The organism is Ruegeria sp. C2, assembly GCF_056537765.1.
Window position 1 is genome coordinate 1 of record NZ_JBQFRZ010000007.1, and the last position, 110,310, is coordinate 110,310.

At 59.4% G+C, this 110,310-nt stretch carries 114 protein-coding genes (1 of these 114 only partly in view); 65 read left to right on the forward strand and 49 right to left on the reverse strand.

Annotated elements, in window-relative coordinates; genetic code table 11:
* Nucleotides 1-737: hypothetical protein (locus ACR0IV_RS17235; RefSeq protein ID WP_480734415.1), on the forward strand; the 737-nt coding region annotated here is incomplete at its 5' end.
* Between the two features lie 569 nt (nucleotides 738-1,306).
* Here the strand turns inward: ACR0IV_RS17235 and ACR0IV_RS17240 are convergent.
* The 7 genes from ACR0IV_RS17240 to iolD form a co-directional block, all read right to left on the reverse strand.
* On the reverse strand, nucleotides 1,307-3,256 hold the full coding sequence (locus ACR0IV_RS17240) for a glycosyltransferase family 2 protein (RefSeq protein ID WP_480659996.1): 1,950 nt from the start codon (nucleotides 3,254-3,256) through the stop codon (nucleotides 1,307-1,309).
* Between the two features lie 376 nt (nucleotides 3,257-3,632).
* The gene (gene iolG, locus ACR0IV_RS17245; protein WP_480659995.1) at nucleotides 3,633-4,622 is read right to left on the reverse strand and encodes an inositol 2-dehydrogenase; all 990 of its coding nucleotides are present in this window, start codon (nucleotides 4,620-4,622) and stop codon (nucleotides 3,633-3,635) included.
* A gap of 1 nt (nucleotide 4,623) precedes the next feature.
* Nucleotides 4,624-5,454: a class II fructose-bisphosphate aldolase gene (locus ACR0IV_RS17250; protein WP_480471491.1), complete on the reverse strand. Its 831-nt coding sequence runs from the start codon at nucleotides 5,452-5,454 to the stop codon at nucleotides 4,624-4,626.
* Nucleotides 5,451-6,308, reverse strand: coding sequence for a 5-deoxy-glucuronate isomerase (locus ACR0IV_RS17255; RefSeq protein ID WP_480659994.1), 858 nt, complete (start codon nucleotides 6,306-6,308; stop codon nucleotides 5,451-5,453). The genes ACR0IV_RS17250 and ACR0IV_RS17255 overlap by 4 nt, the downstream gene beginning before the upstream one ends.
* Before the next feature lie 12 nt (nucleotides 6,309-6,320).
* Nucleotides 6,321-7,298, reverse strand: a complete 978-nt coding sequence (gene iolC, locus ACR0IV_RS17260; RefSeq protein WP_480659993.1) for a 5-dehydro-2-deoxygluconokinase — start codon at nucleotides 7,296-7,298, stop codon at nucleotides 6,321-6,323.
* Nucleotides 7,295-8,134 carry a phytanoyl-CoA dioxygenase family protein gene (locus ACR0IV_RS17265; RefSeq protein WP_480659992.1) on the reverse strand — a complete coding sequence of 280 codons (840 nt, stop codon included), beginning with the start codon at nucleotides 8,132-8,134 and terminating at the stop codon, nucleotides 7,295-7,297. Before ACR0IV_RS17265 ends, iolC begins: the two co-directional genes overlap by 4 nt.
* The gene (gene iolD, locus ACR0IV_RS17270; protein WP_480659991.1) at nucleotides 8,134-10,002 is read right to left on the reverse strand and encodes a 3D-(3,5/4)-trihydroxycyclohexane-1,2-dione acylhydrolase (decyclizing); all 1,869 of its coding nucleotides are present in this window, start codon (nucleotides 10,000-10,002) and stop codon (nucleotides 8,134-8,136) included. The genes ACR0IV_RS17265 and iolD overlap by 1 nt, the downstream gene beginning before the upstream one ends.
* A gap of 129 nt (nucleotides 10,003-10,131) precedes the next feature.
* On the opposite strand from iolD, the gene ACR0IV_RS17275 reads away from it, so the two are divergent.
* From ACR0IV_RS17275 to ACR0IV_RS17285, 3 genes are read left to right on the forward strand one after another with little or no spacing between them, the layout of a single operon-like run.
* Entirely contained in the window at nucleotides 10,132-11,235 is a 1,104-nt protein-coding gene (locus ACR0IV_RS17275) for a Gfo/Idh/MocA family protein (RefSeq protein ID WP_480471496.1), read from the forward strand.
* 19 nt (nucleotides 11,236-11,254) lie between these two features.
* Nucleotides 11,255-12,148, forward strand: coding sequence for a TIM barrel protein (locus ACR0IV_RS17280; RefSeq protein ID WP_480659990.1), 894 nt, complete (start codon nucleotides 11,255-11,257; stop codon nucleotides 12,146-12,148).
* A 13-nt stretch (nucleotides 12,149-12,161) separates the two neighbouring features.
* Nucleotides 12,162-13,295 (forward strand): Gfo/Idh/MocA family protein, encoded by a 1,134-nt coding sequence (locus tag ACR0IV_RS17285; protein WP_480659989.1) that lies wholly within the window; start codon nucleotides 12,162-12,164, stop codon nucleotides 13,293-13,295.
* On the opposite strand, the gene ACR0IV_RS17290 is transcribed toward ACR0IV_RS17285, so the two are convergent.
* Entirely contained in the window at nucleotides 13,292-14,296 is a 1,005-nt protein-coding gene (locus ACR0IV_RS17290) for a LacI family DNA-binding transcriptional regulator (protein WP_480659988.1), read from the reverse strand. The two genes, ACR0IV_RS17285 and ACR0IV_RS17290, sit on opposite strands and share 4 nt — an antisense overlap.
* 187 nt (nucleotides 14,297-14,483) lie before the next feature.
* Here ACR0IV_RS17290 and ACR0IV_RS17295 point away from each other — a divergent pair, with 187 nt between their 5' ends.
* From ACR0IV_RS17295 to ACR0IV_RS17305, 3 genes are all read left to right on the forward strand, one after another.
* Entirely contained in the window at nucleotides 14,484-15,434 is a 951-nt protein-coding gene (locus tag ACR0IV_RS17295) for a sugar ABC transporter substrate-binding protein (RefSeq protein WP_480471500.1), read from the forward strand.
* Between the two features lie 86 nt (nucleotides 15,435-15,520).
* Nucleotides 15,521-16,645 carry an ABC transporter permease gene (locus ACR0IV_RS17300; protein ID WP_480471501.1) on the forward strand — a complete coding sequence of 375 codons (1,125 nt, stop codon included), beginning with the start codon at nucleotides 15,521-15,523 and terminating at the stop codon, nucleotides 16,643-16,645.
* Nucleotide 16,646: 1 nt separating this feature from the next.
* On the forward strand, nucleotides 16,647-17,435 hold the full coding sequence (locus tag ACR0IV_RS17305; RefSeq protein ID WP_480471502.1) for an ATP-binding cassette domain-containing protein: 789 nt from the start codon (nucleotides 16,647-16,649) through the stop codon (nucleotides 17,433-17,435).
* Nucleotides 17,436-17,471: 36 nt separating this feature from the next.
* Here ACR0IV_RS17305 and ACR0IV_RS17310 read toward each other — a convergent pair whose 3' ends face one another.
* The 5 genes from ACR0IV_RS17310 to ACR0IV_RS17330 are packed head-to-tail and all read right to left on the reverse strand — an operon-like array spanning nucleotide 17,472 to nucleotide 21,669.
* Entirely contained in the window at nucleotides 17,472-18,014 is a 543-nt protein-coding gene (locus ACR0IV_RS17310; protein WP_480659987.1) for a DUF3833 domain-containing protein, read from the reverse strand.
* Nucleotides 18,011-18,628, reverse strand: coding sequence for a DUF3833 domain-containing protein (locus ACR0IV_RS17315; protein WP_480659986.1), 618 nt, complete (start codon nucleotides 18,626-18,628; stop codon nucleotides 18,011-18,013). Before ACR0IV_RS17315 ends, ACR0IV_RS17310 begins: the two co-directional genes overlap by 4 nt.
* Nucleotides 18,625-19,848, reverse strand: a complete 1,224-nt coding sequence (locus tag ACR0IV_RS17320) for an MFS transporter (RefSeq protein ID WP_480659985.1) — start codon at nucleotides 19,846-19,848, stop codon at nucleotides 18,625-18,627. Before ACR0IV_RS17320 ends, ACR0IV_RS17315 begins: the two co-directional genes overlap by 4 nt.
* A complete protein-coding gene (locus tag ACR0IV_RS17325; RefSeq protein WP_480659984.1) occupies nucleotides 19,848-20,384 on the reverse strand; it encodes a chalcone isomerase family protein in 537 nt (178 codons plus the stop codon). The genes ACR0IV_RS17320 and ACR0IV_RS17325 overlap by 1 nt, the downstream gene beginning before the upstream one ends.
* The gene (locus ACR0IV_RS17330; protein ID WP_480659983.1) at nucleotides 20,341-21,669 is read right to left on the reverse strand and encodes an NAD(P)/FAD-dependent oxidoreductase; all 1,329 of its coding nucleotides are present in this window, start codon (nucleotides 21,667-21,669) and stop codon (nucleotides 20,341-20,343) included. Before ACR0IV_RS17330 ends, ACR0IV_RS17325 begins: the two co-directional genes overlap by 44 nt.
* Before the next feature lie 193 nt (nucleotides 21,670-21,862).
* On the opposite strand from ACR0IV_RS17330, the gene ACR0IV_RS17335 reads away from it, so the two are divergent.
* Entirely contained in the window at nucleotides 21,863-22,588 is a 726-nt protein-coding gene (locus tag ACR0IV_RS17335; RefSeq protein WP_480471508.1) for an SDR family NAD(P)-dependent oxidoreductase, read from the forward strand.
* Between the two features lie 2 nt (nucleotides 22,589-22,590).
* Here the strand turns inward: ACR0IV_RS17335 and ACR0IV_RS17340 are convergent, their stop codons facing one another.
* Complete coding sequence (locus tag ACR0IV_RS17340; RefSeq protein WP_480471509.1) at nucleotides 22,591-22,878, reverse strand: I78 family peptidase inhibitor; 288 nt, start codon at nucleotides 22,876-22,878, stop codon at nucleotides 22,591-22,593.
* Nucleotides 22,879-23,008: 130 nt separating this feature from the next.
* Between ACR0IV_RS17340 and ACR0IV_RS17345 the strand changes: the two genes are divergently transcribed.
* A complete protein-coding gene (locus tag ACR0IV_RS17345) occupies nucleotides 23,009-24,121 on the forward strand; it encodes an S-(hydroxymethyl)glutathione dehydrogenase/class III alcohol dehydrogenase (protein ID WP_480471510.1) in 1,113 nt (370 codons plus the stop codon).
* A gap of 51 nt (nucleotides 24,122-24,172) precedes the next feature.
* Here ACR0IV_RS17345 and ACR0IV_RS17350 read toward each other — a convergent pair whose 3' ends face one another.
* Nucleotides 24,173-25,111, reverse strand: coding sequence for a DMT family transporter (locus ACR0IV_RS17350; RefSeq protein WP_480659982.1), 939 nt, complete (start codon nucleotides 25,109-25,111; stop codon nucleotides 24,173-24,175).
* 189 nt (nucleotides 25,112-25,300) lie between these two features.
* Between ACR0IV_RS17350 and ACR0IV_RS17355 the strand changes: the two genes are divergently transcribed.
* Complete coding sequence (locus ACR0IV_RS17355; RefSeq protein WP_480471512.1) at nucleotides 25,301-25,768, forward strand: DUF1203 domain-containing protein; 468 nt, start codon at nucleotides 25,301-25,303, stop codon at nucleotides 25,766-25,768.
* Here the strand turns inward: ACR0IV_RS17355 and ACR0IV_RS17360 are convergent.
* A complete protein-coding gene (locus ACR0IV_RS17360; protein WP_480660002.1) occupies nucleotides 25,765-26,757 on the reverse strand; it encodes an ABC transporter ATP-binding protein in 993 nt (330 codons plus the stop codon). The two genes, ACR0IV_RS17355 and ACR0IV_RS17360, sit on opposite strands and share 4 nt — an antisense overlap.
* Before the next feature lie 87 nt (nucleotides 26,758-26,844).
* On the opposite strand from ACR0IV_RS17360, the gene ACR0IV_RS17365 reads away from it, so the two are divergent.
* The 3 genes from ACR0IV_RS17365 (at nucleotide 26,845) to polA (ending at nucleotide 30,606) form a co-directional block, all read left to right on the forward strand.
* Nucleotides 26,845-27,018, forward strand: coding sequence for a zinc-finger domain-containing protein (locus tag ACR0IV_RS17365; RefSeq protein WP_480471943.1), 174 nt, complete (start codon nucleotides 26,845-26,847; stop codon nucleotides 27,016-27,018).
* Between the two features lie 42 nt (nucleotides 27,019-27,060).
* Entirely contained in the window at nucleotides 27,061-27,726 is a 666-nt protein-coding gene (locus ACR0IV_RS17370; RefSeq protein WP_480659981.1) for a YrbL family protein, read from the forward strand.
* Nucleotides 27,727-27,801: 75 nt separating this feature from the next.
* A complete protein-coding gene (gene polA / locus ACR0IV_RS17375; protein WP_480659980.1) occupies nucleotides 27,802-30,606 on the forward strand; it encodes a DNA polymerase I in 2,805 nt (934 codons plus the stop codon).
* Nucleotides 30,607-30,652: 46 nt separating this feature from the next.
* On the opposite strand, the gene ACR0IV_RS17380 is transcribed toward polA, so the two are convergent.
* Entirely contained in the window at nucleotides 30,653-30,883 is a 231-nt protein-coding gene (locus tag ACR0IV_RS17380; protein ID WP_480659979.1) for a DUF2798 domain-containing protein, read from the reverse strand.
* A 73-nt stretch (nucleotides 30,884-30,956) separates the two neighbouring features.
* Nucleotides 30,957-31,712 (reverse strand): hydroxypyruvate isomerase family protein, encoded by a 756-nt coding sequence (locus ACR0IV_RS17385; protein WP_480659978.1) that lies wholly within the window; start codon nucleotides 31,710-31,712, stop codon nucleotides 30,957-30,959.
* 179 nt (nucleotides 31,713-31,891) lie between these two features.
* On the opposite strand from ACR0IV_RS17385, the gene ACR0IV_RS17390 reads away from it, so the two are divergent.
* Nucleotides 31,892-32,866 (forward strand): DMT family transporter, encoded by a 975-nt coding sequence (locus ACR0IV_RS17390; RefSeq protein WP_480659977.1) that lies wholly within the window; start codon nucleotides 31,892-31,894, stop codon nucleotides 32,864-32,866.
* Here ACR0IV_RS17390 and ACR0IV_RS17395 read toward each other — a convergent pair.
* Complete coding sequence (locus ACR0IV_RS17395) at nucleotides 32,824-33,402, reverse strand: DUF1285 domain-containing protein (RefSeq protein WP_480659976.1); 579 nt, start codon at nucleotides 33,400-33,402, stop codon at nucleotides 32,824-32,826. The genes ACR0IV_RS17390 and ACR0IV_RS17395 overlap by 43 nt on opposite strands.
* Nucleotides 33,403-33,466: 64 nt before the next feature.
* On the opposite strand from ACR0IV_RS17395, the gene ACR0IV_RS17400 reads away from it, so the two are divergent.
* The 5 genes from ACR0IV_RS17400 (at nucleotide 33,467) to ACR0IV_RS17420 (ending at nucleotide 42,419) form a co-directional block, all read left to right on the forward strand.
* The gene (locus ACR0IV_RS17400; RefSeq protein ID WP_480471519.1) at nucleotides 33,467-34,474 is read left to right on the forward strand and encodes an AAA family ATPase; all 1,008 of its coding nucleotides are present in this window, start codon (nucleotides 33,467-33,469) and stop codon (nucleotides 34,472-34,474) included.
* Complete coding sequence (locus ACR0IV_RS17405) at nucleotides 34,471-35,346, forward strand: DUF58 domain-containing protein (protein ID WP_480659975.1); 876 nt, start codon at nucleotides 34,471-34,473, stop codon at nucleotides 35,344-35,346. Before ACR0IV_RS17400 ends, ACR0IV_RS17405 begins: the two co-directional genes overlap by 4 nt.
* A complete protein-coding gene (locus tag ACR0IV_RS17410; protein ID WP_480659974.1) occupies nucleotides 35,343-38,105 on the forward strand; it encodes a DUF4159 domain-containing protein in 2,763 nt (920 codons plus the stop codon). The genes ACR0IV_RS17405 and ACR0IV_RS17410 overlap by 4 nt, the downstream gene beginning before the upstream one ends.
* Complete coding sequence (locus ACR0IV_RS17415) at nucleotides 38,102-40,144, forward strand: hypothetical protein (protein WP_480659973.1); 2,043 nt, start codon at nucleotides 38,102-38,104, stop codon at nucleotides 40,142-40,144. Before ACR0IV_RS17410 ends, ACR0IV_RS17415 begins: the two co-directional genes overlap by 4 nt.
* Nucleotides 40,145-40,208: 64 nt before the next feature.
* Entirely contained in the window at nucleotides 40,209-42,419 is a 2,211-nt protein-coding gene (locus ACR0IV_RS17420) for a response regulator (RefSeq protein ID WP_480659972.1), read from the forward strand.
* 111 nt (nucleotides 42,420-42,530) lie between these two features.
* Here ACR0IV_RS17420 and yaaA read toward each other — a convergent pair whose 3' ends face one another.
* The 3 genes from yaaA to ACR0IV_RS17435 form a co-directional block, all read right to left on the reverse strand.
* Entirely contained in the window at nucleotides 42,531-43,301 is a 771-nt protein-coding gene (gene yaaA / locus ACR0IV_RS17425) for a peroxide stress protein YaaA (protein ID WP_480659971.1), read from the reverse strand.
* 33 nt (nucleotides 43,302-43,334) lie between these two features.
* A complete protein-coding gene (gene recQ / locus ACR0IV_RS17430) occupies nucleotides 43,335-45,374 on the reverse strand; it encodes a DNA helicase RecQ (RefSeq protein ID WP_480659970.1) in 2,040 nt (679 codons plus the stop codon).
* 78 nt (nucleotides 45,375-45,452) lie between these two features.
* Entirely contained in the window at nucleotides 45,453-45,740 is a 288-nt protein-coding gene (locus ACR0IV_RS17435) for a YggT family protein (RefSeq protein ID WP_480471526.1), read from the reverse strand.
* Between the two features lie 129 nt (nucleotides 45,741-45,869).
* Between ACR0IV_RS17435 and ACR0IV_RS17440 the strand changes: the two genes are divergently transcribed.
* The 10 genes from ACR0IV_RS17440 (at nucleotide 45,870) to smpB (ending at nucleotide 54,009) form a co-directional block, all read left to right on the forward strand.
* Nucleotides 45,870-47,237 carry an MFS transporter gene (locus tag ACR0IV_RS17440; protein ID WP_480659969.1) on the forward strand — a complete coding sequence of 456 codons (1,368 nt, stop codon included), beginning with the start codon at nucleotides 45,870-45,872 and terminating at the stop codon, nucleotides 47,235-47,237.
* Entirely contained in the window at nucleotides 47,234-48,097 is an 864-nt protein-coding gene (gene mepA, locus ACR0IV_RS17445; RefSeq protein ID WP_480471528.1) for a penicillin-insensitive murein endopeptidase, read from the forward strand. Before ACR0IV_RS17440 ends, mepA begins: the two co-directional genes overlap by 4 nt.
* The gene (locus ACR0IV_RS17450; RefSeq protein ID WP_480659968.1) at nucleotides 48,070-48,954 is read left to right on the forward strand and encodes an esterase-like activity of phytase family protein; all 885 of its coding nucleotides are present in this window, start codon (nucleotides 48,070-48,072) and stop codon (nucleotides 48,952-48,954) included. The genes mepA and ACR0IV_RS17450 overlap by 28 nt, the downstream gene beginning before the upstream one ends.
* A 91-nt stretch (nucleotides 48,955-49,045) precedes the next feature.
* On the forward strand, nucleotides 49,046-49,693 hold the full coding sequence (locus ACR0IV_RS17455) for a queuosine precursor transporter (RefSeq protein WP_480659967.1): 648 nt from the start codon (nucleotides 49,046-49,048) through the stop codon (nucleotides 49,691-49,693).
* Between the two features lie 263 nt (nucleotides 49,694-49,956).
* Nucleotides 49,957-50,376 carry an alternative ribosome rescue aminoacyl-tRNA hydrolase ArfB gene (gene arfB, locus ACR0IV_RS17460; protein WP_480659966.1) on the forward strand — a complete coding sequence of 140 codons (420 nt, stop codon included), beginning with the start codon at nucleotides 49,957-49,959 and terminating at the stop codon, nucleotides 50,374-50,376.
* Nucleotides 50,377-50,430: 54 nt separating this feature from the next.
* Complete coding sequence (locus tag ACR0IV_RS17465; protein WP_480659965.1) at nucleotides 50,431-51,177, forward strand: SDR family oxidoreductase; 747 nt, start codon at nucleotides 50,431-50,433, stop codon at nucleotides 51,175-51,177.
* Nucleotides 51,178-51,259: 82 nt separating this feature from the next.
* Nucleotides 51,260-52,273: a P1 family peptidase gene (locus ACR0IV_RS17470; protein WP_480471533.1), complete on the forward strand. Its 1,014-nt coding sequence runs from the start codon at nucleotides 51,260-51,262 to the stop codon at nucleotides 52,271-52,273.
* Between the two features lie 113 nt (nucleotides 52,274-52,386).
* Nucleotides 52,387-52,800 carry a c-type cytochrome gene (locus tag ACR0IV_RS17475; protein WP_480471534.1) on the forward strand — a complete coding sequence of 138 codons (414 nt, stop codon included), beginning with the start codon at nucleotides 52,387-52,389 and terminating at the stop codon, nucleotides 52,798-52,800.
* A gap of 145 nt (nucleotides 52,801-52,945) precedes the next feature.
* Nucleotides 52,946-53,488 carry an isopentenyl-diphosphate Delta-isomerase gene (gene idi, locus ACR0IV_RS17480; RefSeq protein WP_480471535.1) on the forward strand — a complete coding sequence of 181 codons (543 nt, stop codon included), beginning with the start codon at nucleotides 52,946-52,948 and terminating at the stop codon, nucleotides 53,486-53,488.
* Between the two features lie 44 nt (nucleotides 53,489-53,532).
* Complete coding sequence (gene smpB, locus ACR0IV_RS17485) at nucleotides 53,533-54,009, forward strand: SsrA-binding protein SmpB (protein WP_480471536.1); 477 nt, start codon at nucleotides 53,533-53,535, stop codon at nucleotides 54,007-54,009.
* Here the strand turns inward: smpB and glpK are convergent.
* The 3 genes from glpK to panB all read right to left on the reverse strand — a co-directional run bounded on the left by glpK (nucleotide 54,006) and on the right by panB (nucleotide 57,241).
* Entirely contained in the window at nucleotides 54,006-55,484 is a 1,479-nt protein-coding gene (gene glpK / locus ACR0IV_RS17490; protein ID WP_480471537.1) for a glycerol kinase GlpK, read from the reverse strand. The two genes, smpB and glpK, sit on opposite strands and share 4 nt — an antisense overlap.
* Before the next feature lie 69 nt (nucleotides 55,485-55,553).
* Nucleotides 55,554-56,405, reverse strand: coding sequence for a pantoate--beta-alanine ligase (gene panC / locus ACR0IV_RS17495; RefSeq protein ID WP_480659964.1), 852 nt, complete (start codon nucleotides 56,403-56,405; stop codon nucleotides 55,554-55,556).
* On the reverse strand, nucleotides 56,402-57,241 hold the full coding sequence (gene panB / locus ACR0IV_RS17500; protein WP_480659963.1) for a 3-methyl-2-oxobutanoate hydroxymethyltransferase: 840 nt from the start codon (nucleotides 57,239-57,241) through the stop codon (nucleotides 56,402-56,404). The genes panC and panB overlap by 4 nt, the downstream gene beginning before the upstream one ends.
* Nucleotides 57,242-57,417: 176 nt before the next feature.
* Here panB and ACR0IV_RS17505 point away from each other — a divergent pair, with 176 nt between their 5' ends.
* The 6 genes from ACR0IV_RS17505 to ACR0IV_RS17530 are packed head-to-tail and all read left to right on the forward strand — an operon-like array spanning nucleotide 57,418 to nucleotide 64,824.
* Entirely contained in the window at nucleotides 57,418-58,899 is a 1,482-nt protein-coding gene (locus ACR0IV_RS17505; RefSeq protein ID WP_480660001.1) for an ABC transporter substrate-binding protein, read from the forward strand.
* 26 nt (nucleotides 58,900-58,925) lie between these two features.
* Nucleotides 58,926-59,945 (forward strand): hypothetical protein, encoded by a 1,020-nt coding sequence (locus ACR0IV_RS17510; protein WP_480659962.1) that lies wholly within the window; start codon nucleotides 58,926-58,928, stop codon nucleotides 59,943-59,945.
* A 40-nt stretch (nucleotides 59,946-59,985) separates the two neighbouring features.
* Complete coding sequence (locus tag ACR0IV_RS17515; RefSeq protein WP_480659961.1) at nucleotides 59,986-60,933, forward strand: ABC transporter permease; 948 nt, start codon at nucleotides 59,986-59,988, stop codon at nucleotides 60,931-60,933.
* Entirely contained in the window at nucleotides 60,930-61,745 is an 816-nt protein-coding gene (locus ACR0IV_RS17520; RefSeq protein ID WP_480659960.1) for an ABC transporter permease, read from the forward strand. The genes ACR0IV_RS17515 and ACR0IV_RS17520 overlap by 4 nt, the downstream gene beginning before the upstream one ends.
* Complete coding sequence (locus tag ACR0IV_RS17525) at nucleotides 61,742-63,340, forward strand: ABC transporter ATP-binding protein (protein ID WP_480659959.1); 1,599 nt, start codon at nucleotides 61,742-61,744, stop codon at nucleotides 63,338-63,340. Before ACR0IV_RS17520 ends, ACR0IV_RS17525 begins: the two co-directional genes overlap by 4 nt.
* A gap of 32 nt (nucleotides 63,341-63,372) precedes the next feature.
* The gene (locus tag ACR0IV_RS17530) at nucleotides 63,373-64,824 is read left to right on the forward strand and encodes an aldehyde dehydrogenase family protein (protein ID WP_480659958.1); all 1,452 of its coding nucleotides are present in this window, start codon (nucleotides 63,373-63,375) and stop codon (nucleotides 64,822-64,824) included.
* Here the strand turns inward: ACR0IV_RS17530 and pncB are convergent.
* A complete protein-coding gene (pncB, locus tag ACR0IV_RS17535; protein WP_480659957.1) occupies nucleotides 64,821-66,113 on the reverse strand; it encodes a nicotinate phosphoribosyltransferase in 1,293 nt (430 codons plus the stop codon). The two genes, ACR0IV_RS17530 and pncB, sit on opposite strands and share 4 nt — an antisense overlap.
* A 165-nt stretch (nucleotides 66,114-66,278) precedes the next feature.
* Between pncB and ACR0IV_RS17540 the strand changes: the two genes are divergently transcribed.
* Complete coding sequence (locus ACR0IV_RS17540) at nucleotides 66,279-66,809, forward strand: hypothetical protein (protein ID WP_480471546.1); 531 nt, start codon at nucleotides 66,279-66,281, stop codon at nucleotides 66,807-66,809.
* Here ACR0IV_RS17540 and pncA read toward each other — a convergent pair.
* Nucleotides 66,806-67,399, reverse strand: a complete 594-nt coding sequence (pncA, locus tag ACR0IV_RS17545) for a bifunctional nicotinamidase/pyrazinamidase (RefSeq protein WP_480471547.1) — start codon at nucleotides 67,397-67,399, stop codon at nucleotides 66,806-66,808. The genes ACR0IV_RS17540 and pncA overlap by 4 nt on opposite strands.
* Nucleotides 67,400-67,495: 96 nt before the next feature.
* Between pncA and trhO the strand changes: the two genes are divergently transcribed.
* Both trhO and ACR0IV_RS17555 read left to right on the forward strand, forming a co-directional pair.
* Complete coding sequence (trhO, locus tag ACR0IV_RS17550; protein WP_480659956.1) at nucleotides 67,496-68,401, forward strand: oxygen-dependent tRNA uridine(34) hydroxylase TrhO; 906 nt, start codon at nucleotides 67,496-67,498, stop codon at nucleotides 68,399-68,401.
* Between the two features lie 64 nt (nucleotides 68,402-68,465).
* Nucleotides 68,466-68,966, forward strand: a complete 501-nt coding sequence (locus ACR0IV_RS17555; protein ID WP_480659955.1) for an ion channel — start codon at nucleotides 68,466-68,468, stop codon at nucleotides 68,964-68,966.
* A 7-nt stretch (nucleotides 68,967-68,973) separates the two neighbouring features.
* Here ACR0IV_RS17555 and ACR0IV_RS17560 read toward each other — a convergent pair whose 3' ends face one another.
* From ACR0IV_RS17560 to ACR0IV_RS17585, 6 genes are all read right to left on the reverse strand, one after another.
* Nucleotides 68,974-69,303 (reverse strand): hypothetical protein, encoded by a 330-nt coding sequence (locus tag ACR0IV_RS17560; RefSeq protein ID WP_480471550.1) that lies wholly within the window; start codon nucleotides 69,301-69,303, stop codon nucleotides 68,974-68,976.
* Nucleotides 69,304-69,918: 615 nt separating this feature from the next.
* Entirely contained in the window at nucleotides 69,919-72,057 is a 2,139-nt protein-coding gene (locus ACR0IV_RS17565; RefSeq protein WP_480734416.1) for a hypothetical protein, read from the reverse strand.
* Nucleotides 72,054-72,923, reverse strand: a complete 870-nt coding sequence (gene motA / locus ACR0IV_RS17570; protein WP_480659953.1) for a flagellar motor stator protein MotA — start codon at nucleotides 72,921-72,923, stop codon at nucleotides 72,054-72,056. Before motA ends, ACR0IV_RS17565 begins: the two co-directional genes overlap by 4 nt.
* Nucleotides 72,924-72,963: 40 nt before the next feature.
* Nucleotides 72,964-73,557, reverse strand: coding sequence for a MotE family protein (locus ACR0IV_RS17575; protein WP_480659952.1), 594 nt, complete (start codon nucleotides 73,555-73,557; stop codon nucleotides 72,964-72,966).
* Nucleotides 73,554-74,039, reverse strand: coding sequence for a hypothetical protein (locus tag ACR0IV_RS17580; RefSeq protein WP_480471555.1), 486 nt, complete (start codon nucleotides 74,037-74,039; stop codon nucleotides 73,554-73,556). The genes ACR0IV_RS17575 and ACR0IV_RS17580 overlap by 4 nt, the downstream gene beginning before the upstream one ends.
* A 9-nt stretch (nucleotides 74,040-74,048) precedes the next feature.
* A complete protein-coding gene (locus tag ACR0IV_RS17585; protein ID WP_480660000.1) occupies nucleotides 74,049-74,546 on the reverse strand; it encodes a flagellar basal body-associated FliL family protein in 498 nt (165 codons plus the stop codon).
* Nucleotides 74,547-74,665: 119 nt separating this feature from the next.
* Between ACR0IV_RS17585 and fliF the strand changes: the two genes are divergently transcribed.
* The 4 genes from fliF to fliP are packed head-to-tail and all read left to right on the forward strand — an operon-like array spanning nucleotide 74,666 to nucleotide 77,853.
* A complete protein-coding gene (gene fliF / locus ACR0IV_RS17590; RefSeq protein ID WP_480659951.1) occupies nucleotides 74,666-76,255 on the forward strand; it encodes a flagellar basal-body MS-ring/collar protein FliF in 1,590 nt (529 codons plus the stop codon).
* Complete coding sequence (locus ACR0IV_RS17595; protein WP_480471557.1) at nucleotides 76,255-76,851, forward strand: FliH/SctL family protein; 597 nt, start codon at nucleotides 76,255-76,257, stop codon at nucleotides 76,849-76,851. The genes fliF and ACR0IV_RS17595 overlap by 1 nt, the downstream gene beginning before the upstream one ends.
* Entirely contained in the window at nucleotides 76,844-77,131 is a 288-nt protein-coding gene (locus tag ACR0IV_RS17600; protein WP_480471558.1) for a FliM/FliN family flagellar motor switch protein, read from the forward strand. The genes ACR0IV_RS17595 and ACR0IV_RS17600 overlap by 8 nt, the downstream gene beginning before the upstream one ends.
* Nucleotides 77,131-77,853, forward strand: a complete 723-nt coding sequence (fliP, locus tag ACR0IV_RS17605) for a flagellar type III secretion system pore protein FliP (protein ID WP_480659950.1) — start codon at nucleotides 77,131-77,133, stop codon at nucleotides 77,851-77,853. Before ACR0IV_RS17600 ends, fliP begins: the two co-directional genes overlap by 1 nt.
* 2 nt (nucleotides 77,854-77,855) lie before the next feature.
* Here the strand turns inward: fliP and ACR0IV_RS17610 are convergent, their stop codons facing one another.
* Both ACR0IV_RS17610 and ACR0IV_RS17615 read right to left on the reverse strand, forming a co-directional pair.
* Nucleotides 77,856-79,298, reverse strand: coding sequence for a sensor histidine kinase (locus ACR0IV_RS17610; protein WP_480659949.1), 1,443 nt, complete (start codon nucleotides 79,296-79,298; stop codon nucleotides 77,856-77,858).
* A complete protein-coding gene (locus tag ACR0IV_RS17615; RefSeq protein ID WP_480659948.1) occupies nucleotides 79,295-80,032 on the reverse strand; it encodes a response regulator transcription factor in 738 nt (245 codons plus the stop codon). The genes ACR0IV_RS17610 and ACR0IV_RS17615 overlap by 4 nt, the downstream gene beginning before the upstream one ends.
* 220 nt (nucleotides 80,033-80,252) lie before the next feature.
* Between ACR0IV_RS17615 and ACR0IV_RS17620 the strand changes: the two genes are divergently transcribed.
* The 5 genes from ACR0IV_RS17620 (at nucleotide 80,253) to ACR0IV_RS17640 (ending at nucleotide 85,339) form a co-directional block, all read left to right on the forward strand.
* Complete coding sequence (locus tag ACR0IV_RS17620) at nucleotides 80,253-81,497, forward strand: ABC transporter substrate-binding protein (protein WP_480659947.1); 1,245 nt, start codon at nucleotides 80,253-80,255, stop codon at nucleotides 81,495-81,497.
* A 57-nt stretch (nucleotides 81,498-81,554) separates the two neighbouring features.
* Complete coding sequence (locus tag ACR0IV_RS17625) at nucleotides 81,555-82,427, forward strand: carbohydrate ABC transporter permease (protein WP_170684314.1); 873 nt, start codon at nucleotides 81,555-81,557, stop codon at nucleotides 82,425-82,427.
* Nucleotides 82,420-83,319 carry a carbohydrate ABC transporter permease gene (locus ACR0IV_RS17630; protein WP_480659946.1) on the forward strand — a complete coding sequence of 300 codons (900 nt, stop codon included), beginning with the start codon at nucleotides 82,420-82,422 and terminating at the stop codon, nucleotides 83,317-83,319. The genes ACR0IV_RS17625 and ACR0IV_RS17630 overlap by 8 nt, the downstream gene beginning before the upstream one ends.
* Nucleotides 83,320-83,323: 4 nt before the next feature.
* Nucleotides 83,324-84,421 (forward strand): ABC transporter ATP-binding protein, encoded by a 1,098-nt coding sequence (locus ACR0IV_RS17635; protein ID WP_480659945.1) that lies wholly within the window; start codon nucleotides 83,324-83,326, stop codon nucleotides 84,419-84,421.
* A gap of 108 nt (nucleotides 84,422-84,529) precedes the next feature.
* The gene (locus ACR0IV_RS17640) at nucleotides 84,530-85,339 is read left to right on the forward strand and encodes a methyltransferase domain-containing protein (protein ID WP_480659944.1); all 810 of its coding nucleotides are present in this window, start codon (nucleotides 84,530-84,532) and stop codon (nucleotides 85,337-85,339) included.
* Nucleotides 85,340-85,398: 59 nt separating this feature from the next.
* Here the strand turns inward: ACR0IV_RS17640 and ACR0IV_RS17645 are convergent, their stop codons facing one another.
* Both ACR0IV_RS17645 and ACR0IV_RS17650 read right to left on the reverse strand, forming a co-directional pair.
* Nucleotides 85,399-86,007: an MlaC/ttg2D family ABC transporter substrate-binding protein gene (locus ACR0IV_RS17645; protein WP_480734417.1), complete on the reverse strand. Its 609-nt coding sequence runs from the start codon at nucleotides 86,005-86,007 to the stop codon at nucleotides 85,399-85,401.
* The gene (locus ACR0IV_RS17650; RefSeq protein WP_480471568.1) at nucleotides 85,997-86,812 is read right to left on the reverse strand and encodes an MlaA family lipoprotein; all 816 of its coding nucleotides are present in this window, start codon (nucleotides 86,810-86,812) and stop codon (nucleotides 85,997-85,999) included. The genes ACR0IV_RS17645 and ACR0IV_RS17650 overlap by 11 nt, the downstream gene beginning before the upstream one ends.
* Before the next feature lie 296 nt (nucleotides 86,813-87,108).
* On the opposite strand from ACR0IV_RS17650, the gene ACR0IV_RS17655 reads away from it, so the two are divergent.
* The 4 genes from ACR0IV_RS17655 to ACR0IV_RS17670 are packed head-to-tail and all read left to right on the forward strand — an operon-like array spanning nucleotide 87,109 to nucleotide 89,855.
* Entirely contained in the window at nucleotides 87,109-87,564 is a 456-nt protein-coding gene (locus ACR0IV_RS17655; protein ID WP_480659943.1) for a RidA family protein, read from the forward strand.
* Entirely contained in the window at nucleotides 87,561-88,331 is a 771-nt protein-coding gene (locus ACR0IV_RS17660) for a glycerophosphodiester phosphodiesterase family protein (protein ID WP_480659942.1), read from the forward strand. The genes ACR0IV_RS17655 and ACR0IV_RS17660 overlap by 4 nt, the downstream gene beginning before the upstream one ends.
* A 46-nt stretch (nucleotides 88,332-88,377) precedes the next feature.
* Complete coding sequence (locus tag ACR0IV_RS17665) at nucleotides 88,378-89,565, forward strand: GNAT family N-acetyltransferase (RefSeq protein ID WP_480659941.1); 1,188 nt, start codon at nucleotides 88,378-88,380, stop codon at nucleotides 89,563-89,565.
* Nucleotides 89,562-89,855: a 4a-hydroxytetrahydrobiopterin dehydratase gene (locus tag ACR0IV_RS17670; RefSeq protein WP_480471572.1), complete on the forward strand. Its 294-nt coding sequence runs from the start codon at nucleotides 89,562-89,564 to the stop codon at nucleotides 89,853-89,855. Before ACR0IV_RS17665 ends, ACR0IV_RS17670 begins: the two co-directional genes overlap by 4 nt.
* Before the next feature lie 5 nt (nucleotides 89,856-89,860).
* On the opposite strand, the gene ACR0IV_RS17675 is transcribed toward ACR0IV_RS17670, so the two are convergent.
* The 4 genes from ACR0IV_RS17675 to ACR0IV_RS17690 all read right to left on the reverse strand — a co-directional run bounded on the left by ACR0IV_RS17675 (nucleotide 89,861) and on the right by ACR0IV_RS17690 (nucleotide 91,396).
* A complete protein-coding gene (locus tag ACR0IV_RS17675; protein ID WP_480471573.1) occupies nucleotides 89,861-90,172 on the reverse strand; it encodes a hypothetical protein in 312 nt (103 codons plus the stop codon).
* Nucleotides 90,173-90,202: 30 nt separating this feature from the next.
* Nucleotides 90,203-90,550 carry an EF-hand domain-containing protein gene (locus tag ACR0IV_RS17680; RefSeq protein WP_480659940.1) on the reverse strand — a complete coding sequence of 116 codons (348 nt, stop codon included), beginning with the start codon at nucleotides 90,548-90,550 and terminating at the stop codon, nucleotides 90,203-90,205.
* Nucleotides 90,551-90,561: 11 nt separating this feature from the next.
* On the reverse strand, nucleotides 90,562-90,807 hold the full coding sequence (locus ACR0IV_RS17685) for a glycine zipper 2TM domain-containing protein (protein ID WP_480471575.1): 246 nt from the start codon (nucleotides 90,805-90,807) through the stop codon (nucleotides 90,562-90,564).
* A gap of 103 nt (nucleotides 90,808-90,910) precedes the next feature.
* On the reverse strand, nucleotides 90,911-91,396 hold the full coding sequence (locus tag ACR0IV_RS17690; RefSeq protein WP_480659939.1) for a redoxin family protein: 486 nt from the start codon (nucleotides 91,394-91,396) through the stop codon (nucleotides 90,911-90,913).
* Between the two features lie 99 nt (nucleotides 91,397-91,495).
* Here ACR0IV_RS17690 and ACR0IV_RS17695 point away from each other — a divergent pair, with 99 nt between their 5' ends.
* Genes ACR0IV_RS17695 through ACR0IV_RS17710 form a run of 4 tightly spaced genes read left to right on the forward strand, consistent with a single transcriptional unit; the run spans nucleotide 91,496 to nucleotide 94,103 of the window.
* Nucleotides 91,496-92,707 carry an NAD(P)/FAD-dependent oxidoreductase gene (locus tag ACR0IV_RS17695; protein WP_480659999.1) on the forward strand — a complete coding sequence of 404 codons (1,212 nt, stop codon included), beginning with the start codon at nucleotides 91,496-91,498 and terminating at the stop codon, nucleotides 92,705-92,707.
* On the forward strand, nucleotides 92,704-93,261 hold the full coding sequence (rsmD, locus tag ACR0IV_RS17700) for a 16S rRNA (guanine(966)-N(2))-methyltransferase RsmD (RefSeq protein WP_480659938.1): 558 nt from the start codon (nucleotides 92,704-92,706) through the stop codon (nucleotides 93,259-93,261). Before ACR0IV_RS17695 ends, rsmD begins: the two co-directional genes overlap by 4 nt.
* Nucleotide 93,262: 1 nt before the next feature.
* Nucleotides 93,263-93,898: an HAD family hydrolase gene (locus ACR0IV_RS17705; RefSeq protein WP_480659937.1), complete on the forward strand. Its 636-nt coding sequence runs from the start codon at nucleotides 93,263-93,265 to the stop codon at nucleotides 93,896-93,898.
* A 25-nt stretch (nucleotides 93,899-93,923) separates the two neighbouring features.
* Complete coding sequence (locus tag ACR0IV_RS17710) at nucleotides 93,924-94,103, forward strand: hypothetical protein (RefSeq protein WP_480471579.1); 180 nt, start codon at nucleotides 93,924-93,926, stop codon at nucleotides 94,101-94,103.
* Here the strand turns inward: ACR0IV_RS17710 and map are convergent.
* Nucleotides 94,091-94,903 (reverse strand): type I methionyl aminopeptidase, encoded by an 813-nt coding sequence (map, locus tag ACR0IV_RS17715; protein ID WP_480471580.1) that lies wholly within the window; start codon nucleotides 94,901-94,903, stop codon nucleotides 94,091-94,093. The genes ACR0IV_RS17710 and map overlap by 13 nt on opposite strands.
* Nucleotides 94,904-95,083: 180 nt before the next feature.
* Between map and ACR0IV_RS17720 the strand changes: the two genes are divergently transcribed.
* Entirely contained in the window at nucleotides 95,084-96,742 is a 1,659-nt protein-coding gene (locus ACR0IV_RS17720; RefSeq protein WP_480659936.1) for a tetratricopeptide repeat-containing sulfotransferase family protein, read from the forward strand.
* Nucleotides 96,743-96,837: 95 nt separating this feature from the next.
* Here ACR0IV_RS17720 and sfsA read toward each other — a convergent pair whose 3' ends face one another.
* Nucleotides 96,838-97,542 carry a DNA/RNA nuclease SfsA gene (gene sfsA, locus ACR0IV_RS17725; RefSeq protein ID WP_480659935.1) on the reverse strand — a complete coding sequence of 235 codons (705 nt, stop codon included), beginning with the start codon at nucleotides 97,540-97,542 and terminating at the stop codon, nucleotides 96,838-96,840.
* A gap of 51 nt (nucleotides 97,543-97,593) precedes the next feature.
* Between sfsA and ACR0IV_RS17730 the strand changes: the two genes are divergently transcribed.
* From ACR0IV_RS17730 to ACR0IV_RS17745, 4 genes are read left to right on the forward strand one after another with little or no spacing between them, the layout of a single operon-like run.
* A complete protein-coding gene (locus ACR0IV_RS17730; protein ID WP_480659934.1) occupies nucleotides 97,594-98,316 on the forward strand; it encodes a competence/damage-inducible protein A in 723 nt (240 codons plus the stop codon).
* On the forward strand, nucleotides 98,313-99,023 hold the full coding sequence (locus ACR0IV_RS17735; RefSeq protein ID WP_480659933.1) for a GNAT family N-acetyltransferase: 711 nt from the start codon (nucleotides 98,313-98,315) through the stop codon (nucleotides 99,021-99,023). The genes ACR0IV_RS17730 and ACR0IV_RS17735 overlap by 4 nt, the downstream gene beginning before the upstream one ends.
* Nucleotides 99,024-99,033: 10 nt before the next feature.
* Complete coding sequence (locus ACR0IV_RS17740) at nucleotides 99,034-99,606, forward strand: peroxidase-related enzyme (RefSeq protein ID WP_480659932.1); 573 nt, start codon at nucleotides 99,034-99,036, stop codon at nucleotides 99,604-99,606.
* On the forward strand, nucleotides 99,603-100,505 hold the full coding sequence (locus tag ACR0IV_RS17745; RefSeq protein ID WP_480659931.1) for an OmpA family protein: 903 nt from the start codon (nucleotides 99,603-99,605) through the stop codon (nucleotides 100,503-100,505). Before ACR0IV_RS17740 ends, ACR0IV_RS17745 begins: the two co-directional genes overlap by 4 nt.
* A 64-nt stretch (nucleotides 100,506-100,569) precedes the next feature.
* On the opposite strand, the gene ACR0IV_RS17750 is transcribed toward ACR0IV_RS17745, so the two are convergent.
* Entirely contained in the window at nucleotides 100,570-101,475 is a 906-nt protein-coding gene (locus ACR0IV_RS17750) for a LysR family transcriptional regulator (RefSeq protein ID WP_480471587.1), read from the reverse strand.
* Nucleotides 101,476-101,703: 228 nt separating this feature from the next.
* Between ACR0IV_RS17750 and ACR0IV_RS17755 the strand changes: the two genes are divergently transcribed.
* The gene (locus tag ACR0IV_RS17755) at nucleotides 101,704-102,144 is read left to right on the forward strand and encodes a DUF4399 domain-containing protein (protein ID WP_480659930.1); all 441 of its coding nucleotides are present in this window, start codon (nucleotides 101,704-101,706) and stop codon (nucleotides 102,142-102,144) included.
* Between the two features lie 26 nt (nucleotides 102,145-102,170).
* Here the strand turns inward: ACR0IV_RS17755 and ACR0IV_RS17760 are convergent, their stop codons facing one another.
* The 3 genes from ACR0IV_RS17760 to ACR0IV_RS17770 all read right to left on the reverse strand — a co-directional run bounded on the left by ACR0IV_RS17760 (nucleotide 102,171) and on the right by ACR0IV_RS17770 (nucleotide 104,946).
* On the reverse strand, nucleotides 102,171-102,563 hold the full coding sequence (locus ACR0IV_RS17760; protein WP_480659929.1) for a hypothetical protein: 393 nt from the start codon (nucleotides 102,561-102,563) through the stop codon (nucleotides 102,171-102,173).
* On the reverse strand, nucleotides 102,560-102,811 hold the full coding sequence (locus tag ACR0IV_RS17765) for a hypothetical protein (protein ID WP_480471590.1): 252 nt from the start codon (nucleotides 102,809-102,811) through the stop codon (nucleotides 102,560-102,562). Before ACR0IV_RS17765 ends, ACR0IV_RS17760 begins: the two co-directional genes overlap by 4 nt.
* Nucleotides 102,812-102,918: 107 nt before the next feature.
* Nucleotides 102,919-104,946: an FAD-dependent oxidoreductase gene (locus ACR0IV_RS17770; RefSeq protein WP_480659928.1), complete on the reverse strand. Its 2,028-nt coding sequence runs from the start codon at nucleotides 104,944-104,946 to the stop codon at nucleotides 102,919-102,921.
* A 138-nt stretch (nucleotides 104,947-105,084) separates the two neighbouring features.
* Between ACR0IV_RS17770 and ACR0IV_RS17775 the strand changes: the two genes are divergently transcribed.
* The 3 genes from ACR0IV_RS17775 (at nucleotide 105,085) to ACR0IV_RS17785 (ending at nucleotide 107,869) form a co-directional block, all read left to right on the forward strand.
* Nucleotides 105,085-105,570, forward strand: a complete 486-nt coding sequence (locus tag ACR0IV_RS17775) for an RNA pyrophosphohydrolase (protein WP_480471592.1) — start codon at nucleotides 105,085-105,087, stop codon at nucleotides 105,568-105,570.
* A 77-nt stretch (nucleotides 105,571-105,647) separates the two neighbouring features.
* Nucleotides 105,648-107,033 (forward strand): radical SAM protein, encoded by a 1,386-nt coding sequence (locus ACR0IV_RS17780; RefSeq protein ID WP_480659927.1) that lies wholly within the window; start codon nucleotides 105,648-105,650, stop codon nucleotides 107,031-107,033.
* Nucleotides 107,030-107,869, forward strand: coding sequence for a DUF547 domain-containing protein (locus ACR0IV_RS17785; protein WP_480659926.1), 840 nt, complete (start codon nucleotides 107,030-107,032; stop codon nucleotides 107,867-107,869). The genes ACR0IV_RS17780 and ACR0IV_RS17785 overlap by 4 nt, the downstream gene beginning before the upstream one ends.
* A gap of 17 nt (nucleotides 107,870-107,886) precedes the next feature.
* Here the strand turns inward: ACR0IV_RS17785 and ACR0IV_RS17790 are convergent, their stop codons facing one another.
* Both ACR0IV_RS17790 and nth read right to left on the reverse strand, forming a co-directional pair.
* Complete coding sequence (locus ACR0IV_RS17790; protein ID WP_480659925.1) at nucleotides 107,887-108,876, reverse strand: adenosine kinase; 990 nt, start codon at nucleotides 108,874-108,876, stop codon at nucleotides 107,887-107,889.
* Entirely contained in the window at nucleotides 108,873-109,517 is a 645-nt protein-coding gene (gene nth, locus ACR0IV_RS17795; protein ID WP_480471596.1) for an endonuclease III, read from the reverse strand. The genes ACR0IV_RS17790 and nth overlap by 4 nt, the downstream gene beginning before the upstream one ends.
* A gap of 118 nt (nucleotides 109,518-109,635) precedes the next feature.
* Between nth and ACR0IV_RS17800 the strand changes: the two genes are divergently transcribed.
* On the forward strand, nucleotides 109,636-110,310 hold the 5' portion of the coding sequence (locus ACR0IV_RS17800; protein WP_480471597.1) for a methylated-DNA--[protein]-cysteine S-methyltransferase. Its footprint extends 177 nt past the window's final position; the window shows 675 of its 852 coding nt (coding positions 1-675); its start codon is at nucleotides 109,636-109,638; its stop codon lies beyond the right edge, outside the window.

The following is a 110,310-nucleotide window of genomic DNA, read 5'->3' on the forward strand; positions in this document are numbered from 1 at the left end:
AGATCGGCGATGTGCGGCGCGCTCAGAGCGATCTCCCCGGTGCGCTCGACGCCTACCAGCAAGGCATGGAGATTGCCGCTCGGTTGGCTCATGCAGACCCGTCCAACGCAGAATGGGCCCGCGATCTCTCCGTCAGTCTGAACAAGATCGGCGATGTGCGGCGCGCTCAGAGCGATCTCCCCGGCGCGCTCGACGCCTACCAGCAAGGCATGGAGATAAGAGAACGGCTGGCTCAGGCAGACCCGTCCAACGCAGAACGGGCCCGCGATCTCTCCGTCAGTCTCGACAGGATCGGCGATGTGCGGCGCGCTCAGAGCGATCTCCCCGGTGCGCTCGACGCCTACCAGCAAGGCATGGCGATAAGAGAACGGCTGGCTCAGGCAGACCCGTCCAACGCAGAACAGGCCCGCGATCTCTTCGTCAGTCTGAACAAGATCGGCGATGTGCGGTGCGCTCAGAGCGATCTCCCCGGTGCGCTCGACGCCTACCAGCAAGGCAAGGAGATTGCCGAAGGGCTGGCTCAGGCAGACCCGTCCAACGCAGAACGGGCCCGCGATGTAATGGTTTCATTTGCAAAGTTGGCAGGAGTTGATGCAGAGAATGCTGCGGCGCATTGGGCTGAAGTCGTTAAAAGGCTTGAGGCGATGCAAACCTCTGGCAAACTCAGCCCGGCTGACGAGCCACTGCTTCCAATAGCAAGGGATGAACTCCAGAAGGCGTTGAATGCAAAAAAATAACCGTCCAAAACCTCCAGATTGTTCAATTCCAGCAGGCTCAGGACACAAACCGATACCGGTTCTTCGCATCATAGAACTTGTTCATCGCACGTTCGAAATCAGCAGATACGGTCTCTGAAAGCCTTTCACCCAGTTTGAGCATGAATTCTTCCAGTTCGCGCTCCCTAATAGCCTGTACTGGAAGTAAGCGAGAAGTGGGATGGCAGCAGCCGACTTCAGAGGGTTCGCCAAGTTCCGTTCGCCATTGGTGTGGGCGATCAGTTTTGCAATCGCAGAATCGTTCATCCCCTCGCGACCTGTGGCCTCAGTGTGTCGTTGCATGAGAGTTAGCGTTTTGTGGCCGGTGACTACACCGATTTTATGCGCAGTGGCTCCAGCTTCGGCCAAATGGCGCGCACAGGCCTTGTGCAGGCCGTGGGCGGAACACTAGGCTATGTGCTAACGAGGTGAGCTCGTTTGCCTGGAAGAACTGCGCTAGCTCGTCCTCGTCCCATGTATCAAAGCCATCAGACCGCAGCCGAATGGTGCGCTAGGCTGCCGAACAACCCGGATAAGGTGCCAGTCCGAGCCTAGTCAGAGTTGTCTGAAGCAATAGCATTGAACAAGGTTTGATAGTCCGATTGTTGAAGCAGGTCCGCTATCCTGCTTGCATGCCACGCGGTTGCTGCATCGTGAAGCGCAGCCAGCTCAGAGTCTTCCATCAACTGACGCCAAGTCTCCTTTGCTTTCGGTAACCGGGAAATAATTCGATCATCAAAATCCGTGACGTAGTTTCGGGCGCGCCAATATTCGAGTCCTTGGTCTTGATCTACATGATTGATCCTGCCGCGTTCACGTTTCACGAGAAAGCTCTCAGCAGAGCGAAGGACATAGTGATTCAGCGTCACGAGGTCATAGCCGATCGACCGCTTGGTTGATCTCCAACCGTTACCAGTCAGCAGCATCTCGGGCATGACGCGGCCAGAGCCGTTGGTCCACCGGACTTTTTCGACGCTGTTCGGCTCGATCTGCAAAGGACGATGAACACCCAGTTTCTGATAGGGCGCCCCTTTCGAGATCAACGTTTTGAACCCCCAACCCAATCGGGGCTTTGGCAGATACTCCGGGGCGCATCTTGTAAACTGCTCGGTTATGAATTCATCCATATACTTCGGGACGTTCTGGTTGCCAAAGAACCGCCACGTCATTGAAATAACATTTGGATAACCCGAAGCTTCGATCAGTTCCGGGATCGTGCCATCGCCGGTATGAATATTGATGAACTCATCAACATCTATGCAGACCGTCCAGTCCGCCTGGGCGTAACAGGGTTGCAGAACGGCATCATTCAAGGCACCGCGCTGCGGTTTTTGCCCTTTGTCCTTCTTATAGGGATTCGGCAGGTGAACAACGATGCCAAGCGCTTGCAAGCGATCAAGAATTTGATCTGTTCCGTCACTACAGTCGTTCGTGTAGATCAGGAATTTGGTCACGCCGATGGACAGATGATAGGCGATCCATTCCAGGATGAATGGACCTTCGTTCTTCATCGATGAGATCACAAGAATCTCCGGATCAGCTTTCGGTATCTGCTCGGGCGGCGCAAGCTTTGGGAATTTCCGAGCGGCCTTCTTCTCCAGCTCCGCCATCGAGCGCTTTAGCTCGATGATATCAAGCGCGCTTACATCAGTATTCTGCTTGATCAATCCCGCATCGGTCGCGTTATCGGACGTCGCCTCATCTACGCTGATCTGGTGGTTTTCAAGCTGTTTTCCGAGGAAAGACGTCGCTGGCGGGATTCGCATCTCACCTGAAGAAATACTACGCCTAAGCCGTCTGCCCCAAAGGTGTACGCCATAAACTTCTTCGCCAAGCAAATCGGTCAGGGTGTCTTCGGGTTGGGTGAGAAGACCGCGGTCGCTGAATTCGACCGGGTAAAAGCTGTTCCTCGCCATCACTTCTTGTGTAAGGCTCAGTTTCTTGACGAAGTAACTCAATGCATGAACGCCGAGCGAACCGCGTTTCAGATCGGCGGCATCGACCTTTTGCCCGCTCTCGCGCCGTTCTCTGATATCCTGGATGTCGTGCTCATTCATCCAAGGAGGGGTGGGGGCCTCTTGTTGCGCAAATCGATTAAGTTCAGAGATTAGCGCGCTCTCTTTGTCTGAACCTAAAACTGCAGCGCCGACGACCCTCTCACTTTTCTGCCAGGCGCAAATCAGCCCCGATGGAAAATCCCAGGGCTTGAGGCAATACATATCCAGATCCGCCCAGATCGTCGCAGCCTGCAACAGTAGCCGATACTTAAATCGATCCGCCAAAACCTCAATCTGGTTATAGGTATAGTCGGCGGGGTCGCTTTCGAGCCGCAGGATCGCCTTGGCATCTTTGATCTCTACGCCGTCCGGCACACCTGAAACCGGCCCGTAAGTATAAAGGTGAAACTCATGTCCAGCAGTGAGGAATGATTTCAGACACAGCTTCTCGAGATACGTAAGAGGTCCGCCAACCCAAAGCCCGGATATAGGTTTCAAAGTCAAGTCACGCTCTCGAATTTTGCATCAGTCCTGATGGTGGCCTGCATGTAGAGTTTCATGATCGTACGATGCAGGGTCGTAAGCCTGTTGTCACCGCTCTTGCAGAGGTTCCGCTCAACGGTCTGCCATTGAACATGCTGAGAATGTGACAGGTACCTCATGCATCCAATTTGGTACGATAGCGTTGCTCCATATGCAATGCGCACCAACAATCAAATACACTTCGCGTCTTCAAGAAATTTAATCTGTCAGACACATTCCGGACATCTCATGCAGATACCAAACAACTGCGGCGCGTCGAGAAGATGTCTGACGATTTCTTGAGGGGGTACGAGTTTTGGCGCGCCGTACCTTTAAACCTGACGGCATGGTTGGTGTCTCAGGTGAGGTTCACCACTGTTCCCTGTTTCAAAGATGCATCTGCTGCGTCGGCCAGTATCTGGGCACGCAGGCCGTCAATGATTCCGGGTGATAGCGTTTCAGCTCCGCCTACCGCGGCGATGAAATGAGCCATCTCGTGGCGATACGCAGCCTCATAGCGCTCAAGAAAGAAATGCTGCGCGGGCGCTTTTTGGAAGCCTGCCGGAGTGGCGCTCTCGACCGTGTTTTCCAACATGTTTTCAGCCCGCAACATGCCTTTTTCGCCATGAACCTCGATCCGCTGGTCATAGCCATAGCTGGCGCGGCGCGAGTTGGATATCTGGCAGATCTTGCCGCTGACGGTGGTCAGAGTGACGGCGGCAGTGTCGACATCTCCGGCCTTGCCGATCTCGGGGTCGACCAGAGAAGAGCCGACCGCATAGACGCTGACGGGTTCCTCGCCCAGCAGGAAGCGCGCCATGTCCAGGTCGTGGATCATCATGTCGCGGAACAACCCGCCCGAGCTTTCGATATAGGTGATCGGTGGCGGCGAGGGGTCTCGGGACAGAATGGTCACGATTTCGACGTCGCCAATCTCACCAGCAGCGATTCGGGACTGAATATTGGCGAAATTTGGGTCAAAGCGGCGGTTGAAGGCGGTCATGAAAGGAACACCTGTAGCTTCGACCACCTTGATGCAGTCGCGGATACGGTCGGCGGACATGTCCACAGGCTTCTCGCAGAAGATCGCCTTGCCTGCACGCGCGGCCTGATGGATCAGTTCGTAATGCGTGTCGGTTGGGGTTCCGATGATCACCGCATCGACATCAGCGCTTTCGATTAGGTCTTCTGCCGACAGAGCCTCTGCGCCGGATTTGTCGGCCAGCATCCGGGCCGGCTCCGCAAATGCGTCTGCCACAGCGCTGATCCGAGCTCCGTCGATCTGCCCGATTGAGCGCGCGTGAACCTGCCCGATACGTCCGCACCCCAATAGCCCGATATTCAGCATGTCATGCTCCTTTGAACGCTTGCAGAACCCGGCGGGTCGCCTCGACAACCGGCTCGTGTGTGTCTTTCAGAATAAGAACGCGGTCGAACCTGTCCGGGTCGGCGTTTACGGCAGCGCGCAGGGCATTCCCAAAAGCCATCCGCAATTCGGTTCCGATGTTGAATTTGCAGATTTTCGATCCGCGTGCCAGTGCAGCACGTTGCGCAACCGGCACGCCCGAGCCGCCATGGATCACCAGAGGTATCTCGGTCACGGCTTCTATCGCGCGGATACGGGCCTCGTCCAGACCGCCCTCCTTGTTTTGCTGCAGATGGACATTTCCGACCGAGATCGCCATTGCATCCACGCCGGTCTCTCGGGCGAATTGCGTGGCTTCCTCCGGCGCGGTCCCGTCCGAACCTTCACCACCCGAATAGCCGACAAAACCGATTTCCCCCTCGCAGGAGACACCAGCGGCATGGGCCATTTCGACAATCGCAGCGGTCTCAGCGATATTCTGTTCCAAGGGCTTGCGCGAGCCGTCGAACATGACAGAGGTGAAGCCGCTGTCGATGGCGACGCGGCACTCCTCATGGGTGTAGCCATGGTCTAGATGGGCCACGACAGGAACGCTGGCTCCTTCGGCCAGATGGCGGAACATTTTGCCCAGAACTGGCAGCGGCGTGTGTTCGCGGCAGGATGGTCCGGCTTGCAGGATGATGGGCACGCCTTCGGCTTCGGCTGCGGCTACATAGGCGCGCATATCCTCCCAACCCAGCGTTACCAAACCGGCCACGGCATATCCGTCACGCAGGGCGGGTTGCAGCACGTCCGATAATGTCACAAAGCTCATTTGAACTTGGCCACCATGTCCATGATACCCGGAATCGTGTGCAACTGATCCGCATGGGTCGGCTGGAAATACTGCTTTAGCGAGCGCTGGCTAAGCCCGCCGAGAATGGTGAAATAATACATTTCATACCCCGGCAGAACCGCGCAGGGGTGATAGCCCTTGTCCAGCAGGATCGTTGAGCCATCCATGATGTGATAGGCATCGCCCGGCTTATTGTCCTCGCGCTGAAGCATCTGAACACCCGAGCCATAGTTCGGGCGGAAGCGGAAGTTATACGTTTCGTCATGGCGAGTCTCGATCATATCGCCATCGTCGCCTTTGCGGTCGGTGTCGTGCTTGTGGCTGGGAAATCCGGACCAGCCGCCCTGACCGACGGTGTAAAGCTCGGACACCAGCAGGCGGCCGACTTTGTCGTGATGGTTTGCCCCAAGGATATGTTTGATCTTGCGGTGGGTTTTGGTGTCGTCCGAGCCGTATTGCACCAAGTCCAATTCAGGCACGCGGACGTCAAAAGGTTCAAGCACACGGTCGAATTTTGCGCCCGCGATGAAAGTTTCGGTTTCATCCGTCACGCAGGTGATACGCACCTTCGCGCCGACGGGAACATAGACGCCTTCGGGTTCACCGTCCCAGACGTCGATGGTGCGGTTGCCCAGATTGGCAAACACTGCCCCATCCACATCGACATCCACAGTGCCGGTGGCGGGGACAACGCAGGTCTCGTATCCCGGTACGGCATATTCGAACACCTCGCCCTTTTTCAGTTTGACGATGTTGAAATAGTTCAGCGGCACCAGATCATTGTCGGCATCGACGATAGGCTTGTTTTGGTTGTCATGGGGCGCGATATGCATCTGCGGCTCCTTTCAGGTATCGGTTGGGCCCGGGTGCCGGGCCAGAAATGCGTCAAGCTGGGCCGTGGTGGGCATCGCCCCGGCGCAGCCGGGTTGCGAGACCACGATCGAGGCACAGGCCGAACCGCGCAGCACCGCGTCGCACAGGTCATGCCCCGCCGCGACCGAGGCCAGAAGGCCGGCCAGAAAACTGTCACCTGCGCCATTTGGTTTCACCGCAGTGACCGGGTAAATGCCGGTGCGGATCTCTTGCCCATCCGTCAGGGTGATCGCTCCTTCGTGGCCCATCTTGTAGATCACCGTCTTGCCGTTGGCGGCCAGTTCGCGGGCTTTGTCCAAGCCTTTTTCGATGCCGCCCGCCATAAAGCCGAATTCTTCATCATTCCCGACGATCAGATCGCTTTCATTCCCTGCGCGGGTCAGCACCGCAGAGGCGACTTCGGGCGACGGCCAACTATAAGGCCGGTAATCGATGTCGAAGATCACTGGCAGACCTGCGGAGCGCGCGTTTTCAAACGCGCGGAACGTGGCCGAGCGTGAAGGCTCCGCCGCAAACACCGTGCCCGCCGTGATCAAGGCTGAGAACGCGTTGTAGTCCACCGCATCCATGTCGGCTTCGGTCACCTGAAAGTCGGCAGCTCCGTTGCGATAGATGACGTTCTGGAAATCCTCGATGCAGCTTTCGTAGACAGCTAAGGAGGTACGCGCCTCGCCACCCACAGCACGGATATATCGCGTCTCTACGCCGTAGTCCTGCAGACGGTTCACGCAGAACCGCCCCACTGCATCGTCTGAGACTGATGTGACCAGCGCCGCTTGCGATCCCAGTTTAACCAGTCCCGCACAAATGTTGGCGCTCGAACCGCCCAGATCGGCGCGAAAGACCTTAGCATCCTCGCTTTTGGTCCCGACCGGATCTGCGAACATGTCCATCCCGGCTCGGCCAAACACGGCAAAGCGATTGCCTTCTATCCCTTCGATCAGAGTCACGTGCGTCCCTCAGTATTGCCTGCCCGGGCAGCGTCCAGCACCTCGGGGTAGGGATAGTTCAGACCCAGCAATTGCCGCATATCCGGACTTGCCTGATCGACGAAATCCTGCGGTAGCGCGGCGGGCATATCTTCCATCGGTTTGACCCATTTGGGCAGATACTGGATCAGGATCGCGCTGCGGTCGTGATCTGCTTTGTTCGGCATCGCGCAATGCCACGTCACGCCATAGAACAGAGCGACATCACCAGGCTCGCCAGTCATGCGTTCGCACCTGTCATAGAACTTGTCCTCCGGCGTTGGATACCGCAGCTCTTTCTGCGATCCTGGCACATAGCCCGTTGCGCCGCTTTCCTCGGTGAATGGGTCCAGCAGGACCGAGACTTGCGCATTCATCGGAAACGACCCGTTCAGGCCGACCGGATGCGTTTCGGGGCTGTGAAAATCCCAATAGGGATAGTCGACATGCGGCTCTTGCCCTGGCCCGCCGGGCAGGATGCGGTTGGCGGCGATCGAGCCCATGATGAACTCGGTCCCCAGAAACTTGCGGAGGATATCCATCAGAACCGGATGCGCGGCCATGCGGGAAAATACGTCACCCTTGGCCAACAGGTTCCAAACCCTTCGCTGCAGGTTCAGCTTGCCATCTTCTTCGGCTGCCCCCTGAAAGTGGGTCACCTTCTCAGCCGCAGCTTCCGAATGTTCCATGATGATCGCGCGGGCTTCGGCGACTTCCTCGGGCGTGAACAGGCCCGAGATGGTAACAGCTCCGCCACCATTCAGCAGCTCATCGACGATGACGTCAGGATTAGCTGTTTCTGCCGTGAACCGTTTCATCAGATGCCCTTGCGTTGTTTTTCGCGGGTGGATTCCCACTCGACATGCGCATCGCGAACTCTCTCATCCGACGAGGTATGGGGTGTACCAACTTCCCACCATGCGTGGCCTTCAGTGGTCCAGCCTTCATAGGCGTCCACATCCATCACGATCACATAGGTTTTGTCGCTGGCCTTGGCGCGCTTGAAGGCCTCAGATAGTTCTGCCGGGTTCGCAACCTTTTCGCTGGTTGCCCCCATCGAGGCCGCGTGGGCCACGAAATCGACGCCGAAGGCCTCGGGGATCGTCGGGCAATCTTCCAGTAGGTTGTTGAAGCTTTCATTTCCGGTATTGTTCTGCAGCTTGTTGATGACCGCAAAGCCGCCATTGTCGAGCACCAGAACGATCATCTTCTTACGGCTTAGAACCGAAGAATAGATGTCCGAATTCAGCATCAGATAAGAGCCGTCACCGCAGAAGGTGATGGTGTCCTTCTCCGGCTCCCGCTCGGATTGGGCAATGCGCGCGCCCCAGGCGCCTGCGATCTCATAGCCCATGCAGGAAAAGCCGAATTCCACATCGACCGTGCCGATATCCAATGTACGCCAGTTGGCGGTGACTTCTGCGGGCAGGCCCCCGGCGGCGGCGACCACGCGGTCGCGCGTGTCACACAATTCGTTCACTACACCGATGGCTTGCGCGTAAGAGTTCGGACGGTTCCCGTAAGACACATTCTCGGCCACATAGGCGTCCCACTTGCGCCGCTCGCCCTGTGCAAGCGAAACCCAATCGGCGGGCGTCGTGTAGTCAGTGGCCTGTGTCAGAGCCTGAATCGACAGCTTGGCATCCCCAACAATCGGCAAAGACCTATGCTTGCCCGCATCATGTCGCGCGGCATTGATTGAGATGAACTGAGCGTCCTTCGCAAAGGCCGTCCAAGATCCAGTTGTGAAATCCTGCAGCCGGGTTCCGATGGCAACGATCACATCCGCCTGTTCCGCAATTGCGTTGGCGCTGTCCGAACCTGTCACGCCAATAGGGCCGATATTCAGCGGATGAGTTGCCAGCATATTGGCACGGCCCGCGATGGTCTCGACCACCGGAATCTGATGCTTCTCGGCAAGATCAGTCAACTCGGCCACAGCTTTGGAATACTGTACGCCGCCACCTGCAATGATCATCGGGCGTTTCGCCCCAGCCAGAGCCCTTGCCGCGTCTGCAATTTCATCCGCATCGGGCGATTGGCGGCGAATGCGGTGCACCTTTTTCTCAAAGAACTTCACCGGGTAATCATAGGTCCACCCTTGCACGTCTTGCGGCAACCCGAGGAACGCAGGTCCGCAATCGCCCGGGTCCAGCATCGTCGCAATGGCAGCGGGCAGAGACTGGATCACCTGCGCCGGATGCGTGATGCGATCCCAATAGCGGCTGACCGGCTTGAAGGCGTCATTCACACCGAAGGTGGGGTCGTAGTAGTTCTCCATCTGTTGAAGAACCGGATCTGGCAGGCGGGTGATGAAGGTATCTCCGCACAGCATCAACATCGGCAGGCGGTTGGCATGGGCCAGTCCGGCAGCGGTCAGCAGATTCGCAGTGCCGGGTCCTGCGCTGGCGGTGCAGAACATGAATCGCTGACGCAGCCACTGTTTGGCATATCCGGCGGCGGCGAATCCCATGCTCTGTTCGTTCTGTCCACGATAGAGCGGCAGCTCATCCCGCACCGTATTCAGCGCCTCGCCCAGACAGGTCACATTGCCATGACCAAAAATCCCGAAACCCCCGCCACATAGGCGATATTCCTGACCATCGATCTCGATGAACTGGTTCGACAGCCAGCGAATGATCGCCTGCGCCGTTGTCAGGTAAACAGTGTCGTGTTGCGCGGACATGTCTGCGGGCTCCTCTAGGAAAATTATGGTGCAGTGCCGAATGCAGCTTGCGAGAGTCCTATTCTCACGATACAAGTTTTGCAACCGGTTGCAAATGGTTTTCAAGAAAAAGCGAGGGAGGGCGTCGGAATGGCAGAAATCGGCATTGGCATTCTGGGCGGCGGATATATGGGTAAGGCCCATGCGGTCGCCATGTCCTCGGTCGGGGCGGTGTTCAACACGGCCTTGCGTCCACGGCTGGAGATGGTGTGTGCATCCTCGCCAGAAAGCGCTGAACGGTATCGTCAGGCCTATGGGTTCGCACGCGCGACGGATGACTGGCTTGTGCTTGTGAATGACCCGAAGGTCGAGGCCATCGTGATTGCCACCCCTCAGGAAACGCATCGCGAAATTGCTCTGGCGGCCTTTGCGTTAGGCAAGTCGGTGCTGTGTGAAAAACCATTGGGCGCGTCGATGGAAGATGGCGCCGCGATGTCAGCAGCGGCCGAGGTCTCGGGCGTGGCCAACATGGTTGGTTTCAACTATATTCGAACCCCCGCCAGCCAATATGCCCGCCAGTTGATCGCCGATGGAGAGATTGGTGACGTCACATGGTTTAGGGGCGAGCATACCGAAGATTTCTATGCCGACCCGCAGGCCTCGGCGACATGGCGCACGACGGGAATGTCGAACGGAACGATGGGCGATCTGGCGCCTCATATGATCAACGCGGCGTTGGCGCTGATTGGGCCTATTAAGCGCGTGATGGCAGAGGTCGAAACCGTGCACAAAAGCCGCCCGGGTGGTGAGGTTGATAACGACGACCACGCTCAGATGATGGTGCGCTTTGCGAATGGCGCGATGGGATCGATGTATTTCAGCCGTATCGCGACCGGGCGTAAGATGGGTTACGCATATGAGGTCAGCGGCACCAAAGGTGCGATACGTTTTGATCAGGAGGATCAGAACGCATTGTGGCTTTATCGCATGGACGGCCCCGAGGCTGAGCGTGGATTTTGCAAGATTCTGACCGGCCCTGCGCATCCGGATTATGAGCCGTTCTGTCAGGGGCCGGGTCATGGCACGGGCTATCAGGATCAGATCATCATCGAGGCGCGAGATTTCCTGCGCGCGATCGAGACAGGTAAACCGGTCTGGCCAACCTTCCACGACGGGCATGAGGTCAACCGGGTCGTCGCTGCGGCATTGGCATCGTCAGCGGATGAAAGCTGGAAAAATATCGAAGATTTCTGAGCATCGGAGACAAGACAAGATGAGCATCAGAATTGGCAATGCGCCCTGTTCCTGGGGCGTGGAATTTGCGCAGGACCCGCGCAATCCGCACTGGAAAACCGTTCTCAGCGAGTGTGCCGAGGCCGGGTATAAAGGCATCGAATTGGGTCCGGTGGGCTTCATGCCCGAAGACCCTGCAGTTCTGGCCGATGCGCTGGCTGAGCATGATCTGGAACTGATCGGCGGCGTTGTGTTCCGTAATTACCATGACCCCGATGCGTGGGAAGATGTGCTCGATGCCACCCACCGCACCGCCCGCGCTTTGAAGGCGCATGGGGCGCAGCACCTGGTGTTGATCGATGCGATCTCTCCCCGTCGCGCACCAACCGCTGGTCGCGCCGATGAGGCTGAGCAGATGGACAAGGCCGAGTGGACGGCGTTTCGGGATCGCCTTGCTGAAAGCGCGCGGATCGGGTCCGAGGAATACGGACTGACCGTCGGGATGCACGCGCATGCTGCGGGCTTCATGGATTTTGAGCCCGAGCTGGAACACCTGCTGAATGAGGTTGATGAAAACCTTCTGAAAATCTGTTTCGACACCGGCCATCATTCTTATGCGGGGTTCGATCCGGTCGGCTTCATGAAGCGCTACGTTGATCGAATTTCGTACATGCACTTCAAGGATATTTCGCCAGCAGTGAAGGCAGATGTGATCGCCAACCGGACAGGCTTCTATGATGCCTGCGGACAGGGGATCTTCTGCAATCTGGGTGAAGGCGACGTGGACTTTCCTACGGTTCGTCAGGTGCTGCTGGATGCAGGTTTCACCGGGTGGTGCACGGTCGAACAGGACTGCGATCCTACACTTGATCCTGATCCAGTAGGCGATGCGCGGAAGAACCGCGAATTCCTCGAATCCATTGGTTTCAATTGAGGAGGCCACGACCATGACCAAGCTGAAATGGGGCATGATCGGCGGCGGCGAAGGCAGCCAGATCGGACCGGCGCACCGCTTGGGCGCGCTGGCGGACGGGCATTTCCAATTCACCGCCGGAGCGCTGGATCATAGGCCTGACATTGGTCGCGAATACGCCCAACGATTGGGTATCGCGGCAGACCGTGCCTACGGCGACTGGACCGAGATGCTGGAAGGTGAGCGCGGGCGCGAGGATCGGATTGATCTGGTCACTGTAGCCACTCCAAATGCGACGCATTTCGAGATTACCAAGGCTTTCCTTGAGGCTGGGTTCAATGTGCTGTGCGAAAAGCCTATGACCATGACGGTGGAAGAGGGTGAGGAGATCGTCAAAGTCGCCGAGAAATCCGGCAAGATTTGCGCGGTCAACTACTGCTATTCCGCTTATCCCATGGTGCGGCAGGCCCGCGCGATGGTGCGTGCAGGTGAGATCGGCAAGGTTCGTCTGGTCGTCACCAATTTCAGTCACGGCCATCACGGAGACGCGACAGACGCCGACAATCCGCGCGTCCGCTGGCGCTATGACCCGGCGCTGGCGGGTGTTTCCGGGCAGTTTGCTGATTGCGGTATCCACGCGATGCACATGGCTGGGTTCATTGCGGATGACGAGGTTGAGACCCTGTCCGCGGATTTTGCCTCAACTATTGGCAGCCGCGAGTTGGAAGATGATGCCATGGTCAATTTCCGCACGGCCAAAGGCGCCGTTGGCCGGCTATGGACGTCTTCGGTGGCCATCGGTCGCCAGCACGGGTTCGACATTCAGGTTTTCGGAGAAACCGGCGGCCTGCGCTGGGCGTCCGAGCAACCGAACCAGCTGATCTATACACCCGTTGGTGGGCGCTTGCAGATCATCGAAAAAGGCGAGGGTGGGCTGCACGAAGATGCGCAACGCCTCAGCCGTGTGGCGATTGCGCATCCCGAAGGGTTCCCGCTGGCGGTAGCGAACATCTATTGCGATCTGGCGGACGCCATTGCCGGGGAAACCCGCGACGGGCTGCCCAATGCGGCAGACGGTGTGCGATCGATGGCGGCGGTGCATACAGCGGTCGAGTCCGCAAAGCAGGGCAGTGCTTGGATGGACGCGCGACCGCCGATGTTCCGTTAACTCTCAGATACGGGGCGCAATGTGCCCCGTTCCACCACCGAGCATGGGAATATCCGTGCCTCGGGATACCGGTCGGGTTCGTTCAGCGTTGCCACCATCAGCTCGATCGAAGAACTGACGATTTGCCGGATCGGCTGATGGATGGTGGTGAGATCGATATTCTCCCATCGCGCCATCTCCATATCGTTCAGGCCGATGACACCGATATCTTCGGGTACCTTCAGGCCACTGTCTAAAATCGCCGACAGGGCCCCGATGGACAAAACGTCGTCGCCGCAGAAATAGGCCTCGGCCCGTTTTGATTTCAACAGGCACAGCATTTCCTTGCGGCCTGCATCGAACGAGTAGGCCTCGGCAAACGAACAGGTCACGTCGATCTGCGGGTGCAACGCCATTTCCGACATGAATCCCGCATGGCGATCCTGGGTCGAGGTTGCGGCCTCGGGCCCGCCGAGAAAGGCCACTGTTTTGTAACCACGCGCGATCAGCTGACGGGCCGCCATGCGTCCGCATTCCACGTTGTCGATCCCGACCACATGAACCTGTGGCGAAGAGGAGGATCGGCCAAAACTATGCACCACTGGCACGCCCGCATCGCGAAACGCCTTGGCAAAGCCCGGCGGCAATGTCGACGACGCAACAACAACGCCATCGACTGAATATTGGCGCAGCATGCGAACCGAATTCTCTGGTTCAACTTCGTCGGTCAGGTTCACTAGCAGTGGGCGTAAGCCGCGGTCCTGCAAACCGCGGGTAAAGAGATCGAAGACCTCAAGAAAGATCGGGTTGTGGAAGTTGTTCGACACCAGCCCGATCAGCTTGGTCCGTCCTGTTGTCAGCGACGAGGCCAGCGCGTTTGGGCTGTATCCCAGCTCTCGCGCGGCCTTCTCGACCTTGCGGCGCATCTTGTCGGAAACCGAGGCCCCATCGGTGAAAGTGCGCGACACAGCCGAGCGTGATACGCCCGCGCGTTCTGCAACCTCTTTCAATGTGACAGCCATAACCCGTCCGACCTTCCTGCGTTTAGTGGCAGTCCTTTTACCTGTATTCTCTGGCAGATACAGTATGAAACACTTCAGATGCTGTTTGCAACCGGTTGCAAAATTTAAGCAGATATGTTCTAACACGACTCGGAGAGGTGCGAAGGACAGCCTCAATCCGCGATAATATGAGTTTTGGGAGGACATCATGACTTCACTGACGAAGAAGCTGGCGCTGGCGGCGGTGGTTGCTGCGACGCCGCTGATCGCAGCCACGAGTGCTGCGGCGGAAGGTGAGAAATACATTCTGGTCAGCCACGCACCTGACAGCGATAGCTGGTGGAACACCATCAAGAACGGCATCGCGCTGGCGGGTGAGCAAATGGGTGTTGAGGTTGAATACCGCAACCCGCCCACTGGCGATCTGGCTGACATGGCGCGGATCATCGATCAGGCAGCGGCTTCGGGTCCAAACGGGATCATCACCACGCTGGCGGACTACGATGTGTTGAGCGGCCCGATCAAATCAGCCGTGGATGCGGGTGTTGACGTGATCATCATGAACACAGGTACTCCGGATCAGGCTCGTGAAGTTGGTGCTCTGATGTATGTGGGTCAGCCTGAATATGATGCCGGATTCGCAGCAGGCCAGCGGGCCAAGGGCGATGGCATCGGATCATTCCTGTGCGTGAACCACTATATCGTTCAGCCCTCCAGCCAGGAACGTTGCCAGGGCTTTGCGGATGGTCTGGGCATCGAGCTGGGTGACCAGATGATCGACGCCGGACAGGACCCTGCCGAGATCAAAAACCGTGTGCTGGCCTATCTGTCGGCAAACCCGGATACGGATGCGGTTCTGACACTGGGTCCGACCTCGGCTGATCCGACGATTCTGGCGCTGGAAGAAAACGGCATGGCCGGTGACATCTATTTCGGCACCTTCGATCTGGGTGGTGAGATCGTCAAAGGCATCAAGTCCGGGGTGATCCAGTGGGGCATTGATCAGCAACCCTTCCTGCAGGCCTATCTGCCGGTTGTTGTCATGACAAACTACCACCGTTATGGCGTTCTGCCTGGCAACAACATCAACTCGGGACCCGGTTTCGTAACCGCTGATGGCCTGACCAAGATCGAAGAATTTGCTGGCGAGTACCGCTAATTCTTGAAGCGCGGGCGCCCTGCCGCAGGGCGCCCGCTGACAGCTTTCTGACGCACAATCACTGTTTTTATCGGAGGAGCGCTCTCATGGGCGAGTCTGCTCAAAACACGACTTTAACCGACGAACGGATCAAAGAGATCTCGCCGCTGCGCAAGGCCCTGATCCGGCCCGAGCTTGGCGGGATGGTTGGCACCGTTGCCGTATTCACCTTCTTCCTGCTGTTCGCTTTCGACAGCGGCATGTTCAACGCACAAGGCATGATGAACTGGTCGGTTGTCTCAGCACAGTTCATGATCATCGCCGTGGGCGCGTGCCTTCTGATGATCGCTGGTGAGTTTGACCTGTCCGTCGGCTCGATGATCGGCTTCTCCGGTATGATGATCGCCATCTTCTCGGTCACGCTCAGCTGGCCGGTCTGGATGGCCATCCTTGTCACCTTCGCCATGGCCGTCGCGATCGGAGCGCTTAACGGCTGGATCGTGATCCGGACCGGTTTGCCCAGCTTTATCGTGACATTGGCTTTCCTGTTCATCTTGCGCGGTTTCACCATCTTCCTGCCGCAGGTAATCGAGCGCAAAACCATCATTGGCGGCGTCAAAGACGCGGCCGAGGGCGACTGGCTTGCACCGATTTTCGGTGGCAAAATCCTGCAGGGCCTGTTCCAGTGGCTGGGCGACGCTGGGATCATAGCGGTGTTCGAACGTGGCACGCGTCAGGGTCAGCCGGTGGTGGACGGCGTGCCAATGCTGATTGTTTGGGCCATCGCATTGATCATCTTTGGCCATGTGCTGCTGACCAAGACACGGTTCGGTAACTGGATCTTCGCCTCAGGCGGAGATGCCGAGGCCGCTCGTAACTCGGGTGTGCCTGTGAACCGGGTCAAAATTCTGATGTTCATGTTCACAGCCTTCTGCGCCACGGTCTTCGCTGTCTGTCAGGTGATGGAGTTCGGATCGGCCGGTGCCGACCGGGGTTTGCTGAAAGAGTTCGAGGCGATCATCGCCGTGGTCATCGGCGGCGCGCTTCTGACCGGAGGTTACGGCTCAGTACTAGGGGCGGCGCTGGGCGCGTTGATCTTTGGCGTGGTGCAACAGGGGTTGTTCTTTGCCGGTGTCGAAAGCTCGCTGTTCCGAGTATTCCTGGGCGTGATCCTGTTGGGGGCTGTGATCCTCAACACCTATATCCGCCGCATCATCACGGGGGAGCGTTGATATGAATCCCGAACATGCACCCATCATCCAGATGAAGAATATCGAAAAGCATTTCGGCAGCGTAATTGCGCTGGCGGGGGTCTCGGTCGATGTGTTCCCCGGTGAATGCCACTGTCTTCTCGGTGACAACGGCGCGGGCAAGTCGACCTTCATCAAAACCATGTCGGGTGTTCACCAACCCACGCATGGAGAGATCCTGTTTGAAGGCAAACCCATGCACTTCACCGACCCGCGCGATGCGATTGAGGCCGGGATTGCGACGGTGCACCAGCATCTTGCCATGATCCCTCTGATGTCGGTCTCGCGTAATTTCTTCATGGGCAACGAGCCGGTAAAGAAAGTTGGACCGATCAATTTCTTCGACCATGACTATGCAAACAATGTCACGATGGAAGAAATGAAGAAGATGGGGATCAACCTGCGCGGACCCGATCAGGCGGTTGGCACGCTATCGGGTGGTGAACGCCAGACTGTTGCCATCGCACGGGCGGTACATTTCGGGGCCAAGGTTCTGATTTTGGACGAACCGACCTCGGCCCTTGGGGTGCGTCAAACAGCCAACGTTCTGGCGACCATCGACAAAGTGCGCAAGCAAGGCATCGCCGTGGTCTTCATCACCCACAATGTCCGCCATGCGCTGGCGGTGGGCGATCGGTTCACGGTTCTCAATCGGGGCCAGACGCTAGGCACGGCGCAGCGCGGCCAGATCACCCCGGAAGAGCTGCAGGACCTGATGGCCGGTGGTCAGGAGATGGTCGAGCTTGAAGGTAGTCTGGGCGGAACCGTCTGATACTCTTTCGCCCCGCTGGCTGCGCTGGCGGGGTGACTACTTCTTCTCGAAGTACAAAATGACCTCACCCAGCCTTACGCCAAAACGCGAAACATAGGCTCGGTTCAGCAGCCGATCATCGGATAACATCCACATCCAGTCATCGAAATTGACTCGCATGGTGCCATCTTTGACGGGCAGGTCGATTTTGTACTTCCAGTTAAACGTATCGCCCCTTTCGACTCCGCTGGCCGTGCCCAGCACACCGGGAGCGGTGCCCGTCCAGGTGTCTTCGCCGGTCTTGGTGAGGGTCCAGATCCGTTGCTCGGTCGCACCATCGTCATAGACGAAATCTTCAACAAGCGTCAGAGTCTCTCCGTCCCATGTACCGTCAATATCGACTTGAAAGCGACGCGGGACATTACCCAGCACATCCTGAAACTGACCATAAGCGACGGTCTTACCTTCGAAGAACTCTTCAAGGTTCAACTGGCGATCTGACAGAAACGTTTTTGGTATACGTGGTTTGGCCGAGCATGCGGCGAGAATAGCCAGCCCCGCGATCGCGACGACCGCGACAAGGGTACGGCGAGCGATCATTGTAAAACCCTCAGCTCAGAGTCTGCATCGTGACCGTTTGCGCCATGCAGATGGGCCGATTTCACCTCGGGGGTCGGTCGCATGGTGGCGACCAGCTCGGCAACCTTGATCCCGAACTTACGCATCTCGGACCGGTTCATGATCACCCCGTTTTCCGTCAGATACATCCAGTCGGTCACATCCAGTGTATGCCCGCCCGCGTCTTCGGGCAGGATGATGCGATAGGTCAGCTTCACGGTTGCACCCGAGATGACGCCTTTGCCCTCGCCCACGATATCATCCGCTGTCGCGGTAAACGTGTTGCCCGTGCCCAAGGTCAGATACCATTTGCGGGTCATTTGTTTGCCGTTGGAATAGGTAAAATACTCGGACAGCGTACCGGTATTGCCGTCCCATTCGCCGACCATGCGCGCGACAAAGCTGTTCGACATCTTGCCATTCGGGCCATAGATCAGCCCTTCGGACAGTATCTCACCGTTCAGGTTCTTTTTCAGCGAGAACGCGGGCCCGGTCCCGCTGTAGTCGGACGGCGATTGCGAGCGGAAACTGAGGAAACGATTCTTCACAGCGAACACCGCAAATATAGCGAGCAGACAGAACAGGAGCGTTTTCATTCGGCAGAGACCTCTGTCGGGAGTGTCAGGACCATGCCAAACGCTCCGAGTTTCAAAATGCAGGGCAGGACAGCATAGGCGAGGGTGAGTGTGTTCAAAGCCTCAGCCGAATTGGCCTGTCCGGGTGTAAAGCCGCTGCGTTCCAGCAGCGGCAGGGTGAAAAAGGCAGCCAGAGCTAGACCCAGCTTGCCTGCGAATGACCAGATGCCGAATGCAGCAGATGCATTCAGTCCGGCCCGTGTCAGAACGACCGAGAACATGGCGGGTAGGACAACCATGTCCGCACCCAAGGCGGTGCCGGATGCAAGGCAGATGATCGCGAATCCAGCCAGATTTCCTGGGGTCAGAAGGGCGGCGCCGACAAAGCCGAGAATGGCCAGTGGCATCGCGATTATCAGAGTCTGTTTCGGGCCAATTCGGTTGCTGAGCTTTGCCCAGAACGGCACGCTAAGTCCCGCGCTGAGGAAGAACAGGATCAGCAGTGGCCCAGCCTTGCCCGGCAGTTGAAGTCGGTCCTCGACAAAGAACAGAAACAGGGTCGAGGTGATCGCCACTGGCAGGCTGTTGACCAGCGCCAGAGCCAGCAACCGTAGCGCCCCCGCTTGTCCCAGCCCAGCAAATGACAGCGCCTGCCCGGTGATCGGCCTTCGCCGCCACATCGGCAAAGTCACCGCCAGAGTCACCACGGCCAGAACTCCAAGGAATAGCCCGAAGGCCGGGTACCCTTGCGCCCCAGCACCAAGCGCAACGAATAAGGCGGGCGCGGCGGCGGCGATGACGACGCCAGTCAGTTGCCCGCCTTCGCGGAAGGCGGCCAGTCGCATCAGCTCTTTTGAGGTGGCCTGCTTCGCAAGCGTTGCGCTGCGTCCATAAAGCAGGATGGTTCCTAGGCTGTAGGCTGAGAATAACAGGACCAGAATAGACACTAATGCGGAAATACTGGCCCCTTCAGGCAGGCCGAACAACAAGGGAAACCCGATCGCCAAGCCGAGCGCGGCGGCGGCGGCAAACAGCATCTGCCCATCGGGCCAGCGGTCTATCGCCCAGCCGATCAGCGGGTCCTGCACCAGATCAATCAGCCGGATCACCAGCAGGACAGTGCCGATCACGCCCAGCCCGATACCCAGATTGAAGGCGGCAAAACGCGGCAGATGAATGTAAAGCGGGATACCCGCCGCAGCAAGCATCAGCGCGTAGAGGCTGACCCTCGGATACAGCATCAGTTCCCTCGTAACGCCTGCGTAAAGGCTGCAGAGCGGGTGTTTTCGCCCAGAAAGATCGACATAAAGCTGCGTTTGATGTCCGGATAGGACATGGAGCAGGTTTTGCGACCATTCAGCCAGAACTCGACCTTGTTCGGACCGTCCGACACCGCCAGAAAACGATCACCCTTTGAAACAGGGGCAAAGCAGGTCTCAAGCTGATCACGTATCGGGGCAGCGCGCCCGATCCGCTTCATCTCGTCCAGTGTCGAGTTGATTAGCGCCTTCTTGGTCACATTTCGGCGATAGCGCAGCTCCAGTCCGAAATCCTGATTCCAGTTCAAAGGTGCACCGCCTTGCGTAAACAGCTGCGCATCATAAAGCGGGAAACCCAGATAGCGGTAGGTTGCCGTGCCACGCAACTCGGCATTGTTGAGAACGCCAAACACGGGCGAGGCTGCCAGCCCTCCGGGTATCAGCAGCATCAGCGATACCAGCGCCGCGCCAGCGTTAAGCCGAGGCAGGAACGGCCTGATCATTCTCAGAAACGCCATTGTCAGCTCCGATAATCTGTGGAATGCCGGTGATGCGCTCAACGACATACATCGCACTGGCAATCCCGTCTTCGTGAAAACCGTGCCGGTTATACGCCCCGGCAAACCAGGTTCGGTTCTGTCCCTGCATCCCGCGGATTTGTGCTTGAGCTCGCAGGGCGGCTTTGTCGAACACCGGATGGGCGAATTCGACTTCATCATAGATTTTGTCCGCAGGAATATCTGAGGCGGCGTTCAGCGTCACAAACAGCGGGTCGCTGTCGGGGATGTTTTGAAGCCGATTCATCCAATATGTGACCCCAACATTGCCCTTTTGCGACCTGTAGGTCCAACTGGACCAGCAGGCGCGCCGACGAGGCATCTGACGGGGATCGCAGTGAAGGATGGCTTTGTTTGGTTGATATCTGATCGCACCCAACGCCGCTTTCTCATCTTCGGTCGCCGCATCACCAAGAATGGCGAGCGATTGATCGGAATGGGTGGCCAGAATGATCTCGTCAAACAGATCGGCCTCGCCGCCTGCATGAACGGTAACGCCCAGATCATGCCGTTCGATCCGCTGAACGGGCGAGGCCAGACGAATGTCACAGCCACGTGCGCGCAACGCGGCATCGATCCGGCGCACATATTCGATGCTGCCGCCCTTCACCGTGTACCATTGGTGCTGATTGGCCCGGCCCGAGGCCAGCAGTGCGTGGTTGCGAAAGAACTGTACCAGCGAGCGGGCAGGGAACTGATCGACGAACTCAACCGGCGTTGACCAGATCGCGCCGCACATGGGCATCAGATAATTATGCCGGAACCAATGGCCGAGGCGCAGCTGATCCACCAACTCTCCGATCGTGGTGTCATCGTCCTGCGCGGCTTCGGGGGCCTCTTTGCCAAAGCGCAGGATGTCGGCGATCATTTTGTAATAGGCTGGACGGGCTAGATTGCGTTTCTGCGCGGTCAGAGTGCGCAGGTTGTTCAGCCCGTATTCGATTCGGCCGTTATCGATGGTGGCCCCGAAACTCATTTCGCTTTTGGTGACCGGCACGTTCAGTTCATCGAACAACCGGGTCAGATAGGGGTAGGTGACATAGTTGAAGACGATGAACCCGGTGTCGACGGGCTGATCGCCATTGCGGCCGGCCAAGACCGTACGGGCATGGCCGCCCAGTCGAGGCTCGGCCTCGAACACGGTGATATCGTGGTTTTCAGAAAGGTAATAAGCTGCGGAGAGACCTGAAATGCCTGCGCCTATGACTGCGATTTTCTTACGTACACCCCGGGTTTCGTCGAACATTCTATCCTCGTTATTCGGCATTTTACAATGAGATACGCAGGATATGGGGCACTGGATCAGTCAGATTAGAAGTTTTTCGCTGCTGCACTATGTTGTGATGTCTGGTTACATGCTGCACCGTAACACAGGGGCTGCGTGATCCAACATTGTCACTGGGTCGTACAATTCCCAACAGAACACAAATGGCCCGGATATGAGCAGTTTCGACGGAAAAACCTACTGGATCATCGGCGCCAGCGAAGGATTGGGTCGCGTCTTGGCCGAAAAGTTGAGCCGCGAAGGCGCGCATCTAATCCTGTCTGCCCGTAACGTGGGGCGGCTGACCGAGATTTGCAACACGCTGCCCAACGCGCGCGCTATTCAGATGGATGTGACCGACCTCAATACTGTGCGCCGGGCTGTGGCCGAGGCCGGAGCGGTAGATGCGCTGGTTTATAACGCTGGGGTCTATGAGCCGATCCGCACAGAGAACTGGGATACCGAGGCCTCACTTGCCATTAGTGACGTCAACTATTCCGGGGCATTGCGTGTGCTGGGGGAAACGGTGCCTGAATTTGTGCGTAATGGCAGCGGAGATGTCACTCTGATCGGGTCTCTGGCCGGATATCATGGCTTGCCCAACGCAATATCATACGGAGCCAGCAAGGCGGCGCTGATCTCACTGGCTGAGACCATGCGGCACGACCTTGCAGGCTCTGGTGTCACGGTGCGCATCGTCAATCCTGGCTTTATCAAAACCCGTCTGACCGATAAAAACAGCTTCAGGATGCCGATGTTGATGACGCCCGAGGACGCAGCCGATCGCGTCCTGCGCGCCATGTCGCGCCGCCGCTTTCGCACTGATTTCCCGGCACCCTTTTCATGGGTTGTGCGCCTGATCGACTACTTGCCAGATATCCTGGTCTATCGCGGGAAGTGAGGTCAGCCGCAGGTGAGCCTCTGGATCACGCCAGCACCATTCACATACACATTCAATCGATCGATGCGATAATCCTGTGTCGCTATATCATCCGGACCCAGCACGCGAGACCGCTCGGGCAGTTGGGCCTGAATGTCTGAAACCGGCTGGCCGATTGCATCAGCAAACGGCTCACCTTTGCAAAAGGCCAGATCGACCGGCGAGGTGTCGGCTGTCGGAATGATGTCTTCAACTGGGGCGGTCTCAGCACAGGCGCTCAGAAGGCACAGGATCGGAATAAATCGGCGCATTGGCGTTCCTCTTTCCGGCAATGTCGTTTCTGCAATATCAAAGATTTAGCCAACCTGTCACGAAAGCGCAGTTGAAAACACCCTGTATTTGACGCAGGGTCGGGTCAAATTAGACAGGGAGATAAGCACCATGCGTACGCGTGCCGCTGTTGCCGTTCAGGCAGGCAAACCTTTGGAAGTTATGGATGTGAACCTTGAAGGCCCCAAGGCGGGCGAGGTTTTGGTGGAAATCAAGGCGACCGGCATCTGTCACACCGATGAATTCACCCTGTCGGGTGCCGACCCCGAGGGGCTGTTCCCCGCCATTCTGGGCCATGAAGGTGCGGGCGTGGTGGTTGAGGTCGGCCCCGGTGTGACCAGCCTGAAACCCGGCGATCACGTGATCCCGCTCTACACCCCGGAATGTCGCGAGTGCGAATACTGCCTGCACCCCAAGACCAACCTGTGCCAGGCGATCCGGACCACGCAGGGGCAAGGCCTAATGCCCGATGGGACCTCGCGCTTTTCGACCCTGGATGGCGATCCGATCCTGCACTACATGGGCTGCTCGACCTTCTCGAACCACACGGTCCTTCCGGAAATCGCGCTGGCCAAGGTGCGTGAGGACGCGCCATTCGACAAGATCTGTTACATCGGCTGTGGCGTGACCACCGGCATCGGCGCTGTGATCAACACCGCCAAGGTGGAGATCGGCAGCCGCGCCATCGTGTTTGGCCTGGGCGGCATTGGCCTGAACGTGATCCAGGGTCTGCGTCTGGCCGGAGCGGATCAGATCGTGGGCGTCGACCTGAACCCCTCGAAGGTCGAGATGGCGACCAAGTTTGGCATGACCGATTTCGTCAACCCGAAAGAGGTTGAGGGCGATCTGGTGCCTTATCTGGTCGATCTGACCAAGGGCGGTGCAGACTACACCTTCGACGCCACCGGCAATGTTGGCGTGATGCGTGATGCACTGGAATCAGCTCATAAGGGCTGGGGTGAGTCGATCATCATCGGCGTGGCCCCTGCCGGAGCGGAAATCTCGACCCGTCCTTTCCAGCTGGTCACCGGCCGGTCATGGCGCGGCACGGCCTTTGGCGGCGCGCGTGGCCGGACCGACGTGCCGAAGATCGTCGACTGGTACATGGAGGGCAAGATCGAGATCGATCCGATGATCACCCACACCATGGGTCTGGACGACATCAACCACGGCTTCGACCTCATGCACAAAGGCGAAAGCATCCGCTCCGTGGTCGTCTACTAAGACCCTGCGAAAGAACTGTTTCAAGACGGCGTGCCAACCGGCGCGCCGATTTTATTTTCCAGGCCGAGTCGCACCAGTGTCGGAACGCGGGGATCGTACCCGCAAAACGGGGGTATTGACCGAAGTGGTGTTGGACCGGCTCTCGCGCCAGACGACAAAGACGCCCGATGCAATGATGACGCTGGCACCCACTGCGACCCAGATATCCGGATGCTCGCCAAAGAAGATGACGCCGAAGATCGTGGCCCAGATGATCTGACTGTACTGGCTGGGGGCGACAACCCCGGCGGGCGCGGCGCGGTAGGCGAGGATGATAAGATGCTGCGCGATGACCGAAAACACACCCACCAGCGCCATCATTGCCAAATGCAGCAGCGAGGGCGGTTGATAGACCAGCGGTTGCGCGATGCTCATGGCCACAATGGCCAACAGCATCGGATAGAGGATCAGAACGGCTGAACGTTCTTCATTGCCAATCTTGCGCACAAGCACCGAGGCGAAGGCACTGCAGAACGCCGCCATCAGCGCCGCCATATGACCCAGAGTGATCTCGGTCGTGCCCGGGCGCAGGACAATCAGGACGCCGATCAGGCCCACTCCGACCGCGGCCCAGCGTTGGGCGCGGACAATTTCGCCCAATACCGGGATCGACAGAACCGTCACGATCAGCGGGAAGGAAAACAGCAGCGAGTAGACCTCGGCCAGTGGCAGAACCGAGAACGCGTAGAATGCGCAAGACATTGCGGTGATCATCAGCGCCGAGCGCAACAGGATCAGCCAGGGGTGGCGCGGGACAAAGTTGCCGGTGGTTCGGTCGGCCAGTATCGTGACGGCCATGGGCACGAAAGAAAACAGCGTCGCGAAGAAGATGATCTGCAGCACCGAATAGGTGCCGCCCAGCACTTTGATCAGCACGTCATGGGAGGCAAAGATCGCAAATCCCAGAAATGCAAACCCTAACCCGCGCAGGGTGGTATCTTGAGCGCTCATGTCAGCGGCCTCGGTGAATGCGTTTGGAGTTTCGATGCCTAATTAGACCCAAAACCCCGGCGCGGGTAGTGAAAACTTTACCGCTAACATTTTTGGTGAGCAGGGTTGCAGTATTTGCAATGCGCAGGAAACGGGTCGAAGGCAGGGGGCTGACAGAAGCATGATCTTCTCACAGCAAGGAGACATATCATGCAAAATATTTCTGCTCTTCCATCAGATCAGGTTCAGGCCTATCGCGATGGAGCACCGGATGGGTACGGAAACCCGCCCGAGCGGGCGATTTCCAACGGATCAGGCAACCCATGCCGACATTGCCTGACCTATATCCCGGAAGGAAAAGAGATGTTGGTGCTGGCCCATCGACCCTTTCCCAGAACACAGCCTTATGCCGAAACAGGGCCGATTTTTCTGTGTGCAGAGCCGTGTCAACGCTATGAGCCGTCGGCTGATCTGCCCGAGGCGCTGACGGATTCGCCCAACTACCTGATCAAGGGATACGGTTCAGACGACCGGATCGTATATGGCACTGGGATCATCACGCCGCAGGCGCAACTGCAGGAGGCCGCCGAAGCGATCTTTACCCGTGCAGAGGTTGCTTACATCCACATCCGCTCAGCGCTGAACAATTGTTATCACGCACGGATCGATCGGGCTTAAAGCTTGACGCGGTGGATACCTCGGCGCGGCTGATCCGGGTCATCTGCAGGCAGGTTGTCGGACCGGCTTGAGGTCAGCGCGAGGAAGACATCCTCAAGATCGGCCTCTTCGGTCCGGACGTCACGGATACGGATTCCGACGTGCCGCACAGCCTCCAGAACCTGTTCGGCGCTGGTTTTGCCGCTGTGGTACTGCAGCACCAAATCTCCATCGTCGCGCAGCGAGGTGGCGACATTTTCGGTTTCGGGCAGGCTCTGAACTGGGCTGTCGGGCGTGATCACCATGGTGCGGCTGTCCATACGACCCAGCAGGTTTGCGGTGCTGTCCTGTGCCACTTTCTCACCCTGATTGATGATCGCGATCTCGTCACACATCTCTTGCGCTTCTTCCAGATAATGCGTGGTCAGGATGATGGTCATGCCTTGCTCGTTCAGCTTGCGCACATTGGCCCAGAGCATCTGGCGCAATTCGATATCCACGCCTGCTGTCGGCTCATCCAGCACAAGTATCTTCGGGTGATGCACCAGGGCCTTGGCCAGCAGCAATCGCCGCCGCATCCCGCCGGACAGTGTGCGCGCATAAGCTTCGGCCTTGTCGCTGAGGCCAACCAGTTCCAGTATCTCGTCGCTACGGCGTTCCGCATTGGGCACACCGTAGAGGCCGGCCTGCACTTCTAACGCGCCGCGCGGCGTGAAAAAGGGATCAAGGTTCAGCTCTTGCGGCATCACACCGATGGCCGCGCGCGACTGGCGCGGATTACGATCCTGATCATAGCCCCAGATCGAAACCTGGCCTGAGGTTTTGACCACCAGCCCCGCAAGAATGTTGATCAGGGTCGATTTCCCGGCCCCGTTTGGCCCCAGCAGGCCAAAGACCGAACCGCGCGGGATCGTCAGGTCGATCCCCTTCAGCGCCTGTTTCTCGGGTTGGCCCTTGCCGCCGCGATAGGTTTTGCGCAGCCCTTCGATTCTGATTGCCGCATCGGCCATGTGGCTCTTGCCCCCGGTTTGCTCATCGCTCATAAACGCACCTAATACATGCCCGCGAGGCCGACAACCGAAGAAGGATCGCCAGCCGTGACCATCGAAGCGCCGGAAACCAAGATCGTGGAAACCTCCCGCGTCGCCTGTGACGGTGGCGAAGGCGCATTGGGCCACCCGCGTGTCTGGTTGCAGATCCCCGAAGATACCGGTTGGGTCGAATGCCCCTATTGCGATTGCAAATATGTGCTGAAAGGGCATGAGGGCTGATCGGCCTGACCCCGACACGCGACTATCTGGAAAGGAGCGAGGATGCTGTTTGCAGCCACGACCATTGATCTCTCCGACCAGCAGCCCATTGCAAACGGCACTGTCCGCAGCGTCTATGAGTTTCCCGGCCAGCCCGATCTGTTGATCAAGGTGTTTACCCGCGCCGAGGACCGCGTCTCGCATCGCTGGGGCAAGCGTTTGGCGTGGAAACTGGTGCCCGGCGCGCGCTATCGCAGTACCTTGAAGGAAATCGAATGTGAGCTGCGCGTGGCGCTCAAGCTGGGGGCAAAGATCGAGGATTCGCCGCTGTCGCGCATGCTGGGCGTGGTGCAGACCACGCAAGGGCCGGGCGTTGCGGTCGAGCGGATCAGCGGGCCGGACGGGGGACTGGCGCAGAAGCTCAGCCAGCTTGCGGGTCGGGAACGGATGCCCCCCGCGATCCTTGAAGACCTGAACGCCTTTGTCGCCAAGATGTTCGATCTTCAAATCGTTGCGCGTGACGTCAAGCGGTCAAACATTGTCTATGGCGTCCGCGGCGATACCCCGGCCTTTTTCCTGATCGACGGCTACGGTGAGCGGAACCTGATCCCCCTGCGCAGCATGTCCAAGCGTCTGAATGACCGCTCGCTCAGCCGTCAATTCGCGGTTATCGCGCAGAAATCGGGGCTGATCTGGGACGCGTCGCCGCGCAGGTTTTCGGACCGCTGATGGGGCCATGAGCGGCCTCGTCTTTTGCCAACGCATTCGGTACAACTTGGCGCAACCCAGCGCAGGAGCCCTCGTATGACCCAGACCCAATTCGGAAAAGGCTGCCATCTGCATCTCATTGATGGATCGGCCTTTATCTTCCGCGCCTATCACGCGCTTCCGCCGCTGACGCGGAAATCGGATGGGCTGCCGATTGGGGCGGTATCGGGATTCTGCAACATGCTGCAGAAATATGTCGAAGGAAATGCCGGGCCGGACGCGCCGACCCATGTGGCGGTGATCTTCGACAAGGGATCACACACATTCCGCAACGACCTCTACGATCTCTATAAGGCCAACCGCGAAGCGATGCCCGAGGACCTGCGCCCGCAGATGCCGCTGACCCGCGAGGCGACCAGAGCCTTCAACATCGCCTGCAAAGAGCTGGAAGGCTACGAGGCCGACGACATCATCGCCACGCTGGCCGTTCAGGCGCGCGAAGCCGGAGGGCGCGTGACCATCGTCAGTTCCGACAAGGACCTGATGCAACTGGTTGGCGGCGGTGTGGAAATGCTGGATGCGATGAAGAACAAGCGCATCGACCGCGACGGGGTGGTCGAGAAATTTGGTGTGGGTCCTGAGCGCGTGGTCGATGTGCAGGCGCTGGCCGGGGATTCGGTGGATAACGTGCCGGGGGCTCCGGGCATTGGTGTGAAGACTGCTGCCTTGCTGATCAACGAATATGGCGATCTGGAAACGCTGCTGGACCGGGCTGAAGAGATCAAACAGCCCAAACGTCGCCAGACACTGATCGAAAAGCGTGACCAGATCGAGCTGTCGAAAAAGCTGGTGCAACTGGATGAAAACACGCCGCTGGATTTCACTCTGGACGATCTTGAGGTCAAAGACCCCGACGCAGAAACCTTGCTGGGCTTTTTGGCCGAGATGGAGTTTCGCACCCTCACCAAGCGCATCGCTGACAAGCTGGGGGCCGAGGCTCCGGTGATCGCTGACGCGCCCGCGCCGGTTGCTGAGGCAGAGGAGGCTGAGGCCCTGCCGTTTGATGCGTCGAAATATGAATGCGTGCGGGACGCGAGCGCTCTGCAGAAATGGATCGATCAGGCTTATGAGCGGGGCTGGATCGCTGTGGATACCGAGACCACCGGCCTGAACGAGATGATCGCCGATCTGGTCGGGATTTCGCTGTGCGTGGAGGCTGGGGAAGCCTGTTACATCCCGCTGACTCATCGTGAAAGTGCGACGGATGATCTGTTTGGCTCAGACGCACTAGCCGAGGGGCAGATGCCGCTGGACGAGGCTCTAACATTGTTGAAACCGATGTTTGAGGACCCCTCGATCCTGAAGATCGGGCAGAACATGAAATACGATGCCAAAATCTTTAGGCGCTACGGCGTCGACGTGGCCCCCATCGATGACACCATGCTGATGTCCTATGCGATGCATGGCGGCGAGCATGGGCACGGCATGGATACGCTGTCGGAACGCTATCTGAGTCACACGCCGATCCCGATCAAGCCTCTGCTGGGTTCGGGTAAGTCGGCGATTACCTTTGACAAAGTGCCGATTGATGAAGCCACGGCCTATGCCGCTGAGGATGCGGATATCACGCTGCGGCTGTGGAAGCTGTTCAAGCCGCAACTGCATCAGGTGCAGGTGACAATGGTTTATGAGACGCTGGAACGGCCTCTGGTGCCGGTGCTGGCCGAGATGGAGATGCATGGGATCAAGGTTGACCGCGATGTGCTGAGCCGTATGTCCAATGCGTTTGCGCAGAAAATGGCCGGGTTAGAGGCTGAAATCCATGAGCTGGCAGGTGAAAACTTTAATGTCGGTTCGCCCGCACAGCTGGGTGAGATCCTGTTCGACAAGATGGGGCTTGAGGGCGGCAAGAAAGGCAAGACCGGGAAATACTCAACCGGGGCTGACATTCTTGAAGACCTCGCCACCGAGCATGAACTGCCGCGCCGGGTGTTGGACTGGCGGCAGCTGTCCAAACTGAAATCGACCTATACGGATGCGCTGCAAACTCATATCAACCCGGATACGGGCCGGGTGCATACGTCTTATTCAATCACCGGGGCCAATACCGGCCGTTTGGCCTCGACCGATCCGAACCTGCAGAACATTCCGGTTCGAACCGAAGAAGGGCGGCGCATTCGTGAAGCGTTTATTGCCGAACCGGGCAATGTGCTGGTCAGTTTGGACTATAGCCAGATCGAGTTGCGGATTCTGGCGCATATTGCCGATATTCCGACTCTGAAACAGGCATTTGCTGATGGGTTGGACATTCACGCGATGACCGCCTCCGAGATGTTCGACGTACCGCTGGACGAAATGACATCCGAGATCAGGCGACAGGCCAAGGCGATCAACTTTGGTGTGATCTACGGCATCTCGGGTTTCGGCCTTGCGCGCAATCTGCGCATCCCTCGCGCCGATGCACAGGGCTTCATCGATCGATATTTCGAACGTTTCCCCGGCATACGGCGCTATATGGACGACACGATCGCGTTTGCCAAAGAGAATGGCTATGTCCAGACTCTGTTCGGGCGGAAAATCCATACACCCGAGATCAATGCCAAAGGTCCGCATGCGGGGTTCTCACGTCGGGCCGCGATCAACGCTCCGATCCAAGGCACGGCGGCAGATGTGATCCGGCGCGCGATGGTGCGGATGCCGGATGCGATCAACGGCTTGCCCGCCAAGATGCTGTTGCAGGTGCATGACGAGTTGCTGTTCGAAGTGGCTGAAGAGGCTGTTGATCAAACCATTTCGGTCGCGCGCGCGGTGATGGAAGGGGCGGCTGATCCGGCAGTGAAGCTGGATATCAAGCTGGTCGCGGATGCCGGACAAGGCGCGAACTGGGCCGAGGCCCATTAGGGGGCGGCGCTGCTCATCAAGCCCTGCGGGCCCTCTTTGCAGCGGGTCAGGCTTCTGGCCTGACCAGGCGTGCGATCAGGCGTTTTACGTATGGGCCGAGTGTCAGGATGACGGTGAAGGCGATGGGCCAGCAAAAGGCCCAAGAGGCCATCCAGTCTCCGAGTGTTGAAGGGCTGAAGCCGATAGCTTTGAGCGTGGCTATGCCGGTGACGACACAGGACATCAGGCCGGACATGATCAAGGCGAACAGGGCATTGGCATAGCGGGCAGATATCATGCGAGGCATCCTTGGCGTGTCGATGCCCTCAATTGCGCCATTTCAGTCTGAAAATCCAGCGTTCATGTAGGGTTTAATACTTTATCCAAGTCAGTGAGTCCTCAGTCCGCCGGGTTGAGGGGTTGTATTCGGCGCTGACCCAGCCGCTGTAATCCGACTGGTCCATCGCAGCAAACAACGCGGGAAAGTCCATTGTACCCGGCCCGGGTTCCGAGCGATCCGGCGCAGCCCCGATCTGTGCATGGACAATATGGGGCTGAAAACGGTGCCAAATCGCCAGCGCATCGCCGTGGATCATCTGTGCATGAAAACTGTCATATTGTAGGCCGACATTTGCGCGGTCGACGCGGTCCAGCACCTCGGCGGCCAGATCATAATTGTTCAGGAAGTAACCGGGTTGCGATACGGGGTTGAGCGGTTCGATCGTGAACTGCTGTGCCGGCGCGAGGTCAGCGGCCCATTGCAGGTTCTCGACAAAACACCTCAAGGCCTCGGGGCCGGAAGCGTATCCGGCCATAACGTGGATCATCTCCGGCCGCAGCACATCCGCGTAGCGCAGAACGCGCCGGATATCGGATTGAAACCGGTCAGAGCTGCCGGGCATGGCAGCGTAACCCGGTTCACCGCCTGCATAGTTCGGAGGCGGGGCGTTGATCAGCACCAGATCAAGCCCGCTGGCCAGCAGCGCGCGGCGGGTCTCTTTGGCCGCGAGGTCATAGGGGAAGAGAATTTCAACAGCCGTAAACCCGGCCTGAGCGGCGGCAGGAAACCGGTCAAGATAGGGCAGTTCTGCAAACAGCAGTGATAGATTGGCGGCAAATCTGGGCATGGGGCTTCTGGCCTCTGGTTCTGAGAAGACTATCGATCACGTCTGCTGTGGGAAAGAGACTGAAAACGACAGATTGTCGAAAATCGGCCAGATAAAGAGCTTCGAATCAGGAACCATCAGGCTTACGCGGTATCCCGTTGCGAGGGCCGCGCCAACAACAAGGTCTGATTACGATGGCCATGAGCCCTGAACCCGCGCGCGGGACCAATATAGCTGTATCCGACGGTCGACAGACCGCGTTCACCGGCAATACGTTGGCGGTGGCTTCGATGCTGACATGGGCGGCGGGTTTCCCGGCGGCTGAGATTCTATTGCAAAGCTGGCCACCGATCGCCCTGTTCGCGGCACGGATGTCTTTGGCAGTGTTGGTCATGGTGCCAATCTGGCTGATTCTGGACGGACCGGCTCAGATATTGCGGGCCCGTTGGGGGCATGCCTTCCTGGTAGGCGGTTTCGGGCTTGGGTCGGGGATGTTCCTGATCCTTGTGGCGCAGAAGCTGACCGACCCGGTTACCGTAGCCATCATCGCCTCGTGTGCGCCCTTGATCGCGACGATCATGGAGCTTGCGGCGGGAACGCGGCGATTGCGCTGGAGCTTTGCGCTGGGATTGGTAATCTCAATCATTGGCGGCCTGATTGCAACCAGCGCGGTGGCACCGGCGCAATTAGGACTGGGCGCGATGTGCGCAGTGGTATCTACCGCGCTGTTTTGTTGGGCCAGCATGGCCACCGCGCGCGACTTTCCCGAGCTTAGCCAATTGGGTCGTAGCACCATTACGCTGGTCGGAGGATTGTCGACCGCAGCCATTCTGGTGCCATTAGCCGGATTGCTGGGGTTAGAGGTCATGCCTACACGACCCGTCGATGTGGCGCAGATGGGTATGTTGGTGTTCTACGCACTGTTCTCATTGGGCCTGAGCCAGTTTTTCTTCATAGCATCGGTTGGAAAACTGGGGGTCGCATTGGCCTCGTTCCATATCAACATCGCGCCGTTCTACGTGATGGTAATCATGATGGCGCTGGGCGAGGACTGGAATTGGACACGCGCGCTGGGCGCGGCGCTTGTAGCGCTGGCGGTGGTTCTGGCGCAGGACCGTAAACCCAGACCGGTTCAATCCCCCAGTGCGTCAGACGCGATCAGAGGGAAAAACTGACTGTCTGACCAAACGCCGAACCAACCGTCGTGATGGCTGCCGATCTCAACCAGACGGTAGAAGCTTTTGCGGTCAATGCGCGCTTCAAGGTTGGCGCGAACCAATACATAGGGTGAGGGCTCTTCCGTTTCCGTATCAAAGACAACTCGGATTGGGTGGTCGGGCCCGGCGATGGCTGTGTCGCCCACCTGTGTCGTGAAGGTCAGGCATTGTGCCTCGTCCTCACCGTCTTGCTCGAAGTCGACGGCGATGAACGGCGCATCTTCGACGGTGATTCCTACCTTCTCGACCGGGGTTACCAGGTAATACCTGTCGTTTTCTTTCTTAAGAATTGAAGAAAATAGCTTAACAAGCTCGAACCGATTGATGGGCGACCCTAGATAACTCCATGAGCCATCTTTTGCGATCCTGATGTCCAGATCGCCGCAAAACGGAGGATTCCACAGGTGAACGGGCGGCAAACCCCGCGTTTTGGCCGCTTTGACCGAAGCCGCCAGACCATCCGGTGAAGGTGTCACGGGTTTTTGTCCGCTCATAGCTTTTGCCATTTCCTCTCAGCGCGATACACTTCAAGCATAACAGTCCACGGAAGGGAACCTCATGTCCGAACCTGCCGACCTCGTCGTCGAGATCGAAGCGCTGGAAAACAAGCTGCAAGAGGCCAAATCCTCGATCACCCGTCGCTTTATCGGGCAGGAGAGGGTCGTGGACCTTACGCTGACTGCACTCTTGTGCGGCGGTCACGCATTGTTGATCGGTTTGCCGGGACTGGGGAAAACACGACTGGTCGAGACGCTTTCGACCGTGATGGGCCTGCATGGCAATCGCATCCAGTTTACACCTGACCTGATGCCAGCCGATATTCTGGGGTCTGAGGTTCTGGATACCGCTGAGGATGGCAGCCGCCATTTCCGATTTATCTCCGGCCCGATTTTCTGTGAACTACTGATGGCGGACGAGATCAACCGCGCCAGCCCACGAACCCAATCGGCGCTGTTGCAAGCGATGCAGGAACGTACGGTGACGGTTGCGGGTGAGGATCGGGATTTGGGCGTTCCATTCCACGTGTTGGCAACCCAAAACCCGATTGAGCAGGAGGGCACTTATCCGTTGCCCGAAGCTCAGCTGGACCGTTTTCTGGTGCAGGTCGATGTGGAATACCCGGATCGTCAGACTGAGCGGGATATCCTTTTGGCCACAACGGGCGTCGAGGAAGCAGAGGCGCATCAAATCTTCACCAAAGAGGAATTACTGGCCGCACAGGTGTTGCTGCGTCGGATGCCGGTGGGGGAATCGGTTGTGGAACTGATCCTCGATCTGGTCCGCGCCTTCCGCCCGGATGAGGTGGGCGCGTCCGAGCGGGTGAAGGAAACCGTCGCCTGGGGCCCCGGTCCAAGGGCTGCACAGGCGCTGATGATGACCGTGCGCGCCAATGCAATGCTGCAGGGCCGTCTGGCTCCCAATGCCGAGGACGTGCTGACCATGGCCCGCCCGGTTCTCAGTCATCGTATGGCGCTGAACTTTGCGGCACGGGCACGCGGCGACAGCCTCTCTGACCTGATCGAGTCCACCGCCGCTGGTCTGGTCCGAACTGAGGCTGCGGCGTGAACGCCGCCCAGACCCTACGCGAACGCTCCGAGGCCGAAGCGTCCCGGCTGCCGCCCCTGTTGGCGCGCGCCGAGCATTTGGCCGGAACCGTGTTATTGGGCGATCACGGGCGTAGACGCTCGGGTCTGGGAGATGATTTCTGGCAATATCGCCCTGCGCAGATCGGTGACAGTCGTCGCTTGATTGACCACCGCCGCTCCGCCCGTGGGGATCAGCAGTTTGTGCGTGAGCGGGAATGGCAGATTGCGCAGTCGATCATGCTGTGGGTCGATCAGGGCGCGTCGATGCGGTTTGCTTCGGACAAGCGCTTGCCGACCAAAGCCGATCGTGCGCGCCTGCTGGGACTGTCGACGGCAATCCTGCTGGGGCGCGGTGGTGAGCGCGTTGGCCTCACTGGCACGACGCTGCCCCCACGCAGGGGGAATGCTCAGATCATTCGGCTGGCGCAGGCCTGGTCTGAGGACACGCAAACCGATTACGCACCACCAGAACACCGCGCCATGATCCCGCATGCGCGTGCGGTGTTTATCTCGGATTTCCTTGGGCCCCTGGATGAGGTCGAGCTTGCGCTGACCAAAGCCGCCGACCGGGGTGTGCGCGGCGTGTTGCTGCAAGTTCTGGACCCCAGCGAAGAATCCTTCCCCTATGCCGGCCGTACCATCTTTGAAAGTGTCGGCGGCACCGCCCGGCATGAAACGCTGAAAGCCGCAGACCTGCGTGATCGTTATCTGGATCGCCTTGCGCAGCGTAAGGACGCGATGACGCAGCTTTGTCGTGCGACCGGTTGGCAGATGGGGCTCCATCACACCGGTGACAGTGCTCAATCGGCTCTATTGTGGCTCTATCGCGCCTTGGATGGGGGTGCGCAATGACGGTTCTGGCGGGCATCGGCTTTACCGCACCATGGGTGCTGCTGGGTCTTTTGACCCTGCCGATCCTGTGGTTGATCCTGCGTGCCGTCCCGCCTGCGCCTATCCGCCGTTTGTTCCCGGCGGTCACCTTGCTGTTGGGTCTGAAGGATGACGAAAGCGTCTCGGACCGCACGCCGTGGTGGCTGTTGCTGCTCAGGATGCTGGCGGCGGCGGCGATCATCATCGGGTTGGCGGGGCCGGTACTGGACCCTTCGCGTGATGAGACCGGATCTGGGCCGTTGCTATTGGTACTGGATGCCAGCTGGGCAGGTGCGACGCGCTGGTCATCAACGCTGGACCAGATCGACATACAACTGACCGAGGCTGGCCGTGCCGGCCGCCCTGTTTCGATCCTACGACTGACCGAGCCTGAGCCCCCCGTATTCCAAGCCGCTGAGGCGTGGCGCGGACGTTTGCCGGGCCTTACACCGATGCCCTGGCAACCCACCGAGGCGCAGATCGACCAAACCTTGACTGCGCTTGAGCAGGCAGACGGCGGTTTTGACACCCATTGGTTTAGCGACCGTCTTTCCTATGCTGGCCATGATCGTTTGACGTCCGCCCTGCAAGCGCGAGGGGATGTGATTGTCTATCAATCCTCCGCTCCCGTGACCGCGATCCTGCCTGCGACATATCAGGACGGTGCGATAGCGCTCAATGTATTGCGCGCGAACCCAGGCACGGCAGAAAGTGTCACCGTATTGGCGCAAGGGCGCGATCCCGCGGGCGCGATGCGCGTGCTGCAATCCACGCCGCTGGAGTTCGAAAACGGCTCTAATCAGGCGCAAATCGATCTGGCACTGCCATCCGAACTGCGCGCACGCATTACCCGGTTCGAACTACAGGGTCAGCGCTCTGCCGGTGCCGTCACGCTGACGGATGACAGCCTGCGGCGTCGTGAGGTGGCGTTGATTGCGGGCACTCTGAACCGCGAGGGTCTAGAGCTGTTATCGCCGCTACACTATCTAACCCAGGTGCTGATCCCGACCGCAGATTTTGTCGAAGGCGGCTTGGCCGAAGTTCTGCCAGCCAACCCCGATGTGATTGTGCTGGCTGACGTCGCCAAACTGTCCGAGGCCGAGCAGGCCGGTGTGATCGAATGGGTCGAACAGGGCGGTCTGTTGCTGCGCTTTGCAGGCCCCCGGATGGCGGCCAGCGATCTGGGCCGCGATGAAGAAGATATTCTGTTGCCGGTCCGCCTGCGCAGCGGTGGACGGTCGGTCGGCGGTGCCATGAGCTGGGGTGAGGCCAAGGGGCTGGCGCCGTTCCCTGAAAACTCGCCCTTCTATGGGTTGGAGGTTCCGGCGGACGTATCGGTGACCACACAAGTTATGGCGCAACCAGACCCTAATCTGGCAGATCGGGTGATTGCGTCGTTGTCTGATGGCACACCTTTGGTGACACGCAAACCTTTGGGATTGGGGCAAGTGGTACTGTTCCATGTCACGGCGGATGCCGAATGGTCGAGCCTGCCGCTGTCCGGATTGTTTGTCGAGATGCTGGATCGGCTCGCCGTCGCGTCGGCGGCCAAATCGCGGCAAGAGGCTCAAATGCAGGGCACCGTGTGGGAGCCGGTCCAGATATTGGACGGCTTCGGCACTTTGACTGATGCCGGAACACTGCCCGGAGTGGATGGGGTTGAGCTGGTTTCAGGCCAGATCGGACCAGACCTGCGCCCGGGTCTCTACGAGAGCGGCAAGCAGAAACTGGCACGGAATGTACTGCCCGAGGATGCTGTGCTGACGCCGGTGGTCTGGCCCGCTGACGTCCCCATCCGCGGGCAGGAGATCACTACCGAGACACCGCTGGCGGGTCTGTTGCTCAGCCTTGCCCTTGTATTGCTGACGATTGATGTGATCGCCTCGCTCGCGCTATCCGGGCGACTGGGTCTGGCGCGCGCAACAGCAGTTGCGCTGGGTGCATTGCTGATCGCGCCGGATACGCAGGCACAGACGCCTGACGATACCGATTTCGCGCTGAGTGCAACGCAGGAACTGGTTTTGGCTCATGTGCTGACCGGGGACGCGCAGGTGGACGATATCGCATTGGCCGGGCTGCGTGGGCTTGTGCAGACACTGCACTATCGCACATCGGTGGAACCTGCCGATCCGATTGGGGTCGATCTGGAACGGGATGAGCTTGCGTTCTTCCCGCTGCTCTATTGGCCGATCTCACCCGATCAGCCGCAACCCTCGATCGAGGCTTATGCCAAGCTCAACGCCTATCTGCGGTCTGGGGGAATGATCCTGTTCGACACCCGCGACGCCGATATCGCTGGTTTCGGGGCGTCCAGCCCTAATGGGCGCAAGTTGCAACAGCTGGCCGCGCCGTTGAATATCCCATCGTTAGAGCCAGTTCCACGTGATCATGTGCTGACCCGCGCCTTCTACCTGCTGCAGGATTTCCCCGGTCGCTATTCCGGGACCGAGGTCTGGGTTGAGGCCGCGCCACCCGATGCCGAGCAGATTGAGGGGATGCCGTTCCGCAATCTCAATGACAATGTGACGCCCGTGGTGATCGGCGGCAATGACTGGGCCGGAGCCTGGGCGGTAGATCGCAACGGCCAATCCCTCCTGCCCGTGGGTCGGGGCTATGCAGGGGAACGACAGCGGGAGCTGGCCAATCGTTTTGGCGTTAATCTGGTGATGCATGTGCTGACCGGGAATTACAAATCCGATCAAGTCCACGTGCCCGCCCTTCTGGACAGGTTGGGACAATGACCGGAACCGTCATCTTCGATCCGCTGATACCGTGGCCAATCCTGGTCGCCGTCGCAGCAATCGCGCTCGCCGGTGTTGTGCTGGCGCTCTGGCGTGGTTTGTCGGGATGGGCATTGCGAGGATTGGCGGCTCTGGTCGTTCTCGCGGCGCTCAGCGGTCCGGTCTATCAGGTCGAGGATCGCGCTCCGCTGACCGATATCGTGCTGATGATCGAAGATGAAAGTGCCAGCCAGAAGCTCTCGGACCGGGCTGAGCAGACGATGCAGACCGCCGACGCCCTCGCAGCAGACATAGAATCCCGAGACAATACCGAGCTGCGGCGGATCAAGGTTGGCGATGGCGACGGGGACGAAGGCACGCAGGTCATGGCTGCCTTGAACGCGGCACTGGCTGAAGAGCCTCGTGCGCGGATTGCTGGCGTGCTCGTTGTCTCGGACGGTATCGTTCACGACGCCGATCAGGCCCCGGATTTGCCTGCCCCCATGCACCTGCTGCAGACCGGGCGGGAAATGGATTGGGATCGCCGTCTCGTCGTGCGCAATGCCCCTGCCTTCGCCATTATCGGAGAACCCGTCACTCTGACGCTGCGTGTCGAGGATACTGGGGCGGCCCCTGCTGGTGTCGCCACAGCGCCGCTTGAGATTTCGGTCGACGGGGCCGAGCCCGAGCAGTTCACCATTCCCATCGGTCTGGACGTCGAACTGCCGATCACATTGCCGCATGGCGGGCGAAACGTCATCCAGTTCACCGTGCCCGAGGCCGAGGGGGAACTGACCGACCGAAACAACACGGCCTTGATCCAGATGAACGGGGTGCGGGACCGCCTGCGTGTCCTGCTGGTTTCGGGCGAGCCACATCCGGGTGGTCGCACATGGCGCAACCTGCTGAAATCCGACAGCTCGGTCGATCTGGTCCATTTCACTATCCTGCGACCGCCGGAAAAGCAGGATGGCGTGCCCGTGGATGAGCTTTCACTGATCGCGTTCCCGACGCGTGAGCTGTTTCTGGAGAAAATCAATGATTTCGACCTGATCATCTTCGATCGGTACAAACGGCGTGGTATCCTGCCCGCAATCTATCTGGACAACGTCACCAACTATATCAACGACGGTGGCGCGGTGCTGATCAATGCCGGGCCCGATTTCGCAACGGCTGACAGTATCTTCCGCTCACCGCTTGGCCCCATGATCCCCGCACAGCCCACCGCGCGTGTCATTGAAGAACGCTATGTGCCCATGGTTACCGACCTGGGCCAGCGCCACCCGGTGACCACGGAATTGGGCGATGCCGAGCAATGGGGCGCATGGTTGCGACAGGTGGATGTAAGGCAACGATCTGGCGATGTGCTGATGTCCGGCGTGGATGATCGCGCTTTGCTGGTGCTGGATCGCGTGGGCGAAGGACGCGTGGCGCTGATTGCCTCGGATCACGCTTGGCTCTGGAGCCGTGGTTTCGAAGGTGGTGGTCCACAGCTGGAGTTGTTGCGCCGGCTGGCCCATTGGATGATGAGAGAACCCGAGCTCGAGGAAGAGGCGCTATGGGCCGAAGCCAATGGCCAGTCGATGCGCATCATCCGTCAGACCCTCTCAGATGATGTTGGTCCGGTCACTGTCACACGTCCCAATGGCGAAACGCTTGAGATCACGCTGAACGAAGTGTCTCCGGGCCGGTTCGAGGCGCAGTATTTCGGACCTGAGATCGGCCTCTATCGCCTGCAGGAAGGCGAGCATTCCGCGGTGATCGGTCTTGGTCCAGCCGCCCCGAAAGAGTTCGAACGCACAATCGCAACCGATGAGATTCTCAGCCCGACGCTGGCGGCTCTGCGCGGTGGGGCGGTCCGTGTCGAAGACGGGTTGCCGTCGATCCGAAATGTCCGAGCAGGTCGTCCCGCGGCGGGGCGTGGCTGGATTGGATTGACCCCGCGAAACGCCTACGAGACCCGAGACGTCACACAGGCTGGTTTGCTGCCACCCTGGCTGGTGCTGCTACTGGCAGGAGGTTTCCTGTTGGCTGGCTGGCTGCGCGAGGGACGGCGCTAGAGTCGTTTAAGCACTTTTTCACGCTCTGTAGCCATGCTGTGCCCGAAGCAGTGCGGGAAGCCTCATGAGTCTTGCAGAAAAACTGGCGCAGGAACGGCGCGCGCGCCTTGCCGCCGAACGGTTGTTGCAGCAGAAGCAGGCTGAGTTGTCTGCGGCCAATCGCAAACTTGGCCGCCATGCCATCGCCCTGACCCGGCAGATCGACCAGACTCAGGCCGAGGTGGCGACGGTTCGCGATGAAAACGAAAAGGTCAAATCAGACCTGACCGTTGCCAATGCCAAGGTCGAGGTTGCAGAACGTCGCCTGTGGCACTCGATCCAGACAATTCCCGATGGATTTGCGTTTTTTGACGGCCAGAACACCCTGATCGGGGCAAATGCGGCCTATCTGAGTGTGTTTGACGGGCTGGAAGAGGTCGCGCCGGGCATCACCTACGCGCGAATTCTGGAAATCCTGACTCACGAAGGGATCGTAGATATCGGCTCCGAGTCGATGACCGACTGGCAGGCCCGAATGCTGGAACGTTGGGCTCAACCATATCCCGAACCCGAGGTCATACAATTGTGGAACGGCCAGTACATCCGGCTGATCGACCAACGTGGTCACGGCGGCGATGTCCTGAGCCTGGCGCTGAACATCACCGCTTCGGTCCGGCACGAGGCCGAGTTGAACGCGGCCCGTGAACGCGCCGAGGCTGCCAGCCGTGCCAAATCCGCCTTTCTGGCCAATATGAGCCACGAGATTCGCACGCCAATGAACGGCATCGTGGGCATGACCGAGCTGTTGACAGAAACCCCGCTGAACGAGGAACAGAGGCTCTATCTCAGCACGATCCGCAATTCGGGAGAGGCGTTGCTGGTCATCATCAACGATGTTCTGGACTACTCCAAGATCGAAGCTGATAAGCTGACCCTGCACCCCGAACAGTTTGATCTGGAACGCTGCATTCTTGAAGTGGCGATGCTGTTGCAACCCAGCGTGCGCGACAAGGGGCTGACGTTGCTGGTGGATTACGACCTGTTCCTGCCGACGCTGTTTGTCGGCGATCCGGGGCGGATTCGGCAGATTTTGACCAATCTGGTGGGCAATGCGGTCAAGTTCACCACGCAGGGTCATGTGCTTATCCGGGTTACCGGCGTGCCGGATACCAGCAGCCAAAGCTGCGATATCCATGTGGCGATCGAGGATACCGGTATCGGCATCGAAGCTGACAAGGTTGTTCATATCTTTGGTGAATTCAATCAGGTTGAGGATGCGCAGAACCGTCAGTTCGAAGGCACGGGCCTTGGGCTTGCCATCACCAAACGCCTGATCACCATCATGGGCGGCGGGGTCTGGGTCGAAAGTGAGGTGGGCAAAGGCTCGTGCTTCGGGTTTCGTATTTCCTTGCCAACGGCCGAAGGTCCGCAGCCCGCCCCGCCCGATCTGGACGGGCGCTTACGCCATGTTTTGGTGGTCGAAAATCTCGCGGTGAACCGCGCCATTCTGACCAAGCAATTGGGGCGCCTCGGCTCGCGCGTATCAGTTTGCGCCACGGGGGCCGAGGCGCTCTCGCTGGTGGATGCAAGCATGGACCTGATCCTGTGCGATCATGATTTGCCGGACATGGATGGGTTGGAATTGGCCACGACCCTGCGTGAAAAAGGATGGGGGGATTTACCGATCGTTGTGATGTCTGCCAACCCGGGCGTCATCCATGCCGATCCGGCTCAACATCTGATCGAGGGTGTTCTGCAAAAACCAATCCCCCGCGCCGAGCTTTATTCCCGGCTTCTTGCCCTGGGCGCGCCCGGCTTCGAAGCGGCTCATGGTGGGCCCGCTGAGGTCCGAACAAACGCACAGCCCGGTACTCCGGATCAAAGGCGGATGCGTGTTCTGGCCGCTGAGGACAATCGAACCAATCAGTTGATTCTGAAAAAGATGATGAAAGATCTGAACATCGATCTGAAATTTGTCTCCAACGGGTTGGAGGCGGTTGAGGCTGCCATCGAATTCAACCCGGACCTGATCTTCATGGATATCTCAATGCCCAAGATGGACGGCAAAGAAGCAACAACCGAAATTCGACGGCGTGAAATCGGAACTGACCGCCATGTTCCCATTGTCGCATTGACCGCACACGCCATGGCCGGGGACGATCAGAGTATTCTGGCCGCAGGGCTGGATCACTATTTGACCAAACCTTTGCACAAAAGGCTGATCCATCAGATGATCGTGAATTACTGTCCAGACGGCGCTCATCCGGTGTCCAAAGACTCCGAACCTGCCAATTAGGCTCGCATTCAGGCAGAGCTGTATGCTTCGATCCGTTCTTCATCTGGCTATAAATATCTCGGGGAGCGCGAGGGGCTGGCCCCTCGCTCCGCCCTCAACACCCACAGAAAATCAGGCCTGATAGGGGCGTACAAAAACCGGCTTGTCTTCTTCCGACAGCTCAGGGCGATACTCATATCCGCCCGTATCAAAATCCAGCAATCCTTTTGGATCGTTCAGCCTATGCTGAATGACATATCGCGCCATCGCCCCGCGTGCTTTCTTTGCAAAGAAGCTCACGATTTTCGGGGTCCCGCCTTTGTCCTCCATGAACACCGGCGTAATCACTCGCAGTTTTAGCGCCTTCAGGTCTACCGCTCCGAAATACTCCTGACTGGCGCAATTCACCAGAACATCCGCGCCAATCTGCGCGCCCTGCGCATTCAGTGCCTTACTTAGTTGATCCCGCCAATATTCATAGAGGTTCTTGCCGCGCCGGGTTTTCAGCCTGCTGCCCATCTCCAGCCGATAGGGCTGGATCGCATCCAGTGGGCGTAGCACGCCATATAGACCTGACAGGATACGTAGGTGATCCTGCGCCCAGGCCATCTCATCGGTATCCAGGGACGCGGCCTCAAGGCCCTGATAGGTGTCGCCTGCAAAGGCCAGGGCCGCGGGGCGTGTGGTGTCTGCTTCCGGTGCGTCCGAAAATGCGCGATAGCGGTCGCGGTTCAGCCGGGCCAGATCATCGCTCAGATCCATCAGCTTCTTCAGGTCACCCAAAGTCAGATTTCGCGCTGTCTTGGACAATCGGATCGCATCGTCTTGGAAGTCGGGTTGGGTCACTTCGATATCGCGCTCAGCCCAGTCCAGCCGCTTGGCCGGGGAAATCACTACCAGCATATCCGCCCTCTTTCCTTGCCTGATGGGCTGTATCTAGCTCGCCTGACGCAGCACGTCCAGAAAGGCGGCCCCAAACCTTTCGTGACGTCGGTCGCCCAATACCTGCTCCATCCCGCGCGGATCATCCGCGCGCAGCTGTGCCACTTTGGCCAGTTGCGAGGCCGAACAGGTCAGAGGTTTGTCGATGCCTGCTGGTCCACGCGCCAGATCGTTCTGCACGGCTAAAAGCTGATCGTAGATCTCACCCTGATCCCGACCCGCCAGTTTGCGGCGCGCCGGATGCAGCACTTCGGCCTCTCCGGCAATCACCTCAAGAAAGGTGTCGCCGTAGCGTTCCAGTTTCTTCGCGCCCACACCGCCGACCCGAGCCATGTCGTCCAGCGTCATGGGGCGTTTTTCGGCCATTTCAATCAGAGTACGGTCGGGGAAGATGACATAAGCGGGAACCCGTGCGGCCTCGGCCAAAGCGCGGCGTTTGGCTTTCAGGGCTGACAATAGCGGCGCATCTTCTTCGGCGACCATGGCCTTGACCGCGGGGCGGCGGGTGGCCTTGCGGATCGTATCCTTGCGCAGATTGATCTGTGCCTCGCCCTTCAGGATCGGTTTCGCCGCTTCGGTCATACGCAACGCGCCGTGCCGTTCGGGATCGGGACGGACAAGGTCGTGGCCCATCATCTGCCGGAAGATCGCCTGCCATTGCGGGCGCGACCACTCCTTTCCTATGCCCCAGGTGGACAAGGCATCGTGACGGCGGGCGCGGATTTTATCGGTTTCGTTGCCCAGCAGAATGTCGATCAGGTGACCTGCGCCAAACCATTCTTCGGTACGCAAGATTGCAGACAAGGCCATTCGAACCGGGGTGGTACCGTCGAACACTTCGGGCGGCGTTTCACACAGATCGCATTTGCCGCAGGGTTCCGCCTGTTCGCCAAAATAGCCCAGTAATGCCTGTCGGCGGCAGACCAGAGCCTCAGCCAGACCCAGCAAAGCGTTCAGGCGGGCGTGATCGGCCATGCGCCGTTCCGGCGGCGCGAGCCCTTCGTCGATCTGCGACCGGCGCAGGCGGATATCGTCAGGGCCAAACAGGGTCAGGGTTTCGGCGGGGCCACCATCCCGGCCCGCGCGGCCGATTTCCTGATAGTAGGCTTCGATGGATTTCGGCAGGTCCGCATGGGTGACCCAGCGGATATCGGGTTTGTCGATGCCCATGCCAAAGGCCACGGTGGCGACGACAATCAAACCGTCCTCGCGTGCAAAGCGAGTTTCGACGATGCGCCGGTCGTCGGGCTCCATCCCGCCGTGATAGTGGCAGGCGGTGTGCCCTTCGGCACGCAGCGCCTGCGCCAACACTTCGGTTTTATTGCGTGTTCCGCAATAGACGATGCCGGATTGCCCCTTGCGGGCTGCTGCGAAGTCGAGGATCTGCTTGCGCGGCCCGTCCTTGGCAGCAAAGGCCAGATGGATATTGGGCCGGTCGAACCCGCGTAAGAATTTGCGCGGTTCCGTGCCGTCGAACAGCTTTTCGACAATCTCGTCCTGTGTCTCGGCATCCGCTGTGGCGGTAAACGCGGCCAGCGGCACATTCAGCGCGCGCCGCAGCTCTCCGATCCGCAAGTAATCGGGGCGGAAATCGTGGCCCCACTGACTGACACAATGGGCCTCATCCACGGCGATCAGGCTGACATTGATCCGCCGCAGCATTCCCAAGGCCGATCCAGCGGCCAGACGTTCCGGAGCCATGTAGAGCAGCTTGAGCCGCCCAGCCTCAAGCGCCTCCCATACCGCATCGGTTTCCTCGGGCGTGTTGCCAGAGGTCAGAGCACCCGCCTCAACCCCGGCTTCCTGCAGCCCACGAACCTGATCCCGCATCAGCGCGATCAGCGGAGAGATCACCACCGTGACCCCGTCGCGCAGCAATGCGGGCAGTTGGAAGCATAAGGATTTACCACCCCCGGTGGGCATGATGGCCAGCACGTTTTCGCCCGTGGTCACGGCATCGACGATCTCTTCCTGCCCGGGGCGGAAGGCGTCGAATCCAAAGACGTCTCGCAACAAGGGTGCGGAGTCGAACATGTGCGGGGCGGCCCTGTTTTATGGTTTATCTGCTCTTAAGACAGGACCATCACATACTAAGATTCGGTGAACAAGAGGTCAGTAGAAATAGACCGCATTGTTGATCAGGATAATCCGCAGCGCATAGACCGCGATCAGCACCACCAGCGGCGTCAGGTCCAGCCCGCCCATATTGGGCAGAAAGCGGCGAATGGGTCCATAAATAGGCTCTAATATGCGGTTCAGCCCGTACCAGATTTGCGCCACCAGTTGCTGGTGCAGGTTCAGCACCTGGAAGTTGATCAGCCAGCTCATGATCACATGTGCAAGGATGATGAACCAGACAATGTCCAGGATCAGCAGAAGGATTTGGATCAGCGACAGCATGGGCACTCCGTTCGTCAATTGCCCTGAGACCTAAGCGTCACAGCCACAAAGAGCAAGTGCGGCGCACTCAGCGCTTGCGCATCTGCTGAAAGCCTCGTCTTATGAAAGCAACAATAATATGGGGCAGAGATGGCTGAGATTTCCAAGCGCAAGCGCATCTGGGGCTGGTGGTTTTTCGACTGGGCCAGCCAGCCGTTCCATACATTGCTGGTGACCTTTGTCTTTGGCCCCTTTTTCGCAGGGGTCGCCGCGCAGTATTACGCAAATACCGGATTAGACACTGATACAGCCGCGGCGCAGGCACAGACGGTCTGGGCGAACTGCCTGACCATCACCGGGCTGATCATCGCGTTCGGCGCGCCGTTGCTGGGCGCGATGGCGGATGTTTCGGGTCGGCGTATTCCTTGGATTCTCGGGTTTTCGGTGATGTACGCGGTGGGGTCTGCCGCGTTGTGGTACACGATGCCCGATGGCTCGAACATGTGGCTGATGCTGTCGGCCTTTGGTCTGGGCTTTGTGGGTGCGGAATATGCTCTGATCTTCATCAACTCTCAGCTGCCCGATCTGGGTGACGACAATGAGGTGGGCGAGATCTCGGGTTCGGGCTTTGCCTTCGGTTATTTCGGAGGGCTGTTGTCGCTGGCCATCATGCTGGCGCTGTTTGTTGAGCAGCCCAATGGCAAGACCTTGATCGGAATCGCACCAATCCTCGGGCTGGATGCTGCCGCGCAAGAGGGTACGCGGTTTGTCGGGCCGTTCACTGCGGGCTGGTTCATGCTGTTCATGGTGCCGTACTTTCTGTGGGTCCGTGACGATCCGGAGGCCAACAAACAGGGCAGTTTGGGAGACGCGCTGCGCCTGCTCGGCAAATCCGTGGCCGCGTTGCGTCATCGGGTCAGTCTGGCGACCTATCTGGGCTCCTCGATGTTCTACCGCGATGCGCTGAACGGGCTTTACAGCTTTGGCGGCGTCTATGCGCGGTTGGTGCTCGAATGGGACCTTATCAAGATCGGTGTATTCGGAATTGTCAGCGTTCTGGCCTCGGCCATTTTTGCGTGGATTGGTGGCAAGATGGACCGAAAATACGGCCCTAAACCGGTGATTTTGGTGGCGATCTGGGTGCTGATCTTCGTCTGCCTCACCGTGGTTTTGATGGACCGGACGCAAATCTATGGCATCGCTTTGCCCGAAGGTTCGGGGCTGCCGGATATGGTGTTCTTTGGATGCGGTATTCTGATCGGCGGGATGGGCGGGGTTCTGCAATCCGCCAGCCGTTCGATGATGGTGCGTCATACCGATCCCGAAACGCCGGTCGAAAGCTTCGGACTCTATGGTTTGTCAGGCCGTGCAACCGCCTTTGCAGCACCCCTGCTGATCGGAATTGCCACAACTGTCACCGGCAGTGCACGTCTGGGGGTGTCACCGATCATTCTGTTGTTTATTCTGGGTCTAGTCCTGATGCGCTGGGTGAAACCGGAAGGGGATCAGAGCAGATGATTTTACTACGTTTTCTGGCCGTTTTGGCCGCTTTGACATTGGCAGGCACCGCAGGGGCGCAACCCCTGGCGAAGCAATTGTTCGGGTCCCAAAAGGTGGGGTCGCAGCAGAAGTCTGCCGCTTTCGGCAGTTATTCGCGCGGATGCGCCGCCGGGTCGGTGCAATTACCTGAAACGGGTCCGACATGGCAGGCCATGCGCCTGTCGCGCAATCGCAATTGGGGGCATCCTCAGGCGATCGACTATGTGCAGGACCTTAGCCGCTTTGCCGCGAAACAGCCGGGTTGGAATGGTCTCTATATCGGGGATATCAGCCAGCCGCGGGGTGGGCCGATGACTTCGGGCCATCGATCTCACCAGTTGGGATTGGATATCGATATCTGGATGCTGCCCGGCAATGATATGCGCCTCAGCCGTAAGGCCCGCGAGAATATCTCGTCGATTTCCCTGCGCCGATCCAATGGTGCATTCGTGAACGGCAACTGGACCAAGCAGCATCATGCGGTGTTGCGTGAAGCCGCCAAAGATAAGCGCGTCGCGCGGATTTTCGTGTTCCCCGGTGCCAAGGTGCAGATGTGCAAGGACGAGAAGGGGAACCGGGCCTATCTGCGCAAAATCCGGCCGTGGTGGGGGCATCACTATCATTTCCACGTGCGCCTGAACTGCCCGAAGGGGTCGCGCGGTTGCGTCAATCAGGACCCGCCGCCCAAGGGCGACGGTTGCGCCGAGGCGCAGCAATGGGTCCAGAATATCCTGAACCCGCCGCCGCCCGATCCGAACGCGCCACCGCCGAAGAAACGCCGTGAATACCGCCTGGCCGATCTGCCGCAACAATGCGCATCCGTTTTGCAATCCAACTGATTGTTGGGCTGGCGCTGGCCGGGATCGCTTGGGCTGTCGATATCAAGACCGCAACGCCCTTGGACAGTTTCGCCTGGCGTCATGATGCCGGTTGGTTCGGCGGGTTTTCGGCCATCCATATCTCGGACAACGGGCGGCATATGATTGCAGTCAGCGATCGCGCCCGACTGGTGACCGCGAATATCGATCGAGAAGGGGATCGGATCATCGGAATCCAAATCCACGGCCAATGGCCTGTCCTGTCCAGCAATGGCAGCAGGATGAAAGGGCGTGCCGGAGATTCCGAGGGGATTGCCCTCGCGCCAGATGGTAGCCATTACATCTCGTTCGAAGGGGTGCATCGCGTCGCCCGTTATACCGGACCGAATGCGCGGGCACGGGTATTGCCGCGCCCCAGAGAGTTTCAAACCCTCGACATCAACGGCTCGTTCGAGGCATTGGCGCTGGATGAGCAAGACCGCTTGTACACCCTGCCTGAAAAAAGCCGAACGGCACGCGGCGAAATTCCCGTCTATCGCTGGGATGGTCTGTCGTGGTCGACGCCTTTCATGCTAGCGCCACGCGACGGATTTCTGCCGGTCGCAGCCGATTTCGGCCCAGATGGCCGTTTTTATTTGCTGGAGCGAAAGGTTGCTCTGATCGGATTCCGATCCCGGTTGCGGCGTTGGCAGATCGATCGTGATCAACCCATTGCCGAAGAAATTCTGTTTGAAACAAGCACCGGCACTCATGACAACCTCGAAGGCCTGTCGGTCTGGCGTGACGATCGCAACCGGCTCCGGGCCACAATGATCTCGGACGACAACTTTCTGGCGCTGCAGCGCACCGAGTTGGTGGAATATCTGCTGCCTGATTGACAGGGCAATGCCAAAGGTCTAAACGCACGGCTTGCCTTGGGATGAGCCCGGGGCCAAGTCGCCGCTACCTTGTCAAAACGGGCATCTGTAAATGCAACGCTCTTATATTCCCGGCATCATTGCCATGGCCGCTATCGTTGTGGCCTCGAACATTCTGGTCCAGTTCCTGATCCTTGACGGTCTGTTGACCTGGGGTGCTTTCTCCTATCCGCTGGCCTTTCTGGTCACTGACATCATGAACCGTGTCTATGGCGTAGGTCCGGCCCGCAAGGTCGTGTTCGCAGGGTTTGTCACCGGTATCATCTGCTCGCTGATTGGCAGCCAGATCATGCTGCAGGGCGACGGCTTCACCTATGCCGCCGTACCGTTGCGGATTGCTGTAGCCTCGGGCACCGCCTTCCTGATCGCGCAACTGACCGACGTCACCGTGTTCAATTCGCTGCGCGGTGGTCGCTGGTGGCGTGCTCCGCTGGTTTCAACGCTGGTCGGATCGGCGCTGGACACCGCGATCTTCTTTACGCTGGCTTTCTCGGCCTCGGTCACCTTCTTCGGCGCAAACGCTGATGCCGCGATCAACTGGGCGTGGGAGCCGGTGCCCTTCATGCTGTCCGGCCCGATGGCACCGCTTTGGGTGACGCTGGCCTTCGCTGACTGGCTGGTAAAACTCTCGCTGGCCCTGATCGCGCTGATCCCGTTCAAGGTGATCGTCGCCCGTCTGACCGCTGCACAGCCTGCGTAAAAAAGTTCTTTGAGATTGGCACAACTTGTGTCACGCTCCTTGTTAACCGCAACAGATAGAAAAGGAGGTGATCCAGTGTCGAGAAAGAGATTGGAGAGAGGTGTCGGAACAACCGGGGGGATCGCCTGTTAAGGCAGCCCTTGGCGGAGCGCTCGCTCCGGCTGGTCGATTGATCTAACCGACCCGACCTCCTGAACTTTCGAAGGGCCGTCCCGCCGGGGCGGCCCTTTTTGTTTCCATCTGCGGCTTGTAAGGTCTGCCCCATGTTGCGCATCACCGACGATATCGCCTTACAGGATTGGGAAATGACCGAGAGCTTTGTACGCTCCTCCGGTCCCGGCGGGCAGAATGTCAACAAAGTCTCCACCGCCGTTGAGCTGCGGTTCGAGGCCGCGCGCTCGCCTTCATTGCCTGATCCGGTCAAGAGCCGGTTGAAACGTCTGGCCGGTCGGCGCTGGACCAAAGATGGTGCAATCATCATTCAATGCGAAGAGACCCGCTCGCAGGCCCGCAACCGCGAAATCGCCCGTGCGAGGCTGGCTGAACTCATCACCCGCGCATTGGTCAAACCCAAGCGCCGGATTGCCACCAAACCCACCTATGGCTCGGTCAAACGACGGCTGGCGGCAAAAAAAGCGCGCTCTGACGTAAAGGCGTTGCGGGGCAAAATCTCGGAAGATTAATCTGGTAACTTCGCGCGGCCTTGCTAGTCTGACCCGACAAGGGAGAGCAAGATCATGAGGTTAGAGGGAAAAACCGCAATCGTCACCGGCGGCGCATCCGGCTTTGGTGCCGGTATCGTGCAGAAATTCCTGGCCGAAGGGGCGCGGGTCATGATCGCCGATATCAATGGCGACGCGGCCGAGGTTCAGGCAAAACAGCACGGGCCGGGCGCCATCGCGCAGCAGGTGGATGTGGCCGAGGCGAAGTCGGTGCAAGCGATGGCGGATGCGGTCGACACCGCCTTTGGCCATCTCGACATTTTGGTCAATAACGCAGGCGTGACTCATCTGCCCACCCCACTTGAAGAGGTCGAAGAAGCCGACTTTGACCGCATCTTCAATGTGAATATGAAATCGGTTTACCTGACCGCCCGCGCCTTTGTCCCGCAGATGAAAGCGCGGGGCACCGGTGCGATCCTGAACGTGGCTTCAACGGCTGGCTTATCGCCGCGTCCCAACTTAAACTGGTACAACGCCTCCAAAGGTTGGATGATCACCGCAACCAAAACCATGGCGGTGGAATTGGCCCCCTCCGGCGTCCGCGTCAACGCGATCTGCCCGGTTGCCGGAGAAACCCCTCTGCTGAAATCCTTCATGGGCGAAGACACGCCCGAAATCCGCGCCAAGTTCCTGTCGACGATTCCGCTGGGCCGCTTCTCGACCCCAGAAGACATGGCCAACGCCGCCTGCTTTCTCTGTTCGGACGAAGCCAGCATGATCACCGGAGCGGCCCTCGAAGTGGACGGAGGACGATGTATCTGATCTATTCTTCATCTGGCCAAAAATATCTCCGCCGGAGGCGGCGCGCGCCAGCGTGCTTCCCAGCACAACATCCGAGATCCAAATGACCCCCGGACCCAGCAACCTGATCACCGATATCCCTGGCCTGAAGGTCGGCAACGCGCAGGATGAGGCGCTGAAATCGGGTACAACCGTGCTGACGGCGGAGCATCCTTTCGTCGCTTCGGTGCATGTCATGGGGGGCGCGCCCGGCACGCGCGAAACGGACCTCTTGGCACCCGACAAATCGGTTCAACATGTGGACGCGATCGCGTTGTCCGGAGGTTCGGCCTTCGGGCTTGATGCCTGTTCGGGCGTATCTGACGCCCTCCATGCCGAAAAGCGCGGATTTCAGGTGGGTCCGGCTGTCGTGCCGATTGTGCCCGGGGCGATTCTGTTCGACCTGCTGAATGGCGGAGACAAGGACTGGACCGAAAACCCCTATCGCGCGCTTGGCAAAGCCGCTTATCTGGCCGCCTCACCGAAATTTGAATTGGGGTCAGTCGGGGCTGGAACCGGCGCATTGGCGGCGATGCACAAGGGCGGGCTGGGTTCGGCATCGCTGATGCTTGAGGGGGGCGTAACCGTTGGCGCGTTGGTCGCGGCAAACCCTCTCGGCAGTGTGACAACGTCGGGTGACCGTCATTTCTGGGCTGCTCCGTTCGAAATCGATGCCGAGTTCGGCGGCCTCGGGCCAGATCCGGCCTCGGGTCTCGGGCGCAGCCATGTCAGCCGTAAGGCACAGGCGATGCATCCGGCCCCACCGGACGACGCAAATACCACGATAGCCATTGTCGCAACGGATGCGGCCCTGACCAAGCCGCAATGTCAACGGCTGGCGGTTGCGGCCCATGATGGCATCTCACGCGCGATTGTCCCCGCCCATACGCCAGGGGACGGAGATCTTGTATTTGGCCTCAGCACGGGCACTCACGCCGTCGCGCCCGAGGCCATGGCGTTGATTGGTCACGCGGCTTCGATATGCCTTGCGCGAGCGATTGCGCGTGCAATCTATCTGGCCACACCCCGCCCAGGCGATCTGTTGCCCTGTTGGTCACAATTACATGACTTCGGTTAAGGACGACCGGTAACGCCTTGTGACAGGGTGCCCTCGCGCGGCAATCTGCGCGTTGACTCTCTGCTGTGCCAGCGGTCCATTCGGTGCAGCCAATTTGTATCGGAGCAAAAGCTATGAATCGTATCCTTGCCACCGCAATTGCCGGCCTGCTGGCCCTTCCCGTTTATGCGGAAGGCGACGCCGAAGCTGGTAAGAAGACCTTTAACAAATGCAAGTCTTGCCATCAGATCGCTGACCCTGCAGGTGAAGTGATCGTCAAGGGCGGCAAGACCGGCCCGAACCTCTACGGGATCGCGGGCCGTACCGCGGGGACCGTCGAAGGGTTCAAATACGGTGACAGCATCGTTGCCGCTGGTGAAAACGGGCTGGTTTGGGATGAAGAGACTTTTGTCTCCTACGCCCAGGATCCTAAAGCGTTTCTGAAGGACTATCTGGGCGAAACCTCGGCCAAATCGAAGATGACCTTCAAGCTGAAGAAGGGCGCCGAAGATGTTTACGCCTATATCGTGAGCGTATCCGGCGAATAATCCGCCTTTCACAACCCATGAGACGTACAAAAGGCCGCAGCCCCTGCGGCCTTTCGTGCGATTGAACAAATGCCTGTTCAGCGCCACCTTGAACGGATGCCGGTGATGTGTTTCGCGCCGGTGTTGCGACAACAGGAGACGACAGATGGGTATCATGATCCCGGCCTGGGTTGAGGGTGAACTGACTCCCGTCGACAAGCTTGAAGCGCATGAAAAAGGCCTCAAGCACAAGGCTGTGTCAGTCTTTGCCGTCCGTGGAACCGAGATTTTGCTGCAGCGCCGGGCGCTGGAAAAATACCATACGCCGGGTCTGTGGGCGAACACGTGCTGCACCCATCCGGACTGGAACGAAACAGCTTCGGCGTGTGCCGTGCGTCGCCTGCAGGAAGAGCTGGGCATCACCGGGCTTTATCCCGAATACCGGCACCGGCTTGAATATCACGCGGATGTGGGCAACGGGCTGGTCGAGAACGAGGTGGTCGATGTCTTTCTGGCCCATGTGCGCGGACCGTTGAAGATCGAGCCTAATCCCAGCGAAGTAATGGATCTGCGCTGGATCGACTATCACGATCTTCTGGCCGAAGTGCAGCGCCACCCGACCCGCTTTACGCCATGGCTGAAGATTTACCTGCACAATCATGCAGACACGATCTTTGGACCCGATCTAATAATCTCGGCCACTTCGTAAGCCTGCCTTGCAAGGCGCGCGCAAGCGGCATACATCAACGCGTCATGGCCAAGCAGAAGACAGACCCGAATTACAAAGTCATCGCCGAGAACCGGCGTGCCCGCTTCGATTACGCGATCGAGGACGATATCGAGTGCGGTATTGTGCTGGAAGGGTCCGAGGTCAAATCCCTGCGCGCAGGCGGGTCGAACATCGCCGAGAGCTACGCCTCGGTCGATGATGGGGAACTCTGGCTGATCAACAGCTATATCGCACCCTATGAGCAGGCGAAGGTCTTCAAGCATGAAGAGCGTCGCCGCCGCAAGCTGCTGGTGTCACGCAAGGAACTGTCGAACCTGTGGAACGCGACTCAGCGCAAGGGCATGACACTGGTGCCGCTGGTTCTGTATTTCAATCACAAGGGCCGGGCGAAGCTGAAGATCGGTATCGCCAAGGGTAAGAAGCTGCACGACAAGCGCGAAACGCAGGCCAAGCGGGATTGGTCACGTCAGAAGCAGCGCCTGATGAAAGACCACAGCTAGAACGCCATGGTCGCCTGAACGGCCCGCTGCCAGCGTGCATAGGCCGCATCGCGATCCGCTTCGGACATTTTCGGTTCAAACCGGCGGTCCAGATCCCATGTGGTGGCAAACCCGGCCTGATCCGGGTAAACGCCAGCCTTCATCCCGGCCAGCCACGCGGCCCCCAAAGCGGTGGTTTCCTGCATCACCGGGCGATCCACCGGTGCGCCGAGGATGTTTGACAGGCCCTGCATGGTCCAGTCTGAGGCGCTCATGCCGCCGTCGACGCGCAGGATGACATCGGCCTCGCTGCCCCAGTCGCCCTGCATGGCGTGCCACAGGTCGCGGGTCTGGAAAGCGATGCTCTCCAGCGTCGCGCGGGCAAATTCCGCGCGACCCGAGTTGCGGGTCAGGCCAAACATGGCACCGCGGCAATCGGGCTTCCAATAAGGCGCGCCGAGCCCGGTGAAGGCCGGTACAAGCACCACATGCTGGTTCGGGTCGGCCTGCGCGGCCAGATCGCCGCTTTGGGGTGCCGCCTCCAGAATCTGAAGCGCGTCGCGAAGCCACTGCACAGCAGCCCCTGCAATAAAGATCGAACCTTCGAGCGCATAGGTTTTCTGCCCGTCCAACTGATAAGCGATTGTTGTCAGCAGGCGGTTTTGGGACATCACTGGCTGCGTACCGGTATTGAGCAGTGCGAAACAGCCTGTGCCGTAGGTAGACTTCATCATTCCCGGCTCAAAACAGGCTTGCCCGATGGTGGCAGCCTGCTGGTCGCCTGCGACGCCCAAGATGGGAATGTCACCGCCAAACATCGTGGTCGAGCCGAAGTCCGACGCGCAATCCTGTACGTTGGGCAGCATAGTCGCAGGAACGCCCAGCATATCGCAGATTTCGCCGCTCCATTCGCCTTTGTGGATATCAAACAGCAGGGTGCGCGCGGCGTTTGTGGCGTCTGTGGCGTGGACGCTGCCCCCGGTCAAACGCCAGATCAGGAACGTGTCGATAGTGCCGAACAAAAGCTCTCCGGCCTCGGCCCGATCGCGCGCACCCGGGACGGTGTCCAGTATCCATTTGACCTTGGTGCCCGAGAAATACGGATCCAGCAGCAGGCCGGTTTGAGCGGTCACGTCATCCTCGCAGCCCGCTTGTTTGAAGCGTGCACATATCTCGGCGGTGCGGCGGTCCTGCCAGACGATCGCGTTGTGAATGGGTTTGCCGGTTGCACGGTCCCAGACCACAGTGGTTTCGCGCTGATTGGTGATGCCGATCCCGGCGATCTGATCGGCCGAGATGCCGGTGGTCTCCATCACCTCGCGGCAAACATTCAGGGCGCTGGTCCAGATATCTTCGGGGTCATGTTCCACCCAGCCTTCCTGCGGAAAGTGCTGTGGGAATTCCTGCTGCGCTGTGCCCACGCGCTGCATTTGCGCGTCGAACAGAATGGCTCGTGATGATGTCGTGCCCTGATCGATTGCCAGAATATAGGTCATGCCTGCGCCCCTCCCGCTTTGGTTTTGCGGGACTTTAGCGCAAACAACGGGAAAACCGCCAGAGTGGAATTACGCCTTTGAGACCGGCAGATTGTCGATCAGCCGCACCCCATCTGCCCAAGCCGCCGCGAACAGACGGGCGGGGCGGTCGGCGTGCGTCAATGGTTCCAGCGTGTCAGCGCAGCGCAACTGCACATATTCCACATCCGTAAACCCCGCCGACAGCAGATCGGTTTGCGCCTGTGCGGCAAGCGTATCGAAAGGGACGCCCTTTCCCAAAGCCTCGGCCAAAGCGCGCATGATGCGATGTTTTTCGGCCGCAACCCGCAGCCCTTCAGCCGAGAGCCTTTGATTGCGCGATGACATGGCCAGGCCCGATGCCTCACGCACTGTCGGGCAGCCGATTACCTCGATGGGGATATCCAGATCGCGGGCCATGCGCCGTACGACCATCAGCTGTTGATAGTCTTTTTCGCCGAAATAGGCTCGATCTGCCTGCGTCTGCAGGAATAGTTTGGCGACAACCGTAGCCACGCCGTCAAAGTGACCGGGACGGAATTCGCCTTCCATTACATCGGTCAGCCCCGCGACCGAAACGGTGGTGGCAAAGCCCTTCGGATAGATCTCATCCGGGTCAGGAACGTAGATCGCATCAACCTGAAACGGGGACAGCTTTTCGGCGTCTTCATGTTCAGTGCGCGGATAGTTCGCCAGATCTTCGGGATTGTTGAACTGCTTGGGATTCACGAAGATCGTAACGATGACCCGATCCGTGCCCGCCTTTGCCGCCTCGACCAGCGACAGGTGACCCTGATGCAACGCACCCATCGTCGGGACAACACCAATGGTCTCTCCATCATTGCGCCACGTCGTGGTCAGCGCGCGCAGATCCGCAAGCTTGCGAAGAATGGGCGCGGTCATGATTTATTGCCTTTTGCGGGGGCTTGGTCTGCAAAGACGTGTTCGTCCGCAGGAAAACTGCGTGCGCGGACCTCGGCGGCGTATTCGGCGATGGCAGCTTCGGCTTGCGGGCCAAGATCGGCATAGCGTTTGACGAATTTCGGTTTGAAGGCGGTGAAAAAGCCGAGCATGTCGTCAACCACAAGAATCTGTCCGTCGCACCCGGCCGAGGCGCCAATACCGATGGTCGGGATCGGGATTTCGCGGGTGATCCGGTCTGCCAGACCTTGTGGAACCTTCTCTAACACGACCGAAAACGCACCTGCATCGGCCACTGCTTGGGCATCGGCCAGCACCGCCTCTGCCTGTTCATCACGGCCTTGAACCTTGTAGCCGCCCAAGGTGTTGATCGATTGCGGCGTCAGGCCGATATGGGCCATCACCGGGATACCGCGCTTGACCAGAAAGCGGATGGTCTCGGCCATTTCCACGCCGCCTTCCAGCTTCACCGCCCCTGCGCCGGTTTCCGACATCAGTCTGGCAGCGTTGCGAAACGCCTGTGCAGGCTCGTGTTCGTAACTGGCAAAGGGCATGTCGATGACCATCATCGCCTTGTCCAGCCCGCGCGCGACGGCCTGACCATGCAGGATCATCATCTCCATCGTCACGCCAAGGGTCGAAGTCAGCCCGTGCAGCACCATACCGACGCTGTCGCCCACCAGAACAAAATCGCAATGGGCATCCATCAGACGCGCCATCGGTGTCGTATAGGCGGTCAGCGAAACCAGAGGATCGGTGCCTTTCCGGGCGCGGATATCCTCGGCATTCGGGGCTGTCTTGCGGGCGGTGGCGCTCATGCTCGCTCCTCGCAGGGTTTATGTTGCAGCGCGGCATAGCAGATCGGACCGGGACCATGAAACCCCGGTTGCGCGAACATTTCCTTGATTGACCTGAGGTTTAAAGGGAAATTGGTCTCAGAACGATCCGCAATCGGCGGACCAACCTGACACAGTGGGGAGTGAATTTCATGGGAATGCAATCGGTTCGGACCTTGGCCTCGGCCCTTGCGCTGGGCGCGTCTTTGCTGGCGTCGCAGGCGTTGGCGAAATCGGACATCACCATCGCGATGCAGCTGGAACCGCCGCATCTTGACCCGACCAGTGCTGCCGCGCAGGCGATTGATTCGGTGGTTTACACCAATATTTTTGAAGGCCTGACTCGGTTCATGGGTGACGGATCCGTCGTGCCGGGGCTGGCTGAAAGCTGGGAGATTTCCGAGGACGGTACGGTTTATACCTTCAAGCTACATGACGGGGTAACCTTCCATGACGGCACCACGATGGATGCCGAGGACGTCAAGTTCAGTCTGGACCGAGCCCGCGCCGATGACAGTGCCAATGCGCAGAAGGCGCTGTTTGCAGGGATCGAGAATGTCGAGGTTGTCGATCCGTTGACCGTAAAGATCACTCTGTCCGAACCCAATGGCAATTTTCTGTTCAACCTTGCCTGGGGTGATGCGGTGATCGTGGCCTCAGAAAGCATCGAAGACATCAAGACAAACCCGGTCGGGACAGGGGCCTTCACCTTTGGCGACTGGGTGCAGGGCGACAGTATCACACTGAACCGCAACCCCAACTATTGGGGCGATCAGCCCGCGTTAGAGACAGCCACGTTCAAGTTCATCTCTGATCCGACCGCCGCCTTTGCCGCCATGATGGCCGAGGATGTGGACGTGTTCGACAATTTCCCAGCACCCGAAAACCTGCCTCAGTTCGAGGCTGATCCGCGCTTTCAGGTGCTTGTCGGCTCGACCGAGGGGGAGACGATTCTGTCCACCAACAACAAGCAGGCACCTTTTGACGATATCCTCGTCCGGCAGGCTCTGGCCCACGCGATCGACCGGCAGGCCATCATCGATGGCGCGATGTTCGGCTATGGTACGCCCATCGGCACCCATTTCGCACCGCACAACCCTGCTTATGTCGATCTGACCGGCAATTCAGCCTATGACCCGGAAAAGGCCAAGGCACTTCTGGCCGAGGCCGGATACCCAGATGGGTTCGAAACCACGCTGCACCTGCCGCCGCCCTCCTATGCCCGCCGTGGGGGTGAGATCATCGCCGCGCAACTGGCTGAAGTTGGCATCACCGCCGAAATCATCAATGTCGAATGGGCGCAATGGCTGGAATCCGTGTTTAAAGGCAAGGAATTCGGCCTCACCATCGTCAGCCATACCGAGCCGATGGATATCGGCATCTACGCCCGGCCTGACTATTACTTCCAGTATGAAAGCACCGATTTTCAGGCTCTGATGGATACGCTGAACGCGACCACTGATCCGGACGAGCGGACCCGTCTGCTGGGCGAAGCGCAGCGGTTGATCTCAAGCGATTATGTCAATGGCTACCTGTTCCAACTGGCTAAGCTGGGCATCGCCAAGGCGGGTGTGCAGGGCCTGTGGGAGAACGCCCCAACCGCTGCCATCGACCTGACCGCGATCAGTTGGGACGAATGACCGCCCCAGAGGTAGGAGGCCGATAGATGGTCAATTCCCTCTTCGCCACGCTTGCGATTGCGATGCTGGCGATCACTGTGCCCACAGCGCGCGCCGATACATCACTGGAGCGCGCCGTGGCGCTGTGGCTCGACGGTGACGATGCGCAGGCGTTGCCCATGCTGGCCGAACTGGCGGTGGACGGCGATGCTGATGCGCGTCTGCTGCTTGGTCGGATCGAGACTGCGGATCTTGGGCCTTCGCCTTTCCGGCAGTCGTTGGAGCCCGCGCAATCGCGCGCATTGTTCCGCCAGAAGGATTGGAACGCATTCGGCCGCTCTTGGCTGACGGCAGAGGCTGAGGGCGGCAATCCGCTGGCTCAGGCCTTGTTGGCGGCCAAGCGCCCAAACCCCGACCTGGACCTGATCGACCGGCTGAACGCGTTGGGAGAGCATCAGGCCACCGACTATCCCACGCGCATCGTTGCTCTTTATGGAGACCCCGAGATGCGAGCCGGACTGCTGGCGAATCCGCGTCTAATGCAGGATCTCAAACCCTACCTGACCTATCTGTCGATAGAACCTGAGCCGCGCGGCGATGGTCTGGCCGCGCTGCGTCATATTCAGCCCGACCCGGTTGATGCGGGTTCCGATCCGGCTCTGGGCATGGCGGGTCTGCTGGCACTGGGGCTGGGATACGGCGATCTGTCGCCCAAGAATCCGTGGCGTCCGGCGGTTGAAAACTGGTTGATGACGTCCGAAGCGACACGCCCCCTCGCGCAGCTCTGCTCTGAACGTTGTGGTGATGACGCTCCGGCCTGTGCCTTTGCCTTTCTGGCCCTGTTCGGAGGGTATTTTGAAGTCATCCGCATCGACAGCCCGCTGGAATCGGTCATCCCGCAAGATCAGTTTCTGGACAGCCCGCGCGCGCGCCTGATGGCCTTGCGCCGCGTGGCACTTGCCCGGACTGAAACCAATCTCGAATGGTTGGCCGACAGTGCGCCTGCCAATCAGCTTTCAACTTGCGCCATCGACCTGATCCGGATGGAGCGGCAGACCTACAACTAGCTGTTGCGCCCGCGCGGTTCAGACACTTAACCTGTTACCAATGCTTCGCTATGCCCTCAAACGCCTGCTTTCCCTGATCCTGAGTCTGGCCGTGGCCTCGGTCGTCATCTTCTCTGTGATCGAGATCGCGCCGGGTGATCCGGCGTCATTCATGCTGGGCGTCAATGCGCAAGAGGATACGCTGGCCGCGCTGCGGGCTGAACTGGGCCTCGACGTGTCAAAGGCCGAGCGGTATTTCAACTGGGTCGGCGGCATGCTGGTTGGGGATTTCGGCACTTCCTACACCTATCGCACGCCGGTGTCGCAGATGATCGGGGATCGTCTTTGGGTGTCGTTGCCGCTTGCGCTTTATGCGCTGACGCTTTCGACCCTGATTGCCTTTCCGGCGGGGATCTACGCCGCCGCGCGGCGCGGCAAGCCGGGTGATGTGGCCGTTATGGGGGCGACCCAGCTGGGCATAGCCGTGCCAAATTTCTGGTTCGCGATGATGCTGGTGCTGGTCTTTGCCATCAATCTGCGCTGGTTCAATGCCGGAGGGTTCGCCGGATGGCAGGACGGGGCCTGGACCGGCCTGCGTTCCCTGACTCTGCCTGCCATTGCCTTGGCCCTGCCGCAGGCGGCGATCCTTGCACGCGTCATGCGCTCGGCGCTTCTGGATATTCTGGGCGAGGATTTCATGCGCACCGCCCGCGCCAAGGGTCTGTCACGCCGCCAGGCGCTGTGGCGGCACGGGGTGCGCAATGCTCTGATCCCGGTTCTGACCATCATCGGGCTGCAGTTTTCCTTCCTGCTGGCGGGCTCGATCATCATCGAGCAGGTGTTCTATCTGCCCGGTCTCGGGCGGCTGGTGTTTCAGGCGATCTCAGCCCGCGATCTGATCGTGGTTGAATCCGTGGTCATGCTACTGGTCTTTGCGGTGATCACAGTGAATTTCCTTGTCGACCTTGCCTATGCCGCCGTGGACCCAAGGCTGAGGAGCAGGACATGAGCCGCAACCTGATCCTTGGCGCGGCGCTGTCGTCGCTGGTGGTATTGGCGGCACTGATATCGTTTGTCTGGACGCCTTACGATTACGCGGCATTGAACATTCCCGACAAGCTGCAAACGCCAAGTGCCCGGCACTGGTTCGGCACGGATCATTTCGGGCGCGACATGTTCTCGATGATCATGGTCGGCGCGCGCACCTCGATCGCGGTGGCCTTGGTGGCGGTCGGGATCGGTATGGCGCTGGGGGTGCCTTTGGGGCTGACGGCTGCGGCACGCAAGGGCTCGTGGCCGGATGAGGTCATAATGCGCGGCAACGATCTGGTCTTTGCCTTCCCCTCACTGGTCATCGCCATTCTGATCACCGCCGTCTTCGGGGCCGGCGCAATCAATGCGATCATCGCCATCGGTATCTTCAACATACCCGTTTTTGCCCGCATCACCCGAGGCGCGGCGTTGTCACTGTGGGAACGGGAATTCATCCTCGCCGCCCGCGTGTCGGGCAAAGGGGCCGCGCGGATATCGGTTGAGCATATCCTGCCCAACGTGGCGAATCTGCTGATCGTGCAGGGCACGATCCAATTCAGCCTTGGCATTCTGGCCGAGGCCGGGTTGTCCTATGTCGGTCTGGGCGCGCAACCCCCCACACCCAGCTGGGGGCGCATGCTGGCCGATGCCCAGACGATGGTCAGTTTTGCCCCGCATTTGGCTCTGATTCCGGGTCTTGCGATCATCGTGACTGTGCTGGGTCTGAACCTGTTGGGCGACGGGCTGCGCGATTGGCTGGACCCAAGGATCAGGGTGGCCCGGGCATGAGTCTGCTGCGTATCCATAACCTCTCGGTGTCGATCCACGGGCAGCAGATTCTGAAAGATGTCAGCCTGTCCATCGATCCCGGCCAGATTGTGGCTGTCACGGGTGAGAGCGGCTCGGGCAAGTCCATGACCGCGTTGGCGGTGATGCAATTGCTGCCGAACGGGGCCGAGGCTGAGGGTAAGCTGGAACTGGAGGGGCAGGATCTCTTGAACCGACCCGAATCCGAGATGTGTGCCCTGCGGGGCGCTGCAATCGGCATGGTGTTTCAGGAGCCGATGACAGCACTCAATCCGGTGAAAACCATCGGGGATCAGGTGATGGAGACGATCCTGATTCACAAGGCCATGCCCCCGGTCCAGGCCCGGACCCGTGCAGAAGAGGTCCTGGCCCGCGTGGGCCTGCCCTCCGAGCGTTTCCCGCTTAGCCGCTATCCGCATGAGCTGTCAGGCGGGCAACGCCAGCGTGTGGTCATCGCGATGGCCATCGCGCTGCGCCCTAGGCTGCTGATCGCGGATGAACCGACCACCGCGCTGGACGTGACCACGCAGGCCCGGATCCTTGACCTGCTGAAAGGCTTGGTGCGCGAGTTTGATATGGGTCTGCTGATGATCACCCATGATCTGGCCGTGGTGGCCGACATGGCGGACCAGATTACCGTCATGCGCCACGGAGAAGTGGTGGAAAGCGGTACGACCCAACACCTGCTGCACAACATGCAGCACCCCTATACCCGCATGTTGTTCGAGGCGTCGGGCCATCAGGTCAATCTGCCTGAACCCGCAAGCCCTCAGCCGCTGCTTGAGGTGGCTCAGGTCGTTCGGGACTATCGGTTGCCACGCAAAGGTCTGTTCGAAACGCCCCGCCATCACCGCGCGGTGGATAGTGTCAGCTTTACTCTTAACCGAGGGGAGCGGTTAGGGCTTGTTGGGGAGTCCGGATGCGGAAAATCGACCCTAACACGGGCGATCTTAGGCCTTGAGGAGGTGCAGTCCGGTCATATCCACTTGGATGGGCAGCCTGTCTTCGCGGGCCACAAACCCAACCTTGTCGTACGTCGCAAGATGCAGGTGGTGTTCCAGGACCCTTATGGTAGTTTCAACCCAAGGCACCGGGTTGCACGACTGATTACCGAGCCGTTTCACCTGCTAGACACGCAACCTACTGGGACCGAACGTCAGGATCGCATTGCCGAAATGCTGACCGCCGTGGGACTCAGCCCCGATGACTCCAGCAAATACATTCACGAATTCTCAGGTGGTCAGCGACAACGCATCGCCATAGCACGGGCACTGATCATCCGGCCTGAACTGATCCTGTTTGACGAGGCGGTCTCGGCCCTTGATGTCTCAGTACGCGCGCAGATCCTTGATTTGCTGGCTGAGCTCTGTGCTGCATATGATCTGACCTATCTGTTTATTAGCCATGACCTGAGCGTCGTGCGCACCATCACGGACCGCGTTCTGGTGATGCAATCCGGCAGGATCGTTGAGCAGGGTGAAACGGAACAGGTCTTCTCGGATCCACAGCACGCCTACACCAAAACGTTGATCGCCGCCGCACCCCAATTGCCCGATATCGGATTGGGAGTCGCGTAAATGCCCTTGTTAGAGATTGAATAGAGGTCAAAATGAGTCAACAGCCATGGTTCGACCCCACGTTATGCTTGATCGGGGGGCAATGGGTTCCGGCGATTTCGGGTGAAACCCTGCCCCTGATCAATCCCTCGGATGGCAGTGAGATTTGTCGGATCGCGCGTGGCACGGCCCGTGACGTCGATGCTGCGGTCACCGCAGCCCGATCCGCAATGCAGGGCGATTGGGGTCGTATGACTGCGCTGGAGCGCGGTCGCATCCTGACGCGCCTCGGCCAACTGGTGCTGGATCGGGTTGAGGATCTGGCGGCGTTGGAGGCCATGGATGTAGGCAAACCTCTCACTCAGGCCCGCGCTGACGCAGTGGCACTTGCACGCTATTGCGAGTTCTATGGCGGGGCGGCGGACAAGGTGATGGGGGAGACCATTCCCTATCTGGACGGCTACACTGTCTATACCCTGCGTGAACCGCATGGGGTGACGGGCCACATCGTCCCGTGGAACTACCCGATGCAGATCATTGGCCGCTCGGTCGGGGCGGCGCTTGCGATGGGCAATGCCTGCGTGCTGAAACCCGCAGAAGAGGCCTGCCTGACTGCGCTCGCCTTCGCGCATCTGGCCGTTGAGGCCGGATTGCCCGCAGGTGCTTTGAACGTCGTGCCGGGATTGGGGGCCGAGGCTGGTGCGGCATTGTCCGGGCATCCAGGGGTAAACCATATCTCCTTCACCGGGTCGGTCGCTACGGGCGCATTGGTGCAGCAGGCAGCCGGACGCAACGTGGTGCCGGTGACGCTGGAACTGGGTGGAAAATCCCCGCAACTGGTCTTTGATGACGCTGATCTGGATGCGGCCCTGCCGTTTCTGGTGAACGCGGGTATTCAGAATGCAGGCCAAACCTGTTCGGCCTCGTCCCGCATTCTGGTGCAGCGTGGTGTCTATGAGCAGGTCAAATCCCGCATGGCTGAGGCGTATGGGCAGCTGACTGTTGGCCCCGCGATGCAGGACTTACGTGTCGGACCCTTGATCTCGGATCGGCAGAAACAGATTGTCAGCGGCTTTCTTGATAAGGGGGTGGATCTGACCATCGCCGGTCAGGGACAGATCGTTGATGGCGCACCCGAGGCCGGAGCCTATGTCCAACCCACGCTCTTCGCCGATGTGCCTCCGGACCATGTGCTTGCTCGGGATGAGATCTTTGGCCCGGTGCAGGTTCTGATCCCGTTTGACACCGAAGAACAGGCTCTAACCATAGCCAATTCTACCGAATACGGTCTTGTCGCAAGTATCTGGACAAGGGACGGCGCGCGCCAGATGCGGCTGGCCAGGGGGCTGCAGTCGGGGCAGGTCTTCATCAACAACTACGGTGCCGGAGGCGGAGTTGAGCTTCCGTTCGGCGGCGTCGGCAAATCCGGGCATGGCCGCGAAAAAGGTTTCGAGGCGCTCTATGGTTTTTCACAACTGAAAACAGTCGCCGCCTATCACGGCTAAACGATGACTTCGATCGCCTCTTGGGCACCGACGCCAAACACATGTTTGTAACGTTCGATCTGATCCGCCGGCCCCATGGCCTTTTCCGGGTTGTCCGACAGTTTCACGGTCGGGCGCCCATTGGCCGATACCGCTTTGCACACCAGCGAGAATGGGGCCAACGCGTCATCCGCCACCAATCCACGGAAATCGTTGGTCAACAGTGTGCCCCAGCCGAAAGAAACATTGGTGCGATCGGCGAACTGCGCGTGTAGCTCACGGATTTTGTCCACGTCCAGGCCGTCCGAGAAGATGATCCGTTTCTTTGTTGGGTCCTCACCGCGTGATTTCCACCAGTTGATGGCGATATTGGCCGCCGTCGCGGGATCCCCGCTGTCGATGCGGATGCCGGTCCAGCCCGCCAGCCAGTCGGGTGCGCGATCCAGAAAGCCCTGTGTGCCGTAGGTGTCGGGCAGGATGATGCGCAGATTGCCATCATGCTCTTCATGCCAATCGCTGAGAACATCATAGGGGGCCTGCGCCAGCTCATCATCAGTGTCGGCCAGCGCGGAATAGACCATGGGCAGCTCATGCGCATTGGTGCCTATGGCCTCGACCTCGCGCCGCATGGCGATCAGGCAGTTCGAGGTGCCGGTAAAGGCCGGACCCAACCCTTCGATCATCGCCTGCACGCACCAGTCCTGCCACAGGAACGAGTGCCGCCGACGCGTTCCGAAGTCGGCGATGCCCAGCCCATCGATTTGACGCAGCTGCTGGATTTTCTCCCACACGCGGGTCATGGCGCGGGCATAAAGGACCTGTAGCTCGAACCGGCGCATGCCATTCAGAACCGCGCGCGAGCGCAGTTCCATGAGCACGGCGAGCGCCGGGATTTCCCACAGCATAACCTCGTGCCACTTGCCTTCGAAGGTCAGCTCATACTGATCGCCTATACGCTCCAGGTGATAGGGTGGCAGGCGCAGATTCTCGAACCATTCCATGAAATCGGGGCGAAACATCTGCCGTTTGCCATAGAATGTATTGCCCCGCAGCCAAGTGCTTTCCCCCCGGCTGAGCCGGAGCGAGCGGATGTGATCCAGCTGCTCGCGCAGCTCGCCTTCATCGATCAAACGGGCCAGAGGAACGTGATTCGACCGGTTGATCAGCGAAAAAACCACGTCTGTTTGGGGCTTATTGCGAAACACTGACTGACACATCAGCAGTTTGTAGAAGTCTGTATCGATCAATGACCGCACAATTGGGTCGATCTTCCATTTATGATTGTAGACCCGCGTCGCGATGTCGACCATGGGGACCTCCTGCGATTTCCGTTGTTAGATCAATCGGAGCGCCGAATGGCAAGAGTCGCCGGATTGGTAACAATGCCCATGACAAAACACATTGCGGGCATATTATGAGTATCCTTCACGCTTTAGTGAGGGGGTGGGGATGGAATAGAAGGTTGAGTTTAGTGAATGGGTCTCGAGTACGATTTTGACATAGTGGCGATTGGACCGGACGAAGTTGATCCGGAACACGGTCACACATCGGTAACAGGACGGCCTCCGGTACGAGCGCGGTTTCGGGATGTAAAGACTGCGGACGCCTTGCGGGCCGCATCGCCGAAGATACGTAGGATTTTTCTGGAATCCGGGTTCAGTCTGGACACGCGGGATGGGGAAACCGCGCGCGGGTATTATGCACCCGAGGATATTATGGATCGCCAGCGGATTCTGAAACGGCTCTTTGCGAATATTCGCAACATGGGGGTGCAGGGTGAATACAGTGGTGAGTTTGATTTCCACCAGTTTCTGCATCACGTTAGATCTGCGAAGCCGGGTACAGCACCACCCGAGGAACAACCGCGGCCATTGCAGCCGCCACGCCCCGCGCCAGAGCCGCCCGCGCGCCGTACGGTTCCAGGGCGCATCGGATTTGCGCTGGGCTTGGCCGTGATCCTGTTTGTGATCCTGAAATATCTGGCTGAGCGTGGGGCAACACCCTAGACGAGTTTGACACCCGCAGCGCGCATGGCCTCTTCTGCGGCACCAAGTGACCCGCCCATGTCGATGGCGCGGCAAAGATCGGTGCGGACCGTGACGTCAAAGCCAAGACGCGCGGCATCCACGGCCGAGAAGTGCACGCAGAAATCCGTGGCCAGCCCGACCAGCGTCAGTTGGCTGATCCCGCGTGTTTCAAGGTAGCCCTTCAAACCGGTCGGAGTGGTTTGGTCATTTTCGAAGAAAGCCGAATAGCTGTCGATGGCACTACGAAAGCCCTTGCGGATGATCAGATCGCCATCGGTGCGCAAATCGGGATGAAATGCCGCGCCTTCGCTACCCTGAACACAGTGATCAGGCCACAGAACCTGCGGACCATAAGGCATCTCGGTCATTTCAAAAGGCGCTTTGCCCGTATGTGCGCTGGCGAATGAAGAATGGCTTGCCGGATGCCAGTCCTGCGTCAGGATCACCGCGTCGAAATCGTCCATCAGCACGTTGATCGGAGCGACGATCTGGTCCCCCTCGGGCACGGCCAACGCACCGCCTGGGCAGAAATCATTCTGGACGTCGATGACGAGCAGGGCGTGGGACATGGGGGCCTCCTTTAGCTGCCCTATCGGTATGGTTTGGGGAGGGGGTCGTCAATGCGCTCTCTTGCGTGTTTTTGCCGGGGGCATTAGATCGCGGCCATGTATACGATCGCTGCCCTCTATCACTTTACCCGTTTCACGGACCCCGAAGCGTTGCGTCCCGCGCTGCTGGAACTCTGCCGTGCGCAATCCGTCAAAGGTACTTTGCTGCTGGCGCAGGAAGGGATCAATGGAACCATCGCAGGCCCCCGCGCCGGGATAGACGCCGTGCTGGCGCATATCCGCGCTTTGCCGGGGTGCAGCGATCTGGACTGGAAAGAGGCAACTTCAGACCATCCGCCGTTTGGCAAGATGAAGGTGCGTCTGAAGAAAGAGATCGTAACGATGGGCCAGCCCAACGTCGATCCACGTGCCAGCGTCGGGAACTATGTTGAACCTGAGGACTGGAACGAGCTGATCCGTTCGGATGATGTTGTGGTGATTGACACGCGAAATGACTACGAGGTGGCGATTGGCACATTTGAGGGCGCAGTAGACCCTAATACTGCCAGTTTCCGCGATTTCCCGGCGTGGTGGGAAGAGAACAAGGATCGGTTCCACAACAAGCGCGTTGCGATGTTCTGTACCGGAGGCATCCGGTGTGAGAAATCCACCAATTACCTGCTGGGTCAGGGCGTCGAGGATGTCTACCATCTGAAAGGTGGCATCCTGCGTTATCTGGAAGAAATGTCGCCCGAGGACAGCACCTGGCAGGGAGAGTGTTTCGTCTTTGACAACCGCGTGTCGGTTGGCCACGGGTTGGTCGAGGGGCCGCACAAGCTCTGCCATGGTTGCCGCCGCCCGATCCTGCCCGAAGACGTGAAACGCCCGGAATACGAACATGGCGTCTCGTGTCATCAATGCATCAATGAGACCTCGGACGCCGATAAAATGCGGTTCCGAGAGCGCCAGAAACAGATTCAACTGGCCCGCGCGCGCGGTGCGGAGCATCTGGGCTCAGACTGAATAAGGCTTGCAGGCCGCGCCGGAATTCGGATGATCACGCACAGGTCAGCCTGACGGAGCGCAAATGATCCACGAACCCCGAACTCTGGAAGAATGGAAATCCACCCTGCTAGCCGCGCTCGGGCTTGTTCTGGCCAGTTTTCTTGCCTGGTTCGGTTTGTCGCGTCTGAGTGAGGCAACCGCCGGCGACACGATCGGTACGGTGGCATCCGTCGGTCTGCTGATCTGGATCGCCTCGCAGTCGTGGTTCTACATGACGCAGGTGAAATCTCCCCGTCGGCTTCTGTTTCTGATGGGGGTGTCCTTCATTCAGGTCGTCCCGTTCCTGTTCGCTGCCGTGTACGGCGCGTTTGGATATAACGACAATTGCGTCATCGGCGCGGAAGGACCGGCGGATATTCTGTATTTCTCCTACGTCACCTTCACCACGGTCGGCTACGGGGATATGTCCCCAACCGGCCTCTGCCGTGGGTTGGCTGTGGCCGAAGCTGTGACAGGATACATCCTGTTGGGGCTCTTCGTCGCCGCAGCGGTCGCGCTTTATGCGCGCAATCATGGCAAGTGATGCGACCCTATTTGTTCTGATCGATCCAACGCGACATCATCTGTTTGTCGCGAAAGCACTCTGACGGGATCGGACGGCGCTTGCTGCGCGAGATCCGCTCGGCAAAGGCGACCTGTTTGCCAGTGGGATAGTTGGCAAAAGGTGATGGATCATGCGGTTTATGTGCCGAGATCCAGTTCGACAGCGACCGCCGATCCCGTTGTGCTTCAACCGGGATCTCCAGGGCGGATTGCTCAGCAATCGCACGGGCATAGCGCATTTGCCGGTCAGTGACAGGCAGCATGTGATAATCGTTGCTGGGCGCGTCGTACCAGCTTTGACGGGCAGCGTTGGTCATAGCTCGAATACCTCCGTTCCGCGTCAGACATTTTCGCAGAACAAATATAGAACATTTTAGGAACTTTTTCAAGATTTCTGCTGATTCAAGCGATTTTCACCGCTTTCCAAACCAGCCTGTCCCGTCGTGTTTCGACCAATTCGGCACGTTTTTCCGTGCTTCAACAGTAATCAAAGAATCAGCGCGTCTCATTTCAATACACAGATGCTCACGACATCGCGTGTAGTGCTGGCAAAGGCGATGATCCGCCGATTCAGCGCTTGATCTTGCCGCTCCAAAGGTTGCTATCGGCGCTTCTTGTCGTGATCGGAACGACAAACGAGGGGTCGATTGCAGATGATGAACCAGTATCGGAGCTGGTGATGGATAACTGATCGCGGATTGAGAGCACGCCTTGCATCTTTAGATGGCCAAGGCGCGGGCATTCGTCATGAAGAAATTTATACAATCCCAAAAAATCAGTGGCGCTATCTATTGGCGCCTTTCACCATGGTGCGCCATGTCGTGTTCGAACCCGATATCGGCCAAGGCAGGATCAGTGCCTTCTGAATGATAATGCGGCTTCAAAACCATTCAGCTTGGCAACCCCTTCAGATTCGGTCTTGGTGCCTGCACCTATTCGTCACCGGTTCGGCGCTGTACCTGAACACGTTCGAGCAGTTCTGCGATCCGCCCTCTCGTGGTTGCGCTGTCGTTCAGCAAACCCGCAGCATCGGCCAGCGGTTTGTCCGGCTGCCGGTCCACCGTTTGTGTCAATCGCGCGCTGATCTGTCGGATTTCTCCGAAGGCCGAGGGTGTTTCCGCACCAATATCTGGGTCCCCGGTCAACCAGGCGTACCGGTCCGCTGCGTCTCCGTCACCAATTGCGCGGAGCAACCGCGCAGCTTCTGCGTAATCGTCAGTTTGTGAGATTGCCCGCGCGCGCAACTGTTCCGCCTCATCTGACTCATCCCCGGCAATTTCCAGCAAAGCTTGACGCGGCTTGTTCTGCAGCAACGCGGCGCGCGCTCTGAGCTGCGCCCGATCAAATCGCCGCTTCCGATCCTGAGGTCGGGCGGCTAGCGCATAGGCGGGGACGGCGAAGCGCAGATCGGCCAACCGCGTTGCAAGCGAAACAGCGGTGTCTACCGAGATTGCGCTTCGCGTCTGATCTGGCATTCCGACCGTGTGTCGTAGAAAGGTGATGTCGTCCGCTCGTTCCGCCAAAAGCTGCAGCACCTGATCTTGTGCGCGCTGCCACTCTGATGTGTCAGGCGCGGCTCTGATTTGATTCAGCGCGGCATCGAATTCCTGCGACAAAGCCAATGCCAGAACGTGAGCTCGGGCCATCATCGGACCCAGATCGGACCTCCGCAATTGCCGCGCATAACTTGCCGCAAGATCAAGATCGGCCGGAGAGACTGCGCCCCGATCCGCCCACCGCTTTTCAACCAGGCGCGCCAATGCCAGCGGCGCCTCGGCGGTTGCGGCGGCGGACGACACGACATCGGACAGCAGCTTTTCGGCGACGATATTCTCCCCTGCAGCAGCGGCTGTCTCAGCTTTGGCCAAGTCCACATCTGCCGAAGCTTCGTTCAGAACACGCGCGACCGATCGCAATACCCGACGCGAGGCTTCCAGCTCGCCTGCATTGACCAGTATTTCAGATAGTTTCGCCCCCAGATGTCGGCGCAGATGACGAGGCAGGCGGCCAAAATATTGCTCAATCGCATCCAGGTTGGCATCCGGATCAAGCGTACGCTCTGTCATCACGGCCCAAAGCGCTGGCCCCCCAACGCATTGCTGCTGCCCCGCAAAAGGATTTGGCAATGGTACCGAAAGATCGTCCATCACAAAGGCAATTGCCGAAAGCTGTTCTTGCTGGGTCGAATTGTCGGGCAACAGATTCAGAGCCTGCAAAGCCTCGGCACCAAATCCATGATAGGTATAAAGACGCGCCAGTTTCAACGCATGTGTTTCGTCCACCCGGTCGAATTCCTGAAATAGCCCGACCCGAAGCCCGGCCACCTGCACGGCAAAGGGCGTTTCATTTGACCAATTGTCGAATCCCAGTTCGCTGTCGGTGATACATTCCGTACGGGGTTCAAGCTGTGGCACTTCCAATGCCTCCAGCCCCTCAATCTCATCCAGAACCGAACGTAGTTTCAGATTTGATGACAATGCGCGGTCCATGCGCAAAGGCCCGTAGGCGGTAGACGATCTGCGCCCGACATCCGCCAGATTGAGGTCTACAACCTCGCGGTCGGCCCCTTGAATGATGCGTGATATCAACTGGTCTTCAAAACGTCCCCGGTCCAATTGCAGGAGAGGCAGCGCAAGCTCGGTTGCGGGGATTTCGGCAGGCGGTGTGACCCGCTCTCTCGCTGACAATGGCAGGTCGGGTAGCGTTGCGGTTGCGTTTGACCCCGGAGAAATGTCGATCACCACCATCGAATCGCGGTGTAGAAACGCATTCGCAACGCATTCGCAGCCGAACTCCAGATCAAGGGGGCCACCTGCTTTGGCTTGGCTCAGCGATTGCAACCTGCTGGCAGACAGACGGTCAAAAACAGCACGGGTGTCGAAAGTCACGCCATCGATCCCGACAGTCAGCCGCGCCCCATTCGTGTGCTGAGTCAGGTTCCAGCCGGTTCCGGCAGGCACCTGAACGACGATGCGCGTATATCCATCATGTTCGCCTGAGCGTACACGCAAGGCCTGCGCTGTCGCGTCCGATCCCCAGACAAGCAACATCAGGAGCAAAACGCGCATCATGCGGCGGCCTGCTTAAGCTCTTTCAGCGCGTCCTCAAGCTCGGAAAAGCCGGGACGATTATGGGTCGGTGTGTTCTGGCGCCCAACCTCGATACACATCGCGGCATTGTGGTTGTGCAGATTGGCAACCAACACCTCCTTGATCAGCTGGTAGAAGTGATTGTCTTCCTCGACCACCGCCTTGAGTTTGCCAGCGAATGGCCCGACCAGACCGTAAGCGAGAAAGACCCCCAGAAATGTGCCAACAAGAGCACCGCCGATCAGTTTCCCCAACACTTCGGGTGGTTGATCAATCGACCCCATCGTCTTGATCACCCCCAGAACCGCCGCCACGATGCCCAGCGCAGGAAGGCCATCCGCAACCGTCTGCAGCGCATGGCTGGAATGCATGGCGTGGTGGAAATTGGCTTCCATCCGCTTTTCGAGCACCTCTTCAACCTGGTGCGGATCGTCATAGTTCATCGAGGCGGAACGCATGGTGTCGCAGATCAGGTCCACGGCTTCCTTGTCTGCCTGAATCTTGGGATAGGCCGAGAACAGAGACGAATTTTCAGGCTCTTCGATATGCTGCTCAACCTCGACCGGGTTGGCGCGCGCGATCCGGATCAGGGAAAACAGCAGACAAAGCAGGTCGCGATAGTCTTCGGGTTTCCACTTCGGGCCTTTGAAGACCTTGGCCATGTCCTTGGCCGTATGTTTGACACCGCCCATGTCATTGCTGATCAGAAATGCACCGATTGCGGCACCGCCGATCATCATCATCTCAAACGGAAGGGATTTCAGAATGATGGTCATTTTGCCACCTGCGGCCAGGTATCCGCCGAATACCATGACAAAGATGACGACAATTCCGATGAGTCCGATCATGTGTGGCCTCCGAAGTTAAGGGGTGTCGTGGGCATGAGGGCTACTCCTGCGGGGCGCGTGCATTGCGACCGGCAATGACCACGCTGATCGTATAGGCGGTTTCCGGGCTGAGTCCGGCCATCACATTCGCGGCGGCATCGGGTGGCATGCGCGACAAGAACCCCGCGGCAAAAACGGCGTCCATGGTTTCGAACAGAGCAGCCGCATCCTTGGGTTTCATGCTCTGATACACATCGGTCAGCTGGGTCAGGTCATTCTCGGCGGCTTTCTCGGCAAACGTCACCGTTTCACGAAGGGAGTCTTCAGCCTCCTCCAGAAGCGTCAGCCGGGTTTCGATGGCCTGATCCGCGATTTTCAGTGCGTATTCGCGATCTTTGATGGCAGCTTCGCGCCGGTTCAGTTCATCCTCGCGGCGCAGCAATTCTGTCAAAATTAGCTGTAAATCCGCGGCGTCCGGGTCGGTATTGGTGGTCTTTTCCTGTGGGTTTGGCGCAGGTTCGTTGCCGCGGGCCAGCGCAGGCCCGGCCTCCAGCCCAATACGGATGATGGCGGACCCAATCATCAGCAACGAGATCACGGTTAGAACACCGCTACGCCCCCGCCGATCAACCGGTTTTGCCGGGCGTCGCCTCATGATCCGGCCCCATCCTGCACACGGGCGTGCCGGAAGAACATCAACCCTTCCGGTTTCTTGATGGGCTCCTCTAACGCTTCGAGCTTCGGATCGCTGTCCTCTGAATGCGCCTCTGCGTGTTCTTCAGGCTGCTCAGGCGCATCATGGCTTTCGACCGAGGGCTCTGTCGCGGGGTTTTCAGCTTCCACGGGGCTTTCCGGCGCGACGTCATGCATCGAGGCCATCATCAATTCGAGTCGCTTTGCCACGGTTTCAGCCCGCTCGGTCAGATCCCGTAGCGCGACGCCCGATTCATCCGATGCTTCTCGGGCTGTATCCAGAGATTTCCGCAGCTCATCGGCCTGTGTCGACAGCACCGAAACGGCACCGCCCACGCCTTTTTCCAGATCGGTAAAACGCCTCAGCCGCCGCGAAAGGACAAAGCAGTACAGCCCGGCCCCAATCGCGCCCGCGACCAACAGAATATCGGCAATCAGCTCCAACTTCGCCTCCTAGTTCAACACAAATTCCATCACCAGAACGTCCCGCACCCGGCCTTCGCCGGTGACAATCCCGATGCGCCGCAGCAGGTGACCTCGGATGCGCATCAGAGCCAGAGAATCCTCGAGATCGGACAACTCCACCGCCCGCAGATAGCCGTTCAGCACATCCATGATTCGAGGCTGCATCTTTTCCACGTCAGCGGCGTAGTCTGCGTTCACCTCGAGCTGGGCGTGAAATTTCAGATGCCGCGAATCGCCTGCATTGACCGAAACGATCACCGGTGGAAGATCGACGAATGCAACGTCGGGCAACGCCTTCACCGAGGCGTCTACATCTTTCATTTCCACCTGTTTCGCCGTCTCGTCACCACCGATGGGCAGCAGGCCGGACGCGGTTGAGAAATACCCTCCGGCCCCGCCCGCGATGGCCAGAATCACCCCAAGCACCAAACCCTTTTTCCCTGACTTCTTAGGGGCTTCCGCCTCATCTACAGCTGCGTCGGTCATGCCGTCCTCATCCATCCGTTCGGTCAGTGTCATAACCCGTCAGGGACTAACCGATTGTTAAGGGCAATCGTCCAAACAGGGGCTGAGCCGAACAGAACGTCGGTGAGTCGGAGGTGAGCGTGCAGCAGATCGGAACTGTCTGGGCAAGTTTGGACAGGCGCAAACAAATCATCGTGGCCGGCGCCGTTGCGCTGGTGTTTCTGGGCGTGCTGGCGATGTCGCGGATCGTGACTGCTCCGTCGATGACCCTGCTTTATGCAGGGCTCGAAAGCGGGGCCGCGGGGGATATTATACGCACGCTGGATCAGCGTGGCGTTGCATATGAGATCCGTGGCGGCTCGATCTACGTACCGGGTTCGCAGCGGGATGAGCTGCGCATGACTCTGGCCAGTGAAGGCCTGCCTGCGAACGGCAATCGCGGCTATGAGCTGCTGGATTCCCTCAGCGGGTTCGGCACCACGTCGCAGATGTTCGACGCCGCCTATTGGCGCGCAAAAGAGGGCGAGCTGGCCCGCACCATCGTCGGCAGCCCGCATGTCGGTCAGGCGCGCGTACATATTGCCAACGGCTCGACCAATCCGTTTCAGCGCAGTGTCGAGCCGACCGCCTCGGTCTATCTGGTGCCGTCTGGTGCGCAGATCACCGGCGATCAGGCCAAGGCGATCCGGTTTCTGGTGGCCTCGGCAGTCAGCGGTCTGATGCCCGAGAACGTCACGGTGATCGATTCAAACGGGGCCGTGATCGGGGCGCAGGAAACGGCTGTTGCCGCTGATACCGCAGATGACAAGGCGCGTGAGCTGCGCGACCGGGTCATGCGGCTGGTTGAGGCCCGTGTGGGTGCGGGCAATGCGGTGGTCGAGGTCAGCGTGGATACGGTGACCGAAACCGAATCGATCCGGGAGCGTCGCTTTGATCCGAAAGGTCGCGTTGCGATCAGCACGGATATCGAAGAACGCTCGGACAGTGCCCGCAACCAATCCGCAGATGTGACCGTCGCGTCGAACCTGCCGGACGGTGATGGCGGCGGCGGTGACGAATCGAATTCGAACGCAACCCAGACCCGCGAGCGCGTGAATTACGAAGTGTCCGAGACCGAGCTTGAGGTGCATCGCGCACCGGGAGCGATCAAACGTCTGACCGTTGCCGTTCTGGTCAACGGCGCGCGCGAGGTCGGCACCGATGGCGCAGAGATATTTGTGCCGATGCCGCAGGCCGAACTGGACGCGCTGGAGGAACTGGTGGCCTCGGCCGTGGGCTTCGATGCTGAACGCGGCGATGTGATCACGCTGAAATCGCTGGACCTGCCTGTGGTCGAGCCGCAGGGAACGCTTGCGACGGCTTCGATCTGGTCGAAGATCCACTTGGATGCGATGTCGCTGATCCAGATGGCGGTACTGGGTGTGGTGTCGCTCGTGCTTGGTTTGTTTGTCATCCGTCCGATCCTGACAAACGCGGCAACGGCTCCGGCCTTGCTGCCCGCTTCGGCCACACCCGAGGCTGATACTCCTTTTCTGACGGGCGAGATCGCGACCGAGGAAACCCCGAACTTCACCCCGCTGGCTGATCCGGTGCAATCTGGCGTACCGGCAATCGCCAGCGCGCCGGGGGAAGAGGCCGTTGACCGGCTGCGCGCGATGATCGGCGACAAGCAGGAAGAAACGGTCGAGATCCTGCGCAGCTGGCTTGAGGAAAGCGAGGAGAAGGTGTGATGTCGATTGCCCATCTTCTTGAGGATTTCACCCTGCAAGCCGGTGGTGGTGCGGTGCATCTGCTGGATGAAGAAGCGCTCGAAGAACAGCGGCTTGCCGCATTCGAAAAAGGCTATGGCGCGGGATGGGAAGATGCTGTTCAGGCGCAGGAACGGGGTCGCGATCAGTTGAGTGCCGATCTGGCCTCCACCCTGTCTGATCTGTCCTTCACCTATCACGAGGCGCTGACACGCATGACGCTTTCACTGGAGCCGATGTTTCAAAGCCTTGTCGAAACCGTTTTGCCCGAGACGATCAAGCAGGGTTTCGCTCCGCGCCTTGCCGAACAACTGTCCGGAATGGCGCGGGAGCAGATCGGGCAGCCGATACTGCTGCGCGTGCCCGACGGAACCTTGGCCCAGATCGAAGCGGCATTGCCACAGGATCTGACCCCAGCACCGCAAGTTATCGAAGACCCCGCTCTGGAACCCGGCCAGGCCTATCTGCAAGTGGGCATCGCCCGGCAGCAGCTAGACTGCAGCGCCATGCTTGAGGCCATTGCCGAGGCGTTCGATGCATATCTGTTTGAAGCAAAGGAGGCTTTGTCAAATGAGTGATCCCCACCCCGCAAAAACCGAAAAAGCCAACCCGTTCGAGGCGGTGCCGATCGAAGTGACAGTCTCGGTCGGTCGCGCGCGTCCGTTGATCCGGGATTTGCTGAATATGGGTGAAAATGCAGTGCTGACGCTTGATAAACGGATCGAAGATCCGGTGGATCTCTATGTCGGGGACCAATTGGTCGCGCGCGGGCTGCTGGAGGAGATGGAGGGCGAACAGGCCGGGCAATTGGCTGTCCGATTGACTGAGATTTCGGATCTGCAGAACGGGATCGGGTAATGCGCCTGTCCATCTGGCTGGTGGTTCTGCTTTTGCCTACGGTGGCCGGTGCGCAGGAACTTTCCCTGTCACTGGGGGAGGGCGGGTCGATTTCTGCCCGAACCATCCAGTTGATCCTGTTGATCACGGTGCTGAGCCTCGCGCCGGGACTCGCGATCATGATCACCTGTTTTCCGTTTCTGATCACTGTGCTGGCGATCCTGCGGCAAGGGATCGGGTTGCAGCAATCGCCGCCCAATATGCTGATCGTCAGCCTCGCATTGTTTTTGACCTATTTCATCATGGAACCGGTTTTCACCGAAGCCTGGACCACCGGAATCCAGCCCATGGTGAACGAAACGCTGGATGTCGAACCGGCGCTTGAGCGTGCGTTGATCCCGTTTCGCAGTTTCATGGCAGCACGCCTTGATGCAGAGACGTTTCAGGCCATGGCCGCTTTGCGTCCCGAAGGTGCTACGATGCAATTGTCACCTGAAGCGCCGCTCTCGGTTCTGATGCCTTCATTCATGCTGTCGGAGATCGCGAGAGCATTTCAAATCGGATTTCTGATTTTCCTGCCCTTCCTGATCATCGATCTGGTGGTTGCGGCGGTTCTGATGTCGATGGGGATGATGATGGTGCCACCCGCGACGGTTTCGCTCCCATTCAAACTGGCTTTTTTTGTGATTGCAGATGGCTGGGCCCTGATCGCCAGTGCTCTGGTGCGCAGTTATTTACCTTGATGTCAGTGTCGGGTGATCTGAAGTCGTGCGCGCAGCCCGTGATCCCCGGCTTCAAAGCTGAGCGTGCCTCCATGCTGCTCGGCCACGGTGCTGGCAATGGTCAGGCCCAGCCCGAACCCGTCCGATGACCCCGTGTTCGAGCCGCGTTGAAAGGGGGCCAACAGCGCCTCGATATCGGCGACGGACAAATCGGCTCCTTTGTCTTCGACGATGATCGTGGCGGTTTGTGCATCGGTTTCCAGCGTAACCTCGGCACGACGTCCGTATTTCAAGGCGTTGTCGATCAGATTGGTCAGTGCTCGTTTCAGCGAGATTGGCCGCCCCGTCACCAGAATCCGCCGTGTCTCAGGCAAGGAACCAAAGCCCCGGCGCGACATGAACACAGATGGCGCCCCTTCCAGCGCGACCGGATCAACGGTTTTGAGCGTGACCGGCAGGTTCATGTCCTGATAATCGGCCACCAAAGCCTCAACCAGCGAAGTCAGAGAGAGCTGGCGTGGTTCTTCAACGCTCAGCTCGGACCGCGTATAGGTCAGGACGCTTTCGATCATTCCCGTCATTTGATCCACGTCGGCTTCGAGCTTTTCGCGCAGTTCCACATCCGGGATCAGTGCCGCGCGCAGGCGCACGCGTGTGGCGGGTGTGCCCAGATCGTGACTGACACCCGACAGCACAATGGCGCGCTTTTCAAGCTGCGCGCGCTCGGCGTCGAGATGATCGTTTACCGCGGCAACGATATCACGCAGTTCATCCGGCCCATCCGCATCATAGCTCTGCGGCCCCCCACGGCGTTTCCGGTCGCGCAGGGCCTGGGCAAAACGCGTGAAACTGTCCGAGACGTTCCCGACCGAGGTCAGCAGCACCCCAAGCGCCACGATACCAAACAGAATGGCAGGCAGCCGCAGATCTGTGGGCGCTGCCCCGCAGCCCCAGATATCGGTTCCGTCGACCTGCTGCCACGGCCCCCGTCCAAACTGGGCAATGAGTATGGGTTCGCTGCAGTAAGTGGCCAACAGGCGGGTCAGGTTGCCCATCTTTTCTGGCCCTGTCTGATCGCTGCCCGAAACGATATCCGACACCGGATAGATCAGCCGATCCGACATCACCGCCAGCGTCAGTTCGCGCCCGCTCAGCGGGGCGGAGCTGTCGGTCAGGATGGACAGATTGGTGATAAAGCGGCGGCCAGCGGCAGCGGGCAGTTGCTGAAATTCGCCACGTTCGGCCAGTTCGGCCTCTTCAACGTCCAGCGGTGTGATCTTCAGCCCGGGGGGCGGGGCCACACCCGTGCGAAGCTCTTCGTAAGCGGCGAACCCTGCCACAAAGGATTGGGTCAAGTAGCGGTTCCAGGCCTGGGCAGACGCAAACCACAGCCCTGCCGAGATCAGCCCGGCGGCAAAAGCCGACAAGGTCCAAATCCAACCGAGACTGCGCAGGCGCAGGGTCATGCGCTTTCATCCACCAAAACTTCGGCGGCAAAAACATACCCAACGCCCCGTTCGGTTCGCAGCATCTGCGGATCCTTCGGGTTCGCCTCGATCTTCGAGCGTAGCCGTCCGACCAGCATATCGATGGCGCGGCCCTGCGCCTCGGGCTTGTCTGTTTCGCCAGTGACATCCAGCGCGGCAGCGATCTCATCCCGGGTCAGGGGGATATGCGGGTTGGCCAGCAGCACCTTCAAAAGTGCGGATTCCCGTTGCGAAAGCGCGACCTGAAACCCTTCGGGCGAGTGCACCTCGTCCCGTTTTCCATCATAAAGCCAGCCGTTGAACCGAAAGCTTTTGGTCCGGCGGCGATACACCAGTGACGGAGTACGCCGGGCACGCTGCATCACCGCGCGGACGCGGGCCAGCAGCAGCTGTGGGTTGAACGGTTTGGCGATATAATCATCGGCCCCGACCTCATATCCCGCCATCCGCTGATGATCTGCTGACAGGGCTGAAACCAGAATGATCGGTACATCCTGCTCAGCCCTCAGGCGGGCGCAGATTTCGACTCCGTTCTCATCGCCCAACATCACATCCAGCAAGATCAGGTCGATCCGACCCGCAGCCAGATGCGACCGGATTTCGTTTTCCGAACTGGCGGGCAGGGCGATGAACCCGTTCTGTTGTAGGAACTGGGTCATCATCGACCGCATCTCAGGGTCGTCATCCACCACCAAAAGTCGCGGAATGCTCACGCGGTTTCTCCTCCCAGTTTCTGCTCCTCCGGCATCATGCATTGTAACGAACGGAAACAGATTCAATGTCAACGTAACACGCTGTAACAAAAGCGGTGAAAATCTGGATCATGGCTGAGTTTTAGCACGGATTCCGCGTTGCCAGGTTCCAATCCGTTAGCGCTATATCGAGCATCGCTGCTTTTCGCAGTTACAAAGTTCTCTAGGGAGGAGACACAAAATGAAACGTTTTGCATTTGCCACCGTTTCGACACTGGCCGTTGCGGCCGCGTCGTCCGTTGTGGCCGAGCCGCAGGCCGAAGTTCTGCATTGGTGGACGTCGGGTGGCGAGGCCAAGTCGGTCGCCGTTCTGCAGGAAGAGTTCGCCTCGAACGGCGGGACATGGACCGATATGCCGGTTGCTGGCGGCGGCGGTGATGCTGCGATGACCGCGCTGCGCGCACGGGTCCTGGCCGGTAACGCGCCGACCGCTGTTCAGCTGAAAGGCCCTGCCATTCAGGAATGGTATGAAGAGGGCGTTCTGGCCGACATCTCGTCCGTGGCCGAGGTCGAGGGCTGGGCGGATGTGCTGCCCGCGTCGATTGCCGGTCACATGCAGTGTGAGGGCACATGGTGCGCCGCTCCGGTAAACGTGCACCGCGTCGACTGGATCTGGGCCAATGCCGATGTTCTGGCCGCAAATGGCATCGAAATGCCGACCACATGGGATGAATTCAACGCCGCCGCTGACAAGCTTCAGGCCGCTGGGGTGATCCCGCTGGCTCATGGTGGTCAGGCATGGCAGGACGCAACTGTGTTCGAGACCGTGGTTCTGGGCATTGGTGGGCCTGAGTTCTTCCAGAAAGCGCTGGTTGATCTGGACCCCGACGCGCTGACCTCGGACACGATGGTGCAGGTGTTTGACCAGATGCGCACAATGCGCGGATATGTGGACGAAAACTTCTCGGGCCGCGACTGGAACCTTGCCACCGCTATGGTCATGAATGGCGAAGCGGCGTTCCAGATCATGGGTGACTGGGCCAAGGGTGAATTCCTGGCGGCTGGCAAAAAGCCGGGTGAGGACTTCCTGTGTGCCTCGACCCCCGGCGACGGTTATCTGTACAACGTGGACAGCTTTGCCATGTTCGACGTGGACGGAGACGACAAGAAAGCCGGTCAGGACCTGCTGGCCAAGCTGATCGTTGCGCCGAACTTCCAGAAAGTGTTCAACCTGAACAAGGGCTCGATCCCCGCACGCACCGACGTGGCGCTGGATGACTTCGACATCTGCGCCAACCTGTCGGCCGAAGATATGGGCTCGACCTCGGACGCGGGTTCGCTGCTGCCGTCCTATGCCCATGGCATGGCGCTGCGTGGATCGCAGTCCGGTGCGATTACGGATGTTGTGACCGCGCATTTCAACTCGGATATGTCGTCGGCTGACGCGGTTCAGCAACTGGCGGCCGCAGTGGCCAACAGCTACTGATCCAAATCGCTCTGCCCCCTATAGTGAGGGGCAGAGCACCTTTCCCCGGAGGAAAAAATGTCCGAATGGCTGGAAAACCACCTGCCCAAGGTGGTGCTGGCACCGTCGTTCATCGCCGTATTGATCTTTGTCTACGGCTTTATCGGATGGACCGCATGGGTGTCGCTAACCCGATCGAAACTACTGCCGAAATACGAGATCAAGGGCTTCATCCAATACGAACGCCTGTTCGAGTCCCCCCGCTGGGATACGGCAATCAACAACCTGTATATCTTTGGCGCGCTGTTCATCGTGATCGCGATGGTGCTGGGCCTGTTGCTGGCCATTTTGCTGGATCAGAAAATACGCGTCGAAGGGGCTATTCGTACGATCTACCTCTACCCCATGGCACTGTCGATGATCGTGACCGGCACGGCGTGGAAGTGGATCCTGAATCCGGGCCTGGGCATTGAATCCATGGTGCAGGGCTGGGGCTTCACAAATTTCGAGTTCGACTGGCTGGTGAACCCCGATTACGCCATTTACACCATCGTGATGGCCGCGATCTGGCAAAGCTCGGGCTTCGTCATGGCGCTGTTTCTGGCCGGTCTACGGTCAGTGGATGGTGAGATCATCAAGGCCGCCCAAGTCGACGGTATCCCTACATGGCGCATCTATACGGCGATCATCATTCCTTCGATGGCCCCGATCTTCCTGTCGGCCTTCATCGTTCTGGCCCACCTTGCAATCAAAAGCTTCGACCTTGTCATCGCCCTGACAGGCGGTGGACCCGGTTACGCAACCGATCTGCCAGCAACCTACATGTATGCCATGGCGTTTTCGCGCGGCGATATCGGTCAGGCGGCCTCTTCCGCAATGATCATGATGCTGGTCGTCTTTGCCATCGTGGTTCCCTATCTTTACTCAGAGCTGAGGGCGAAAAATGACTGATCTGTCGATGCCCCAAACCCAAACCCGCACCCAAAGCGCCACCGGCAAGATTGCCCTGCGTTGGCTGCTGTATGTCCTGCTGGGCCTCTTCGCGCTGTATTACCTGATGCCGCTTTTCGTGATGTTGACCACATCGTTGAAAAGCCTTGAGGAAATCCGCACCGGGTCCCTGATTTCGCTGCCGCGAGAGGTCAGCTTTGATGCATGGAAAACCGCATGGTCCGGCGCTTGCACCGGTATCCAGTGTGAAGGTCTGCGGCCTTACTTCTGGAACTCGGTTCTGATTGCGGTGCCTGCAGTGGCGATCTCGACCCTGCTGGGCGCTCTGAACGGCTATGTCGTGGCGCAGTGGCGGTTTAAAGGCGCCAACATCATCTTCTCGCTGATGCTGTTTGGCTGCTTCATCCCGTTTCAGGTTGTCCTGCTGCCAATGGCGCGTCTCTTGGGCATCATGGGGATCGCCGGAACTATTCCCGGCCTGATCTTTGTCCATGTGATCTACGGGCTTGGCTTCACCACGCTGTTTTTCCGCAACTACTATGTCACCATCCCGGCCGAGCTGACCAAGGCAGCTCGTGTCGACGGTGCCGGCTTCTTGCGGATCTTCTGGTCGATCTTCCTGCCGCTGTCGCTGCCCATCATCGTGGTGACCGTGATCTGGCAGTTCACGCAGATCTGGAATGACTTCCTGTTCGGGGTGTCGTTCAGCCAGGCGGGGACGCAGCCCGTGACCGTTGCGCTCAACAACATCGTAAACTCCACCACCGGCGTCAAAGAATACAACGTCGACATGGCCGCCGCGATCATCGCGGGGCTGCCGACGCTGCTCGTCTATGTCGTTGCCGGTAAGTATTTCATCCGCGGCCTGACCGCTGGTTCAGTGAAGGGATAAACTCATGGCTCCCATTCTCGACATCAACAAACTCTACAAGAATTACGGCCCTGTCGAAATTCTGAAAGATATCAACATCTCGATCGAACCGGGCGACTTCCTGGTACTGGTTGGCCCCTCGGGCTGCGGTAAATCCACCCTGTTGAACTGTATCGCTGGGCTTGAAGAAATTACCGGTGGTACGCTAGCGATTGGCGGCAAGGACATGACCCATGTCAGCCCCAAGGACCGCGACATCGCGATGGTGTTCCAGTCCTACGCCCTGTACCCGACCATGACCGTGGCCAAGAATATCACCTTCGGGATGAAAGTGCGCGGGGTCGATCAGGCCACGCAGGAGGCCAAGCTCAAAGAGGTTGCCTCGCTGCTGCAGATCGAGCCGCTGCTCAACCGCCGCCCCAGCCAGCTTTCGGGCGGGCAGCGTCAGCGGGTGGCCATGGGCCGGGCGCTGGTGCGTGACCCCAAGCTGTTCCTGTTCGATGAGCCGCTGTCGAACCTCGACGCCAAGCTGCGGGTCGAGATGCGGACCGAGATCAAGAAACTGCACCAGACGCTGGATGCCTCCATCGTTTACGTCACCCACGACCAGATCGAGGCGATGACACTGGCGACCAAGATTGTGGTTCTGAAAGGCGGTGTCGTGCAGCAGATCGGCACCCCGGCCGAGATCTACAACAACCCGGCCAACCTGTTTGTGGCCGATTTCATGGGTTCGCCCGCGATGAACCTGATCCCGGCGCAAGCATCGAATACCGGCGCGGGGACGCAAATCGCCATTGCGTGCCCATCGGGTGAGACACTGGTGCTCAACGACGCGCGCGAACTGTCCCTGCCGCAAGACGTCATCCTCGGCCTGCGTCCTGAGGACATCGCTGAGGCCGGCTTCCGCGCCGGGGCGGGCGTGCAAGAGGCGGCCTGCATGGTCGATATGGTCGAACCTGCGGGTGCGGATACCTATGTGGTCTCGGAGCTGGGAGGCAAACAGGTCACCGCGCGCCTGCACGCCGAAACCAGCGCTCAGGCCGGGCATATGCTGAACCTCGCGTTCGACATGAGCAAGGTTTCGTACTTCGCCAAGGAAACGGGCGAGCGATTGAACTGAGAACGGGCAGGTCCGCAGCGTGATTGCTGCGGGCCACGCCTGAATGACAGATTCTGGCTGTAAGAGAGGGATCATGCTAGGGTGTGCGCTCACCGAGGGAGGCGCACAATGTCCGACCCCTATTCCGATCTGGCAGCGCAAGATATCTCTGTTCAGGAACGTATCGCCGAGGCGATGGAGGCCCGGTGTCTCGAACCTGCGCAAAAAGAGATCAGAGGCACTTATCTGAGCGATCTGTGTGTCCCAGCTGGCGGTTTTGCGGTCGAGCTGGGCTCCGGAACTGGCCACGTCACGCATGAACTGCTGTTGGTGCCGGGAGTTGAGCGCGCGCTTGGGCTCGAACCTTCGCCGGTTATGGTGGAGCGTGCGCGGAACAGCTTTTCCAGCGAAAGCCGCCTTGTTTTTGAAACTGGCGACGCCAAAGCAACTGGCCTTGAGGACAATTCAGTAGACCTTGTTCTGGCGCACACTTTGCTGTGCCATGTGCCTGGCCCCGAGGATGTCATTTCGGAAGCATTTCGCATTTTGAAGCCCGGCGGCATATTTGCGATTTGCGATGGGGATTATGACACTGCAACTGCCCAGATCGCCGATTATGATCCGCTGGATCAGCTTGTCCGCTTCATGATCAATCAGAACGTGACCAATCTTTGGATCATGCGCCAGATCGGTGGGTTGCTGACGCAAGCCGGGTTTGAACTGGGCCGCCGCCGAGGGCATGGCTATGTGGCGGAAGGCGAAGCGACGTATTTTCTGACGGTCATTGACCGCGGCGCAGACCGCATGACTGAAACCGGGTTGCTACAACCTGAAACAGCGCAAGCGTTGAAGTCCGAAGCAAGGGCGCGCGTCGATGCGAACAGCTTTTTCGGCTACATGTCCTATGTCAGCCAGATCGCGCGCAAGCCTGTTGCCTGAACATGAAAACCGCCGCACGAACGGGTCGGGCGGCGGCCTGTGCAGGATAACTACACTTATCAGCTGGTCTTGTTCAAATCCTTGATCAGACGATTCAGATCACCGCCACGCGCGTCCAACATGGCTCCGATCTCGGTGCGTTCGGTTAGCAGCAGGTTCACGCCTTCGATGAACATGTTGAAGAACATGCCGCTGCCGGACTTGTCCGACACAAGGAAGGTTACCTCGAACGGAGAAGAGCCGCGCAGCTTGACCGAGGTGCGCACCTCGTAGCCTGCCTTGATCTTGCGGGCGTTGCGAACGGTGACCTCTCCGCCGATGAATTCGCGGAACCGGCGGCCGTATTTGCGCGAGATATAGCCCTGAAACGCGCGGGTGAACTGGCGCAGCTGGGCGGGCGAGGCGCTGCGGGCTTCGACACCCAGCGCATAGCGCGCCATGATTGGCACATCGCCATACTGAACAAAGATCTTCTCGAAATCGCGCAACATGGCGTTTTCGGATTTGCCCGAGGCGATCACCCGGTTGATGTCGGCGACCACCGAATTGACCAGTTGTGTGGCGCCCGCTTCGGTCAGCGCAAAGGCGGGCAGGGGCAGGGTCATCACCGTCAGCCCGGTCAGGGCAGTGGCGACAAACTGGCGTCGGTTCATCAGATTATTCGGCATAGGGGTCCTCGTAGGGGTCTAGGAAGGGGTCCCTGACAGGGTCGGTCCCGGTGTTTGCATAGGGATCGTCATACAGCCCGAGATAGGCGTCCTCATCGTCTCGTGCCAGTTCAAAACGACGATTTTGAAGATAGATTGTGCGGGCCTGCGCGTAACTGTCTGCACTTTCATAGAGAATCGAGTCGACCGTATCCGAGAAACGTCCACGATCCCCCATGCGCCGCACGACCTCGGCATAGACGCCCAGATTGTCCGCCGGGCGGGTGGGGCTGAAATTGATCGGGTTCGAGAACAGATTCACAATCACACCCACCGCATCGCGGGTGGTAGACGGGCCGTAGAAGGGCAGTTCGACATAGGCACCCTCGCCGAAGCCCCAGACATGCAGCGTCTCGCCGAAATCGGTATCGACGGGTGGCAGGTTCAGCTCATCCGCCGGGGCCGACAGGCCAAATCCGCCCACGGTCATGTTGATCACAAATCGCAGCAAAGCGTTGCCCATCTGTTTGGGGTTGCCCTGCAGAAGATAGTCAACTGCTTGACCCGGAAGGGAAATATTCTCGGCAAAGGTGCTGAAGCTTGTGACCATCGGGTCGGGCACGATCTTCACATACCCTTTCGAGGCCGGGCGAAACAGGAACCGGTCCACGCCCAGGTTGAACTTGTGAATGCCGCGGTTGGCGTTTTCGTAAGGGTCGAAAATCTCACCCCGGGCGGCGGCGTCCTGTGGCTGCGATGCGCAGGCGGACAAAGCCGTCAGGACGGCCAGAATGATCAGGTGCTTCAGGCGAATAGGGCTCGGCACGGTCTTCGTTACTCCAAAAATTGCCCGGTGGTGCTGCCGGGCCTTCAATCAATACGGCCTTTGCGGTCTCGGTGGTGCAATTGGTCTCACATAGACCTTTCGCAGGGAATTTGAAACAACAACTCGCGTTTACCCCAGCCGATAGGTCGGGGTAAAGTGACACGATATCAACACATCCTGAATAAGTGGAGAGGTGCCCAGATCGCGGGCAATCGGAAAAAAGCCGCTTTCCCGCTTTCCGAAGATGCGTTTCCCGGTTAGCGTCCGCCCGAGTCAAAATCTTGGAGACCCAATTCATGAGCATCGCAGCAAAACTGGACAGCCTTGGCATCACCCTGCCTGACGCACCCGCCCCGGCAGCCAATTACGTGCCTTTCGTGCGGATCGGCAACATTGTCTATATCTCGGGTCAGATCTCGAAAAATGAGGGTCTGATCACCGGCAAGCTGGGCGATGACATGGATGTCGAAGCGGGCGCAGCTGCCGCCAAGGTCTGCGCCATCAACCTGCTGGCTCAGGTCAAGGCGGCCTGCGGCGGGAATATCGACAAACTGGTGCGTGTGATCAAGCTGACCGGTTTCGTGAACTCCACCGCCGATTTCACCGCGCAGCCGCAGGTCATCAACGGTGCCTCTGATTTCCTGGTCGAGGCGTTGGGAGAGGCGGGCCGCCACTCGCGTTCCGCTGTCAGCGCGGCTTCGCTGCCGCTTGGCGTAGCGGTCGAAATCGAAGGCATCTTCGAGGTTCAATGACCCCACCTCTGCCCTCGGAATTCCTGCGACGCCCGATCGCGCATCGGGCGTTGCACGATGTTTCGGATCAGCGGCCCGAAAACAGCCGGGCCGCGATTCGTGCAGCGATTGAGGCCGGATACGGGATCGAGATTGATCTGCAGTTGACCTCGGATGGTCGCGCGATGGTGTTTCATGATTACGACCTGAAACGCCTGACCGGCCAGTCCGGCCCGATTCAGCAGATCACCGCCGCGCGGGCGCAGGCTCTGCCTCTGCTGCACTCGGATGGCGAAGGCATTCCGACCTTGGACGAAGTGCTTGATCTGGTCGCAGGCCGCGTGCCCCTGCTGATTGAGCTCAAAGATCAGGATGGTGCGATGGGCACGAATATAGGCGCGCTCGAAACGGATGCGGTGCGCGCGATGGAAGGCTACGACGGCCCAGTGGCGCTGATGTCGTTCAACCCCAACTCGGTCGCCGAGCTGGCGCAGATTGCGCCCGAATTGCCACGCGGCATCGTCACCTGTTCCTATGACCCGAAGGTCGAGCTGCTGCCCGCCAAGGTCTGTGATCATCTGCGCACGATCCCGGATTTCGACCGGGTCAAGGCCAGTTTCATCAGCCATGAAGCCGACGACCTGAACCGCCCCCGTGTCGCTGAGATCAAGGCGCAGGGCGTGCCGATCCTGTGCTGGACCGTCCGCTCGCACGATCAAGAGGCAGAGACCCGCAAGGTTGCCGATAATGTGACCTTCGAGGGATATTTGGCCGCGCATCCGGGTTGAACCGCGACCCGTCCGTCACAGATAAAGATCTAGGCGCGGAGGGCACATGGATCAGGCACAGATCGAGGTTCGGGTTCTGACATCGCTCTCGCAGATTGCCGCGAGCGACTGGGACAGTTGCGCCTGCCCCGAGACGGCCGAGGGGGGGCGACCCCTTGATCCGTTCACCACGCACCGGTTTCTTTTGGCCCTGGAAGAAAGCGGCTCGATCGGGCGCGGCTCGGGCTGGCAGCCGCAATTCCTGACCGCCTATCTGGATGGGATGCTGATTGGCGCAGCGCCTATGTACGCAAAGTCGCATTCTCAGGGCGAATACATCTTCGATCATAGCTGGGCCCATGCTTATGAGAGTGCGGGCGGGCAGTATTACCCGAAACTGCAGATCGCCGTGCCGTTCACGCCTGCAACGGGCCGACGCTTTCTGGTCCGGCCCGGTTATGACGCCATCGGCATGTCGGCGCTGGTACAGGGGGCTGTGCAGCTGGCCGCCGAAAACCGCATCTCTTCCCTGCATGCCACCTTCTGTACCGAGGCAGAGGCTCTGGCTGGTGAACAAATGGGCCTCATGGTCCGGCATTCGCAGCAGTTTCACTGGCTCAACGACAATTATGCAGATTTCGACGGCTTTCTGGCCGCGCTGTCGTCGCGCAAGCGCAAGAATATCCGCAAGGAACGCGCGCAGGCCTGCGATTTCGGGGGCCAGATTCGCACAATCTCAGGGGATGATCTGCGCCCCGAGCATTGGGACGCGTTCTGGCGGTTTTATCAGGATACCGGAGCCCGCAAATGGGGTGCGCCGTATCTGACACGGCAATTCTTTGATATCGCTCAGGAAACCATGGCCGACGATATGGCCTTGGTGCTGGCTGAACGCAATGGTTACCCTGTCGCCGGCGCGTTGAACTTCATCGGACGGGAAACGCTCTATGGCCGCTATTGGGGATGTGTCGAGCATCACCCCTGCCTGCATTTCGAACTGTGCTATTATAGGGCGATCGACTTCGCCATTGCTGAAGGGCTGGCCCGGGTCGAAGCCGGGGCGCAGGGCGAGCACAAGTTGGCACGCGGTTATCTGCCAACCCGCACGCATAGCTTGCATTGGGTCGGTGATCCGGGCTTTGCTGATGCCGTACAGAAATATCTGGACGCCGAGGCCCACGCAGTGGGAGAAGAGATCGAGATTCTGACGGATTACGGCCCGTTCAGGAAATCGAACCCGGAGGAACAGCAATGACCGAACTTCTGTCTACCGAGACCCGCGGCCCGCTGCTGGACCCGCTGTTCAGGAATGGCTGGACCATGGTCGAGGACCGCGATGCAATCACCAAGACGTTTATCTTCGAAGATTTCGTGCACGCATTTGGCTGGATGACCCAGGTCGCGATCTTTGCCGAGAAGTGGAACCATCATCCGGAATGGTCCAATGTCTACCGCACGGTCGAGGTGACCTTGTCCACCCATGACGTGGGTGGCCTTTCGGCGCTGGACGCCAAGCTGGCGCGAAAAATGGACAGCCTGATCTAAGCGCCTCAGCCCCGGTCGGACTGCGACCCTGTGCCCCCGGCCAGCAAGGCGGCGGTGCCGAGTTCTCTGAACTCGGAAACCGTCACTGTGCCATCGGTGACATCGATATTACCGGGAATGCGGATCGTGCGACTGCCGATTGACCGGACGCTGCGGGCCGCCGGATTGATATCCAGACAGCGCGTTTCATAACAGGTCAGACCGCTGGTATTGATCTGGATGCGCGCCTGCCCGTCAGGGCCGGTGACAACCGGAGATTGTGGCACATCACAGGCCGCCAGAACCGCCATCGCCCCGATACCGACCCAAATACGCATGACACTCTCCCGCTTTCTCAAAGCCGGGTGTCAGTCCAACCGGCCATTGCCATCCTGATCCGCCGCCTCGAAATCGCGCTGCATTTGCGTGGCGTACTCAGCTTTGGAAATAAGGCTGTCGCCGTCGCGGTCAACCGCCTGAAACTGTTTGAGATCCAGAAACGGCTTGGCTTCACTCAGACCCAGAGTGCCGTTCTTGTCTTCATCCATCGCCTGAAAGGCATAATCCGAGAAGGCGTTGAACTCGTCCTGCGACAGGAAGCCGTCATTGTTGGTGTCGATGTTTTTCAACTCGGCCTCATTCAGTTCCGAGACGCTCTGAGCCCCTGCCGTTCCGGCCAGGGTCAGAGCAGTGATTACAATCAATATACGTTTCATCTTGGACCCCCTCAGCATGCATAGCGCTGGCCGGAAACGCCGCCAGCTGCGGCACCTGCCGCGGTCAGGATGGCTTTGCCCGACCCGCCGCCGAACTGATTGCCAATCGCACCACCAATCAGCGCGCCGCCCAGCGTGCCGCTGAGACACGCAATCTCATGCTGCCGGGCTGCCTGTTGCTGTGGGGTGGGGGCCGGGCCGCAGGCGGCAAGCGCGCCCGTTCCGGCAAGAAGTAGGGTGAGTAATTTCAAACGCATCAATCAACTCCCAAGCTATATGCGCCAAGTATTGGCGCATCGGGACGTTGCATCAAGTTAATTGCGCTTTATGTGGCCCCGGCCGGACCGAGGCCTTGATGGGTCAGATCACCTCAAGCAGGCCTTCGCCTGCCGAGATTTCGCAAGCGCCGGGGTTTTCTTCCAGGTTGAAGGCGACGACCTTGCCGTCCTCGACCAGCATTGCATAACGTTTTGATCGCGCGATTAGGCCCACGGGCGGGGCGTCGAAATCCATGCCGATGGCCTTGGTAAACTCGGACGCCGCGTCAGCCAGCATGGTCAACCCGGCCGCTGTCGCGCCGGTGCTTTCTCCCCAGGCACCCATAACGAAAGGGTCGTTGACAGAGATACAGATGATTTCGTCTACACCTTTGGCATCGAACTGGTCCTTGGTCCGCATGAAGCTTGGTACGTGAGCTGTTGTGCAGGTTCCGGTAAACGCACCGGGTACAGCGAAGATCACAATCTTGCGTCCTTTGGTCTTATCTGAAATCCGAACCTCTTCAGGGCCTTCGGCACCCATCTGGATCAGCGTGGCCTCGGGCAGCATGTCACCTGTTGCAATCATTTTTACGCTCCTGTCATTTGGATTTGCAGAGTCGGGCTTTGCCGCAATATAGGTGGTCGAAAGAAAGAGACCATGGATATTCTGCAGGGTGGGCACAACATGAGCCATATCGTCGTGATCGGGGCAGGGCAGGCTGGCGCTTCATTGGTGGCGCGGCTGCGCAAGGACGGATTTGAGGGCGACATCACCCTGATCGGAGCCGAGCCGCATCTGCCCTATCAGCGCCCGCCTCTGTCCAAGGCGTATCTGCTGGGCGAGATGGAACTGGAACGCCTGTTCCTGCGGCCCGAGAGCTTCTATGCCGACAACAACATAACCCTGCGTCTGGGTCAGCGCGTCACGGCAATTGATCCGCGGGCCAAGACTGTAATGGTTGGCGATGAAGTCATCGCATATGACGAACTGGCGCTGACCACCGGGTCCGACCCGCGCCGCCTGCCCGCGGCCATCGGGGGCGATCTTCAGGGCGTCCACGTGGTGCGCGACCTGGCCCATATCGACGAGATGGAGCCTCGCGTGACCGAAGGCGCACGCGCGCTGATCGTCGGTGGCGGTTATATCGGGCTTGAGGCCGCAGCGGTTTGCGCCAAGCGCGGGGTTAAGGTGACTCTGGTCGAGATGGCCGAGCGCATCCTGCAGCGCGTCGCCGCGAAAGAGACCAGCGACTATTTCCGCGCGTTGCACAGCGAATACGGTGCAGATATTCGTGAGGGCGTCGGGTTGGATCGTCTGGTTGGTGAAAACGGCAAGGTGACGGGTGCCGTTCTGACCGACGGCACCGAATTGCAGGTGGATTTCGTCGTGGTTGGCGTCGGCATCGCCCCGTCGACTCAGCTGGCTGAAATGGCCGGGTTAGAGCTGGATAACGGCATCAAGACCGACGCCCATGGCCGCACCTCGGATCCGTCGATCTGGGCGGCGGGCGATTGCGCCTCGTTCCCGCATGGCGAAGGTCGTATCCGTCTGGAAAGCGTGCCCAACGCCATTGATCAGGCTGAGATTGTGGCCCAGAACATGCTGGGCGCGGCTAAGGATTACACCGCAACGCCGTGGTTCTGGTCGGATCAGTATGACGTCAAGCTGCAGATCGCCGGGCTGAACACGGGCTACGACCGCGTTGTGACTCGCAAGGGTGAAGGCGCGACGGTGTCCTTCTGGTATTACAACGGTGATCAGCTGATTGCGGTGGACGCGATGAACGACCCACGCGCCTATATGGTTGGCAAACGCCTGATCGATGCGGGCAAGACCGCTGATCCGGCGGTTGTGGCTGACCCGGATGCGGACCTGAAACCGTTGCTCAAAGCGTGAGGATCATCGCCGGAGATTTCCGGGGCCGGGCGCTTGCTTCGGTCGGCAAAGGCGATGCGGGCGCGCATCTGCGCCCCACCACCGACCGGGTGCGGGAAAGCCTGTTCAACGTCCTGACCCATCAGATCGACTTTGAGGGTTTGCATGTGCTCGACCTGTTTGCAGGAACCGGAGCGCTGGGGCTGGAAGCATTGTCGCGCGGTGCGGCCCATGTCACCTTCGTCGATGACGGGCGGGTCGCGCAGGGTCTGATCCGCAAGAATATCGACCTGACCGGAAGCCCAGGCCAGACCACGCTGATCCGCCGCGATGCGACCCGACTTGGTGAAAATCCGGGCACGGCCTGCGATCTGGTCTTCCTCGATCCACCCTATGGCAAATCTCTGGGCCAAAAGGCGCTGGCCACAGCCCTGCAAGGCGGCTGGCTGGCCGATGACGCCCTGATCGTGTGGGAGGAAAACGCCCCCATGACTGCGCCCGAGGGCTTCTCGCTGCACGATACGCGGAAATATGGCGACACGCATATTTCATTGATGTGGCGCATAGGGGGCTGAGATGCACGATCTGGTCATCTTCGATTGCGACGGCGTTCTGGTGGATAGCGAAGTCCGGTCCAATCAGGTCATCGTCGATAATCTCGCAGGGTATGACCTGCATCTGTCCCTCGCCGAATGCATGTCCCTGTTTGTTGGCGGCACCATGACCGGTGTGCGTGATAAGGCGCGCAACCTCGGCGCGGATTTGCCGGATGACTGGGTCGATCAGATCTATGCTGAAACCTATGAGGCGCTGCGAGCAGGTACGCCGCTGGTCACAGGCATTCCGGAGCTGCTGGCGCAACTGGATGCGCAGGGCCTTCCATATTGTGTCGCCTCGAATGGCAGCCCCGACAAAATGCAGATCACATTGGGTCAGAACGGGCTATGGGAGCGGTTCAGCAAGGTCAGTTTCTCGGCCCACGTGCTGGGAACCGGCAAACCGGATCCGACGCTGTTCCTGACCGCTGCGCAGCATTTCAATGCCAAATCCCCGGTTGTCATCGAAGACAGCGAAAACGGTGTCAACGCAGCCATCCGGGCCAATATGCGTTGCCTTGCCTATGCAGCCCACGATGACGGTGCGCGGTTGGCTGCACTTGGGGCCGAGGTTTTTACGGACATGTCACAAGTGCCGGGGCTTTTGGGACTCTGACGCAAATACGTGCTATGGTCGCGCCATGGACCGCGCCATCACACCTCCGTTCTGGGCTTTCTCGACAGACAGCGACACCACGACTGGACCGCCGCCCAAGCCGATGCGCGCGCCGGTATTCATCCACGACGCGGTCATCCCCTGGCGGGATGAAACCTTGCTGCTGAAGCTGCTACGCGATCAGGCCGAAGATCAGGACGAATAAGTCGGGTGGTATTTCCCGCCCGGTGACAGGGTAAAAATCTCAACCCCGTCTGCGGTCACACCCACCGAATGCTCGAACTGCGCCGACAGCGATTTATCGCGGGTCACGGCAGTCCAGTCATCGGACAGAGTCTTGGTTTCGGGGCGTCCTAGATTGACCATCGGCTCGATGGTAAAGAACATGCCCTCTTCCAGAACCGCGCCGGTGCCCGGACGGCCATAATGCAGAACATTCGGCGGCGCGTGGAACACACGGCCCAGCCCGTGGCCGCAGAAATCGCGGACAACGCTCATCCGGTGCGCCTCGACATAGGCCTGAATGGCGTGGCCGATATCACCGAACGTATTGCCCGGCTTGACCATCTCGATGCCCTTGAACAGCGCGTCATGGGTCACCTGGATCAGACGTTCCGCCTTGCGCGGCAGTTTCCCGGCCACATACATGCGCGAGGTGTCGCCGAACCAGCCATCGACGATGACGGTGACGTCGATATTCAGGATATCGCCATCCTTCAGCTTTTTCTCACCCGGGATGCCGTGGCAGACCACATGATTCACGCTGATGCAGCTGGCGTGCTGATAGCCCTTGTAGCCGATCGTCGCCGAGGTCGCACCTGCGTCCTCGACCATCTGGGTGATTAGCCCATCAATTGCGCCTGTGGTCTGACCAACAAACACATGCTCTGCGATGTCATCCAAAATCCGCGCAGCCAAGGCCCCTGCCGCGTGCATCCCGGCAAAGTCCCCTTGTTCATAGATGCGGATACCGTCTTTGGTCAGACGGCCACGATGCTCTTTCATCGACGCCAAGCTCCAAATATCTCGCGCAGCACTCTATTTACGATGCTTGTGCAGAAAGTTCCAGAGGGCTCAGCGTCACATGATTGACGCGCCGGGCGTGATCATATGTGGACCCCCCCGCATCTATGATCTAGCACAGGGTGAACCAGAACATATGTGAAATGACGGAAGGGCAGGCAAATGCCGAAAGTGGACCAGCTGCGGGCTGAGATTGCCAGCATAACCGACCTGCTCAAGAAAGGTCGGCCCGACCGGGCTTTGAAACGGGCAACCAAGGCGGCCAAAAAGTGGCCAAAGGTGGCGGCGCTTCCCCGGTTGGCGGGTCTTTGCGCGGTTCAGCAGCAAAACCCGAAAATGGCCCAGACCTATTTCCAGCGCGCCTGGCGGATGGACCCCGGTAATGCTGACCTGATTCAGAACTACGGGCTGAGCCTGATTCAGGCGGGCGACTCAGCGGATGCGGTGCGGTTCATCGACAAGATCGCGGCGCGGGCACCTCTGACGCCGCAACAGCAGTTTCTGCGGGCCATGGCATTGCTGCGCGAACATCAGGGTGAACAGGCGCTGATCGCGATTGACGAGGTTATCGCGGGGCAACCCAACCATCTCGAGGCGCACTGCCTCAAGGCGGATATCATGGATGAGCTTCACCGGTGGGAAGACGCCATCGGCGCGCTCACCACCCTGACCGACGAACACCCGAAGTTCCACTTTGGCCATTTGCGCCTGACCCGATCGCTGGTCGGTGTCGGGCGACTGGACGAGGCGCTGGAGCGCGCGCGCATTGCCTTCAAGCTGACCCCATCAGATCGTGAAACGCTCGAATTGATGACCACGCTGCCGGGGTTGACGGCGGATGATCTGTCCTCGCTCAAGGTGCAGATTTCGCTGCTGATCAAGCAACAGCCCACGGCAAATCCGCAGGGTGACGCAATGGTGCAGTTTGCGGCTGCGACGCTGGCCCGCAAGGACAAGGACCAAGCGTCCGAGCTGCAGCATCTGGATCAGGCTCACCGCCTGCTGAGTGAGGGCTTCCAAGGATGGGAGGAGCGTAGCGCGCAGGCTTTCCATAAGCGTCTCGCTGCGCCTCTGCCCGCCGCTGCCCCCGGCCCGCGCCCGGATGTACCACGTCCGATTTTCGTGGTCGGTCTTCCGCGGTCTGGCACAACGCTGGTCGAGCGGATCTTGTCCGCGCATTCCGGCGTTCAGGGGTTGGGCGAACTTGCAAGCGTTGATAACTGGGCCAGAAAATCCAGCCCGTCAGACTTGAAAAAGGCTGATACCCTTGCACAATTCTACGTCGACCATTTACCTGAGCTGAGCGCGGGTCTGACTGCTTTTGTGGACAAGGCGCCGGGGAACTATGCCTATCTCGGGGCCATCGCGCAGGCCTTTCCGGATGCGCTGATCCTGAATGTCGCCCGCGACCCCCGGGACATTGCCCTGTCGATGTGGCGTGCCCATTTCGGGGCTGGTGGATTGTATTTCACGCATGATTTCAAATGGATGGCAGCCGAGGCCAACCGATATCGCCGCTATATCGACCACTGGCAGAACCTGTTGCCGGGGCGCGTCCACACCATCCGCTACGAGACGCTTGTCAGCGATCTGGAGGCCTCTGTTTCCGAGCTTGCGGCGCTTTGCGATCTGCCGTTCGAAGAGGCGATGTTGTCACCACAAAGCTCGACAGACGCCGTCAGGACCGCTAGCGAGCTGCAGGTCAGGCAAGCAGTCACGACATCTTCGGTTGGACGTTGGCGAACGGCCGGAGATCATTTTGCCCCCTTCATAGGTGCGCTCGATGTCGAGCTATGGCCCGAGCTTGCGACCGATCCCTGATCAAGTCTCATGAATTGTGGCCGCCGACATGGGGCGCAGAAATGTGCCGACGCTCGGATGCGCAAACGCCCCGAGGTCGCGGTCAAACGGTTCACCTATGCCGGAGCGGCCAGGCTCTGCGCGGGGTCAACCCAGACCCCTTCCGGTGTGATCCGGGTGCCGACGATCAGACGCTCAACGCCTGTTGCGGCATCGAACGCGGCGGCATAGACCGGGTCGATATCCGCAGCCAGCGCAAACCGATCGCAATCGGTGCGTTGCACCAGATACAGCATGATTGCCCGGTGCCCCTGCGCGGCCATCGCCGCCAGTTCGCCCAGATGTTTGGTGCCCCGGGCGGTGATGCTGTCGGGGAATTCGGCCAGTCCGGGCTGGCGCGACAGGGTGACGCTTTTGACCTCGACATAAGCGTCCGGCAGGCCCGGCTGGGTCAGCAGGAAATCGATGCGGCTGTTTTCGCCGTATTTGACCTCGGGGCGCACGGTTTCATAGGCTGCCAGTTCGGGGATTTCCCGCGTCACCAAAGCCGCGCGTAATGCCTTGTTCGGGACAGAAGTATCGACCCCGGTGAAATGCCCGTTCTCATGATCAACCAGCCGCCAGCCGTATTTCAGCTTTTTCTTCGGGTCGTCATTGGGTTCCAGCCAGATTTTCTCACCCGGTTCCGCCAGACCCATCATTGATCCGGGATTGGCGCAATGGGCCGTGACCTCTCGCCCGTCCTCCAACGTGCAATCAGCGAGGAAGCGTTTGTAGCGGCGGATCAGGCGGGCGGGGACAAGAGGGGTTTCAAATCGCATGGCCAAGGGCCTATACCTGCCCTAAAGGCCGATCAAGAGGGAGGGCGCGCCATGGCCAATCCAACCGCTGCAATGCTTGTGATCGGGGATGAGATCCTCTCGGGCCGCACCCGCGACGCCAACATGCATTACCTGGCCGGGGAACTGACCAAACAGGGCATCGACCTGAAAGAGGTACGGATCGTCAGCGACGACGCCCCGGCGATCGAGGCCGCGGTCAAGGCTCTGTCCGAAACCTATGACAATGTCTTTACCAGCGGCGGCATCGGCCCGACCCATGACGATATCACTGCCGATTGCATCGCGCGCGCCTTTGGGGCGCATATCGATATCCGCGCTGATGCCCGCGCACTGCTTGAGGCGCATTACGACAAATCGGGGTTGGAACTGAACGCGGCCCGGCTGCGGATGGCGCGTATCCCCGATGGCGCTGCCTTGATCGACAACCCGGTCTCGACCGCTCCGGGCTTCACGCTTGGGAATGTGCATGTGATGGCCGGGGTCCCATCGGTCTTTCGCGCCATGGTCGCCAGCGTGCTGCCTGCGCTGACCGGCGGCAGCCCGCTCTTGTCCCAGACCCTGCGCGTGGATCGCGGCGAGGGCGACATCGCGGCAACGTTGGCTGTGTTGGCCGAGGATTTCGACGATCTCTCGATCGGCTGCTATCCGTTTCAGATCAATGGCGTCTTTGGGGCCAATGTCGTGGTGCGCGGCATCGAAGGCGGGCGCATTGACGCTGCCATCACCCGCCTCGCGAAAGAGCTTGAGCTTTGAGCGTCAACTGGTCTGCAGTCGTCGACGGCACATGGCCCGCCGCCGGGTTTGAAACGCTGGGGCCGTTCAGATTGCGCAAGGGGCAGGGTGGCGGCTCACGCGTGTCTGCGGCCAGCCGTATCGGCGATGTGACGGACGCAGATATCGACGCCGCCGAGGCCGCGATGCAGGCCATGGGCCAGAAACGGATCTTTTGCCTCCGGCCCGGGGATGAGGCGCTGGACGCACAGCTTGCCGCGCGTGGCTACGATATCCTCGACCCGGTCAACATCTATACCTGCCCGGCAGAACAGCTGACCGATACTCCGATCCCCCGCGTGACCGTGTTCAACATCTGGGAACCGTTGGCGATCATGCGCGAAATCTGGGCGCAGGGTGGGATCGGGCCGGAGCGTCTGGCCATCATGCACCGGGCGCTGGGGCCGAAGACGGGCCTCTTGATGCGCCACAGCGATCAGCCTGCGGGGACCGGCTTTGTTGCGATCCATGAAGGCGTCGCCATGGTGCATGCGCTGGAAATCCTGCCGGACCATCGCCGTCAGGGTATGGGGGGATGGGCCATGCGTGCTGCGGCTTTCTGGGCGCTGGACAATGGCGCCGAGACCCTTAGCGTGATCTGCACAAAGGCGAATGCGGGAGCCAACGGGCTCTACCACGCGCTGGGGATGGAGATCGCCGGAGAATATCACTACCGGCATTACGTTTGAGGAGAGTGAAGTGACCACGCAGGACCTGCCCACCGCCCTGAATCTGGCTCAGATGGACCCTCTGCCACCAGAGACGCAGAAGTATTTTGATATCTGTGTCGAAAAGCTGGGCATGGTGCCCAATGTGTTGCGCGCCTATGCGTTCGACGTCGAAAAGCTGAATGCATTCACGGCGATGTATAACGATCTGATGCTGGCCGAGAGTGGCTTGTCCAAATTGGAGCGTGAGATGATCGCGGTTGTCGTCTCGTCCATCAACAAATGTTTCTATTGCCTCGTGGCTCATGGCGCGGCGGTGCGACAGCTTTCCGGCGATCCACAATTGGGTGAGATGCTGGTGATGAACTACCGCGTCGCACCATTGGATGACCGCCAGCGCGCGATGCTCGATTTCGCCGCCAAAATGACCTCGGCCAGCACTACGATCGAAGAACCCGATCGCCAGCGTCTGCGCGATGCAGGGTTCAGCGACCGGGATATCTGGGACATCGCCAATGTGGCCGGTTTCTTCAACATGACCAACCGCGTGGCCAGCGCCACCGCGATGGTCCCGAACCCCGAGTATCACGCCCAGTTCCGATGATCCGCTGCCTCTCTCTATTCTTTGCCCTTCTGACGGGAACCGCCTTCGCGCAGGAGCTTGCCCTGCCCAGCAGCGCCCGTCAGATCAGTGAACGGATCAGCGCGCTCGACAGCTATGATCTGCCCACTGGCGTGTTTGCCGATGGCGCGGTGCCCGTGCAAACGGTCGAGGGGCGGGTGGAGCGTCTGACATGGCGCTTGCAGGCCGGGTCCAGCACGACGCTACAGATCCTCGCCCCGCTGCGCGATCAGCTGCAGGCGCAGGGCTATGACATCACTTTCGAATGCGAGGCGCGCAATTGCGGCGGCTTCGATTTTCGCTTTGGCACCGAGGTCGTGCCGACCCCCGACATGTATGTGGCGATCCACGATTATCGTTTTCTTTCCGCCACCAAGGGCGACGACGCGCTGAGCCTGTTGGTCAGCCGTAATGAGCCCGACGGCTATGTGCAGATGATCCGCGTGACGCCTGTCGGAACCCAGCCCGCGCCACCTTTGGTGATCGAAGAAGCTGCCGACAGTACGACCGGTCTGTTGAGCGAGCTCAGCCAGAACGGTCACGTGATCCTTGACGATCTGCATTTCCGAACCGGAGAGGTTGCATTGGGCGAGGGGCCTTTTACCTCGCTGAGCCTGCTTGCGGGCTATCTGACCGACAATCCGCAGGTCCGTCTGGCGCTGGTCGGGCACACCGATGATACCGGCGCGCTGCAGGCCAATATTACGGTCAGCATGAAGCGCGCCGATGCGGTTCGGTCTCGCCTGATCGAGGCGCACGGCATCGCCCCCGACCGGATCGAGGCAGAGGGCGCAGGTTATCTCGCCCCCATCACCTCGAACGCGACACCCGAGGGGCGCGACATCAACCGCCGGGTCGAGGCCGTATTGCTGATCAACTGATCCCTGAAACAAAAAAAGACCCGCGCTTTTCAGCACGGGCCACCGAGGTACTTCAGGGAGAATTCTACCAGTCCATCGCGCCTTTCTCAGCATAGGCGTCGACAAGAAAATCAATGAATGCCCGAACCTTGGGCTGGGTGAAGCGGCCTGGCGGGTAAACGGCATAGATGCCCTGAACCTCATCCGGCAGTGACGGCATGGCGTCCACAACCTCACCCGATTTCAGCGCGTCGGCATAGAGATAGCTGGGCAGATGTGCGATCCCCAGCCCCGAAATGGCGGCATTCAGCAGCGATTGCCCGTCATTCACGCTCAGCCAGCCAGCTGTGCGCACTTGACGCTTTTCACCCGACGGCGCGGTCAGTTTCCAGACACTGCCCGAAGACTGGCTGGAATAATGCAGCAGCTTGTGTTCGTTCAGATCGTCGATCTTTTGCGGGCGGCCGAACTGTTCGATATATTTCGGCGATGCGACCAGACGTTTGACCGTCTCGGTCAGTTTACGGGCGCGCAGGGTGCTGTCTTCCAGTTCTCCGATACGCACGGCCACATCAAACCCTTCCGAAATCAGTTCCACATAGCGGTTGTTGAGCACCATATTCACAGTGATCTCGGGATAGGCAGACAGGAAATCCGACAGTACCGGCGACAGATGATTGACGCCGAAATCCGTTGCCACACTGATCCGCAGCAGACCAGAGGGCGCCGATTGCATCGAGGTCACCAGCGCATCCGCTTCGCCCGCGTCATTCAGAACGCGACGGGCGCGGTCATAATAGGCCAGTCCAATCTCGGTCGGTGATACACGGCGTGTGGTGCGGTTCAGCAGCCTCGCACCCAGCCGCGCCTCAAGGCTCGACACGTGTTTGGAAACGGCCGATTTGGAGATGCCCATTTTTTTGGCCGCGTCGGTGAAACCCCCTTGGTCCACCACGTTGGAAAAGGCCTCCATTTCGGTCAGTCGATCCATTCTCGTTCCCCAGGTCTTCTGTTCGTTGTCTCTTTATTGCGATCAATCTGGGCGAGAACTGGGCAGACATGGGATAATATCAGGGTTTTGAATCGGATCGTTTGCGACTGGGAAACGCCGAAATCGGCAGGGGCCAACCTGTAGGTTTCTGCGCAAATCCCCGATTTCTGGACTTTTTCCCAATCGTGCTATGATCAGGATGGCATTTTTGTGACCAAGGAGGAGAGTATGAAAGCCTATTTCACAGCCGCCATCCTGAGTCTTGCAGCAACCCTTTCCTGGGCCGCGGGAGAAACGCCCGCGAACCCCGATGCGAAGGTCTATTTCGTCAACCTGTCTGACGGGGACACGGTGCAATCACCCGTCACGATTGTATTCGGCCTCAGCGGTATGGGCGTCGCGCCAGCCGGAACCGAGGCTGAAAACACCGGCCACCACCACCTTTTGATCGATCGTCCGCCGCTGGGGCAGGGCGAGGACGGTGCGGATGAGCTGGCCTATGGCCTGCCCGCCGATGACAACCACATGCATTTCGGCGGCGGCCAGACCGAGGTGACATTGGACATGGAGCCCGGCGCACACACGCTGCAGCTGGTTCTGGGCGATGCGGGCCACGTGCCCCACGCAACGCCAATCATGTCCGAAGTGATCACGATCAACGTCGAGTAGGCGTCACGCGCTCTGCCCGTTGCCGGTTATGCGGCGACGGGCAGCAGGAACACGCCACGGGCAAGGTCGGAGTCCAGACGGTCGTTCGAATACCATTGCTTCAGCACGGATTTGGACATCAGATCCGGGTTGGCCGATACAAAATCCTCAAAACCGGTGGCCTGAGTGCCGGCCATACGCTCGGCAATCAGGCTCATGAACGCGTATGTGATCGTCAGATTGAATTTCATCGGGGCACCAGCCTTGGCGGCCAGCGTCCGAATGCCTTTGGCGTATGTCGCCGCCGCATCTATGAAGTCATATTTGCGCAACAGATCATAGGCCACCCGTACATGGTCAGCATGACCGAAGGTACTGTTGTCGATGGAGTGTGCTTCAAATGCGCAGGTGATGTCGGCGCATTGGCCTGAGTCATTCATTCTGTATCCTCCTTGAAGTTGTGGCTGTCCTCGGCGGTCCATTCCAGTTCGTAAACGCTTTTCAGCTGTTTGATTTTCTCAAGCGTTTCTTCGGAAAACGGTGGTTTGTTTTCAAAACTGTGCAGGGCAATGCCCTCAACCAGATCACCAAGAGACATGTCCAGCGACTCCGCCAGCCCTTTGAGAACTTTCAGCAGCCGCTTTTCGATTCGAATTCCAGTCTGGGTGCGTTCAATCTTTTTACTCATATGGTACATATGTACATATATAACATTAGAGTCAACTGCGCAGTCAAAAAAGGCCGCTTCCTGAGAAGCGACCCCTGAGAGCGAAGCGTTCTGATGCTGCCTTTACATCAAAACGTCGCCGCCAGCCGCGTGCCTTGATTGATCGCGCGTTTCGCGTCCAGTTCGGCGGCCACATCCGCGCCGCCGATCACGTGACAGGCGATCCCGCGTTCGCTCAGTTCATCGGCCAGCGACCGGTCCGAGACCTGTCCGGCGCAGAGCACTATCGTATCTGCCGCAATCACCGTCGGATCGTCGCGGGTTTCGCCAAAGCTGACATGCAGGCCGTCCTCATCGATGCGTTCGTAATTCACGCCGCCCACGAAATTGACGTCCTTCATCTTGAGCGTCGCCCGGTGAATCCAGCCCGTCGTCTTGCCCAGCCCTTTGCCGTGCCGCTGCGCCTTGCGCTGCAACAACGTGACCTGGCGGGCCGGGGCCGCAGGTTGCGGTCCCTCCGGTGCCAGGCCCGAACGGTGTGCCTCGGGGTCGGTCACGCCCCATTCCTTCATCCACAGCGGCAGGTCGATGGCGGGGCTGTGCCCGTCCTCCAGCAGGAACTCGGACACGTCAAAACCAATCCCGCCCGCGCCGATCACGGCGACGGATTTGCCAACCTCGGCCTTGCCGCGCAGCACGTCGATATAGCTGAGGACTGAGTCGCGCTCCTGCCCTGGAATCTGCGGATCGCGTGGGGTGACACCGGTGGCGATGACCACTTCGTCAAAGCCGGTCAGATCATCGGCACCGACCTCGCGGTTCAGTTCAACGGTCACACCCAGATCGTCCATCATGGTGCGATACCAGTCGACCAGTCCCCAGAACTCCTCTTTCCCCGGCACCTGCTTGGCCATGTTCAACTGGCCGCCAATCTCAGCGGCGCGGTCGAACAGGGTGACAGCATGGCCGCGCTGGGCCGCTGTCATCGCAGTGGACAGACCAGCCGGACCGGCACCCACGATGGCCACGGTCTTGGGCGCCTCGGCCTTGCCGATCACCAGCTCCGTCTCATGACAGGCGCGTGGGTTCACCAAACACGAGGTCAGTTTGCCCCCGAACGTATGATCCAGACAGGCCTGATTGCAGGCAATGCATGGCGCGATCTTCGCAGCCTCGCCCGCAATCGCCTTGTTGACGAAATCCGCATCCGCCAGCATGGGCCGCGCCAGCGAAACCATATCGGCGCATCCGGTCGACAGAACCTCTTCGGCCACTTCCGGCGTATTGATCCGGTTCGAGGTGATCACCGGGATCGAAACTTTGCCCATCAGCTTCTTCGTCACCCATGCGAACGCCGCGCGAGGCACGGAGGTTGCGATGGTCGGTATCCGCGCCTCGTGCCAGCCGATGCCGGTGTTGATGATCGTCGCCCCGGCCCGCTCGATCCGCTGCGCCAGCTCCACCACTTCCTCATGGGTCGAGCCATTGGGCACCAGATCGATCATCGACAGGCGATAGATGATGATGAAATCGGTGCCCACGGCTTCGCGTGTACGTTGCACAACTTCGATAGGCAGGCGCATCCGGTTTTCATAGGACCCGCCCCAGCGATCCTCACGCTTGTTGGTATGGTTCACCAGGAACTGGTTCAGGAAATACCCCTCGGACCCCATGATCTCGACCCCGTCATAGCCCGCCCGCTGCGCCAGAACAGCGGCGTTGACGATGTCGGCGATCTGCTTCTCGATCCCGTCCTCGTCCAACTCATGCGGCGGGAAGGGCGAGATCGGAGATTTCACCGGGCTCGGCGCCACGCATTTCGGCCCATAGGCATAGCGCCCCGCGTGCAGAATCTGCATCGCGATCTTGCCACCGGCCCCATGCACACGGTCGGTCACGATGGAATGGTTCGCCACATCCTTCTCGGTGGTCATCATTGACGCCCCCGGCAGCACCGAGCCCTCAAGGTTCGGACCAATCCCGCCCGTCACCATCAGCGCCACACCCCCACGTGCCCGGTCGGCATAGAACTCGGCCACCCGGTTCCAGTCGCCGGTCTCTTCCAGCCCGGTATGCATCGACCCCATCAGCACCCGGTTTTTCAGAGTGGTAAAGCCCAGATCCAGCGGGGCCAGCATGTTTGGGTACGCGGTCATGGCGAAACTCTCCCTCCCGATTTCGAGGGCTAGATTGACCTCCGCGTCATCTTTGTCACGCGAAACCTAACGTCATTCCCTTTGCCTTCGGCGCGCCAGTTGCTAGAGACGCTGCAAAGCTTGTTCACGAGGCCGCACATGACCCCTGATGAGATCGCCAAACTGCCCTATCGCCCTTGTGTCGGGCTGATGCTGATGAATGCCGAAGGCAAGATCTTTGTCGGCCAGCGCAATGACCGTCACAAAGACGCATGGCAGATGCCACAGGGTGGTGTAGACAAGGGTGAAGACCCGCGCGACGCGGCCCTGCGTGAGCTTTGGGAAGAAACTGGCGTGACCGCCGATCTGATCGAAATCATCGCCGAGACCGACGGCTGGCTGCCCTATGATCTGCCCCACGATATCGTGCCGAAAATCTGGAAAGGCCGCTTTCGCGGGCAAGAGCAGAAATGGTACCTGATGCGCTTCAAGGGCCGTGACGACCAGATCAACATCGCAACCGATCACCCCGAGTTCACCCAATGGAAATGGCAGGACCCCGCGCGCCTGACCGCCGAAATCGTGCCCTTCAAGCGCGAGGTCTATGAACAGGTGGTCGCGGCATTTGCAGAACACCTGCGCTGATCACCTCAACCTCATGACCTGACAACTTGCTGTGAGTGGCATAGCGCTGGGCCACATGCCTCCCTAGCCTCTGAGGCATGAAGGACAGCGCAGATCACCAAATTTCAAACGCCATCGGAACAGCCCCCGCAGGTCGTCGATTTCATGGGGCTGACCGCCGCGCGCCGCTGCGAGACGGGCTCTGGTCCGCTGGCGAATACGGACCCGGTCAGACTGCAGGCCGGTTCTATCCCATCGCCTGCGTCGCGCTTGAGGTGACTCAGCGCTGCAACCTCGATTGCACGCTCTGTTATCTCTCGGACCGGGCCGAGATGACCTATGACCCCCCGCTTTCGGTCCTGTTCGCGCGGCTGGCGACGATCCACAGCCACTATGGCCCCGGTGTTTCGGTCCAGCTGACGGGTGGCGACCCGACCCTGCGCAAGATCGAAGACCTCGAAGCGCTGTGCCGCGAGATCAGCCGTCTGGGTATGCGCTCCTGCCTGATGACCAATGGCATCCGCGCCAGCCGGGCCGCTCTGACACGGTTGGCGGCGGCGGGGCTGGACGATGTGGCCTTTCACGTCGACCTGACGCAGGAACGTCGGGGGTTCGAAACCGAGGTCGAACTCAACACGGTGCGCAGCGCCTATATCCGTCGGGCCGAGGGGCTGGGTCTGCGCATCCTGTTCAACACCACCGTGTTCGAGGGCAATTTTGCCGAACTGCCCGCGCTCGCACGGTTCCTGCGCGACCAACCCGAGGTTGCCTTCGTGTCCTTCCAGATGCAGGCCGATACCGGGCGTGGCGTACTGCGTGAACGGCCCGACATGATCACGCAGGACAGTGTTATGAGTGCCGTGGAAGAGGGCTACGAGACCCCCTTGCATTTTGGCGCCGCCGCAGTGGGTCATGCGAAATGCAACCGCTATGCCAGCGTGTTCACGGCGGGTGGCAAGGCCCGGTCGACCTTGTCCAACCACCGCCTCGTGCATCGCGTGATCGACGCGCTGGAACAGCAGGACCGGTCCGAGGACGGGCATCTGGACATCCACGACAGCGTGCGGCGCCTGGCACTGCGTCGGCCCTTGCTGGCCTTGCGCGCCGCGGCGCATCTGGTGGAATGCGTGCTGCGTCTTGGAACCGGTTTGCTGCGGGGTCCTGTGCGACGGCAGGCGGTGTTCATCCATAACTTCATGGCGGCTGACGCGCTGGAGGAGGATCGCTGCGCCTCCTGCGTCTTCATGGTCGCCACCGCCAATGGCCCGCTGTCGATGTGCGCCCACAACGCACAACGCGATCTGCATCTTGCGGCCCCCGACCGGATTGACGGTGAGGACGGTCCGCGCTGGTGGAACGCCGCCGCGCAAGATCTGTCCAAAGGCCCCGATTTGCCCGATTTGAACGACCCCGCGCTTGCACCGATAAAAAAGCTCAAAGGACAACTGAGGGCGCAACGCGCCAACCGGAAGGCCGCCTCATGAGAAATCTGCTTATCCTGCTGCTGCTTCCTCTGCTGGCCGCCTGCGCCAGCGTCGAACGTCTCGCCTTGCCCGCCGCCGCGCCGCTTGAGAACACGGCCCTGACCCGCACCGCGCTGCCACCCGGTGAGCGTGTCGACCATCGCGACTGGAGCACCTTTCTGAACCGCTATGTCATGACCGATGCGCAGGGCGTGAACCGCGTGACCTACGCGCAGGTCACCGAGGCGGACAAGGCGCGGTTGGACCGGTACCTGAGTGATCTGCAAAAGGTTGACCCGGCAGCGCTGACCCGTGATCAGCAACTCGCTTACTGGATCAATCTGTATAACGCTCTGACGGTTGATCTGATCCTTGAAAACTATCCCGTCGCCTCGATCCGGGATATCACGGATGGCGCGTTTTCCTTTGGGCCATGGGATCGGCCTCTGGCGTTGGTACAAGGGCAGACGTTGACGCTGAACGAAATCGAACACCGCATCATCCGCCCCACATTCGATGAGCTGCGCATCCACTATGCTCTGAACTGCGCCGCCGTGGGATGCCCCAATCTGATGGACCGTGCGTGGCAGGCCGAGACTCTGGAGCGGGATTTCGCAGCGGCCGAACGCGCCTATGTCAACGACCCGCGCGGCGTGCGGTATGACGCCCGCGGGCGGCTGATCCTGTCCAAAATCTACATCTGGTTCAGAGAGGATTTCGGAGCGAACGAGAAGGCGGTGATCGCCTATCTCGAAACGGCGGCGGAACCCGAGTTACGGGCGCGATTGCAAGAGACGCCGCGCGTGAGTGCCTATGAATACGACTGGGCACTGAACGATGCTGCGACGGGTTCCTAAAGGCGCGGCTCGGCGTTTTACAGTAACCCTTCGGCGCGCAGCAGTTCCTGCATATTCGCTTCCGGCCTCGGGCCGATATGGCTGATCACTTCACGCGCGCAGACATTGCCGATCCGGGCGCAGGTCTCGTAATCGCGGCCCGTGGCCATGCCGAACAGGAACCCGGCGGCGAACTGATCGCCCGCGCCGGTGGCATCCACGGGCACCACTTTTTCAACCGGCACGTCAACGCGCTGGCCGTCATACAGCACCGTCACGCCATCGCCCGAGCGGGTGCATACGATCAAAGGGCAGATCTCAGCCGTTTTGGCCAGCGCTTCCTCCAGATCGTCGGTTTCGAACAGCGACTTGATCTCTTCCTCATTGCCGATCACGAAATCCAGCTCGTTCTCGATCAGCAGCAGGAAATCGACCCGGTGGCGCTCCACGCAGAACGGATCGGAAATGGCGATCCCCGCCTTGCCGCCACCCTTGTGACAGGCGCGCGCGGCCTCAAGGAATGCGGCCTTGCCCTTTTCCTTGTCGAACAGATAGCCCTCAAGAAACATGATCTGGCTGCCACCTGCGACGTCACTGGACACATCCTCGGACGACAGTTCCGAGGATATCCCCAGATAGGTGTTCATCGACCGCTCGCCATCGGGTGATACAAAGATCATCGAACGCGAGGTCGGCAGCTCTCCGCCCGGCACCGGCGGGTTGACGAAATCCACCCCGTCTTCGTTCATCGCATCCGCATAGAACCGGCCCAAGGCGTCATCATGCACTCGCCCGATGAACGCAGAATCCAAACCCAGCGCACCTGCACCGGCAATCGTGTTGGCCACCGAGCCGCCCGGCGTCTGCACCCGGCTTTCCATCGAAGCATAGAGCAGCTCACCCCGCTCCTGCTCAATCAACTGCATGATGCCCTTTTCGATACCCATCAGCTCTAGGAAACTGTCATCGGCCTGGGAAATCACGTCCACAACGGCATTTCCGATGCCGGTGAGCTGGTAGGTCTTCATTGGGTCTTGTCCTCGAATTGACAGAGATCACGGATGATGCAGGTCGGGCATTGCGGCTTGCGCGCCTTGCAATGGTACCGGCCATGCAGGATCAGCCAGTGATGCGCATGGAGTTGAAAGTCAGCAGGGATATTGTCTTCGATGGCGCGTTCAACCGCGTCCACGTCTTTGCCGGGGCAGATGCCGGTGCGGTTGCCGACACGGAAGATATGCGTATCCACCGCTTGCGCCGGTTGCCGCCACCACATGTTCAGAACCACATTGGCGGTTTTGCGGCCCACCCCGGGCAGCGATTGCAGCGCCGCGCGGGAATTGGGCACCTCGCCGCCGTAGTCTTCGACCAGAATACGGCTCAGCTTGATCACGTTCTTTGCCTTCTGGCGGAACAGGCCGATGGTCTTGATATGCTCGATCAGCCCCTCTTCGCCCAGATCTAGCATCTTCTGTGGCGTGTCGGCGATCTTGAACAGTTCGCGCGTGGCTTTGTTGACGCCCGCATCGGTCGCCTGCGCCGACAGCGCCACGGCGACGACCAGAGTATAGACGTTCACATGCTCCAACTCGCCCTTGGGTTCGGGGTCGGCGTCCTGAAAACGCGTAAAGATCTCGCGGATCGTGTGATAATCGAGTTGCTTTGCCATCCGCGCCTTAATGCCGCCCGCCGGGCCGTGACACAAGCCCAAAGCCAATGCGCAAGTTCCGGGTCGCTTGGGCGTGGCCCGCGCGCTATGGTTTAACCCAGAGAATGAGGTGAGACCCATGAACATCCAGACACCGGAAAGCGGATATCACTACAACGTCATGCGACGCGCGATCGAGCTGATTGATCAGGGCGGGGAAACACTCAGCCTCGAAGAACTTGCCCGCCAGATGGACATGAGCCCCGCGCATTTTCAGCGCCTGTTCTCGCGCTGGACCGGGGTTTCGCCGAAACGCTACCAGCAATACCTGACACTTGGCCACGCCAAGGCGCTGCTGCGGGAACGCTTCACCACTTTGGAGACCGCCCATAACGTGGGCCTCTCCGGCAGCGGGCGACTGCACGATCTGTTCCTGAAATGGGAATCCATGAGCCCCGGCGAATACGCCCGCAGAGGCGCAGGGCTGACCATCTATTGGGGCTGGTTCGAAAGCCCCTTTGGCCCGGCACTGGTCATGGGCACCGACAAGGGCATCTGCGGCATGGCTTTCGGCGCTGAGACCGGCGAAGAAGACGCGATGGACGACATGCTCTCCCGCTGGCCGCAGGCAGAGTTTATCGAAGACCCGATGCGCCTGCGCCCCTGGGTTCTAAGCGCTTTTGGCGCCGCCAGTGACAAGTTGGGGCCGACACCCTTGTACCTGATCGGCTCGCCCTTGCAGATCAAGGTGTGGGAGGCGCTGATGCATATCCCCTCGGGCCAGGTCACAACTTATTCCGAGATTGCTGAGCGG

What these genes read in the sequence shown, in the direction of transcription:
- ACR0IV_RS17685 (WP_480471575.1), bottom strand. Translation starts at nt 90,807, where the DNA reads ATGCGTTTGAAATTACTCACCCTACTTCTTGCCGGAACGGGCGCGCTT.
- ACR0IV_RS17610 (WP_480659949.1), bottom strand. Translation starts at nt 79,298, where the DNA reads ATGACCCTGCGCCTGCGCAGTCTCGGTTGGATTTGGACCTTGTCGGCT.
- fliP (WP_480659950.1), top strand. Translation starts at nt 77,131, where the DNA reads ATGCGCCTGTCCATCTGGCTGGTGGTTCTGCTTTTGCCTACGGTGGCC.
- ACR0IV_RS17325 (WP_480659984.1), bottom strand. Translation starts at nt 20,384, where the DNA reads ATGGCGTTTCTGAGAATGATCAGGCCGTTCCTGCCTCGGCTTAACGCT.
- map (WP_480471580.1), bottom strand. Translation starts at nt 94,903, where the DNA reads ATGAAAGAGCATCGTGGCCGTCTGACCAAAGACGGTATCCGCATCTAT.
- ACR0IV_RS17525 (WP_480659959.1), top strand. Translation starts at nt 61,742, where the DNA reads ATGAGTCTGCTGCGTATCCATAACCTCTCGGTGTCGATCCACGGGCAG.
- ACR0IV_RS17670 (WP_480471572.1), top strand. Translation starts at nt 89,562, where the DNA reads ATGACCGAACTTCTGTCTACCGAGACCCGCGGCCCGCTGCTGGACCCG.
- ACR0IV_RS17585 (WP_480660000.1), bottom strand. Translation starts at nt 74,546, where the DNA reads ATGACCGACGCAGCTGTAGATGAGGCGGAAGCCCCTAAGAAGTCAGGG.
- ACR0IV_RS17675 (WP_480471573.1), bottom strand. Translation starts at nt 90,172, where the DNA reads ATGCGTATTTGGGTCGGTATCGGGGCGATGGCGGTTCTGGCGGCCTGT.
- ACR0IV_RS17565 (WP_480734416.1), bottom strand. Translation starts at nt 72,057, where the DNA reads ATGATGCGCGTTTTGCTCCTGATGTTGCTTGTCTGGGGATCGGACGCG.
- ACR0IV_RS17760 (WP_480659929.1), bottom strand. Translation starts at nt 102,563, where the DNA reads ATGAATGACTCAGGCCAATGCGCCGACATCACCTGCGCATTTGAAGCA.
- ACR0IV_RS17450 (WP_480659968.1), top strand. Translation starts at nt 48,070, where the DNA reads ATGCGCATCCGTTTTGCAATCCAACTGATTGTTGGGCTGGCGCTGGCC.
- polA (WP_480659980.1), top strand. Translation starts at nt 27,802, where the DNA reads ATGACCCAGACCCAATTCGGAAAAGGCTGCCATCTGCATCTCATTGAT.
- glpK (WP_480471537.1), bottom strand. Translation starts at nt 55,484, where the DNA reads ATGACCTATATTCTGGCAATCGATCAGGGCACGACATCATCACGAGCC.
- ACR0IV_RS17305 (WP_480471502.1), top strand. Translation starts at nt 16,647, where the DNA reads ATGAATCCCGAACATGCACCCATCATCCAGATGAAGAATATCGAAAAG.
- ACR0IV_RS17345 (WP_480471510.1), top strand. Translation starts at nt 23,009, where the DNA reads ATGCGTACGCGTGCCGCTGTTGCCGTTCAGGCAGGCAAACCTTTGGAA.
- pncB (WP_480659957.1), bottom strand. Translation starts at nt 66,113, where the DNA reads ATGGTCGACATCGCGACGCGGGTCTACAATCATAAATGGAAGATCGAC.
- nth (WP_480471596.1), bottom strand. Translation starts at nt 109,517, where the DNA reads ATGGCAAAGCAACTCGATTATCACACGATCCGCGAGATCTTTACGCGT.
- idi (WP_480471535.1), top strand. Translation starts at nt 52,946, where the DNA reads ATGGGTATCATGATCCCGGCCTGGGTTGAGGGTGAACTGACTCCCGTC.
- ACR0IV_RS17395 (WP_480659976.1), bottom strand. Translation starts at nt 33,402, where the DNA reads ATGAGCGGACAAAAACCCGTGACACCTTCACCGGATGGTCTGGCGGCT.
- pncA (WP_480471547.1), bottom strand. Translation starts at nt 67,399, where the DNA reads ATGTCCCACGCCCTGCTCGTCATCGACGTCCAGAATGATTTCTGCCCA.
- trhO (WP_480659956.1), top strand. Translation starts at nt 67,496, where the DNA reads ATGTATACGATCGCTGCCCTCTATCACTTTACCCGTTTCACGGACCCC.
- ACR0IV_RS17720 (WP_480659936.1), top strand. Translation starts at nt 95,084, where the DNA reads ATGCCGAAAGTGGACCAGCTGCGGGCTGAGATTGCCAGCATAACCGAC.
- ACR0IV_RS17755 (WP_480659930.1), top strand. Translation starts at nt 101,704, where the DNA reads ATGAAAGCCTATTTCACAGCCGCCATCCTGAGTCTTGCAGCAACCCTT.
- ACR0IV_RS17505 (WP_480660001.1), top strand. Translation starts at nt 57,418, where the DNA reads ATGCAATCGGTTCGGACCTTGGCCTCGGCCCTTGCGCTGGGCGCGTCT.
- ACR0IV_RS17475 (WP_480471534.1), top strand. Translation starts at nt 52,387, where the DNA reads ATGAATCGTATCCTTGCCACCGCAATTGCCGGCCTGCTGGCCCTTCCC.
- ACR0IV_RS17400 (WP_480471519.1), top strand. Translation starts at nt 33,467, where the DNA reads ATGTCCGAACCTGCCGACCTCGTCGTCGAGATCGAAGCGCTGGAAAAC.
- ACR0IV_RS17520 (WP_480659960.1), top strand. Translation starts at nt 60,930, where the DNA reads ATGAGCCGCAACCTGATCCTTGGCGCGGCGCTGTCGTCGCTGGTGGTA.
- sfsA (WP_480659935.1), bottom strand. Translation starts at nt 97,542, where the DNA reads ATGCGATTTGAAACCCCTCTTGTCCCCGCCCGCCTGATCCGCCGCTAC.
- ACR0IV_RS17455 (WP_480659967.1), top strand. Translation starts at nt 49,046, where the DNA reads ATGCAACGCTCTTATATTCCCGGCATCATTGCCATGGCCGCTATCGTT.
- ACR0IV_RS17420 (WP_480659972.1), top strand. Translation starts at nt 40,209, where the DNA reads ATGAGTCTTGCAGAAAAACTGGCGCAGGAACGGCGCGCGCGCCTTGCC.
- arfB (WP_480659966.1), top strand. Translation starts at nt 49,957, where the DNA reads ATGTTGCGCATCACCGACGATATCGCCTTACAGGATTGGGAAATGACC.
- ACR0IV_RS17555 (WP_480659955.1), top strand. Translation starts at nt 68,466, where the DNA reads ATGATCCACGAACCCCGAACTCTGGAAGAATGGAAATCCACCCTGCTA.
- ACR0IV_RS17285 (WP_480659989.1), top strand. Translation starts at nt 12,162, where the DNA reads ATGACCAAGCTGAAATGGGGCATGATCGGCGGCGGCGAAGGCAGCCAG.
- ACR0IV_RS17655 (WP_480659943.1), top strand. Translation starts at nt 87,109, where the DNA reads ATGAGCATCGCAGCAAAACTGGACAGCCTTGGCATCACCCTGCCTGAC.
- ACR0IV_RS17355 (WP_480471512.1), top strand. Translation starts at nt 25,301, where the DNA reads ATGCAAAATATTTCTGCTCTTCCATCAGATCAGGTTCAGGCCTATCGC.
- ACR0IV_RS17625 (WP_170684314.1), top strand. Translation starts at nt 81,555, where the DNA reads ATGTCCGAATGGCTGGAAAACCACCTGCCCAAGGTGGTGCTGGCACCG.
- ACR0IV_RS17350 (WP_480659982.1), bottom strand. Translation starts at nt 25,111, where the DNA reads ATGAGCGCTCAAGATACCACCCTGCGCGGGTTAGGGTTTGCATTTCTG.
- ACR0IV_RS17750 (WP_480471587.1), bottom strand. Translation starts at nt 101,475, where the DNA reads ATGGATCGACTGACCGAAATGGAGGCCTTTTCCAACGTGGTGGACCAA.
- ACR0IV_RS17710 (WP_480471579.1), top strand. Translation starts at nt 93,924, where the DNA reads ATGGACCGCGCCATCACACCTCCGTTCTGGGCTTTCTCGACAGACAGC.
- mepA (WP_480471528.1), top strand. Translation starts at nt 47,234, where the DNA reads ATGATTTTACTACGTTTTCTGGCCGTTTTGGCCGCTTTGACATTGGCA.
- ACR0IV_RS17435 (WP_480471526.1), bottom strand. Translation starts at nt 45,740, where the DNA reads ATGCTGTCGCTGATCCAAATCCTTCTGCTGATCCTGGACATTGTCTGG.
- ACR0IV_RS17275 (WP_480471496.1), top strand. Translation starts at nt 10,132, where the DNA reads ATGGCAGAAATCGGCATTGGCATTCTGGGCGGCGGATATATGGGTAAG.
- ACR0IV_RS17465 (WP_480659965.1), top strand. Translation starts at nt 50,431, where the DNA reads ATGAGGTTAGAGGGAAAAACCGCAATCGTCACCGGCGGCGCATCCGGC.
- ACR0IV_RS17470 (WP_480471533.1), top strand. Translation starts at nt 51,260, where the DNA reads ATGACCCCCGGACCCAGCAACCTGATCACCGATATCCCTGGCCTGAAG.
- ACR0IV_RS17410 (WP_480659974.1), top strand. Translation starts at nt 35,343, where the DNA reads ATGACGGTTCTGGCGGGCATCGGCTTTACCGCACCATGGGTGCTGCTG.
- ACR0IV_RS17695 (WP_480659999.1), top strand. Translation starts at nt 91,496, where the DNA reads ATGAGCCATATCGTCGTGATCGGGGCAGGGCAGGCTGGCGCTTCATTG.
- ACR0IV_RS17315 (WP_480659986.1), bottom strand. Translation starts at nt 18,628, where the DNA reads ATGAAAACGCTCCTGTTCTGTCTGCTCGCTATATTTGCGGTGTTCGCT.
- ACR0IV_RS17665 (WP_480659941.1), top strand. Translation starts at nt 88,378, where the DNA reads ATGGATCAGGCACAGATCGAGGTTCGGGTTCTGACATCGCTCTCGCAG.
- ACR0IV_RS17265 (WP_480659992.1), bottom strand. Translation starts at nt 8,134, where the DNA reads ATGAAACGGTTCACGGCAGAAACAGCTAATCCTGACGTCATCGTCGAT.
- ACR0IV_RS17600 (WP_480471558.1), top strand. Translation starts at nt 76,844, where the DNA reads ATGAGTGATCCCCACCCCGCAAAAACCGAAAAAGCCAACCCGTTCGAG.
- ACR0IV_RS17575 (WP_480659952.1), bottom strand. Translation starts at nt 73,557, where the DNA reads ATGAGGCGACGCCCGGCAAAACCGGTTGATCGGCGGGGGCGTAGCGGT.
- ACR0IV_RS17440 (WP_480659969.1), top strand. Translation starts at nt 45,870, where the DNA reads ATGGCTGAGATTTCCAAGCGCAAGCGCATCTGGGGCTGGTGGTTTTTC.
- ACR0IV_RS17680 (WP_480659940.1), bottom strand. Translation starts at nt 90,550, where the DNA reads ATGAAACGTATATTGATTGTAATCACTGCTCTGACCCTGGCCGGAACG.
- ACR0IV_RS17385 (WP_480659978.1), bottom strand. Translation starts at nt 31,712, where the DNA reads ATGCCCAGATTTGCCGCCAATCTATCACTGCTGTTTGCAGAACTGCCC.
- ACR0IV_RS17515 (WP_480659961.1), top strand. Translation starts at nt 59,986, where the DNA reads ATGCTTCGCTATGCCCTCAAACGCCTGCTTTCCCTGATCCTGAGTCTG.
- ACR0IV_RS17560 (WP_480471550.1), bottom strand. Translation starts at nt 69,303, where the DNA reads ATGACCAACGCTGCCCGTCAAAGCTGGTACGACGCGCCCAGCAACGAT.
- ACR0IV_RS17300 (WP_480471501.1), top strand. Translation starts at nt 15,521, where the DNA reads ATGGGCGAGTCTGCTCAAAACACGACTTTAACCGACGAACGGATCAAA.
- ACR0IV_RS17630 (WP_480659946.1), top strand. Translation starts at nt 82,420, where the DNA reads ATGACTGATCTGTCGATGCCCCAAACCCAAACCCGCACCCAAAGCGCC.
- ACR0IV_RS17510 (WP_480659962.1), top strand. Translation starts at nt 58,926, where the DNA reads ATGGTCAATTCCCTCTTCGCCACGCTTGCGATTGCGATGCTGGCGATC.
- ACR0IV_RS17635 (WP_480659945.1), top strand. Translation starts at nt 83,324, where the DNA reads ATGGCTCCCATTCTCGACATCAACAAACTCTACAAGAATTACGGCCCT.
- ACR0IV_RS17370 (WP_480659981.1), top strand. Translation starts at nt 27,061, where the DNA reads ATGCTGTTTGCAGCCACGACCATTGATCTCTCCGACCAGCAGCCCATT.
- ACR0IV_RS17290 (WP_480659988.1), bottom strand. Translation starts at nt 14,296, where the DNA reads ATGGCTGTCACATTGAAAGAGGTTGCAGAACGCGCGGGCGTATCACGC.
- ACR0IV_RS17320 (WP_480659985.1), bottom strand. Translation starts at nt 19,848, where the DNA reads ATGCTGTATCCGAGGGTCAGCCTCTACGCGCTGATGCTTGCTGCGGCG.
- ACR0IV_RS17645 (WP_480734417.1), bottom strand. Translation starts at nt 86,007, where the DNA reads ATGCCGAATAATCTGATGAACCGACGCCAGTTTGTCGCCACTGCCCTG.
- panC (WP_480659964.1), bottom strand. Translation starts at nt 56,405, where the DNA reads ATGACCGCGCCCATTCTTCGCAAGCTTGCGGATCTGCGCGCGCTGACC.
- yaaA (WP_480659971.1), bottom strand. Translation starts at nt 43,301, where the DNA reads ATGCTGGTAGTGATTTCCCCGGCCAAGCGGCTGGACTGGGCTGAGCGC.
- ACR0IV_RS17745 (WP_480659931.1), top strand. Translation starts at nt 99,603, where the DNA reads ATGATCCGCTGCCTCTCTCTATTCTTTGCCCTTCTGACGGGAACCGCC.
- ACR0IV_RS17620 (WP_480659947.1), top strand. Translation starts at nt 80,253, where the DNA reads ATGAAACGTTTTGCATTTGCCACCGTTTCGACACTGGCCGTTGCGGCC.
- ACR0IV_RS17640 (WP_480659944.1), top strand. Translation starts at nt 84,530, where the DNA reads ATGTCCGACCCCTATTCCGATCTGGCAGCGCAAGATATCTCTGTTCAG.
- ACR0IV_RS17705 (WP_480659937.1), top strand. Translation starts at nt 93,263, where the DNA reads ATGCACGATCTGGTCATCTTCGATTGCGACGGCGTTCTGGTGGATAGC.
- recQ (WP_480659970.1), bottom strand. Translation starts at nt 45,374, where the DNA reads ATGTTCGACTCCGCACCCTTGTTGCGAGACGTCTTTGGATTCGACGCC.
- ACR0IV_RS17360 (WP_480660002.1), bottom strand. Translation starts at nt 26,757, where the DNA reads ATGGCCGATGCGGCAATCAGAATCGAAGGGCTGCGCAAAACCTATCGC.
- ACR0IV_RS17335 (WP_480471508.1), top strand. Translation starts at nt 21,863, where the DNA reads ATGAGCAGTTTCGACGGAAAAACCTACTGGATCATCGGCGCCAGCGAA.
- ACR0IV_RS17295 (WP_480471500.1), top strand. Translation starts at nt 14,484, where the DNA reads ATGACTTCACTGACGAAGAAGCTGGCGCTGGCGGCGGTGGTTGCTGCG.
- motA (WP_480659953.1), bottom strand. Translation starts at nt 72,923, where the DNA reads ATGATCGGACTCATCGGAATTGTCGTCATCTTTGTCATGGTATTCGGC.
- ACR0IV_RS17780 (WP_480659927.1), top strand. Translation starts at nt 105,648, where the DNA reads ATGAAGGACAGCGCAGATCACCAAATTTCAAACGCCATCGGAACAGCC.
- ACR0IV_RS17310 (WP_480659987.1), bottom strand. Translation starts at nt 18,014, where the DNA reads ATGATCGCTCGCCGTACCCTTGTCGCGGTCGTCGCGATCGCGGGGCTG.
- ACR0IV_RS17690 (WP_480659939.1), bottom strand. Translation starts at nt 91,396, where the DNA reads ATGATTGCAACAGGTGACATGCTGCCCGAGGCCACGCTGATCCAGATG.
- ACR0IV_RS17765 (WP_480471590.1), bottom strand. Translation starts at nt 102,811, where the DNA reads ATGAGTAAAAAGATTGAACGCACCCAGACTGGAATTCGAATCGAAAAG.
- ACR0IV_RS17730 (WP_480659934.1), top strand. Translation starts at nt 97,594, where the DNA reads ATGGCCAATCCAACCGCTGCAATGCTTGTGATCGGGGATGAGATCCTC.
- ACR0IV_RS17415 (WP_480659973.1), top strand. Translation starts at nt 38,102, where the DNA reads ATGACCGGAACCGTCATCTTCGATCCGCTGATACCGTGGCCAATCCTG.
- ACR0IV_RS17770 (WP_480659928.1), bottom strand. Translation starts at nt 104,946, where the DNA reads ATGACCGCGTACCCAAACATGCTGGCCCCGCTGGATCTGGGCTTTACC.
- ACR0IV_RS17255 (WP_480659994.1), bottom strand. Translation starts at nt 6,308, where the DNA reads ATGCATATCGCGCCCCATGACAACCAAAACAAGCCTATCGTCGATGCC.
- ACR0IV_RS17775 (WP_480471592.1), top strand. Translation starts at nt 105,085, where the DNA reads ATGACCCCTGATGAGATCGCCAAACTGCCCTATCGCCCTTGTGTCGGG.
- ACR0IV_RS17660 (WP_480659942.1), top strand. Translation starts at nt 87,561, where the DNA reads ATGACCCCACCTCTGCCCTCGGAATTCCTGCGACGCCCGATCGCGCAT.
- ACR0IV_RS17380 (WP_480659979.1), bottom strand. Translation starts at nt 30,883, where the DNA reads ATGATATCTGCCCGCTATGCCAATGCCCTGTTCGCCTTGATCATGTCC.
- ACR0IV_RS17340 (WP_480471509.1), bottom strand. Translation starts at nt 22,878, where the DNA reads ATGCGCCGATTTATTCCGATCCTGTGCCTTCTGAGCGCCTGTGCTGAG.
- ACR0IV_RS17280 (WP_480659990.1), top strand. Translation starts at nt 11,255, where the DNA reads ATGAGCATCAGAATTGGCAATGCGCCCTGTTCCTGGGGCGTGGAATTT.
- ACR0IV_RS17785 (WP_480659926.1), top strand. Translation starts at nt 107,030, where the DNA reads ATGAGAAATCTGCTTATCCTGCTGCTGCTTCCTCTGCTGGCCGCCTGC.
- smpB (WP_480471536.1), top strand. Translation starts at nt 53,533, where the DNA reads ATGGCCAAGCAGAAGACAGACCCGAATTACAAAGTCATCGCCGAGAAC.
- ACR0IV_RS17250 (WP_480471491.1), bottom strand. Translation starts at nt 5,454, where the DNA reads ATGAGCTTTGTGACATTATCGGACGTGCTGCAACCCGCCCTGCGTGAC.
- iolD (WP_480659991.1), bottom strand. Translation starts at nt 10,002, where the DNA reads ATGTCCGCGCAACACGACACTGTTTACCTGACAACGGCGCAGGCGATC.
- ACR0IV_RS17330 (WP_480659983.1), bottom strand. Translation starts at nt 21,669, where the DNA reads ATGTTCGACGAAACCCGGGGTGTACGTAAGAAAATCGCAGTCATAGGC.
- iolG (WP_480659995.1), bottom strand. Translation starts at nt 4,622, where the DNA reads ATGCTGAATATCGGGCTATTGGGGTGCGGACGTATCGGGCAGGTTCAC.
- ACR0IV_RS17595 (WP_480471557.1), top strand. Translation starts at nt 76,255, where the DNA reads ATGTCGATTGCCCATCTTCTTGAGGATTTCACCCTGCAAGCCGGTGGT.
- ACR0IV_RS17790 (WP_480659925.1), bottom strand. Translation starts at nt 108,876, where the DNA reads ATGAAGACCTACCAGCTCACCGGCATCGGAAATGCCGTTGTGGACGTG.
- ACR0IV_RS17540 (WP_480471546.1), top strand. Translation starts at nt 66,279, where the DNA reads ATGGGTCTCGAGTACGATTTTGACATAGTGGCGATTGGACCGGACGAA.
- ACR0IV_RS17390 (WP_480659977.1), top strand. Translation starts at nt 31,892, where the DNA reads ATGAGCCCTGAACCCGCGCGCGGGACCAATATAGCTGTATCCGACGGT.
- ACR0IV_RS17530 (WP_480659958.1), top strand. Translation starts at nt 63,373, where the DNA reads ATGAGTCAACAGCCATGGTTCGACCCCACGTTATGCTTGATCGGGGGG.
- panB (WP_480659963.1), bottom strand. Translation starts at nt 57,241, where the DNA reads ATGAGCGCCACCGCCCGCAAGACAGCCCCGAATGCCGAGGATATCCGC.